This window comes from Synechococcus sp. MIT S9220, from assembly GCF_014304815.1.
Lineage (GTDB): Bacteria > Cyanobacteriota > Cyanobacteriia > PCC-6307 > Cyanobiaceae > Synechococcus_C.
On record NZ_CP047958.1, the window covers coordinates 2,133,128 to 2,246,181 of the forward strand.

At 58.3% G+C, this 113,054-nt stretch carries 114 protein-coding genes, 1 tRNA gene and 1 pseudogene (2 of these 116 running past the window's edge); 56 read left to right on the forward strand and 60 right to left on the reverse strand.

Annotated elements, in window-relative coordinates; all coding sequences use genetic code 11:
• Both SynMITS9220_RS11845 and SynMITS9220_RS11850 read right to left on the reverse strand, forming a co-directional pair.
• On the reverse strand, positions 1-326 hold the 5' portion of the coding sequence (locus SynMITS9220_RS11845; RefSeq protein ID WP_186989449.1) for a TIGR01777 family oxidoreductase. Its footprint begins 619 nt before the window's first position; only the first 326 of its 945 coding nucleotides appear in the window; its start codon is at positions 324-326; its stop codon lies beyond the left edge, outside the window.
• A gap of 27 nt (positions 327-353) precedes the next feature.
• A complete protein-coding gene (locus SynMITS9220_RS11850; protein WP_186989451.1) occupies positions 354-1,613 on the reverse strand; it encodes a cation:proton antiporter in 1,260 nt (419 codons plus the stop codon).
• A gap of 58 nt (positions 1,614-1,671) precedes the next feature.
• Here SynMITS9220_RS11850 and ndhO point away from each other — a divergent pair, with 58 nt between their 5' ends.
• Positions 1,672-1,929 carry an NAD(P)H-quinone oxidoreductase subunit O gene (ndhO, locus tag SynMITS9220_RS11855; RefSeq protein WP_115126574.1) on the forward strand — a complete coding sequence of 86 codons (258 nt, stop codon included), beginning with the start codon at positions 1,672-1,674 and terminating at the stop codon, positions 1,927-1,929.
• On the opposite strand, the gene SynMITS9220_RS11860 is transcribed toward ndhO, so the two are convergent.
• The 5 genes from SynMITS9220_RS11860 to SynMITS9220_RS11880 all read right to left on the reverse strand — a co-directional run bounded on the left by SynMITS9220_RS11860 (position 1,908) and on the right by SynMITS9220_RS11880 (position 8,078).
• Entirely contained in the window at positions 1,908-4,004 is a 2,097-nt protein-coding gene (locus SynMITS9220_RS11860) for a glycosyltransferase family 39 protein (protein WP_186989453.1), read from the reverse strand. The two genes, ndhO and SynMITS9220_RS11860, sit on opposite strands and share 22 nt — an antisense overlap.
• Positions 4,004-4,732: a J domain-containing protein gene (locus SynMITS9220_RS11865; RefSeq protein ID WP_186989455.1), complete on the reverse strand. Its 729-nt coding sequence runs from the start codon at positions 4,730-4,732 to the stop codon at positions 4,004-4,006. Before SynMITS9220_RS11865 ends, SynMITS9220_RS11860 begins: the two co-directional genes overlap by 1 nt.
• Complete coding sequence (cysK, locus tag SynMITS9220_RS11870) at positions 4,729-5,697, reverse strand: cysteine synthase A (protein ID WP_186989457.1); 969 nt, start codon at positions 5,695-5,697, stop codon at positions 4,729-4,731. Before cysK ends, SynMITS9220_RS11865 begins: the two co-directional genes overlap by 4 nt.
• A gap of 254 nt (positions 5,698-5,951) precedes the next feature.
• Positions 5,952-7,655 (reverse strand): iron uptake porin, encoded by a 1,704-nt coding sequence (locus SynMITS9220_RS11875; protein WP_186989459.1) that lies wholly within the window; start codon positions 7,653-7,655, stop codon positions 5,952-5,954.
• Between the two features lie 285 nt (positions 7,656-7,940).
• The gene (locus tag SynMITS9220_RS11880) at positions 7,941-8,078 is read right to left on the reverse strand and encodes a hypothetical protein (protein ID WP_186989461.1); all 138 of its coding nucleotides are present in this window, start codon (positions 8,076-8,078) and stop codon (positions 7,941-7,943) included.
• Between the two features lie 19 nt (positions 8,079-8,097).
• Between SynMITS9220_RS11880 and SynMITS9220_RS11885 the strand changes: the two genes are divergently transcribed.
• Positions 8,098-9,678, forward strand: a complete 1,581-nt coding sequence (locus SynMITS9220_RS11885; RefSeq protein ID WP_255483097.1) for a glycosyltransferase family 39 protein — start codon at positions 8,098-8,100, stop codon at positions 9,676-9,678.
• The gene (locus SynMITS9220_RS11890) at positions 9,665-11,080 is read left to right on the forward strand and encodes a DUF2079 domain-containing protein (RefSeq protein ID WP_186989465.1); all 1,416 of its coding nucleotides are present in this window, start codon (positions 9,665-9,667) and stop codon (positions 11,078-11,080) included. Before SynMITS9220_RS11885 ends, SynMITS9220_RS11890 begins: the two co-directional genes overlap by 14 nt.
• A 281-nt stretch (positions 11,081-11,361) precedes the next feature.
• Here the strand turns inward: SynMITS9220_RS11890 and SynMITS9220_RS11895 are convergent, their stop codons facing one another.
• From SynMITS9220_RS11895 to psbD, 4 genes and pseudogenes are all read right to left on the reverse strand, one after another.
• A complete protein-coding gene (locus tag SynMITS9220_RS11895) occupies positions 11,362-12,966 on the reverse strand; it encodes a DUF2079 domain-containing protein (protein WP_186992205.1) in 1,605 nt (534 codons plus the stop codon).
• A 255-nt stretch (positions 12,967-13,221) separates the two neighbouring features.
• Positions 13,222-13,419: pseudogene (locus SynMITS9220_RS13430) on the reverse strand (photosystem II D2 protein (photosystem q(a) protein)); the annotation flags it as partial.
• 302 nt (positions 13,420-13,721) lie between these two features.
• On the reverse strand, positions 13,722-15,371 hold the full coding sequence (locus SynMITS9220_RS11900; RefSeq protein WP_255483098.1) for a DUF2079 domain-containing protein: 1,650 nt from the start codon (positions 15,369-15,371) through the stop codon (positions 13,722-13,724).
• 72 nt (positions 15,372-15,443) lie between these two features.
• Positions 15,444-16,499, reverse strand: coding sequence for a photosystem II D2 protein (photosystem q(a) protein) (gene psbD / locus SynMITS9220_RS11905; protein WP_006041823.1), 1,056 nt, complete (start codon positions 16,497-16,499; stop codon positions 15,444-15,446).
• 156 nt (positions 16,500-16,655) lie between these two features.
• On the opposite strand from psbD, the gene SynMITS9220_RS11910 reads away from it, so the two are divergent.
• From SynMITS9220_RS11910 to SynMITS9220_RS11925, 4 genes are all read left to right on the forward strand, one after another.
• A complete protein-coding gene (locus SynMITS9220_RS11910) occupies positions 16,656-16,919 on the forward strand; it encodes a hypothetical protein (protein WP_067096303.1) in 264 nt (87 codons plus the stop codon).
• Between the two features lie 6 nt (positions 16,920-16,925).
• A complete protein-coding gene (locus tag SynMITS9220_RS11915; protein ID WP_186989468.1) occupies positions 16,926-17,624 on the forward strand; it encodes an ABC transporter ATP-binding protein in 699 nt (232 codons plus the stop codon).
• A 23-nt stretch (positions 17,625-17,647) separates the two neighbouring features.
• Positions 17,648-17,719, forward strand: a tRNA-Asn gene (locus SynMITS9220_RS11920).
• A gap of 363 nt (positions 17,720-18,082) precedes the next feature.
• Complete coding sequence (locus SynMITS9220_RS11925) at positions 18,083-18,880, forward strand: response regulator transcription factor (protein ID WP_067096292.1); 798 nt, start codon at positions 18,083-18,085, stop codon at positions 18,878-18,880.
• A gap of 11 nt (positions 18,881-18,891) precedes the next feature.
• Here SynMITS9220_RS11925 and SynMITS9220_RS11930 read toward each other — a convergent pair whose 3' ends face one another.
• The 3 genes from SynMITS9220_RS11930 to SynMITS9220_RS11940 are packed head-to-tail and all read right to left on the reverse strand — an operon-like array spanning position 18,892 to position 22,852.
• Positions 18,892-19,848 (reverse strand): DNA polymerase III subunit delta', encoded by a 957-nt coding sequence (locus tag SynMITS9220_RS11930; protein WP_186989470.1) that lies wholly within the window; start codon positions 19,846-19,848, stop codon positions 18,892-18,894.
• 5 nt (positions 19,849-19,853) lie between these two features.
• Positions 19,854-20,495: a dTMP kinase gene (tmk, locus tag SynMITS9220_RS11935; RefSeq protein ID WP_186989472.1), complete on the reverse strand. Its 642-nt coding sequence runs from the start codon at positions 20,493-20,495 to the stop codon at positions 19,854-19,856.
• A 2-nt stretch (positions 20,496-20,497) separates the two neighbouring features.
• A complete protein-coding gene (locus SynMITS9220_RS11940) occupies positions 20,498-22,852 on the reverse strand; it encodes a cation-translocating P-type ATPase (RefSeq protein ID WP_255483100.1) in 2,355 nt (784 codons plus the stop codon).
• 49 nt (positions 22,853-22,901) lie between these two features.
• Between SynMITS9220_RS11940 and SynMITS9220_RS11945 the strand changes: the two genes are divergently transcribed.
• Positions 22,902-23,447, forward strand: coding sequence for a photosystem I assembly protein Ycf3 (locus tag SynMITS9220_RS11945; RefSeq protein WP_370594340.1), 546 nt, complete (start codon positions 22,902-22,904; stop codon positions 23,445-23,447).
• 14 nt (positions 23,448-23,461) lie between these two features.
• Here SynMITS9220_RS11945 and radA read toward each other — a convergent pair whose 3' ends face one another.
• On the reverse strand, positions 23,462-24,856 hold the full coding sequence (gene radA / locus SynMITS9220_RS11950) for a DNA repair protein RadA (RefSeq protein WP_115125659.1): 1,395 nt from the start codon (positions 24,854-24,856) through the stop codon (positions 23,462-23,464).
• Positions 24,857-24,946: 90 nt separating this feature from the next.
• Between radA and rpaB the strand changes: the two genes are divergently transcribed.
• The 5 genes from rpaB to SynMITS9220_RS11975 all read left to right on the forward strand — a co-directional run bounded on the left by rpaB (position 24,947) and on the right by SynMITS9220_RS11975 (position 29,691).
• Positions 24,947-25,699 (forward strand): response regulator transcription factor RpaB, encoded by a 753-nt coding sequence (gene rpaB / locus SynMITS9220_RS11955; RefSeq protein WP_186989476.1) that lies wholly within the window; start codon positions 24,947-24,949, stop codon positions 25,697-25,699.
• Complete coding sequence (plsX, locus tag SynMITS9220_RS11960; protein WP_186989477.1) at positions 25,680-27,020, forward strand: phosphate acyltransferase PlsX; 1,341 nt, start codon at positions 25,680-25,682, stop codon at positions 27,018-27,020. The genes rpaB and plsX overlap by 20 nt, the downstream gene beginning before the upstream one ends.
• A gap of 68 nt (positions 27,021-27,088) precedes the next feature.
• Positions 27,089-28,102 (forward strand): beta-ketoacyl-ACP synthase III, encoded by a 1,014-nt coding sequence (locus SynMITS9220_RS11965; RefSeq protein WP_186992210.1) that lies wholly within the window; start codon positions 27,089-27,091, stop codon positions 28,100-28,102.
• Positions 28,103-28,129: 27 nt separating this feature from the next.
• Positions 28,130-29,026: an ACP S-malonyltransferase gene (gene fabD, locus SynMITS9220_RS11970; protein WP_186989479.1), complete on the forward strand. Its 897-nt coding sequence runs from the start codon at positions 28,130-28,132 to the stop codon at positions 29,024-29,026.
• Positions 29,027-29,028: 2 nt separating this feature from the next.
• A complete protein-coding gene (locus SynMITS9220_RS11975) occupies positions 29,029-29,691 on the forward strand; it encodes a 1-acyl-sn-glycerol-3-phosphate acyltransferase (protein ID WP_255483101.1) in 663 nt (220 codons plus the stop codon).
• On the opposite strand, the gene SynMITS9220_RS11980 is transcribed toward SynMITS9220_RS11975, so the two are convergent.
• Genes SynMITS9220_RS11980 through SynMITS9220_RS11990 form a run of 3 tightly spaced genes read right to left on the reverse strand, consistent with a single transcriptional unit; the run spans position 29,685 to position 31,137 of the window.
• Positions 29,685-30,272, reverse strand: a complete 588-nt coding sequence (locus SynMITS9220_RS11980) for a YdcF family protein (protein WP_186992214.1) — start codon at positions 30,270-30,272, stop codon at positions 29,685-29,687. The two genes, SynMITS9220_RS11975 and SynMITS9220_RS11980, sit on opposite strands and share 7 nt — an antisense overlap.
• Positions 30,272-30,889, reverse strand: a complete 618-nt coding sequence (gene tsaB / locus SynMITS9220_RS11985; RefSeq protein ID WP_186989481.1) for a tRNA (adenosine(37)-N6)-threonylcarbamoyltransferase complex dimerization subunit type 1 TsaB — start codon at positions 30,887-30,889, stop codon at positions 30,272-30,274. The genes SynMITS9220_RS11980 and tsaB overlap by 1 nt, the downstream gene beginning before the upstream one ends.
• A complete protein-coding gene (locus SynMITS9220_RS11990; protein WP_067096375.1) occupies positions 30,886-31,137 on the reverse strand; it encodes a Ycf34 family protein in 252 nt (83 codons plus the stop codon). The genes tsaB and SynMITS9220_RS11990 overlap by 4 nt, the downstream gene beginning before the upstream one ends.
• Positions 31,138-31,252: 115 nt before the next feature.
• Here SynMITS9220_RS11990 and SynMITS9220_RS11995 point away from each other — a divergent pair, with 115 nt between their 5' ends.
• Together SynMITS9220_RS11995 and SynMITS9220_RS12000 are read left to right on the forward strand one after the other, a co-directional pair.
• Positions 31,253-32,413, forward strand: a complete 1,161-nt coding sequence (locus SynMITS9220_RS11995; protein ID WP_370594341.1) for a CCA tRNA nucleotidyltransferase — start codon at positions 31,253-31,255, stop codon at positions 32,411-32,413.
• Between the two features lie 64 nt (positions 32,414-32,477).
• Positions 32,478-32,909, forward strand: a complete 432-nt coding sequence (locus SynMITS9220_RS12000; protein WP_067096372.1) for an RNA-binding protein — start codon at positions 32,478-32,480, stop codon at positions 32,907-32,909.
• Positions 32,910-32,976: 67 nt separating this feature from the next.
• Here the strand turns inward: SynMITS9220_RS12000 and SynMITS9220_RS12005 are convergent, their stop codons facing one another.
• Positions 32,977-33,885, reverse strand: a complete 909-nt coding sequence (locus SynMITS9220_RS12005; RefSeq protein ID WP_115125665.1) for a phytoene synthase — start codon at positions 33,883-33,885, stop codon at positions 32,977-32,979.
• Between the two features lie 3 nt (positions 33,886-33,888).
• Positions 33,889-35,307 (reverse strand): 15-cis-phytoene desaturase, encoded by a 1,419-nt coding sequence (pds, locus tag SynMITS9220_RS12010; RefSeq protein ID WP_186989485.1) that lies wholly within the window; start codon positions 35,305-35,307, stop codon positions 33,889-33,891.
• Between the two features lie 108 nt (positions 35,308-35,415).
• Between pds and ndhM the strand changes: the two genes are divergently transcribed.
• The gene (gene ndhM / locus SynMITS9220_RS12015; RefSeq protein ID WP_186989488.1) at positions 35,416-35,763 is read left to right on the forward strand and encodes an NAD(P)H-quinone oxidoreductase subunit M; all 348 of its coding nucleotides are present in this window, start codon (positions 35,416-35,418) and stop codon (positions 35,761-35,763) included.
• A complete protein-coding gene (locus SynMITS9220_RS12020; protein WP_115125667.1) occupies positions 35,760-36,389 on the forward strand; it encodes a DUF3172 domain-containing protein in 630 nt (209 codons plus the stop codon). Before ndhM ends, SynMITS9220_RS12020 begins: the two co-directional genes overlap by 4 nt.
• Here the strand turns inward: SynMITS9220_RS12020 and SynMITS9220_RS12025 are convergent.
• A complete protein-coding gene (locus SynMITS9220_RS12025) occupies positions 36,380-37,384 on the reverse strand; it encodes a LysR family transcriptional regulator (RefSeq protein WP_186989490.1) in 1,005 nt (334 codons plus the stop codon). The two genes, SynMITS9220_RS12020 and SynMITS9220_RS12025, sit on opposite strands and share 10 nt — an antisense overlap.
• 133 nt (positions 37,385-37,517) lie before the next feature.
• On the opposite strand from SynMITS9220_RS12025, the gene SynMITS9220_RS12030 reads away from it, so the two are divergent.
• The 5 genes from SynMITS9220_RS12030 (at position 37,518) to SynMITS9220_RS12050 (ending at position 44,614) form a co-directional block, all read left to right on the forward strand.
• Entirely contained in the window at positions 37,518-38,219 is a 702-nt protein-coding gene (locus SynMITS9220_RS12030) for an NnrU family protein (RefSeq protein ID WP_186992216.1), read from the forward strand.
• A gap of 34 nt (positions 38,220-38,253) precedes the next feature.
• Complete coding sequence (locus SynMITS9220_RS12035) at positions 38,254-40,266, forward strand: NAD(P)H-quinone oxidoreductase subunit 5 (RefSeq protein ID WP_186989492.1); 2,013 nt, start codon at positions 38,254-38,256, stop codon at positions 40,264-40,266.
• Between the two features lie 481 nt (positions 40,267-40,747).
• Positions 40,748-42,418 carry an NAD(P)H-quinone oxidoreductase subunit 4 gene (locus tag SynMITS9220_RS12040; protein ID WP_186989494.1) on the forward strand — a complete coding sequence of 557 codons (1,671 nt, stop codon included), beginning with the start codon at positions 40,748-40,750 and terminating at the stop codon, positions 42,416-42,418.
• Positions 42,419-42,491: 73 nt separating this feature from the next.
• Complete coding sequence (locus SynMITS9220_RS12045; RefSeq protein ID WP_186989497.1) at positions 42,492-43,391, forward strand: segregation/condensation protein A; 900 nt, start codon at positions 42,492-42,494, stop codon at positions 43,389-43,391.
• Positions 43,392-43,435: 44 nt separating this feature from the next.
• Positions 43,436-44,614 carry an NDP-sugar synthase gene (locus SynMITS9220_RS12050; protein WP_115125672.1) on the forward strand — a complete coding sequence of 393 codons (1,179 nt, stop codon included), beginning with the start codon at positions 43,436-43,438 and terminating at the stop codon, positions 44,612-44,614.
• Here SynMITS9220_RS12050 and SynMITS9220_RS12055 read toward each other — a convergent pair.
• Complete coding sequence (locus SynMITS9220_RS12055; protein ID WP_186989499.1) at positions 44,595-45,488, reverse strand: methylenetetrahydrofolate reductase; 894 nt, start codon at positions 45,486-45,488, stop codon at positions 44,595-44,597. The two genes, SynMITS9220_RS12050 and SynMITS9220_RS12055, sit on opposite strands and share 20 nt — an antisense overlap.
• Before the next feature lie 91 nt (positions 45,489-45,579).
• On the opposite strand from SynMITS9220_RS12055, the gene SynMITS9220_RS12060 reads away from it, so the two are divergent.
• Entirely contained in the window at positions 45,580-45,858 is a 279-nt protein-coding gene (locus SynMITS9220_RS12060; protein ID WP_066909057.1) for a LuxR C-terminal-related transcriptional regulator, read from the forward strand.
• A gap of 216 nt (positions 45,859-46,074) precedes the next feature.
• Here SynMITS9220_RS12060 and SynMITS9220_RS12065 read toward each other — a convergent pair whose 3' ends face one another.
• Genes SynMITS9220_RS12065 through SynMITS9220_RS12105 form a run of 9 tightly spaced genes read right to left on the reverse strand, consistent with a single transcriptional unit; the run spans position 46,075 to position 53,723 of the window.
• Positions 46,075-46,581: a CYTH domain-containing protein gene (locus SynMITS9220_RS12065; protein WP_186989501.1), complete on the reverse strand. Its 507-nt coding sequence runs from the start codon at positions 46,579-46,581 to the stop codon at positions 46,075-46,077.
• Positions 46,582-46,591: 10 nt separating this feature from the next.
• The gene (locus tag SynMITS9220_RS12070; protein WP_186989503.1) at positions 46,592-47,533 is read right to left on the reverse strand and encodes an NAD(+) kinase; all 942 of its coding nucleotides are present in this window, start codon (positions 47,531-47,533) and stop codon (positions 46,592-46,594) included.
• Positions 47,534-47,549: 16 nt separating this feature from the next.
• Positions 47,550-47,882 (reverse strand): NADH-quinone oxidoreductase subunit NuoK, encoded by a 333-nt coding sequence (gene nuoK, locus SynMITS9220_RS12075; protein WP_066909066.1) that lies wholly within the window; start codon positions 47,880-47,882, stop codon positions 47,550-47,552.
• Positions 47,883-47,902: 20 nt separating this feature from the next.
• On the reverse strand, positions 47,903-48,502 hold the full coding sequence (locus tag SynMITS9220_RS12080; RefSeq protein ID WP_186989506.1) for an NADH-quinone oxidoreductase subunit J: 600 nt from the start codon (positions 48,500-48,502) through the stop codon (positions 47,903-47,905).
• The gene (gene ndhI / locus SynMITS9220_RS12085) at positions 48,499-49,155 is read right to left on the reverse strand and encodes an NAD(P)H-quinone oxidoreductase subunit I (RefSeq protein WP_115125677.1); all 657 of its coding nucleotides are present in this window, start codon (positions 49,153-49,155) and stop codon (positions 48,499-48,501) included. The genes SynMITS9220_RS12080 and ndhI overlap by 4 nt, the downstream gene beginning before the upstream one ends.
• Positions 49,156-49,210: 55 nt before the next feature.
• A complete protein-coding gene (gene nuoH / locus SynMITS9220_RS12090) occupies positions 49,211-50,365 on the reverse strand; it encodes an NADH-quinone oxidoreductase subunit NuoH (RefSeq protein WP_066909075.1) in 1,155 nt (384 codons plus the stop codon).
• Positions 50,366-50,389: 24 nt separating this feature from the next.
• The gene (locus SynMITS9220_RS12095; RefSeq protein WP_186989508.1) at positions 50,390-51,580 is read right to left on the reverse strand and encodes a citrate synthase; all 1,191 of its coding nucleotides are present in this window, start codon (positions 51,578-51,580) and stop codon (positions 50,390-50,392) included.
• A gap of 27 nt (positions 51,581-51,607) precedes the next feature.
• Positions 51,608-52,108 carry a histidine phosphatase family protein gene (locus SynMITS9220_RS12100; protein ID WP_186989510.1) on the reverse strand — a complete coding sequence of 167 codons (501 nt, stop codon included), beginning with the start codon at positions 52,106-52,108 and terminating at the stop codon, positions 51,608-51,610.
• Positions 52,086-53,723, reverse strand: coding sequence for a DUF3352 domain-containing protein (locus SynMITS9220_RS12105; protein ID WP_186989512.1), 1,638 nt, complete (start codon positions 53,721-53,723; stop codon positions 52,086-52,088). Before SynMITS9220_RS12105 ends, SynMITS9220_RS12100 begins: the two co-directional genes overlap by 23 nt.
• 77 nt (positions 53,724-53,800) lie before the next feature.
• On the opposite strand from SynMITS9220_RS12105, the gene SynMITS9220_RS12110 reads away from it, so the two are divergent.
• Both SynMITS9220_RS12110 and SynMITS9220_RS12115 read left to right on the forward strand, forming a co-directional pair.
• On the forward strand, positions 53,801-54,151 hold the full coding sequence (locus SynMITS9220_RS12110; RefSeq protein ID WP_186989514.1) for a rhodanese-like domain-containing protein: 351 nt from the start codon (positions 53,801-53,803) through the stop codon (positions 54,149-54,151).
• Between the two features lie 110 nt (positions 54,152-54,261).
• Positions 54,262-55,254 carry a heat-inducible transcriptional repressor HrcA gene (locus tag SynMITS9220_RS12115; RefSeq protein ID WP_186989516.1) on the forward strand — a complete coding sequence of 331 codons (993 nt, stop codon included), beginning with the start codon at positions 54,262-54,264 and terminating at the stop codon, positions 55,252-55,254.
• Between the two features lie 16 nt (positions 55,255-55,270).
• Here SynMITS9220_RS12115 and trpB read toward each other — a convergent pair whose 3' ends face one another.
• Both trpB and SynMITS9220_RS12125 read right to left on the reverse strand, forming a co-directional pair.
• The gene (gene trpB, locus SynMITS9220_RS12120; protein ID WP_186989518.1) at positions 55,271-56,521 is read right to left on the reverse strand and encodes a tryptophan synthase subunit beta; all 1,251 of its coding nucleotides are present in this window, start codon (positions 56,519-56,521) and stop codon (positions 55,271-55,273) included.
• 39 nt (positions 56,522-56,560) lie between these two features.
• On the reverse strand, positions 56,561-57,520 hold the full coding sequence (locus SynMITS9220_RS12125) for a class I SAM-dependent methyltransferase (protein WP_186989520.1): 960 nt from the start codon (positions 57,518-57,520) through the stop codon (positions 56,561-56,563).
• Positions 57,521-57,558: 38 nt separating this feature from the next.
• Between SynMITS9220_RS12125 and SynMITS9220_RS12130 the strand changes: the two genes are divergently transcribed.
• Together SynMITS9220_RS12130 and cysC are read left to right on the forward strand one after the other, a co-directional pair.
• Positions 57,559-57,885, forward strand: a complete 327-nt coding sequence (locus SynMITS9220_RS12130) for a translation initiation factor (protein WP_067096222.1) — start codon at positions 57,559-57,561, stop codon at positions 57,883-57,885.
• Between the two features lie 65 nt (positions 57,886-57,950).
• On the forward strand, positions 57,951-58,598 hold the full coding sequence (cysC, locus tag SynMITS9220_RS12135; RefSeq protein WP_186989522.1) for an adenylyl-sulfate kinase: 648 nt from the start codon (positions 57,951-57,953) through the stop codon (positions 58,596-58,598).
• On the opposite strand, the gene SynMITS9220_RS12140 is transcribed toward cysC, so the two are convergent.
• Both SynMITS9220_RS12140 and purE read right to left on the reverse strand, forming a co-directional pair.
• Positions 58,579-59,676 (reverse strand): AI-2E family transporter, encoded by a 1,098-nt coding sequence (locus SynMITS9220_RS12140; RefSeq protein ID WP_186989524.1) that lies wholly within the window; start codon positions 59,674-59,676, stop codon positions 58,579-58,581. The two genes, cysC and SynMITS9220_RS12140, sit on opposite strands and share 20 nt — an antisense overlap.
• A 110-nt stretch (positions 59,677-59,786) precedes the next feature.
• Positions 59,787-60,374, reverse strand: a complete 588-nt coding sequence (gene purE, locus SynMITS9220_RS12145; protein ID WP_255483107.1) for a 5-(carboxyamino)imidazole ribonucleotide mutase — start codon at positions 60,372-60,374, stop codon at positions 59,787-59,789.
• Positions 60,375-60,406: 32 nt separating this feature from the next.
• Here purE and SynMITS9220_RS12150 point away from each other — a divergent pair, with 32 nt between their 5' ends.
• Together SynMITS9220_RS12150 and bchM are read left to right on the forward strand one after the other, a co-directional pair.
• On the forward strand, positions 60,407-61,561 hold the full coding sequence (locus SynMITS9220_RS12150; RefSeq protein WP_186989526.1) for an N-acetylglucosamine-6-phosphate deacetylase: 1,155 nt from the start codon (positions 60,407-60,409) through the stop codon (positions 61,559-61,561).
• Positions 61,562-61,585: 24 nt separating this feature from the next.
• A complete protein-coding gene (bchM, locus tag SynMITS9220_RS12155; protein ID WP_186989528.1) occupies positions 61,586-62,299 on the forward strand; it encodes a magnesium protoporphyrin IX methyltransferase in 714 nt (237 codons plus the stop codon).
• 34 nt (positions 62,300-62,333) lie between these two features.
• On the opposite strand, the gene SynMITS9220_RS12160 is transcribed toward bchM, so the two are convergent.
• The 4 genes from SynMITS9220_RS12160 to SynMITS9220_RS12175 form a co-directional block, all read right to left on the reverse strand.
• Positions 62,334-62,909 carry a hypothetical protein gene (locus SynMITS9220_RS12160; RefSeq protein ID WP_186989530.1) on the reverse strand — a complete coding sequence of 192 codons (576 nt, stop codon included), beginning with the start codon at positions 62,907-62,909 and terminating at the stop codon, positions 62,334-62,336.
• A 56-nt stretch (positions 62,910-62,965) separates the two neighbouring features.
• On the reverse strand, positions 62,966-63,925 hold the full coding sequence (locus SynMITS9220_RS12165; RefSeq protein ID WP_255483111.1) for an RNA pseudouridine synthase: 960 nt from the start codon (positions 63,923-63,925) through the stop codon (positions 62,966-62,968).
• On the reverse strand, positions 63,922-64,605 hold the full coding sequence (locus SynMITS9220_RS12170) for a response regulator transcription factor (RefSeq protein ID WP_115125980.1): 684 nt from the start codon (positions 64,603-64,605) through the stop codon (positions 63,922-63,924). The genes SynMITS9220_RS12165 and SynMITS9220_RS12170 overlap by 4 nt, the downstream gene beginning before the upstream one ends.
• Positions 64,606-64,713: 108 nt before the next feature.
• A complete protein-coding gene (locus tag SynMITS9220_RS12175) occupies positions 64,714-65,229 on the reverse strand; it encodes a hypothetical protein (RefSeq protein WP_186989532.1) in 516 nt (171 codons plus the stop codon).
• Between the two features lie 61 nt (positions 65,230-65,290).
• Here SynMITS9220_RS12175 and SynMITS9220_RS12180 point away from each other — a divergent pair, with 61 nt between their 5' ends.
• Positions 65,291-66,430: a cysteine desulfurase family protein gene (locus SynMITS9220_RS12180; protein WP_186989534.1), complete on the forward strand. Its 1,140-nt coding sequence runs from the start codon at positions 65,291-65,293 to the stop codon at positions 66,428-66,430.
• Positions 66,431-66,597: 167 nt separating this feature from the next.
• Complete coding sequence (locus SynMITS9220_RS12185) at positions 66,598-67,248, forward strand: hypothetical protein (protein ID WP_255483299.1); 651 nt, start codon at positions 66,598-66,600, stop codon at positions 67,246-67,248.
• Here SynMITS9220_RS12185 and SynMITS9220_RS12190 read toward each other — a convergent pair.
• A complete protein-coding gene (locus SynMITS9220_RS12190; RefSeq protein ID WP_186989538.1) occupies positions 67,245-67,793 on the reverse strand; it encodes a DUF456 domain-containing protein in 549 nt (182 codons plus the stop codon). The genes SynMITS9220_RS12185 and SynMITS9220_RS12190 overlap by 4 nt on opposite strands.
• Entirely contained in the window at positions 67,790-68,722 is a 933-nt protein-coding gene (rsmH, locus tag SynMITS9220_RS12195) for a 16S rRNA (cytosine(1402)-N(4))-methyltransferase RsmH (RefSeq protein ID WP_186989540.1), read from the reverse strand. Before rsmH ends, SynMITS9220_RS12190 begins: the two co-directional genes overlap by 4 nt.
• Positions 68,723-68,765: 43 nt before the next feature.
• Here rsmH and SynMITS9220_RS12200 point away from each other — a divergent pair, with 43 nt between their 5' ends.
• The 11 genes from SynMITS9220_RS12200 (at position 68,766) to SynMITS9220_RS12250 (ending at position 78,801) form a co-directional block, all read left to right on the forward strand.
• Positions 68,766-69,950 carry an NAD(P)H-quinone oxidoreductase subunit H gene (locus SynMITS9220_RS12200; protein ID WP_067096192.1) on the forward strand — a complete coding sequence of 395 codons (1,185 nt, stop codon included), beginning with the start codon at positions 68,766-68,768 and terminating at the stop codon, positions 69,948-69,950.
• A 119-nt stretch (positions 69,951-70,069) separates the two neighbouring features.
• Positions 70,070-72,193, forward strand: coding sequence for a hypothetical protein (locus SynMITS9220_RS12205; RefSeq protein WP_186989542.1), 2,124 nt, complete (start codon positions 70,070-70,072; stop codon positions 72,191-72,193).
• Positions 72,190-73,233 (forward strand): hypothetical protein, encoded by a 1,044-nt coding sequence (locus SynMITS9220_RS12210; RefSeq protein WP_186989544.1) that lies wholly within the window; start codon positions 72,190-72,192, stop codon positions 73,231-73,233. The genes SynMITS9220_RS12205 and SynMITS9220_RS12210 overlap by 4 nt, the downstream gene beginning before the upstream one ends.
• Positions 73,234-73,241: 8 nt before the next feature.
• Positions 73,242-74,222: a polymer-forming cytoskeletal protein gene (locus tag SynMITS9220_RS12215; protein WP_186989546.1), complete on the forward strand. Its 981-nt coding sequence runs from the start codon at positions 73,242-73,244 to the stop codon at positions 74,220-74,222.
• Positions 74,223-74,230: 8 nt separating this feature from the next.
• Positions 74,231-74,674 carry a hypothetical protein gene (locus SynMITS9220_RS12220; RefSeq protein WP_186989548.1) on the forward strand — a complete coding sequence of 148 codons (444 nt, stop codon included), beginning with the start codon at positions 74,231-74,233 and terminating at the stop codon, positions 74,672-74,674.
• A 4-nt stretch (positions 74,675-74,678) separates the two neighbouring features.
• Entirely contained in the window at positions 74,679-75,839 is a 1,161-nt protein-coding gene (locus SynMITS9220_RS12225; RefSeq protein ID WP_186989550.1) for an SPFH domain-containing protein, read from the forward strand.
• A gap of 80 nt (positions 75,840-75,919) precedes the next feature.
• Complete coding sequence (locus SynMITS9220_RS12230) at positions 75,920-77,014, forward strand: hypothetical protein (protein WP_186989552.1); 1,095 nt, start codon at positions 75,920-75,922, stop codon at positions 77,012-77,014.
• A 4-nt stretch (positions 77,015-77,018) separates the two neighbouring features.
• Positions 77,019-77,417, forward strand: a complete 399-nt coding sequence (locus SynMITS9220_RS12235) for a hypothetical protein (RefSeq protein WP_186989554.1) — start codon at positions 77,019-77,021, stop codon at positions 77,415-77,417.
• Between the two features lie 59 nt (positions 77,418-77,476).
• Complete coding sequence (locus SynMITS9220_RS12240) at positions 77,477-77,932, forward strand: thioesterase family protein (RefSeq protein ID WP_186989556.1); 456 nt, start codon at positions 77,477-77,479, stop codon at positions 77,930-77,932.
• A 196-nt stretch (positions 77,933-78,128) separates the two neighbouring features.
• Positions 78,129-78,263 carry a photosystem II protein Y gene (locus SynMITS9220_RS12245; RefSeq protein WP_186992221.1) on the forward strand — a complete coding sequence of 45 codons (135 nt, stop codon included), beginning with the start codon at positions 78,129-78,131 and terminating at the stop codon, positions 78,261-78,263.
• 145 nt (positions 78,264-78,408) lie between these two features.
• Positions 78,409-78,801, forward strand: a complete 393-nt coding sequence (locus SynMITS9220_RS12250) for a ferredoxin (protein WP_186989558.1) — start codon at positions 78,409-78,411, stop codon at positions 78,799-78,801.
• A 5-nt stretch (positions 78,802-78,806) separates the two neighbouring features.
• Here the strand turns inward: SynMITS9220_RS12250 and SynMITS9220_RS12255 are convergent, their stop codons facing one another.
• The 4 genes from SynMITS9220_RS12255 to menA all read right to left on the reverse strand — a co-directional run bounded on the left by SynMITS9220_RS12255 (position 78,807) and on the right by menA (position 83,141).
• The gene (locus SynMITS9220_RS12255; RefSeq protein WP_186989560.1) at positions 78,807-79,541 is read right to left on the reverse strand and encodes a phycobilisome rod-core linker polypeptide; all 735 of its coding nucleotides are present in this window, start codon (positions 79,539-79,541) and stop codon (positions 78,807-78,809) included.
• A gap of 387 nt (positions 79,542-79,928) precedes the next feature.
• Positions 79,929-81,194, reverse strand: a complete 1,266-nt coding sequence (locus SynMITS9220_RS12260; RefSeq protein ID WP_186989562.1) for an AMP-binding protein — start codon at positions 81,192-81,194, stop codon at positions 79,929-79,931.
• On the reverse strand, positions 81,194-82,171 hold the full coding sequence (locus SynMITS9220_RS12265) for an o-succinylbenzoate synthase (RefSeq protein WP_186989564.1): 978 nt from the start codon (positions 82,169-82,171) through the stop codon (positions 81,194-81,196). Before SynMITS9220_RS12265 ends, SynMITS9220_RS12260 begins: the two co-directional genes overlap by 1 nt.
• A 4-nt stretch (positions 82,172-82,175) precedes the next feature.
• Positions 82,176-83,141, reverse strand: coding sequence for a 2-carboxy-1,4-naphthoquinone phytyltransferase (menA, locus tag SynMITS9220_RS12270; RefSeq protein WP_186989566.1), 966 nt, complete (start codon positions 83,139-83,141; stop codon positions 82,176-82,178).
• Between the two features lie 69 nt (positions 83,142-83,210).
• On the opposite strand from menA, the gene SynMITS9220_RS12275 reads away from it, so the two are divergent.
• Entirely contained in the window at positions 83,211-84,617 is a 1,407-nt protein-coding gene (locus SynMITS9220_RS12275) for an isochorismate synthase MenF (protein ID WP_186989568.1), read from the forward strand.
• A gap of 17 nt (positions 84,618-84,634) precedes the next feature.
• Here SynMITS9220_RS12275 and gshB read toward each other — a convergent pair whose 3' ends face one another.
• Together gshB and grxC are read right to left on the reverse strand one after the other, a co-directional pair.
• On the reverse strand, positions 84,635-85,558 hold the full coding sequence (gene gshB, locus SynMITS9220_RS12280; protein ID WP_186989571.1) for a glutathione synthase: 924 nt from the start codon (positions 85,556-85,558) through the stop codon (positions 84,635-84,637).
• A 23-nt stretch (positions 85,559-85,581) separates the two neighbouring features.
• Positions 85,582-85,836 (reverse strand): glutaredoxin 3, encoded by a 255-nt coding sequence (gene grxC, locus SynMITS9220_RS12285; RefSeq protein WP_186989573.1) that lies wholly within the window; start codon positions 85,834-85,836, stop codon positions 85,582-85,584.
• Positions 85,837-85,968: 132 nt separating this feature from the next.
• Between grxC and prfB the strand changes: the two genes are divergently transcribed.
• The 6 genes from prfB (at position 85,969) to SynMITS9220_RS12315 (ending at position 89,726) form a co-directional block, all read left to right on the forward strand.
• Positions 85,969-87,097 (forward strand): peptide chain release factor 2 gene (prfB, locus tag SynMITS9220_RS12290; protein ID WP_186989575.1). Its coding sequence is split into 2 segments (ribosomal slippage): positions 85,969-86,043 and positions 86,045-87,097, totalling 1,128 coding nucleotides; the frame shifts between segments, so codons are not numbered across the junction.
• 2 nt (positions 87,098-87,099) lie between these two features.
• A complete protein-coding gene (locus SynMITS9220_RS12295) occupies positions 87,100-87,300 on the forward strand; it encodes a DUF3285 domain-containing protein (protein WP_186989577.1) in 201 nt (66 codons plus the stop codon).
• Positions 87,297-87,893, forward strand: coding sequence for an rRNA maturation RNase YbeY (gene ybeY / locus SynMITS9220_RS12300; protein WP_255483119.1), 597 nt, complete (start codon positions 87,297-87,299; stop codon positions 87,891-87,893). Before SynMITS9220_RS12295 ends, ybeY begins: the two co-directional genes overlap by 4 nt.
• Positions 87,871-88,344, forward strand: a complete 474-nt coding sequence (locus tag SynMITS9220_RS12305; protein WP_067096161.1) for a diacylglycerol kinase family protein — start codon at positions 87,871-87,873, stop codon at positions 88,342-88,344. Before ybeY ends, SynMITS9220_RS12305 begins: the two co-directional genes overlap by 23 nt.
• A 3-nt stretch (positions 88,345-88,347) precedes the next feature.
• Entirely contained in the window at positions 88,348-88,956 is a 609-nt protein-coding gene (locus tag SynMITS9220_RS12310) for an aminodeoxychorismate/anthranilate synthase component II (RefSeq protein ID WP_186989579.1), read from the forward strand.
• 89 nt (positions 88,957-89,045) lie between these two features.
• Positions 89,046-89,726, forward strand: coding sequence for an MBL fold metallo-hydrolase (locus tag SynMITS9220_RS12315; protein WP_370594400.1), 681 nt, complete (start codon positions 89,046-89,048; stop codon positions 89,724-89,726).
• Between the two features lie 8 nt (positions 89,727-89,734).
• Here the strand turns inward: SynMITS9220_RS12315 and SynMITS9220_RS12320 are convergent, their stop codons facing one another.
• Positions 89,735-90,838 carry a histidinol-phosphate transaminase gene (locus SynMITS9220_RS12320; RefSeq protein ID WP_186989583.1) on the reverse strand — a complete coding sequence of 368 codons (1,104 nt, stop codon included), beginning with the start codon at positions 90,836-90,838 and terminating at the stop codon, positions 89,735-89,737.
• A 109-nt stretch (positions 90,839-90,947) separates the two neighbouring features.
• Here SynMITS9220_RS12320 and SynMITS9220_RS12325 point away from each other — a divergent pair, with 109 nt between their 5' ends.
• Complete coding sequence (locus SynMITS9220_RS12325) at positions 90,948-92,645, forward strand: protein adenylyltransferase SelO family protein (RefSeq protein WP_186989585.1); 1,698 nt, start codon at positions 90,948-90,950, stop codon at positions 92,643-92,645.
• 27 nt (positions 92,646-92,672) lie between these two features.
• On the opposite strand, the gene SynMITS9220_RS12330 is transcribed toward SynMITS9220_RS12325, so the two are convergent.
• The 4 genes from SynMITS9220_RS12330 to mnmE all read right to left on the reverse strand — a co-directional run bounded on the left by SynMITS9220_RS12330 (position 92,673) and on the right by mnmE (position 97,816).
• Positions 92,673-93,644, reverse strand: coding sequence for an asparaginase (locus tag SynMITS9220_RS12330; protein ID WP_186992223.1), 972 nt, complete (start codon positions 93,642-93,644; stop codon positions 92,673-92,675).
• A 26-nt stretch (positions 93,645-93,670) separates the two neighbouring features.
• Positions 93,671-95,458 carry an arginine--tRNA ligase gene (argS, locus tag SynMITS9220_RS12335; protein ID WP_186989587.1) on the reverse strand — a complete coding sequence of 596 codons (1,788 nt, stop codon included), beginning with the start codon at positions 95,456-95,458 and terminating at the stop codon, positions 93,671-93,673.
• Positions 95,459-95,488: 30 nt separating this feature from the next.
• Positions 95,489-96,367: a carboxylating nicotinate-nucleotide diphosphorylase gene (gene nadC / locus SynMITS9220_RS12340; protein ID WP_186989589.1), complete on the reverse strand. Its 879-nt coding sequence runs from the start codon at positions 96,365-96,367 to the stop codon at positions 95,489-95,491.
• Between the two features lie 87 nt (positions 96,368-96,454).
• Positions 96,455-97,816, reverse strand: a complete 1,362-nt coding sequence (gene mnmE / locus SynMITS9220_RS12345) for a tRNA uridine-5-carboxymethylaminomethyl(34) synthesis GTPase MnmE (RefSeq protein ID WP_186989591.1) — start codon at positions 97,814-97,816, stop codon at positions 96,455-96,457.
• 76 nt (positions 97,817-97,892) lie between these two features.
• On the opposite strand from mnmE, the gene SynMITS9220_RS12350 reads away from it, so the two are divergent.
• Positions 97,893-98,348 carry a DUF2062 domain-containing protein gene (locus SynMITS9220_RS12350; RefSeq protein WP_186989593.1) on the forward strand — a complete coding sequence of 152 codons (456 nt, stop codon included), beginning with the start codon at positions 97,893-97,895 and terminating at the stop codon, positions 98,346-98,348.
• A gap of 134 nt (positions 98,349-98,482) precedes the next feature.
• Here SynMITS9220_RS12350 and SynMITS9220_RS12355 read toward each other — a convergent pair whose 3' ends face one another.
• Genes SynMITS9220_RS12355 through SynMITS9220_RS12365 form a run of 3 tightly spaced genes read right to left on the reverse strand, consistent with a single transcriptional unit; the run spans position 98,483 to position 102,829 of the window.
• Positions 98,483-99,307, reverse strand: coding sequence for a class I SAM-dependent methyltransferase (locus tag SynMITS9220_RS12355; protein WP_255483121.1), 825 nt, complete (start codon positions 99,305-99,307; stop codon positions 98,483-98,485).
• 8 nt (positions 99,308-99,315) lie between these two features.
• Positions 99,316-100,518, reverse strand: coding sequence for a cyclic nucleotide-binding domain-containing protein (locus SynMITS9220_RS12360; protein WP_255483122.1), 1,203 nt, complete (start codon positions 100,516-100,518; stop codon positions 99,316-99,318).
• On the reverse strand, positions 100,499-102,829 hold the full coding sequence (locus SynMITS9220_RS12365; protein WP_186989595.1) for a bifunctional (p)ppGpp synthetase/guanosine-3',5'-bis(diphosphate) 3'-pyrophosphohydrolase: 2,331 nt from the start codon (positions 102,827-102,829) through the stop codon (positions 100,499-100,501). Before SynMITS9220_RS12365 ends, SynMITS9220_RS12360 begins: the two co-directional genes overlap by 20 nt.
• 57 nt (positions 102,830-102,886) lie before the next feature.
• On the opposite strand from SynMITS9220_RS12365, the gene SynMITS9220_RS12370 reads away from it, so the two are divergent.
• On the forward strand, positions 102,887-104,491 hold the full coding sequence (locus tag SynMITS9220_RS12370; RefSeq protein ID WP_186989597.1) for an ABC transporter ATP-binding protein: 1,605 nt from the start codon (positions 102,887-102,889) through the stop codon (positions 104,489-104,491).
• A gap of 420 nt (positions 104,492-104,911) precedes the next feature.
• The gene (locus tag SynMITS9220_RS12375; RefSeq protein WP_186989599.1) at positions 104,912-106,519 is read left to right on the forward strand and encodes a cellulose binding domain-containing protein; all 1,608 of its coding nucleotides are present in this window, start codon (positions 104,912-104,914) and stop codon (positions 106,517-106,519) included.
• A gap of 141 nt (positions 106,520-106,660) precedes the next feature.
• Here SynMITS9220_RS12375 and SynMITS9220_RS12380 read toward each other — a convergent pair whose 3' ends face one another.
• From SynMITS9220_RS12380 to SynMITS9220_RS12390, 3 genes are read right to left on the reverse strand one after another with little or no spacing between them, the layout of a single operon-like run.
• On the reverse strand, positions 106,661-107,650 hold the full coding sequence (locus SynMITS9220_RS12380) for an RluA family pseudouridine synthase (RefSeq protein WP_186989601.1): 990 nt from the start codon (positions 107,648-107,650) through the stop codon (positions 106,661-106,663).
• Positions 107,647-108,513, reverse strand: coding sequence for a ribosome biogenesis GTPase YlqF (ylqF, locus tag SynMITS9220_RS12385; protein WP_186989604.1), 867 nt, complete (start codon positions 108,511-108,513; stop codon positions 107,647-107,649). The genes SynMITS9220_RS12380 and ylqF overlap by 4 nt, the downstream gene beginning before the upstream one ends.
• Positions 108,510-108,893 (reverse strand): universal stress protein, encoded by a 384-nt coding sequence (locus SynMITS9220_RS12390; protein WP_186989606.1) that lies wholly within the window; start codon positions 108,891-108,893, stop codon positions 108,510-108,512. The genes ylqF and SynMITS9220_RS12390 overlap by 4 nt, the downstream gene beginning before the upstream one ends.
• A 98-nt stretch (positions 108,894-108,991) precedes the next feature.
• Here SynMITS9220_RS12390 and pgk point away from each other — a divergent pair, with 98 nt between their 5' ends.
• Complete coding sequence (gene pgk, locus SynMITS9220_RS12395; protein WP_186989608.1) at positions 108,992-110,197, forward strand: phosphoglycerate kinase; 1,206 nt, start codon at positions 108,992-108,994, stop codon at positions 110,195-110,197.
• Between the two features lie 29 nt (positions 110,198-110,226).
• Here pgk and SynMITS9220_RS12400 read toward each other — a convergent pair whose 3' ends face one another.
• The gene (locus tag SynMITS9220_RS12400; protein WP_255483123.1) at positions 110,227-110,625 is read right to left on the reverse strand and encodes a hypothetical protein; all 399 of its coding nucleotides are present in this window, start codon (positions 110,623-110,625) and stop codon (positions 110,227-110,229) included.
• A 75-nt stretch (positions 110,626-110,700) separates the two neighbouring features.
• Here SynMITS9220_RS12400 and SynMITS9220_RS12405 point away from each other — a divergent pair, with 75 nt between their 5' ends.
• Positions 110,701-111,618 (forward strand): NAD(P)-dependent oxidoreductase, encoded by a 918-nt coding sequence (locus tag SynMITS9220_RS12405; protein WP_186989610.1) that lies wholly within the window; start codon positions 110,701-110,703, stop codon positions 111,616-111,618.
• On the opposite strand, the gene SynMITS9220_RS12410 is transcribed toward SynMITS9220_RS12405, so the two are convergent.
• Positions 111,608-112,357: a hypothetical protein gene (locus tag SynMITS9220_RS12410; protein ID WP_186989612.1), complete on the reverse strand. Its 750-nt coding sequence runs from the start codon at positions 112,355-112,357 to the stop codon at positions 111,608-111,610. The genes SynMITS9220_RS12405 and SynMITS9220_RS12410 overlap by 11 nt on opposite strands.
• Before the next feature lie 54 nt (positions 112,358-112,411).
• On the opposite strand from SynMITS9220_RS12410, the gene SynMITS9220_RS12415 reads away from it, so the two are divergent.
• Positions 112,412-113,054, forward strand: partial view of a glycosyltransferase gene (locus tag SynMITS9220_RS12415; protein WP_186989613.1) — the 5' portion only. It continues 434 nt past the right edge of the window; only the first 643 of its 1,077 coding nucleotides appear in the window; it begins with the start codon at positions 112,412-112,414; the stop codon falls past the right edge of the window.

The following is a 113,054-nucleotide window of genomic DNA, read 5'->3' on the forward strand; positions in this document are numbered from 1 at the left end:
ACAAGATGACGGGTGGTCTCAAGACGACTGGACTCGAGGGTTTCAAGGTGCTGAACAGTCCAGCGCTGTTCAGCGATCGGTTCACCAGCGAGATTCACAACGCCATCACTGGCGGCCAACGCATCATGCAGAGGCGTGGAGTCAGACCAGCTAGATGCCACAGCTGGATCCACCTGAATCCATTGAAGACGTCCTGCAACGTCTGAGGGGAAGGCCGCCGGAGAGGCACGGCGACTGACGATAGTGAGTTGATGACCGGCAGCCTGCAGAACGGGAATCAGACCACGACCAACCAAGCCCGTGCATCCAATCAGCAGAAGGCGCATTGCAACGGCGGCGTCAAGTGCTCGAGGTTAGGAAGCGACGGAGGGATCAGTGTCTTCAACGGGCAAGGTGAGATTCATCTTGCGCGCCATGGGCACCAGCGCAAAGCCCTGGATGAAGAGGCCAAACAGCACCACGGCCAGAGCCAGCGGAGGCATCTCCACACCCCAGCCCACACCCGGAGTCGACCAGGCCTTGATGGCCATCGCGATGGGGACGGCGCCGCGCAGGCCTGCCCAACACACAAAAATCCGTTCGCCATGGCTGAAGGGCGTCCGCCAGAGAAGGGTCTGCACCATCAGCAAGCGCACGAGCTGCATCACCAGAAACAGCACGAAAGCCAGGCCGACGGCGTGAACCACATCCTGAGGATTCACCACAAGCCCCATGCAGAGAAACAGCAGGAGCTCGGCCATTTTTGCGTAGCTGGAATGGGCTTCCTCCAGGCCGTTCTGGTCAAGATCGGCACTGTTGCCAAGCACCAGCCCTGCGACGTAGGCCGCGAGCAACGGACTACCGCCCAGCAGCGAAGTGCCACCGCTGAGCACCATCAGCAAGGCGAGGCTGACCACCGGCAGCATCGAGGTCTGATTCAGCCCCATGCGTGTTCCCAGCAACTGCACCGTGAGACTGCCGCCGAGGAAACCGATCAGCATCCCGAGCAGGAACTGACGGATCAGATCCGTCACCAGCAAACCAGCGCCGACGCCCTCACCAGCGGCCAGTGCCAGAGCTAGTCCAGCAAGCACGACAGCAATGGGGTCGTTGAACCCGGATTCGCACTCGATCAGATCGGTGAGCGGCTTCGGCAATCGGCCCTGCAGCGGACGGAGCAGAGCCAGAACAGCAGAAGCATCGGTGCTCGCGACCATGGCCCCAACGAAAAGACTGCGCGGGAGGAGGGCGGTGCTCGACTCCGTTCCTTGCGCCAGACCGAAGCCGAAGACCACCAACGTGATCAGTGCTGCCGTGATCAGCACACCGATGGTGGCCAGACGAGCCGCTGGGCGAATCACTCCACGCACCTGCTGCCAGTTGGTGGTGAGACCTCCGAAAAACAACACCAGCACAAGAGCTGCTTCAGTGATCTGCTTGGCCGTATCAAGACTCAGCAGTGTGATTTCATGACTGCCGGGAACAACCACTACGTGATTTTCAATCAGCAGACCGAGCAGCAGCACCATGAGGATTCCAGGAACCCTCACCCGGGCCGCAAGGTCATCCAGCAGAACTGAGACCAGCAGCAACCCGCCGAATGCCACCAGATAAAGCGAGAGGCCGTTGTCCAAACCAACTGCGGAAGTGGTCTTGAAGGGTTCTAGCCTGAGCTGCGAATAACGACCCGTGATGGCAGAGACAGAGTCGAGCCCTGCAGCAGCTGCCAAGCCACCCGCTCCCCTAAAAAAAGGTGCGTTGGTGCGGGTCAACCGAGCGGCCTATGCCGGCAGTGTTGAATCCGGAGCCAGCGATCCTTATCCACCGGCTTACATCTTCGATGGTCCTGGAGAATTGTTGGTGGTGAAGGGCGACTACGGGCAGGTCCGCTGGCGGCGTCCGGTACCCGATGTCTGGTTGCGCATCGATCAGCTCGAGCCTTTCGCCTGAGGATTGAGCGATTCCTCAACTGTGGTGATCGCGGCGGGCACCGACTGAACAGCCTCAGGAAGTCGCCAGATGGCTCCACCAAGAACAGCTGCGAGCGATTCAAGGCTCACCAGAATGGGATGTTGCCCATGTCGCTCGACTGCAGCTGAGGCCACCGAGGACGCAGACCAGGGATTCCAGCCCGCCAGCAGAACCACGCTGCGATAAGCGCTAGGCCAGGGACTTTCTGAGTTGGAAGCCTCCAGCAGCTCGAAATGGTGAGCAGCCTCAGCCGGCCGATTGGTCAGGACCGCCAGCAGAGCCAGACTCCAGCGCGCAGAATCATCAGATGGATCCTGCTTGAGGCGCTCAAGAGCCGACCGCCGGAGCGGTGCTCGATAGCTGAAATGGCCGTCAAGCATGTGCTCGATCGCCACACTGCTGAAGACGGGATCGAGCCCTGCAGGTCCTTGCGCCAATCCTGCAGCGAGCCGAGGAAACCGCTGCTCGAAACCCTCGGGAACCGTTGAATCGATCCGTCGCTTCCAGAGCGAGTAACTGCCTCCCTGTGGACGCGGAAATACCTCCACCTCCTCAAAGAGCCCGCTCTTACGAACGGCCTGATCCAAGGAACGAGCAGACCTGCGGACCGAGCCCTGGTCACCTTCAGCAAGCAAGACCCAGTTGGCATGGTCCAACACGGGCTGGATGTGATCAGTGCTTCCGCCGAGCTGGCGACCCACCAACTGGCCTCCGTTGCGGCGGCCGTAGTAACTCACATTGTGCTGATTGAGATCAGGCGTACTGGGAACAACAATCAAGGTGATTGGATCAGCGACGGGATCCGCGCCACCAGCTTTCTCAACGATCGATCGCAGCGGATGCCGATTTCCTGGTTTCAGGCGTGCATATTGGGCAGTCCAAGCTGGTGCGATCGCAACCAGTGCTCCCGCAGTGAGAGCCAATCCAGGCAGCCAGGCTGATCGGGCAGGCCAGCGTTGACGGATCCACACGCCCCACTGCCACCAGCCGCGGCTCAGCAATACCAGCAATGGCGGCAACAACGGAGCCATGTAACGGGGGTCTTTGTTGGGGCTGAGATTGGTCACCAACCAACCCAGAAACAGCGTTCCCACCAACCAGCGCCAGGCATCCGCTTGATCCTGTTGATTGCTGAGCGTTGCCATCCGTGGTCTGAAACGCATCACGACCAGCAAGACAAGGCCAGCCAGCCCAATCCACAGCAGTGCCGGGCCGATCTGAAGGGGGACCTGACGCAAATACCAGAGCCAGCCCGACAAGCTGAAGACCCCCGGGTCACCCTCTCGGGCCGCGGACTCGATCACCGCTCGATTGGTGCCACCAAGGGTCGTGATCCAGTTATGCCGAAGCCAGGGGAACACTGAGAGCAAAACCAACATCAATCCCGCCAGCGCCTGCAGTCGCCGGCCCCGTCCGATGCGCTGGGCTGTCACAAGTGACCAACCCAGTGCAGGCAATAACACCAGAAGAGCGCTCTGTTTCACCAAAACCGAGAACGTCACAGCAAGCGCAGCCCAAAGGGCTTGCCACCAGTGACCTCCGCAACGCGGACTCCACCAAGCTCCCAGCCGCCAAAGCGCCAACGTGACCAAAGCGGTCAAGGGCAGTTCAAGCACGTAATCGCTCCTGAGTTCCAGCAGCATCGGTGCCAGGGCTACAGCCGAAGCAGCCAGCAAGGCGAATCCCCTGGCTGATCGTCTTGGGCGCAGAAACTGGAGTGCCCACCCGGCACTGGAGACCAGCAGCAAGCCATTCCAGAAGCTCAACGTCCATGCCGCTTCAGAAGGAGCGTCGCCAGCAACGGCCATCACCGTGCCGTTCACCAACGAGGCCAGAGGGGGGATCTTTGGCGAGAGGTCGAGGAGAGCGTTCCAGCCTTGCCAACCACCTCCTGCCAGAACGCCAAGAGCACGTCCATGGTCAAGCGCGCTGTTGAGGTAATCCGCCTGATCCCACGACGGCAAACCAGCGTGATGGCCCCACCACAGACGATCAGCAACGGTGGACAACAGCCAGATCAAGATCAGGCAGACACGGAACGGCCCAGCACCCATCAACCGATCTCCAACCTGCGTCGTTCCTGCTGAAGACGCTGTCGACGTTGACGAGCCTCCCGCAACATCTCCCGTCCGTCATGGAGATAGCTGTCGACGTAACCCATCGTGTAACGCTCCAGCTCCGCAACAGCATCTTCTACCTGAGAGAGGCAGTGATACACGCTTAGGCCAAAGCCTCGGGCCGATGGCGGAGTCGGCAGTGATTGAAACAGGCTCTTGACCTTGTCCAATCGGTTTCGACTCTGTTCCAGATAGCTGCAAAACGCCTCCATCAGATCATCGTCATAAGGATCTGCCGACAGAGCTTTCAGTTCCCCAGTGAAAGGATTAATCACCTGACCGAGCAGACGGTCAATCGGGGCGTAGACCTTCTGAAGCCAGGTGGACAGTGCCTGGTCTTCGCTGGCTCCCTGGCCTGATGCACGCCGTGCCGCCTGACTGGCACGGGCATTGCGGGCACCGCGGGCCCGTGCTTCCTCACGGGCAGACTCCGAGGATCCGTACTCGCGATCAAAACTTCGCCTGGCCTCCGGATCACCGATTTTCTCCCAGGCTGCATTGAGCATCAGGATTCGCTCTTCATCTCCTCCCGCATCGGGATGGTGTTGCTTCACTAAGCGTCGATAGGAAGCTTTGAGTTCGGCTTGGGTGGCATTGGATGTCACCTCGAGCACTGCATAGGGATCCTGGGGCTGATCCGAATGATCGAAAAATGCAGGGCTCAAAGCTGACCATCCCTGCGCGCCGGCAGAACAGATGCAGCACTGAACATCGGAGTCGAAAGATAACGCTCGCCGAAGCTGGCAAGAATCACCACGATTCGGCGACCGGCCATCGCTGAACGCTGGCCCAGCTTTAAGGCTGCTGCAACAGCTGCTCCGCTGCTCACTCCGCAGAGCAGTCCCTCCTCTCTGGCCAGACGCCGGCCAAGCTCCATGGCTTCCTCATCGGTCACAGCAATGACCTCATCGATGAGTTCCCGCTCCAGCACCGGAGGAACAAAGCCGGCACCGATTCCCTGGATGCGATGAGGACCCGCCGCTCCACCGGACAGCACCGAACTGGCAGCTGGCTCCACTGCAATCACCTGAAGATCCCGCTGCCGGCTACGCAGCACCCGGGCACAACCGGTGATGGTTCCTCCTGTCCCCACCCCCGCCACCAGGGCATCCAAACGCCCTTCGGTGTCCTGCCAGATTTCCTCCGCCGTTGACGCAGCATGTACAGCGGGATTGGCAGGGTTATCAAATTGCTGAAGCAGATACGCTCCAGGAATCTCGTCAACCAACTCCCTGGCGAGAGCAATCGCACCCTGCATCCCTTCATTGCCTGGCGTGAGCTGTAATTCCGCGCCATAAGCACGCAGCATTGATCTCCGCTCCGTGCTCATGGTGTCGGGCATGGTGAGAATGAGGCGATAACCGCGCGCTGCTGCAACCATCGCCAAAGCAATGCCGGTATTGCCGCTAGTTGGTTCCACCAGCACTGTGCTGCCAGGCTTAATTGTTCCGCTTTCCTCAGCGGCCTCAACCATGGCGCCTGCGATTCGGTCTTTGACCGAAGCAGTGGGGTTAAAGCTCTCAAGCTTGGCAACGATTTCAGCCTTGCAGCCGAAAGCCTGAGGAAGACGATTGAGCCGCACCAAAGGTGTACGACCTACCAACGCAGTGATATCAGAAGCGATCGGCATGCGTAGTGGGTGACTGGTGCTGCGTTAAATCCATCCAATCATTGAGAGGCTATCTCTATGGCCAGCCTCAAAGGTTGAATTGCGCAAGAGCCTGAGCAATTCTGTTCATCATATGCATCAAAGTTATTCGCAGTCGACAACAATCAAAACAATCAATAAAAAGCCCTCTCCTACAAGAGGGCTTTGAAATATGCAAGCTGAATCAGTGGATGAAGGATTACATTAAATAATCCTTCTATCACTCATCGCTAGGGTCAGAAACTGAAGGTGGTCTTCACCAGACCGCCGAACTGATTGAAGCTCTCACCCTGAGTGACGGAGCCCAGAGGACGACTCAGATAGAAAAGAGCTGGGGTCACAGAGATATTGTCGGTAACCTGGAACTGATACCAAAATTCCCAGGCATACTGACCATCGCGCGCCAGTTGCTCTTCAGCAGTGGAAGAGGAAATTCCATCAACGGCGTTGCCGGAGAGATCAATTCCAGTCACGAACGCTTGCTGGCCAACAGCCATACCTGCGTTGTTGCCCTTCAGGAAGACGTCACTCCACTGAAGACCCACATACCAGGACTGAGAGGTTGCAGAATCAAATTCGTAACCCAAAAGTGTGCTGTCGCTTGCGCCAGAAGTGGAGCTAAGTCCCCAACCTGCGCTGACAGAGGGGACCCAGCCGGATTGCTCAGGCTGCCACCAAGTACTCAACCCGAAACTGTTGGTATTCCCCAAAGTGCCCACATTTGCAGCCAAAGGCGTCCCGGTCGCTTCAAAGACAGATCCCCAATTCTTGGAGCTGTAGTTGTAAGCAGCGGCAAGTCCCCAGTTGCTATCGGCATAAGCGAGTTGAACAGTACCTGTGCCCGCAGCTCCGTCGGTTGCGATACCTCCGGATCTTGGATTACTGGAATTTCCGTTAGAGGAAACGTAGTTCGCGCTAATACTGAAACCATCGTTCGTCCACCAGACACCAGCACCAGCACCGAGATTCAGGCTGTAAGCACCTGGCGCACCTGCATAGGTGAAGTAATCAAGGATGGTATCTGAGGGATAAGCACTTGGCCAAACAGCCAGCATGTCGTCTTGGCGCACCTTGCCACCAGCTGTGATCGTGAAATCACTACCTACAGGGAATTGGTAGAAGAGACGATCAATTTTAAGGGTGTCACTCTCATCAAAAGCAACTTCCAAGCTGGAAGGTGTCAGGTAAGTACCGCCTAACGCACTGGAAATTCCGGTCGAGCCGTCAAAACCGAACGCAGTACCGGTGAAGTTGCCAGTCCTGATACGTGTACGCAGCAGATCTTTACCAGTGAAGCTGGTATCAAGATCAAGCTTATAGTCGTAATTAAAGGTGGTGGCGCCGAGTGAATAGTTGGCAATATCTGACATCTTTTCCCTGCCGCCAGGGCCTGTCAAAGCGTTGGATCTACCAAACTGTTTGTCGACCTTGGCATCGCCGCCATAGCTGTTGGAGCCGATCACAAAGGTGGCTGTTCCACTCATCTTTGTTGTGGTGGAGAACTGGGTTGCTTCCAGTTCGCCAACGCGGGCTTCCAGACCATCAACACGGCCCTTCACGATGGCGAGTTCTTTTTCGAACTCTTTCATCAGACGCTTGAGCTCGTCGGTCACTTCGGTGACGCGGTCGAGACAGGCGTTCAGCAGTGCAGCCGCTTCAAAGCGGGTCATTGCACGGTTGCCACGGAAAGTGCCGTTGGGATAACCGGCAACACAGCCGTAGCGCTCGATCAGGTTGCTAAGAGCCTGATAAGCCCAGTCAGTCGGAAAGACATCGTTGAACTGGTTGATGCTGGTGACCTGCTCAGAAGCAGCCGTGCCATGGGACACAGAGGCGTAATCAGAAACACCGGCAACATTGACTTCAGTCGCGCCAGCAGCCATCGGAGCCAGCAGGCCCAGGGCAGCAGGAGCAACCAGCAGTTGCTTGAACAATTTCATGGGGAAGGGTCCTCACACACAGAACCGGCGTATAAAACGCCACATTCAATTTGCTTGGTGTGCCAAGACAGTGAGCTAAGGGCTGTGACAGCACATCCCTTGACTGGTAGCCGGCGCTACCAAAATCAGTCCTTTGTGTAAGAACAGCCACCAAATCAGATCCCAATGCGAAGACACTGACGTTTACCAGCCCAAAAACGATGCCCCCACCTGGAAATCCAGCCGGGGGCTCTCGCCGGGTCCACTCTGGCGCGGAACCGATTGATCAGTCAGAAGAAAATGCCGTCAGCCGGCGTTCTCCGCGATCAGCAGACCCTGCATCAAAGAACTGGAACTCATGGACACCTCCTCCCGGATGGCTAAGTGAACGCCGGTAATGCCTTCGAAGCCACCCAGACCGCGAACGATCGAAAATGCCTTCACATCACTGCGATCAGGACACTTGAACCATAACGGAACCGCAAAGCCTGCGCTGTTATGGCTCCTCACCCTGTTCCTTTGGCTACCTGGTCTAGGAAACCAGCCACTGCGCGACTGGGATGAAGGCAGGGTCGCCAGCGTGGCTCGCTCCACAATCTCCCGATGGGATTGGGGGTCTGCCGGAGGCGACTGGTTGTTGGCCTGGAAATGGGACGAGGCTTATCTCAACAAGCCTCCTGGCCTGCACTGGCTGATCGGAGCATCCACTCAGTTCTTCGGCGACAACGAGTGGGCCGTGAGGCTGATGCCATGCCTGATCGCCAGCCTCGCCATCCCCTTGTTGCTGCTGCTGCGTCGTCAGCTGGGAGGTCATGGGGCAGAGAACAAGGCCATGCTTGCCGCCTTGATCTTGATGACGGTGATGCCCATGGCACGCCATGGGCGGCTAGCAATGCTGGACGGGAGCCTCGTGACCAGCGTTCTACTGCTTTGGACCGGTTGGCTTAGCAGCCGTTCTACGCCTTGGCATGGATTACTGGCAGGACTGGGAGCCACCGGAATCTTGATGCTGAAGGCGCCTGCACTGGTTGGGTTCGTGCTGGTCACAGCAGGTATTAGCGTCCTGGATCGGCGCCAAAGCAACTGGAGCGCCACTTCACTTCTCTGGGTTTGCGCAGGAATCAGCCCGGGGCTTGCCTGGCATATTTGGCACTTCGCTCAAAGAGGTAGTTCTGCGCTCGTGATGTGGGGCGGACAGGGCTTCAGTCGTGTAGCTGGTGTGGTGGGAGACAGCACCGGTGCTTTCATCATGCCGATCACTGAGGTGCTCGAGGGAGGCTGGCCATGGCTGCTCCTGCTTCCCCTTGGCATCAGGTTGGCCTGGCAACAGCGAAGTGACTCAGCTGGACGCTGGGAACTGGGTCTGATGATGGGAAGCGCTGCGCTGGTGCTGCCGCTGCGCAGCCAACTGCCCTGGTACAGCCACCTTCTCTGGCCTGCCATTGCTTTGCTCTGTGCCGAAGGTCTACATCACGTACTGGTCTCCGGCAGACCCCGATGGATTGTCAAAATTTGGCTGCTGATTGGAGCAGCTTTGCTGCTTGCAAGTTTGATCATATTTCTCAGCAGTAAGACCATGGCAGTACCGCGATTGGCTGTGGTCTGCGCCGGGAGCGGCCTCCTCTTGGGAGGCCAACAACTGATTCAAGCAACGCAACAACAGCGATGGCGTGGGCTCATCACACTGCTCATAGGGTGGGGTTCTGCCCTGCTTGCGCTTTGGCACAGCCAACTTTGGCTCTGGGAGCTGAATGAGAGCTGGGACCCTCGACCAGTTGCCAACGCAATCCGGGAGCTACCAGCCGACGCCAAGGTCGTCCTCGATGGACCCACACGACCGTCGATGGGCTGGTATGCGAATCGAAAAATGCTGCAGGACACTGACCAAATCCATGGCGAATACTGGGTAGTGAGTCAACAAGCTCCCAAGGGATGCGCAGTAGACGGGGCGGAACTGAAATCAAGTCAAGGGAAGGACCCTTGGCAGCTCTGGTACTGCCCATTCAATCCAGAGAACATCGAGGAAGGCCATGAAGGGCAATAGCCAATCGTTGAAACTGCCGAATCAACTCTGGCTAATCAGTCTTCTGATCGGATTACTGGGATGGAGCTGTTCTGCTACCCGACATTGGCTGCTGCAAAGCAACGCCTACGACCTGGGGCTTTTTGATCAATGGGCTTGGTTGGTGAGCAAGGGTCTGCCACCGGTATCGACGATGGAAGGAGTCCACCTCCTGGCAGATCACGCCGCTTGGTGGCTCTATCTGAGTGGCGCGCTCTACGCCATCCAACCGTCACTGGATTGGTTACTGGCTTCCCAGGCCCTGGCGTTGAGCTTCACAGCAATTCCGATCTGGATGCTCGCAGCTCAGGCGCGACTGCCACGCAAACTCTGCTGGCTGGCTTGTCTGCTGTGGTGGCTTCAACCAGTGGTCTTCAACTGCAATCTGTTTGATTTCCACCCGGAAGTGTGGGGGATGCCTGTGCTGGCACTTGCTCTCTGGGCTGAGAGGGCGGGTCGTCCAATCCTGTGGATCACGTTGCTGCTGAGTCTGCTGGGATTCAGAGACGGACTACTGCTGATCATTGCCGGCATGGCGATCGAACAAGCCTGGCGACGTCGCTGGCGCTGGAGCACAGCTGCCACCTTGGTGTCAGGAGGTTGGCTGTTGATGCTCAGCCGCTGGCTTTATCCCTGGCTGCGTCATGGCGAAGGACCCAAAGCAGCAGCACAGATGTTTGGACACCTAAATGGCAACCCGGTTGAGGTCCTCAGCAGTCTCGACTGGATCGGAGGAGCTTTTTACCTCCTGCTCCTTGCACTCCCATGCGGTGTTCTCTGGAAACGCACATCTTTACCGGTGTTGCTGATCGGATTGCCTCTGGTTGTTGTCAATCTGCTTTCTTCATCCAGCAGCTATCGCACGCTGATTCATCACTACAGCCTGCCGCTTGCTGTCATCGCCGTTGTTGCTGCCATCGACGGCCTTGCCGCAGGCGAGAGGAAAGGCCGATCCCTATCGCGCAAGCGCCGTTCTCTCATCGTGGGATGGGCAATTCTCTGCTGGCTGGCATTAGCCAAACCTTGGTTCTTCACGGGGCCTTACCTTGACCGGCTCGGCATGCGTCAGGACGCGACAGAAGCCATCAGCCTCGTGCCCTCTCGCGCACGCGTGTTGAGTACCAGTTACCTGGCACCTCATCTAACTCAACGCCAATGGATTGCCTTCCCGAAAAAACAATCCGAAAAACTGCTGACAACCGGCAACTGGAAGGCATTACTGCTGAATCCAGATGATGCCGGTTGGGGTTCAACCAAAACAATCCAGACAGACTTACTCAAGCAAGCGCATCGCAATGGCTGGAAATGCCGGAAGTGGTCTTCTGGCCTGGAACTCTGTCTGGCACCCGACGGAGCACAAGTGCCCCCGCTTCACAATGAATGAGCTTGTAATCGCCTTTGGCAAGCAATTCTTGAACCTGATCGCGAATTTTGATCTGCACACGTCGCTCATGTTTGAAAACTGGCGCCAAGGGTGTGTAGTAAACGGGGAAAGTAACGACATAGACCACTGAACGCACCGCAACCTTCCGATCCTTGAATTGCACTGAATTCGGGAAACGAATCAACTCTTCCCGCTGAGCCAAAAGCGCTGCATCCGCCGAGTCAAAGGGGAAGAAAAGCAAAGGCAAGCTGAGCGCAAAAAGAAATCTATTAAGACGTCTATTAAAGTATATCGCAATTGACAGGATTACTGGAATTAGTCTGTAACTCGCTTCGACCTCGGCGAAGCACCAATGCTCCGCCATGGCAATGAATTAGCTGATAGTCAAAGTCAGTCGTCAATATACGAACATAGTCTAGAATTTTGGCCTGCTGCTCTTTCTCTTTTTTGAAGACTGGTGCTAATGGTGAATAGTAGCCAGGGAATGTCACAACATATTCAACTGACTTTTGCAGACCCTTCCTGTCTATAAATCGCACAGACTGCGGGAAGCGGATCAATTCTTCTCTCTGGGCTAAAAGTGGGAGCAACGGTGTATCCGCTGCAACGCTGACTCCTTTTGGAACCTTTGCAAGCGCTTTCTTAGCTGCCTCGCGTCTCTCCAACATTGTTTGAGGAGAAACGTACGCCCAAGGGACAAAACTATCGGGAATAATTGCCGACAAACTCCGATGAGGATTACCGACGACAGTAAGAACCAGGCAGAGGCTTAGAGCTCCTGTCCACAAAGGACGACAACGTCGACGTTGCCATGCCTGTGGATGAGATTCCCACCACAGCACAGATCCCAGATAAAGGCCAGGAACAAGTGCCAATACATAACGCAAATTGATTGCCAAAGCCGTCTGTCCTTGGGAAACCAAAGCAACAAACAACGGTCCTGAAACCAAAAGCGCTGCATCCACCGAGACAAGGGGGACGAAAAACAAAGGCAAGCTGAGTGCCAACAAGAATCCAAGCGTTGCAAAAGGTGGAGATACCAACGCGAGTAACACTGCAAAAGGACGGCGCAAAATAGTGATCAATACACTGAAAGTTCCTCCTGAAGGGTCATCGACTAGGTGACCAAATTTCTCCGTCAGAAAACGATCAGCCAGTGAAGAGTCAACTGATGGCTGAATCCAACCTGTTACCAAGAGAACCCATGCAAATGAAGCAATCATCAAACCCAATCCCCACCAACGCACATCGGAACGACGCACCAACGCCCAGAAACCAAGGGAAAACAACAAAAGGCCACTGTCCTCGCGTACGAGCAACAAAAGAGAAGCCGAGATCAGCACCTGCCAAATTCGACGTTCAAGCAAGCCCTCGACCACCAAAAAACCCAACAAAGGCAACCAGATCAGGTCATGAAAATTTTCGAGAACAGGGCCAATCACAGCCCCACTTAGGAAATAAGCCAAAGTCAACCGTAAAGCGAGCTCTGCCGGCAAACGACGCGATGCAATGCGCCACAACAACAAACCAGCAACAGTGAGTGTCGACACCTGCACCAGTGGAAGTGCCAAGGCACCTAGTAATGCCACCAACGGGGAAACCGCCAACGTCAAAAAATTGGCATGTTGACCAAGATGCAGATAATTCACCCAGGGCAACGCACCCCCAACCTGTACCGGCCCTGAAAGAACTGATGAGAGACTGCTTTCAAATGGTCGACCTTGAGCTGTTGACCAAAGCTCTTGCAAAAACAGGGCTTGGTCATAACTGGCACTAAGACTCTCGAGGCGCCAAATCTGAAGAAGGAAAGTTAGAGCCCAGAAGCCCGAAGCAAGCCAAACGATGGATTTCCAATAATTGACTGAGTAGGAATCAGAGTTCTGCATCAGCAAGGTGAAAACACTTTAATCAAAACCAAATAATGGCAACAAGAATCAACCAATCATACCTCTATATTGCATTTCATAAAAAGTTTCGCCATCACGACCACCTAGAAACTACTCAATGAATCCTGCAAGTAATTATATGATTAGCATGGTCTCTGCATCAAGGGTAGGTGCTACGCAAGGCTGAACAGATACCCATAGTAGCAATACTCACACCACCGACTTTTAGAGGAGTTAGATCAGCAAATAGCTCTTTTAAAAGGTATTTCCATGGGGTAGAACTTCTTCAGGGAAGATGAAGGTTTCGTGCGGCTGGTCAGCCGTTGCCATCCAGGCACACAGACCTTCATTCAGAAGGATGTTCTTGGTGCAGAAGGTCTCAAATCGGGGATCTTGTGCATCGAGGATTTTCTTTGATTCGATGGCCTTGCCGCAGGCGAGCGACAAGGCCAATCTCTCATAACAGGATGGTCAATTCTCTACTGGCTGGCATTGGCCAAATCTTTTTTCGTCACTGAGCCTTACCTAGAACGACTCTGCATGCGTAAGGACGGAACAGAAGCAATCAGCCTCGTGTCACTTGACGCGCTTGTACTGAGCACTAGCTAACCAGTGTCTCACTCAGCCAACGCTAGTGGCTTCTATTCCCAAGGATCAGCCTAGAAACACCCCTGGGAAACAACCACCGGACGGCCATGGTGCTGAATCCCGATGATGCCGATTGGGGTTCAACCAGAACAATTCATACACAGTACTCAAGCAAGCGCATCGCAATGGCTGAAAATGCCGGAAGTGGTCTTCTGGCCTGGAACTCTGTCTGGCACCCGACGGAGCACAAGTGCCCCCGCTTCACAATGAATGAGCTTGTAATCGCCTTTGGCAAGCAATTCTTGAACCTGATCGCGAATTTTGATCTGCACACGTCGCTCATGTTTGAAAACTGGCGCCAAGGGTGTGTAGTAACCGGGGAAAGTAACGACATAGTCCACTGAACGCACCGCACCCTTCCGATCCTTGAATTGCACTGAATTCGGGAAACGAATCAACTCTTCCCGCTGAGCTAAAAGCGGAAGCAAAGGTGTATCCGCTGAAACACTTGCCCCATCTGGCACATAGGCCACCGCCTTCAGTGCTGCTTCGCGTCGGTGGAGCATGGTCTTCGGTGGGACATGAATCCAGGGAACAAAGCTGTCAGGAATCACCGCAGAGAAACTTCGGTGAGGGTTACCAACAATTGTGAGAACAAGCCCGAGAGTCACCGCACCAGTCCAGACCATGCGCACTTGGCGCTGATGCCAGGCCAGTGGGTGCGCTTGCCACCACAACACGGCGCCCAGATAGAGGCCAGGCACAAGAGCCAGGACGTAGCGCAGCGTGACGGCAAGAGCGGTGCGTCCTTGCGAAACAAGGGCAACAAACAGTGGTGCTGAGACCAGCAACAGAGCATCCAGGGAAAGAAGAGGGATGAATAGCAGCGGCAACGTGAGGGCAAGCACGAAACCGAGCGTGGCGCCAGGCGGTGAAACAAGTGCCTGAAGTACCGCCAGGGGCTCACGGAGCATCGCGAGCATCAGGGCAACCGTGCCTCGAGACGGATCCTCGACAAGATGACCAAACTTCTCTGCGAGGAAGCGATCAGCCAAAGAAGAATCCACAGCCGGTTGGATCCAACCTGTGATGAGCAAGACCCATCCCAACGATGCAAGCATCAGAGCAACGCCCCAATAACGCTCACGGGGGCGGCGCATTAGGGCCCACAGACCCAGAGAGAACAGAACCAGGCCGCTGTCCTCGCGCACCAGCAACAGGAACACAGCTGACAGCAAAACCTGCCACTGACGTCGTTCCATCAGGCCTTCCACCACGAGGAAACCAAGCAGAGGAATCCAGATCAGATCGTGAAAATTCTCAATCGCAGGACCGAGAACGGCCCCACTGAGGAAGTAGGCCACTGTGATCCTGAAGGCGACCTCAGAATCCAAACGGCGTGATGCGATTCGCCAAAGCAGCAGCCCAGCAGCAGTGAGGGCCGAAACCTGAACGAAGGGCAAGGCCCAGCGACCCATCAAAACCACCAACGGGGAGACCGTCAGAGTCAAGAAATTCGCGTGCTGACCAAGGTGGAGGTAATTCACCGAGGGGAGTGCACCATCACTCGTCACAGCTCCGGAAAGCACCGAAGACAAACTGCTTTCGAACGGTCGTCCCTGGGACGTTGACCAAAGCTCCTGAAGAAACAGAGCCTGGTCATAAGTGGCGCTGAGGCTCTCAAGGCGCCAAATCTGAATGAGAAAAGTGACCACCCAAAAGCCGCTGGCGAGCAGCAGTACAGATCTGGGCCAACTCACAGACCTCAGAGCGGGAGCGCGCATCGGATAACGGCTTGGTTCGGGGAATAAGGCCATTCAAAACCGGCCAATAAAAAAAGGATGCCCTTAGGCATCCTTTTGACGATCGGAAGGATCAACGTCTTGGAATCAGAGAGCGTTACCGCGAGGCAGAACCTCTTCAGGGAAGACGAAGTTTTCGTGCGGCTGGTCAGCCGGTGCCATCCAGGCACGCAGACCTTCATTCAGAAGGATGTTCTTGGTGTAGAAGGTCTCAAATTCGGGATCTTCTGCAGCGCGGATTTCCTGTGACACGAAGTCATAGGCGCGCAGGTTGAGGGCCAAACCGATGATGCCGATGGAGCTGGTCCACAGACCCATCACAGGCACGAACAGCATGAAGAAGTGCAGCCAGCGCTTGTTGGAGAAGGCGATACCAAAGATCTGACTCCAGAAGCGGTTGGCGGTGACCATCGAATAGGTCTCTTCTTCCTGGGTGGGCTCGAACGCCTTGAAGGTGTTGGCCTGCTCACCATCCTCAAACAAGGTGTTTTCCACCGTTGCACCGTGAATGGCGCAAAGCAGTGCACCGCCGAGGATGCCGGCGACGCCCATCATGTGGAAGGGGTTGAGGGTCCAGTTGTGGAAGCCCTGCAGGAAGAGGAGGAAGCGGAAGATCGCTGCCACACCGAAGGAGGGCGCGAAGAACCAGCTGCTCTGGCCGAGGGGGTACATCAGGAAGACACTGACGAACACCGCAATCGGGCCGGAGAAGGCGATGGCGTTGTAAGGGCGGATGCCGACCAGACGGGCAATCTCGAACTGACGCAGCATGAAGCCGATCAGTGCGAAAGCACCGTGCAGTGCAACGAAGGCCCAGAGGCCGCCGAGCTGACACCAGCGAACGAAATCACCCTGGGCTTCAGGGCCCCAGAGCAACAGAAGGCTGTGACCCATCGCATCAGCGGGGGTGGACACAGCAGCAGTCAGGAAGTTGCAACCTTCCAGGTACGACGAGGCAATGCCGTGGGTGTACCAGGAGGTGACAAAGGTGGTGCCTGTGAGCCAGCCACCGATGGCCAAGTAGGCCGTTGGGAAGAGAAGAATGCCGGACCAGCCGACAAAAACGAAGCGGTCGCGCTTGAGCCAGTCATCGAGGACGTCAAACCATCCCCGCTGTGGCGCGCGTCCTACAGCGATCGTCATGAGGGGAGCTTCATGAAGCGTTACGTGACGAGCCTAGTTGGAGTCAGCGATTCTGTGGGCACTGATTCAGAAAATGAGCGCGACATAAGTAGAAATGCCCATTACTACACCGCTGCCTTTCATTCGCGAAGATGAACGCAGTGAAGAGATCCAACCGTGTACGTGATTGAGCTGGCTCTGCGCATGAGCCCCATGCCCGTGTCCGTGCAGCGCAAGGAGCATGACGCTGCAGAGGGGCTCTATCAACAAGTGCGGACGGCCCTCGAGCAGGGGCAACCACGATTGCTCGAACTCACCTGCGAGAAGGTTGAAGGAAAACGGCTCAGTGTGCTGACCAGCGATTTGCTTGCGGTGCAGATTTACGAAAAAACAGCCGCAGCGGGTGGCAGCAAGCGCCCTGGCTTCTCTCTGGATGGCTGAACCTGCATGAGCTCGGATCAACAGACCGCGCGGGCAGGGCTGAGGTTCGAACGAGTGAGCTACAGCTGGCCCTGCGGCACAAAAGCTCTGGACCGCTGCAGTTTCGAGGTACCGGGCCCTGGACTTTGGATGCTCGTTGGCAGCAATGGCAGCGGCAAAAGCACCTTGTTCAGAATGATCAGCGGCCTGATCAGTCCTCAGTCGGGCCTTGTTTGCCATCACCTAAGACCAGCCCTGGTCTTCCAGAATCCAGACCATCAGTTGTTATTACCCAGCTGCGGCAGCGAGCTTCTGCTCAATCTGCCTCTCGGCTTGAGCCGTCATGAACAACGGCACAGAATCCATCGACTGATGGAGCAGGTCGGGCTTGCAGGGATGGCGGGCCGTCCGATTCACACCCTGAGCGGAGGGCAGAAGCAACGCCTGGCCATCGCCGGCGCGCTGGCCAGTGAAGCAACACTTCTGCTTCTCGATGAGCCAACAGCTCTGCTGGATCCCACCAGTCAGTCAGCCATCTTGAGCACGGTCCAACAGCTCTGCCACCGTTCCAGCTCTCCGTTAACAGCTCTCTGGATCACCCACCGACTAGGCGAGCTGGACCATGCTGATGGAGCTGCCCGGATGGAGCGAGGACGAGTCGGGGGATGGCAGAACGGTCCAGCGCTGCGAAGACGACTTGAACCCCTTGCCGGACGGCATGGCTGAGGGGTAGGTTCTCCACGTCACATTCCTCGGTAGCTCAGCGGTAGAGCGGTCGACTGTTAATCGATTGGTCGCAGGTTCGAATCCCGCCCGGGGAGTTTTGATCAACTTCATCACCACAACTCGGCGAGTTGTGGTGATTTTTTTTGAATCAATCTCAGGGACTATCGCCAGGCTGAACAGCTGAACGTCGAAAAAGCTGAATTGATGCCTTGGGAAATGCCTTGAAAAAAGGAATTTCCTTAACAGTTGCCCCCCGAAACCGAAGACTTTCTGTAGAGGCCGGACCTCCAACCCGAGTCGAAGTAAGCCAAAAACCTAGTGGCAGCAGCAGTTCTGAACCAAGAGATCCTGTTCACTCCCTTTAAGGACATCAATGCAAGCCACAAAGAACCTTGAGAGAATCTGTCAAGCAATGACGCGGCATACCCTCGTCCACCTTTTCCTCCGCTGCTCTGTCGATGAAGCCCTGCATCCTGCTAATCGAAGACGACCGGGACATGCGCGAACTGGTGAGTGGTCACCTTGAGCACAGTGGCTTCGACGTGCAAAGCGCCGACGATGGAATCAAAGGCCAGGCACTGGCGCTGCAGTACAGCCCAGATCTGATTCTGCTGGATCTGATGTTGCCCAAAGTCGATGGGCTCACCCTCTGTCAACGTCTTCGACGCGATGAGCGCACAGCGGCCATCCCGATCCTGATGCTCACGGCCCTGGGTGGAACCAAAGACAAAGTCAGTGGCTTCAATTCCGGAGCTGATGACTACTTGACCAAGCCCTTCGACCTGGAGGAGCTGCAAGTCAGGGTCAAGGCGTTGTTGCGCCGCAGCGATCGTGCACCGGTTGGAACAAGCAGCAACCATCACGAAATCCTCAGTTACGGTCCACTGACCTTGGTACCGGAACGGTTTGAGGCGATCTGGTTCGACCGACCTGTACGCCTCACGCACCTCGAATTTGAACTGCTGCACTGCCTGTTGCAGCGTCATGGTCAGACCGTCGCCCCCTCTCTCATTCTCAAAGAAGTCTGGGGATACGAGCCTGACGATGACATCGAAACCATCCGAGTGCATGTGCGCCACTTGCGCACCAAACTGGAGCCTGATCCGCGCAAACCGCGCTTCATCAAAACGGTTTACGGAGCCGGTTATTGCCTAGAGCTTCCGACTGGAGCTCAGCTTGAAGGTCTGCAAGACGTTTTGGCTCAGGCGCGCCAAGACCGTGAACAAAAAGATCAGGAGAGTCGCGCAAGCGCTTGACCAGACATTGATCAAGTTTCAATCAAATTGAGTAGCGCAACCTCCCAGGCCAGCCTGGGTTGAACAAACGACAAAAGATGCTGGCGCAAACGATCCAGCCTCTGCAAACGCTCAGGCTGACTGGATGCATTCCAGAGATGGTGCTGCCACCAGTTGATCATCCAGAGCTGCTGATCTCCTTCCAGCTGCTCTGTGACATCTCGCGCCAAGCCCAGAGCTTGCAAAGGCGTTGCGGGAAGGGTCTGGAGTCTTTGTCTGAGCTCTTCAGGAATGCTGGACCACATCCGCACGTGGTCCAGCAAAGCCCCAGGCGATCCACCAGCCAGGGCCAGGAGCTCTGGATGACTGGCCGCCAGGCCGAGTGCTTGCTCCCCTTGTCCTTCAGGCAATTGCGCCAGCACTGAACGCATGCACTCCTCGCTAAGGCGTGTAAAACGGATCTGCTGACATCGCGATCGGATGGTGGTCAGGAGTCGTTCCGGTGCAGCAGATAACAGGATCAATAGCCCATGCCCTGGCTCTTCAAGGGTCTTCAGCAGTGCGTTGGCGGCTCCCTCCGCCATGGCCTCAGGTTGTTCAAGAATCACCAAACCTCTCGGTGACTGCAAAGGCTGGCGGGCCAGAAATCTGCTTAGCTCTCGGATCTGCTCCAAGCGCACCTGCGGAGGAGTCCGCTTGCTCACGCCCAGTGACTCGGCTTCCGATCGTGGGATCAGACGACCCTGATGGTTGTAGGTGGGCTCCACCCAAAGCAAGTCGGGATGGTTGCGTTCTTCAAGACGCCGGCGTTCGCGCGGAGTGGAGTGACCTCCGCCCAACAAACCTTCCAGGAAACGGAGCGCTGCAAGACGTCGTCCCACCCCATCAGGGCCACTGAACAAATAGGCGGGAGCCAGTCGGCGGTTCTCCAGAGCCGCAACAAGGAGCCGTTGCGCCAGCGGCTGCCCCTGTAACTCGCCGAACAACATCTCAGTCACAGCAGTGCCTTTCCAAGCCAATCCCTCAGCCGTGTGCGAATGACCTGCTGCACTTGATCAGCGCTCTGATCCGCCGCCACCGCAGTCCAGTTTCGCTCAGCTGACAGCCGCTGGAATCCCTCGGCCACCCTGGCCAGGAAAGCCTCTCCTTCCGCTTCGATCCGATCATCGATGCAGGCACCGCGACGTTTGAGGCTCTCCTGCAGTGGCAGATCAAGCCAGAAGGTGAGATCCGGACTGACACCAGCCGTGGCGATCCGCTCCAGATCCAGGATGGTCTGCAGATCTAGTCCACGACCATCACCCTGATAGGCGATGGTGGAGCCGCTGAAACGATCGCTAAGAACCCAGTCCCCCCGATTCAGAGCAGGGCGAATCAAACGTTCCACATGCTGAGCGCGATCTGCGGCATAAAGCAGCAATTCGGCGGTGGGACTCGGAGCCGACTCGTCAGGTGGATTGAGCAGCAGCTCGCGCAACGCACGACCCAGGGGTGTGCCGCCAGGTTCACGCGTGAGATGGAGCGTCGCTCCGGAGGGCATCAGACCACTGTCTGGAAGCCAGTCGGCGAGCTGACGAAGCTGCGTGGTTTTGCCACAGCCATCGATGCCCTCAAGCACCAGAAAACGTCCAGCCATGATCAGCGGATACGCAGGCTGAGGGCATTGAGAACCACCGACACGGAGCTGAGGGCCATGAGCAGTGCCGCAAGCGGCGGAGACAAGAGCAGATTGAAGCCTGGCAACAGAACGCCTGCAGCAACTGGCAACGCGATCATGTTGTAGCCGAACGCCCAGAACAGGTTCTGGCGAATCTTGGCCATCGTGCGTCTAGCCAGAGTCAGGGCTTCCGGCAAAGCCTCGAGCCGATCACCAAGCAGCACCAGATCTGCGGTGTCCTGAGCAATCTGCGTACCGGTTCCCACGGCGATTCCCAGATCCGCCGCAGCCAAGGCGGGAGCATCATTGATGCCGTCCCCGACCATTCCCACAGTCTCGTTGGTGCGCCAGTGTTCGAGGCGCTCCAGCTTCTGATTCGGGAGAAGTTGCCATGCCAGTTCGTCAGCTGAAAAGCCAAGCATCTGACCGATTTTTTCGACGGCTTGACGGCGATCACCACTGAGCATCCCAACGGCCAGCCCTTGATCCCTGAGACGCTTCAGTGCAACGGGTGCGTCGGGCCTGAGGCGGTCATCAATCGCCACCACCCCCAGCGGCTGGGCATCGAGACCAACTGCCACGAGCGTCTGACCACGCTTGAGAGCTTGCTCAACCGCCTGTCGTTGCGTTTCGGACCACACCACACCTTCCTGCTGCAGCCATTCGGGAGAGCCAACACGCAGTTGTCCCTTCAGCGACTCGAGTGTGCCCTCCATGCCGAAACCTGGCAGGGTCCGACTGGCTGTGACCGGCAAAAGGGTGAGATTGAGCCTCTGAGCCTCCTGCAAGAGTGCATGAGCCAGAGGATGACGGCTGGTTTGTTCCAGACTCGCTGCCAGTTGGATGGTGCGGGAGGGATCGTCACTGGCCATCACCGCATCCACAAGCGGGCGACCAAGGGTGAGGGTTCCGGTCTTGTCAAAGACCATCCGCTGAATGGACGCGGACTGCTCGATCACATCGCCGCCTCTGAACAGCCAGCCCTGGCGTGCGGCAAGTCCTGAAGAGACCGTGATCACCGTGGGCGTTGCCAGACCAAGGGCACAGGGGCAGGCCACCACGAGCACGGCAATCGCCAGCTGAAGTCCAAGACCGAACGGTGTCTGAGCTCCGACGCCAAGGGCGCCATGAAGCGCAGCATCATGGCCATGATCCATGAGCACCACAGGAACTTCCAGGACCTGCGGCCAGAGACGACTGCCCAGCTGCCACCAAAACAGGAAGGTGATGAGCGCCAGGCTGACGACGCCGTAGCAAAAACGGCCCGCAACCCTGTCGGCCAGACCCTGAATGGGAGCTCGCCTGGCCTGAGCCTCCTCAACCAGGGCAATGATCCTGGCCAGGGCCGTGTCGCTGCCAACGCGCTGAACCTCCATCTCCAGATTGGCCTCGAGATTGAGGCAACCGGAACTGAGCTCCGTCCCTGGCTTGGCCTCGAGCGGCAGCGGTTCACCGGTGAGGCTCGACAAATCCACAGCAGAACAACCGTTCCGCACCACACCATCCACAGGAATTCTGTCTCCAGCGAGCAGCTGGATGCATTCGCCTGGCCGGAGCACAGCCACGGGAACCTCGCGAACCGTGTTGTCCGCCATCAATAGGCGAGCGCTATCGGGCTGGAGTGCAGCGAGCTCCTGAAGGGCTCTGCCCGTCCGCCGGCGGGCTCGCTCCTCAAGAAAACGCCCCAGCAGCACGAACCCGAGAAGCATCACGGGCTCATTGAAAAAACAAGGCCACCCCACCGAAGGCCAGATCAGCGCCACCAGACTCGCGAGGTAGGCACTGCCGACCCCAAGACTGACCAGGGTGTCCATGCTGGGCACACCGCTGCGAACCGCAGACCAGCCACTGATCAGGATCGGGCGACCAGGCCCGAGCAGAGCCACCGTGGCCAGGGCAGCATGGAAGCCGAGCGTGCCGATCACTGGCAATGAAAGCGTTCCAGCTTCGGCAAGGTGACCAAGCACCGACAGCAGCAGCAGCACAAGAGCGACCATCAGCTGTCGCCACTGCTGCCACCATCCCCGGGTCCGATCGGGCTCAGTTCCCTTGGCAAACAAACCGCTCTGACGGGGCTGTGCTGGAAAACCACGACCCTGCAGAGCCGCCAGCACGTCATCAAGCAACGGTTGCGACGACGATGTCGCCTCGCCATCGAGTCGAAGCCAGGCGCTGCGGGTCACAAGGTTGACACTGGCCTCCTGCACACCTGGCTGAGAGAGCAGCGTGCGCTCCACCGCGCGAACACACGCCCCACATTTCATTCCCTCGACATCGAGGAGAACCGCATGGGAGTGCGCGGTCGGGTCAAGTGGACGGGAAGACGCTGCTGACACTTCAACGGTTCACACCACTCCACGCTAGGCAGCACCTGTTGGGTTCAGGATGGTTTCATCCGTCCGGCTTTCCGTGCCACGCAGCAACCGCAACGACAACTTCATCGACAAGAGCTTCACGGTCATGGCCGACCTGATTGTGAAGCTGCTGCCGATCAATGCCCGGGCCAAGGAGGCCTATGTGTACTACCGCGATGGACTGTCTGCACAGAACGACGGTGATTACGCCGAAGCCCTCGAGAACTATGAGGAGAGCCTCAAGCTCGAGGAGAACCCGATCGATCGTGGAGAAACCCTCAAGAACATGGCGATCATCTATATGAGCAACGGCGAAGAAGACAGGGCCATCGAGACCTATCAACAGGCTCTTGATGAAAATCCCAAACAGCCGTCGTGTCTCAAAAACATGGGGCTGATCTACGAAAAACGCGGACGAATTGCCGAAGAAGAAGGTCGCCGCGATGAAGCAGACATCTGGCTCGACAAAGCCGCTGAAGCCTGGACGCAGGCAGTGCGTCTGAATCCAGGGGGCTATCTCGACATCGAGAACTGGCTCAAATCCAGTGGCCGCAGCAATGTCGACGTCTACTTCTGAGCCGTCGCAGGGGCTCAGGCCTCCTCCTCAGGGTTCACCCCGAGGCCCAACACGAGCGCTTCTGTGATGGACCCCGCCTCTAGCAGGTCTAGATCCAGACCGGAAGCGACCGGACCCAGGCCACTCCCACGAGGCACGACGGCTCTTCTGAAGCCCAGACGAACAGCCTCCTGCAGGCGCAACTCGAGCTGGCCCACCGGTCTCAGCTGACCTCCCAGGCCAAGTTCTCCGAGCAGAACGGTGCCAGCCGGCAGAGTCAGATCTCTGAAACTGGCCACCACCGCCGCGGCCACTCCCAGGTCTGCCGCGGGCTCCTCCACATCCAGGCCACCAGCCACGGCCAAATAGCAATCGAACCTTGAGAGTGGCAGGCCCATGTGCTTTTCGAGCACGGCCAGGATCTGATGCAGACGGTTGACGGCGATCCCAGTGGCAGTCCTTCGGGGACTGGCATAGCTGGTGGCACTGACTAGCGCTTGCAGATCGACCACCAACGGCCGGGTGCCTTCACAGGCAACGATCGTTGCCACACCATTGGCCCGCTCACCACTGAGGAATAGCTCACTGGGATTGCCAACCTCCTCCAGGCCCTGACCACGCATCTCAAACACCCCCAGCTCGTGGGTGGCACCAAACCGGTTCTTGACAGCCCGAAGCAGGCGATGGCTGGCGAAACGATCTCCTTCGAAGGTGAGCACCGCATCCACCAGGTGTTCCAACACCTTTGGACCGGCCAGCGCGCCTTCCTTCGTGACATGGCCCACAAGCAGCAACGCGGTGTTCTGACGCTTCGCCAGTCTCTGCAAGGCAGCCGCACATTCCCTCACCTGAGCGACGGACCCAGGTGCACTGGAGAGTTCGGCATCGTGCAAGGCCTGGATGCTGTCAATGACGGCCACATCTGGCCTCAGAGCTTCGAGTTCCTGCAGCACCAGCTCCAGATCCGTCTCCGCCAGCAATTGCAGATCACTGCTGTCAGCAGTGAGCCGCTGCCAGCGCAGCTTCACCTGCTGTGCAGATTCTTCGGCACTCACATAGAGCACCACACGATCCCGTGCAATGGCTGATGCGCTCTGCAACAGCAGTGTGCTCTTGCCAATCCCAGGATCTCCCCCCACCAGCACCAGTGATCCAGGGACCAGTCCGCCGCCAAGAACGCGATTGAGCTCCCCGTAACCACTGCCGATGCGCTGAAGGGGCTGATCGCCGAGGGATGCCATTGACGTGGAACGACGCGCCTTCGGTGCGGCGGCGGGATCGGCCCCGGAGCGACGGCGACGGCCGTCGTCCTTGGGCGCCGATTGCTCCACCAAAGAATTCCAGCTACCGCAGCTGCTACACCGCCCAAAGAACTGCCGTGTCTGGGCACCACAGCTCTGACAGACGTAGAGATTGGCCGATCGGGGCACGTCGAATGATGAAGAAAGTTGGCGCTACGTGAACGACTGAACCCGCTAATCACCTATTTGTGAGCACTATCTTCGCTCCTTGTCGGCGATATGACGGCCTCAGCACCCTCCACCTCTAAGGAAACCATCCTCGTAGTGGATGACGAGGCCAGTATCCGCAGGATCCTCGAAACCCGGCTCTCAATGATCGGGTACAACGTCGTCACGGCCTGCGACGGAACCGAGGCCCTGGAAAGCTTCCAGGAATGCAACCCGGATCTGGTCGTACTCGACGTGATGATGCCCAAGCTCGATGGCTACGGGGTCTGTCAGGAACTGCGCAAGGAGTCGGATGTTCCGATCGTGATGCTCACCGCTCTCGGCGATGTCGCTGACCGGATCACGGGCCTGGAGCTCGGGGCGGACGACTATGTGATCAAACCCTTCAGTCCGAAAGAGCTTGAGGCTCGGATCCGCTGCGTTTTGCGACGCGAGGAAAAAGAGCACGCTGCCGGCATCCCCAACTCCGGAGTGATCCAGGTCTCAGACCTGAAGATCGACACCAACAAGCGGCAGGTGTTCCGCAACGATGAGCGCATCCGTCTCACCGGGATGGAATTCAGTCTGCTTGAACTGCTCGTCAGCCGATCAGGCGAACCGTTCAGCCGCGGTGAGATCCTGAAGGAGGTCTGGGGTTACACCCCTGAACGCCACGTCGACACCCGGGTCGTGGATGTTCATATCTCACGTCTTCGTTCCAAATTGGAAGACGACCCAGCCAACCCCGAGCTGATCCTCACGGCTCGCGGCACCGGCTACTTGTTCCAGCGCATCGTCGATTCTGTTGCCTCCGAAGGATCCTGACCTCACCCCGGACGCTGCGCCGAGGATCAAAGCCCGCCGATCCAAGGCTGTTCGACGCCTTGTGATTTGGTATCGGCGCAATGCTGCAGTGACCACCCTGGTGGACACTGCAGCCACGTCAGCGAATGCCGCCGGGAATGTGGCAGGTTCCGTCACCTCCATGGCGGGAACTGTGGTGAACAGCGCCGGCAGCATGGCCGGCTCCGTGCTGCAACCCGTGATGGATCCCCTCCGACGCCTTCAGGGCGGGGTTCCAGGCGAAGAACTCGAGATCGACGACCGTGACCGTGTGTGGGTGGCCGTGGACGGAATGGGGGGTGACAACGCTCCTGTGCCGATTTTGGAGGGATGCCTCCAGGCCATCGAACGGCTGGCCGTGAAAATCCGCTTCGTCGGCGAAACGGACCGGGTGCTGGAAGCTGCCACCGCTGCAGGCCTGGATGACGCGTTGAATGCGGCCCTTGATGCTGGCCGGCTGGAACTGATCACCAGCGGCCCCTCCGTGGAAATGCATGAGGAGGCCACGGTGGTGCGCCGCAAACGCGACGCCAGCATCAACGTGGCCATGGATCTCGTGAAGCGAGGCGAGGCCCAAGCCGTTTACTCCGCAGGCAACTCCGGGGCTGTGATGGCTTCAGCCATCTTCCGGCTAGGACGACTGGCCGGCATCGACCGACCCGCCATCGGGGCCCTGTTTCCCACCAAAGATCCCGGCCAGCCAGTGCTGGTGCTCGACGTGGGAGCCAATATGGATTGCAAGCCCTCCTACCTGCACCAGTTCGCCCTGCTGGGAGACATCTACTGCAGAGATGTGCTGCAAGTAAACAAACCCAGGATCGGACTGCTCAACATCGGCGAGGAGGAATGCAAGGGCAACGATCTTTCCGTGCGCACCCATGAGCTGCTCATCGAAGAATCACGTCTGCACTTCGCCGGCAACTGTGAGGGGCGGGATGTGCTGTCGGGAGAGTTCGATGTGGTGGTCTGTGACGGCTTTACCGGCAATGTTCTGCTCAAGTTCCTTGAATCGGTTGGCAGCGTGCTGCTTGGCGTCCTCAGAGCCGAACTACCACGTGGACGTCGAGGCAAGGTGGGGTCTGCCTTCCTGCGCAGCAACCTCAAGCGCATCAAAAAGCGGTTGGACCATGCCGAACATGGCGGAGCACTGCTGCTGGGCGTGAACGGCATCTGCGTGATCGGCCACGGCAGCAGCAAAGCCTTGTCAGTGGTCAGCGCCTTGCGACTGGCCCATTCCGCCGCCAGTCATGGCGTAATGGATCATCTCGCCCAGCTGGGAGCTAAAGCCACCTCGCGAGCATGATCAACCCCCTTGCCTGACAGGCGTTCTGGCGGACTGTGATTGACTGACGCCACTGCTTGGACCCTCTTTTGGCTGGAGCATCACCGCACTCTCGAGGCGTCGCTCTGATCGGCAGCGGCAGTGCCCAGGCAGCCCAGGTGATCACCAACCATCAGCTGGGTCAGCGTGTGGAAACCAGCGATGAATGGATCCGCAGCCGTACAGGCATCTCCACGCGACGGGTGAGCAGTCCAGATCAACGCCTCAGCGACCTTGCAGCTGAGGCCGGTCGATCGGCTCTGGAGATGGCCGGTTGGTCCGCTAACAGCCTCGACTTGGTGTTGCTCGCGACCTCAACGCCAGATGATCTGTTTGGCTCAGCCCCGGCAGTGCAGGCCGCACTGGGTGCTTCGAATGCCGTGGCTTTTGATCTCACATCCGCCTGCAGCGGTTTTCTGTTTTCGCTGGTGACGGCCGCTCAGTATCTGCGCACAGGCGCCATGCGACGGGCTCTTGTGATCGGTGCTGATCAGTTGAGCCGTTTCGTGGACTGGGATGACCGCCGCAGCTGTGTGCTGTTCGGCGATGGTGCCGGTGCTGTCGCCCTTGAAGCCAGCGATGACGACGGACTCCTGGGGTTTCTGCTGCGCAGTGATGGGGCCCGCGGTGGGGTGCTGAACCTGCCTGCTCTCGACAGCGATGCACCCTTGGCAGACGATGCTCGCCATCGCCTGGGTGGCTACCGACCGATCGAGATGAATGGTCAGGAGGTCTACAAATTCGCCGTGCGCGAAGTGCCGGCGGTCTTGCAATGCCTGCTTGAACGCTGTGCGGTTAGCCCTGAAACAATCGACTGGCTACTCCTGCATCAAGCTAATCAGCGCATCCTCGATGCCGTCGCCGATCGCTTTGCGATTCCCAGGGCCAAAGTGCTGAGCAACCTGGCGCACTACGGCAACACCTCAGCGGCAACCATCCCTCTGGTTCTTGATGAAGCCGTGCGGAACGGCAAAATCCAGCCTGGACACCTCCTGGCAAGCAGTGGTTTTGGAGCTGGTCTGAGTTGGGGAGCAGCCCTATTGCGCTGGCAGGGTCCCGCCTAGGCTCCCAACACCGTTGCGCCACTGTGAATGTCGATCGCCTGGGTGTTCCCCGGTCAGGGGTCTCAGAAAACCGGCATGGCCGACCCCGTCCTCAGCCTGCCTGGCGCGGAGGAACGCTTCGCTCTGGCATCGAACCTGCTTGGCAGAGACCTTCTCAAGATCTGCCGGGGTGAAGGCTCAGATGCTGACAGCCCCTCCGATTTGAACGACACCCGGAACACCCAGCCAGCTCTGTTTGCGGTGGAATCGCTGATTGTGGATGAGTTGCTGCGCCAGGGCAGGCAACCCGACCTGGTGGCCGGACACAGCCTTGGCGAGCTGGTGGCGCTTTACGCGGCTGGTGTGTTCGATGCCGCCACCGGCCTGGAGCTGATGCAACGCCGATCGGAGCTGATGGCAAGTGCAGGAGGAGGCGCAATGACGGCAGTGATCGGTTTTGACCGCAGCCAACTGGAGACCCTTGTGGATGCCACTGAAGGTGTGGTGATTGCCAATGACAACAGTGATGCCCAGGTCGTGCTGTCAGGCAGCCCAGAGGCGGTGAACGCGCTGAGTGAAGCACTCACCTGCAAACGAGCCATTCCCCTCGCCGTCTCCGGAGCCTTTCATTCCCCCTTTATGGCGAAGGCGGCAGATGCCTTCGCGTCCCATCTCGACACTGTGGCCTTCGCAGATGCTCGCTTCCCGGTGTTCAGCAACACCGACCCCACCCCCAGCCGCGATGCCGGTGAACTGAAGCAACGACTGCGTCGCCAGATGACCACTGGCGTGCGTTGGCGGGAAACGATGGCGGCAATGACCTCATCGGGCGTGGACACCCTGGTTGAAATCGGTCCTGGCAACGTGCTCAGCGGTCTAGCCAAACGTGCCATGAAAGGGGTCACCACGTCGCAGCTGGCCAGCGTTGGCGACCTGGGTCTGTGAATGTGAGCAGCAACCTTGCAACCAACACCAGCGACCTGCAGCCACTGAAGGCGCCGCGACCAAGCCTCACCTACAGGCTGGTCAGTGGGCTACTGGTGTTTCCAGTGTTCAGGATGCTGTTCCGCGGACGCACCCGCGGCAACGGCAACGTGCCGATGGATGGCCCCCTGGTTGTTGTGGCGAACCATGGATCGCATCTCGATCCACCCTTGCTTGGCCATGCTCTGGGACGACCGGTGTCGTTCATGGCCAAAGCCGAGCTGTTCGGAATCCCGATCCTTGGCCATCTGATCCGAGCCTGCGGCGCCTACCCGGTCAAGCGTGGAGCGAGCGATCGTGAAGCCATTCGCACAGCCACCGCCAGACTCAACGATGGGTGGGCCATCGGCGTCTTTCTCGATGGAACCCGACAGTCGGATGGTCGCGTGAACCAGCCCATGCCAGGCGCAGCTCTGCTGGCGGCGAGGTCAGGAGCTCCGCTTCTGCCAGTCGCCATCCTCAACAGCCACAGAGCCCTGGGTACTGGTCGCAATCTGCCGCGCTTGGTGAAGCTTGAGATGCGAATTGGCACGCCCATTCCCGCACCAACCAGCAGGCGCAAACCTGACCTGGAGGCGACGACACGCGAACTGCAACGACGGATCAACGCCCTGCTCGATCATTGAGCACTGAAGAGCTGAGGCCAGTGTCTGCGAGCCCATGGCTTGAAATCCCGACCTGTGATCACCCAGGCAGCCGCGCGTAAGCCATCTCCAACACGCTTGCTCAGGCTTTCATCACGGCATTGGGGCCGACAGCTGACTGGAACACCTGTCAGCCGAATGCCACGGCTGCCAGCAACGATGCCGCCAACAGCCATCGCCCGTGGCAGATGGTCTTCGCTGGTGACCAGCAAGAGATGATGCACCCCATCCCTTTGCAGTTCGTCCACCAGCGACGTGAAATTTCCGAGCGTGTCCTTCGCCCTGTAATCCAATCGAACCCGGTCCTGCGTGAGACCGGCATCACGAACCAGAGACTGGGCATATTCAGGGTTGGTCCCCCCGCTCACGACCAAAGGCAGGTTCATCCGGCGCGCCAGATACAGACCCATCCGCTCACGATCAGCATCGCCACCGAGCACCAGAATGCGCTGGGGCTGATGATTGGTGAGAGCAGCTTCCGCGAAGGGGCGCAGGGGACCAGCTACAGCGGCTCCGGCCAGAACGGCTGCACAGAGCAGCAGCGAGCGACCACCAAACCCCATCAGACTGGCCCCACAGGGGAAGTGGGATAGATCGGCAGGACCGGGTCCCATGGACCTGGAAGGTCTCGGTCATGACACTCACGGCAGTAGCGCAGTAGTTGCCGCACATCCGCAGCAACATCAACAGCCATCTCAACAGCTGGAGCAGGCTGATCGCGCTCGCTGAGCAAGCGAGGGGATTCCAGTTCCTCCACCTCGGCCTTCACAATCCTGTAGCGGCCGGCGACCTGTCCCCTGCGGGGCAGTGTCTGCACAATCGAAAACGGCTGGTCGCGCTGCAGCTCCGGCAGCTGTTGATGAAGCCTTGGAGCCATTAAGGCGAAACTGCTTACACCGTGCAGTGGTGTCCCCAACTGCTGAGCCAGCGTCCTGGCCAAAACAACAGTGAGACGGGTGCCCGTAAATCCGCCCGGTCCTGTGGCCACAGCAAGCCTTCTGATATCTGCCCACTGATCAGCGGGCAACAGCTGCTGCAGCGAGATCACCAGCTCATTGGTGAGCGCGCGTCCAAGCGAGCGACAGATCACGCGGGCTTCCCCGATGGGGGCGTCTGCAGCCACCAGTGCAATCCCAAGAGTTTCTGTGGAGCTGTGCAGAGCGAGCAGCCAGTCGCTCATGTAGGCACCTCCTCACCGGGCCTGAGTCGACTCCAACGCCCTTGATCCAGTTGAAACGATCCACAGCCACGCACATCCCATTCGACACCGACCTGCCCGGCCGGCAAGTCCATCACGCTGATGTGGATTCGAGGATCCGCAGGCTTCAGATCAGGTGTCTCAGCGAGATGGGGGGCACCATGCTGACGCTCCACAGCGTGATAGGCCTGACAGCGGTCCACCCAGCGGCAGTCCACACAGATGCACATGCCCCCCCGCTCCAGTTCGTCATCCATTCTGACGGGAGATCGGGGCAGGCTGGCTGAAATCATCTGGCAGCGTTTGAAACCAGACAGCTGGCCGGTGCGGCCCACAGAGCTCCCGATGGGATCAGTGCTGGTGGGAGGGGCCGTTCGTGATGCATTCCTGGACAGGCTTTCTGATGCTCCTGACCTGGACCTGGTGGTGCCGGACAACGCCCTCAAGAGCACACGACAGCTGGCGCAGAAGCTTGGCGGGGCCTGCGTTGTCCTCGATGAGCAACGGGACATGGGCCGCCTCGTGCTGGGGGGATGGACAATCGATCTGGCCCGACAGGACGGGAAAACGCTGGAGGACGATCTGAACCGTCGCGATTACCGGCTGAATGCCATTGCCCTCAGCTTTGACGGCACCCCAAGGCTGCTCGATCCCACAGGTGGTCTTGAGGATCTGCAGGACGCCCGGGTGGTCGCGGTTAACGAAGCCAATCTTCAGGCGGATCCCCTGCGTTTGTTGCGAGGCCTGCGCCTGACCGCGGAACTGAATATGCGCCTGGACGCTCAGACGCTGAAGATGCTGCAGCGCAACCGTTCCCTGCTTCCCCGTGCAGCGCCGGAACGGATCCAGGCTGAACTGCTGCGGCTTGTCGCAGCACCTGCTGCCGACCGAGCCATGGCGACTCTTCTGGAACTGGAGCTGTTGAAGCCCTGGACGAGGCAGAGCTCAGCCACTGGTGATCAACAACCGCTCGGGGCGGCAAAGACAAGCGAACTGCTCACAGACAGCGAACGCCAGCAAGCCCTGCCGCTCGCAAGGCTCACCAGGCTGCTGCCGGATACCGGACTGAAAGAGCTTCGTTTCAGTCGCCGACAGCTGCAGCGCTGTGAACGGCTGCGTTATTGGATCCAGCGTTCAACAGCCAGCGGGGGATGTCCTTGTCCGGATGCTTTGACGGAGCCAGAACGATTACGGCTCCACATGGATCTTGAACAGGATTTACCTGCGCTCATCTTGACTTGGCCCGCAGCACTACAGCAGTCATGGCTGGAGCGCTGGAGAGACCCCCAGGACCCCCTCTTCCATCCACGGCCACCTCTCAATGGCACAGACCTGCAGGAAACCCTCCAGATTTCGCCTGGACCCACGTTGGGCGCTCTGATTCAACACTTGAGCCTTGAGCGTGCGTATGGTCGGGTTTCAACTCGCGAGCAGGCGCTGAACGCAGCCCGATCCTGGTTGTTCCACCAAGAGGTTCAGACAGACCCGAATGGGTCCTGTGATTAACTGCCCTTGCAGCGACGACAACGATCGGCCTGACACGCAGTCTTCCGTTTCCCTTCCCCGTTTCATGAGCGTGCGTCTTTACATCGGCAATTTGCCGCAGAATTTTGAGAGCAAAGAGCTTGAAGCTCAGCTCACCAGCGTTGGGGAGGGAATTCGCTTCAAGGCCGTTCTCGACCGTGAAACAGGTGCCTGCCGAGGCTTCGGCTTCGCGAACGTCGACGACGAAAAAGTCGCTGATGCCGTGATTGAACAGTTCAACGGCAAGGAACTCGGAGGGAATTCACTCCGTGTCGAACGCTCGGAGCGGCGCGACAGCAATGCCGGCGGCGGTGGGCGACGCGGACAGGCCAGTGGCCATGCACCGGGCTCAGCTCGCAAAGCTGTCAACAAGGTTGTTCACAGTGATGCCAAAGCCGAAGAGGCACCAGATCCCCGCTGGGCAGGTGAACTTTCCAAACTCAAGGAACTTCTTGGAAATCAGAAAACGGCTGTCTGAACAGTCGTTTGATCTGATCAGCATCACCGGTCATCTGAGATGACCGGTTTTTTTTGGCCTAAGCCGATTAGCGAGACTGAGCGAGGACAAAGGAGCGAGGAAGGTCAAGGAACTTGTTGAGCTTTCCCACGTAGGCGCGCTTGTTGAAGACGTCATAATCGTGGCGCTCGATCACATCCAAAATCCCCCTGTAGAGGCGTAGGGATGTCCAGACTGGCCATCGTGCATCGCGGGACAACCAGCGCACTCCAGCCTCAGAGCGATCAAACCACGCACGTGCGCGGCTCAGCTGAAACGCCATGAGATCCTTCCAGGCCTGATTGATGCGACCTGCCATCAGGTCATCTTCGGAATATCCGAAGTGCTCAAGATCTTCCAACGGCAGATAGATCCGACCACGACCGCGATCTTCTCCAACATCACGAAGAATATTGGTGAGCTGGTTGGCGATTCCAAGGGCAACTGCGGCATCTGACGTATCAGGACGATCGCTCCAAGGCGCAGAGCTGTAAGCCTGATCCAAACCCATGACCCCCTGAGTCATCAGGCCAACTGTTCCTGCAACCCTGTAGCAGTACAACCTGAGATCGTCGAAACGGGGGTAGCGAGTCCAGGTGAGATCCATGCGCTGTCCCTCGATCATGTCGAGATAGGGCTGAATGCTCTGAGGAAAGCGCTCGAGCGTGTCGACCATCACCGCATCGAGCTCATCCTCGACCTGTCCCTTGAACAGGTCGCGGGTTTTCAACTCCCAGCGATTCAGACGATCGGCCAGCTCCTCCACAGGACGAGCCTGAGCCTCAGGACTGTCCATGAGCTCATCGGTACGTCTGCACCAGACGTAGATCGCCCAGATTGCCCGACGCTTCTCATGGGGGAGCAGCAGCGTTCCGAGATAGAACGTTTTGGCCCACTCGGCGGTCTCCCGACGACAGGCCTCGAAGGCTGCGTCGAGGTCCGGAGCTGCGAGAGGCATGACTCAGGCCGAAACCGGCTCGATGGCTGGAGACGATGATGCCAGCTGATCGCTCTTACGGTCCACCGCCCCTGCACAGAGTTTGCCGCTGAGAACTGCACCTTCCATGGATGCGAGATAGCGCTGCATTGTGTAATCGCCCGCCAGGAAAAAGTTTTTGATCGGCGTGGTCTGATCCGGACGAAGCTGCTGGCAACCAGGCGTGGTTTTGTACACCGATAGAGGTGTCTTCACCACCTTGAATTTCCGCAGCGTGGCGGGGTTATCTCCACCGAAGTGAGTGGGGAACAACTTGTTGAGTTCACCCATCGTGGCCTCGATGATCTCTTCATCTGAACGTCCGATCCAGTCTTTGGCGGGAGCGAACACAAGCTCCAGCATCGACTTATCAGGGTCTTCGTACTCCTTGCAGGTGATGCTCATGTCGGCGTAGACGCTGAGCAGTGGCGAGCGGCTGAACAGCAGGTGATCAATATCGGTGAGCTTGCGATCGAACCAGAGATGCAGGTTGATCACAGGCACTCCACGCAGACCGTCGAGCTTTTTGAAAACGTCCATCTGCTTCCAAGGCTGCGGGAGCAGCAACTTGAAAGGGTCCACCGGTAGAGCACTGACGTAGGCATCGGCGGTGAGATCGAAGCTCTCCTTGCCCTTGATGCCACCGATGTGGAAGGCAGCCACAGTGCCATCGCCATTGAGCTTGATTTCACGCAGCGGGCAATCGAGGTGAACCTCACCGCCAAGCGATTCGATGTGCTCCACCATCGGCTGGCAGAGCCTCTCCGGCGGTGCTCCATCGAGGAAAGCCATCTTGGAGCCGTTCTTCTCCTGCAGGAAACGATTGAGGGCTGTGAGCACAACCGTGGCGGAGATTTCATCGGGGTCGATGAAATTCAGCGCCTTGCTCATCGCCAAGAACACTTCATCGTTCACCCGCTCGGGAATGTTGTGGACCCGCAGCCACTCGGTCCAGGAATACTTGTCGCACTCTTCGACATACCCCTGCCCCCGAAGCATCGCAGGCACAAGGCCCAGGCCGAAGCTGATTTTCTCTGGCCAGCTCAGCATGTCGTTGTTTCCCAGGATCGCGGCCACACCATTCACAGGGGCTGGCAGATCAGGAAAATCAAAGCGGCTGTAAGTGCCTGGTTCCTCCTGCTGATTGAAGATCATCGAATGACTCTTCCACTGCAGCCGGTCTTTGATGTTCAACTCTTTGAAGATCTGAAGCATGTTCGGGTAGGCCCCGAAAAAGATGTGGAGCCCGGTCTCATACCAGTCACCGTCCTCATCTTTCCAGGCTGCAACCTTGCCACCGAGCACGTCGCGAGCTTCGACCACGACGGGCGTATGGCCAGCATCGGCCAGATACTTGGCGCAGGAAAGACCTGCCAAACCGGCCCCCGCAATGGCGACACGCATGCTTCTGAACACAAGTTGAAAACAACCTTAAAAGGAGAGGTCTCCTCTCCGCTTCCTAAAGTCACTTGCAATACGCCTGCGCGGTGTTCGCATCGCTTCGCTTGATTCATGGCCGAGACCCTGCTGAAGAGCACCACCCGTCACGTGCGCCTGTTCACAGCGCGGGTCGAGAATGGTGATCTGATCGCCGACCCGAGTCAACTCACCCTCGACTTGGATCCCGACAACGAATTCGTCTGGTCTGACAGCACGGTCGAGACTGTCCAGCAACGCTTCCGCGAATTGGTCAAGAGCCATGACGGTCAAGCTCTGAATGACTACAACCTGCGTCGCATCGGCACGGAACTAGAAGGCTGCATCCGCGAGCTGCTGCAGGCCGGAAAGCTGAGTTACAACCCCGACTGCCGAGTCCTCAACTATTCGATGGGTCTTCCCAGAACGCCTGAACTGCTGTGAGTCGATCCCCCTACGACCGTTCCGGCTCCGGCTACGACCGGAGAAGCGGTGACCGACGCCGTGATGAGCCGCGCAGGGATGACCGCCGGGACGGCAGAGGATACGGAGGGCCACCTCCTCCGAAGAATGGTGGCAACGGCATGAGCTTGAACACGGCCACCATTGCTGTGCTGGCTGGGGTTCTGATTGTGGGAATCGGCATTGGCAGTGCCGTCACCAGCACCACTCAGGGCGACCAAGGCAACATCGCCAGCTCACAACAGCTGGACATGGCAGTGCCAGACCCCGAGTTCTGCAGGCAGTGGGGTGCCAGTGCCTTTGTGATGGATATCGAGATGTATACGACGCTGAATCCATCCAGCAGTTTTGTCACTCAGCCGACCCTGCAGCCTGGATGCGTGATTCGAAGAGAGAACTGGGCGGTGCTGCGCAAGGAAGGGGCGATCACCTCAGCGCAGGAGAGGGAATGCAAACAGCGGATGAACACCTTTGCCTACATCGGCTCAGTGCGTGACAAACCTGTTGTGCGTTGCGTTTACCAGACCGACATCACTCAGAACAAGTTCCTGACCCGAGGAGTGGCGGATGACACTGTCGGAATCACTCCGGAAGCCGATCAGTTCTGATCGATCTCCCCGGTTTGCTCAAAGCTGATGTCCTGAGGCACTGCGGCAGCCCTTCCCTGACGCAAGGGACTGTCAGCACTTGCAAAGACCGGCAATACATCTCGCCGGAAGGCTTCGGCTGCTCGGGAGCAATAGCGAGATGGGTTCGTGATCAACTTGAGCTGACGACGCACCTGAAGGTCGACGACGGTTGGGCGTAACAAGGTCCCGGCAGTGAGCTCACGCTCGATCGAGACCACTGGCAGGAAAGCCGCGCCCAGACCTGCCTGAACGGCATTTTTGATCGCTTCGAATGAGTTCAGTTCCATCTCAATCCGCAGCCGCTGAACATCCAATCCGGAGCGGCCGAGCAACTGATCAACCATCTTGCGAGTGGTCGACTGCGCATCCAGGCTCACAAAACCAAGCCGATAAAGGTCATCCTTGCTGAGCTCCACCAGACGCGCGAGGGGGTGCTTCACAGGCAGCACCAGAGCCAACTCGTCACTGGCATAAGGCACAACCTGCAGCAGTTCATTCAGTTCAGCTGGTAATTCACCACCGATGATCGCCAGATCGATCTGTCCATTAGCGACACTCCAGCCGGTACGCCGGGTGCTGTGCACATGCAGCTGCACGGCCACATCCGGGAATTTCTGGCGGAACAAACCGATCATGCGAGGCATGAGATAAGTCCCGGTGGTCTGGCTGGCGCCAACCAGCAAAGAGCCCCCCTTGAGGTCGTGAAGATCATCTAGCGCCCTGCACGCCTCATGACACTGACTGAGAATTCGATCGCAGTAGCTGAGCAGAAGGTGGCCCGCTTCTGTGAGCTGAGCCTTGCGACCGCCACGGTCGAACAGGGCAACCTCCAGCTGCTTCTCCAGATTCTGAATCTGCAGGCTCACCGCCGGCTGGGTCACATAAAGACTGTCGGCTGCCTTTTTGAAACTGCCCTCACTGACGATGGCCCGCAGGATGCGCAGCTGATCCAGGGTGAAGGGCAGATCGGCCATGGAAAGCTGCCCGAAAAACAGCAGAAGCCTAAAAACTGTAGGGGTCCCCTTCCCTGCCGAACGCCAGAATCACGGCTCTCGCAGCATCTCGTTGGCTGACGCAACAGCAGGCATCCATCACAGCAGCCTGGTGATGCTGGGGTTGCTCGTTGTTTTCGCAGTGATTCACAGCGGTGGCGCAGCCTTGCGAACACGGGCTGAGGCCAAGATCGGCGCGCGAGCCTGGCGGCTGGTGTTTGCAGCCCTGAGCATTCCCTCAGCCGTTGTGGTGATCGCTTACTTCCTGGCTCACCGCTATGACGGCATCCGGATCTGGAATCTTCAGGGTGTGCCAGGGATGGTGCCATCCATCTGGGTTGTGACAGCGATCAGTTTCCTGTTCCTCTACCCAGCCACCTACAACCTGCTGGAGATCCCTGCGGTGCTGAAGCCTCAGGTGCGTCTCTATGCCACAGGAATCATCCGGATCAGCCGACATCCTCAGGCTGTCGGTCAGATTCTTTGGTGCATGAGCCATGCACTCTGGATTGGAAGCAGCTTCATGCTGGTGACCTGTGCAGGTCTGATTGCGCATCATCTCTTTGCCGTCTGGCATGGCGACCGACGACTCAAAGCACGCTTCGGAGAAGCTTTCGACAGTCTTCAGGCCGAAACATCCGTGGTTCCGTTCGCCGCCGTGATCGATGGGCGCCAACAGCTGGTGTTGAGCGAGCTGGTCCGACCGGCTCAGCTGGGCATCGCCATCGCAGTCGGGGTGTTCTGGTGGGCGCACCGCTACATCCCCAGAGGAGGCATGGCCTTTCTGCACTCGCGTCTCGGAGAATTGTTGAACTGAGCTGCCTACACTCGCTACAAGCTGTTTTGCCTGGATGCCCTCGGCTGCCGACTCCGCCTGGTTGATTCCAGTGCTGCCCTTGTTCGGGGCCCTGATCACTGGTCTGGGTCTGATCAGCTTCAACCGCACAATCAACCGATTGCGAAAACCGGTGGCCGTGCTGCTGATCAGCTGCATTGGTGCTGCCGCAGTGATCAGTTATGCGGTGCTCTTGGAGCAACTGGGAGGCGCACCGCCGGTCGAACACCTGTTTATTTGGGCAAGCGCAGGGGATTTCATCCTGCCAATGGGCTACGTGGTCGACCCTCTTGCCGCAGTGATGCTGGCTCTGGTCACCACTGTGGCCTTGCTGGTGATGATCTACTCACACGGCTACATGGCGCACGACAAGAGCTACGTGCGCTTTTTCACCTACCTGGCCATCTTCAGCAGTTCGATGCTTGGACTGGTGGTGAGCCCCAACCTGCTCGAGATCTATGTGTTCTGGGAGTTGGTGGGCATGTCGTCCTATCTGCTGGTGGGCTTCTGGTACGACCGAGACGGCGCAGCACATGCCGCTCAGAAGGCTTTTGTGGTCAACAGGGTTGGTGACTTCGGCCTCTTGCTCGGCATCCTCGGTCTGTTCTGGGCTACAGGCAGTTTCGACTTCCAGGGAATCGCCGATGGGCTTTCAGCGGGAGTGAGCAGCGGCATCGTGCCGGGCTGGGCAGCTCTCCTTCTCTGTCTGTTTGTGTTCATGGGTCCGATGGCGAAATCGGCCCAGTTCCCTCTTCACGTCTGGCTGCCGGATGCGATGGAAGGTCCAACACCGATCTCGGCACTGATCCACGCCGCCACGATGGTGGCTGCCGGCGTGTTTTTGGTGGCACGTCTCGAACCGCTTTACAGCCAATTTCCGAGCGTGGGAGTGTTCATCGCAGTCACCGGCACGATCACCTGCTTTCTGGGAGCCTCGATCGCCCTCACCCAGATGGACCTCAAAAAGGGACTGGCCTACAGCACCGTGTCCCAGCTGGGCTACATGATGCTGGCCATGGGCTGTGGAGCCCCCGTTGCCGGCATGTTCCACCTGGTGACCCATGCCTTCTTCAAGGCGATGCTCTTCCTGGGGTCGGGATCAGTGATTCACGCCATGGAGGATGTGGTGGGACATGAACCTGTGCTCGCCCAGGACATGCGACTGATGGGCGGTCTGCGCAAAAAGATGCCGATCACAGCGATTACCTTCCTGATTGGCTGCATCGCCATCAGTGGCATCCCTCCACTGGCAGGCTTCTGGAGCAAAGACGAAATTCTTGGACAAGCCTTTGGCACATTTCCCATCCTCTGGGTGGTGGGCTTTCTCACCGCCGGCATGACCGCGTTTTACATGTTCCGGCTTTATTTCCTCACCTTCGAGGGAGACTTTCGCGGCAACGATGAGGCCATGCAGGCTCAGCTGATGGCTGCCGCAGGCAAGGCCGTGGATGAGGAACATGCCCACCATGCGGGCAGCCTGCATGAATCGCCATGGCCGATGACCCTGCCGCTGGTGGTGCTCGCGGTCCCCTCCGTCCTGATCGGTCTGCTCGGCACTCCCTGGAATAGCCGCTTTGCCGGACTTCTTGACCCCGAAGAAGCCCTTGAGATGGCGGAGCATTTCAGTTGGGGAGAATTCCTGCCTCTGGCAGGAGCCTCCGTTGCCATCTCCGTGATCGGAATCAGCGTGGCTGTGCTCGCCTATGCCCTGCGTCGAATCGATCTAGGTGAGCTGGTCGCAGCTCGCTTCCCAGCCGTTAATGCCTTCCTTGCCAACAAGTGGTATTTGGATGACATCAACGACAAGCTGTTCGTCCGCAGCAGCCGCAAAATTGCACGAGAGGTGCTGGAAGTTGACGCCAAAGTGGTTGATGGCGTCGTGAACCTCACCGGCCTGCTCACGCTGGGCAGCGGCGAAGGTCTCAAATACTTCGAAACCGGCCGCGCCCAGTTCTACGCCCTGATCGTGTTTGGTGGTGTCATTGGCCTGGTGGTGCTCTTTGGTGTGCTTGGCGGCCCGATTAATTGACCTCATCAAGTGCACAGTGCCTCATTCATCATCAAGCTGAGCAGCCCTCTGGGAGCTGCAACTCAGGAAGAAAGCTTCACTCAGTTTGGGCGGCATGATGAAGACCTCCTTCCGTTTCTGATCTGAAGTCTGCAGATCTCGATTGATTGTTCGAACTCGTGAAGCCTCCTCAACAAGGGAGCTTTTTTGTTGCTGAACCGACAGGTTCGTTATCTCTGAAAACAACGACCTTGTCGTGCTGAATCCAGCAAGGTGACAAGGCGGGAGCTGCACGGAAATGAAGATGAATGCACCGACCATGTCAACAACCTCAAACGTTGTGGTTGTTGAGGCGGTCAACGTTTTCCCGCTCTTCAGGGTTCTGGAGAGATCTGATCAGCAGATCAGCACATCAACCGGCTTATGTGTGTCAACGCCTATCGAGTCAGTGTCAGTACAGCCAGGATTTCTACACTCCGAACAGTGGTGAAAGGCCTTTTCGTTGCTGGAGTTTGCCGTCAGTGCTCCCTTTGACCCTGCAGCGGATATCGCAGCAGGAATCATTCCAGCTCAGTTCCCCTGGCTGAGTCTTTCCATCCTTTTCCCGATCGTGGGCGCGTTGATCGTCCCCTTCATCCCTGATCAGGGAGAAGGGCGACAAGTCCGCTGGTTCGCTCTGGGCATCGCGCTCGTCACCTTTCTGATCACGGTGGGGGCCTATCTGAGCGGTTATGACCCCAGCTTCAGCGGCCTGCAGCTCTCAGAACGGGTCAGCTGGCTACCAGATCTGGGACTGACGTGGGCCGTTGGGGCCGATGGCTTGTCCATGCCTCTGATCCTGCTCACCAGCTTCATCACCGCGCTGGCGGTCCTGGCCGCATGGCCGGTCACCTTCAAACCCAAGCTGTTCTTCTTTCTGATTCTGGCCATGGATGGCGGCCAGATCGCAGTGTTCGCAGTGCAGGACATGCTGTTGTTTTTCCTGGCCTGGGAACTGGAACTGCTGCCTGTTTACCTGTTGCTGGCCATCTGGGGGGGCAAGAGGCGTCAGTACGCTGCCACCAAGTTCATCCTCTACACGGCTGGCAGCTCGCTGTTCATCCTGCTTGCGGCTCTGGCCATGGGCTTCATGGGAGGCGGTACGCCCAACTTTGAGTACACCGTGCTGGCACAGAAGGGGTTCAGCACAGGATTTCAGTTGCTCTGTTACGCCGGTCTGCTGATCGCCTTCGGAGTCAAATTACCGATCGTTCCACTGCACACCTGGCTGCCGGATGCTCACGGTGAGGCGACAGCTCCAGTGCACATGCTGCTGGCGGGCATCCTGCTGAAAATGGGCGGCTATGCCCTGATGCGCTTCAACGCCGAAATGCTGCCTGAAGCGCATGCCCAATTCGCACCACTTCTGGTCGTGCTGGGTGTTGTCAACATCATTTACGCAGCCCTCACCTCCTTCGCTCAGCGCAACCTCAAACGAAAAATTGCCTACAGCTCTATCAGCCATATGGGCTTTGTGCTGATTGGCATCGGCAGTTTCAGCGCTCTAGGAACGAGTGGCGCGATGTTGCAGATGATCAGCCATGGCCTGATCGGGGCCAGCCTATTTTTCCTGGTGGGCGCCACCTATGACCGCACCCACACCCTGCAGCTCGATGAGATGGGTGGGGTGGGCCAGAAGATGCGGGTCATGTTTGCTCTGTGGACCGTCTGCTGCCTGGCGTCCCTCGCACTCCCGGGCATGAGTGGATTTGTCAGTGAATTGATGGTGTTCACAGGCTTCGCAACCGACGAGGCCTACACACTCAGCTTCAGGATCGTGATCGACGGACTCGCTGCAATCGGTGTGATCCTGACGCCGATCTATCTGCTCTCGATGTTGAGAGAAATTTTCTTTGGCAAGGAAAACGCACAGCTCACCACCAACACCAACCTGGTGGATGCGGAGCCCCGCGAGATCTACATCATCGGCTGTCTGCTGGTGCCGATCATCGGGATTGGTCTCTATCCGCGACTGATGACGGACAGCTACCGAACAGCGATCGAAGCACTGGTTGACCGAGATGTAGCCGCGATGGAGGTGATCAGCCGACCGACAGCACCTTTAATTCGTAGTGGCAGCCTGGCGCCAGCCATGCTCAAAGCGCCTCAGCTGATGCCTGGCAACGGATCCTGATCAATCACGCTGCTAGGGGCTGGCCCGGTCGATCCATCGCCGGTATTTTTCCTGAAGACGGCCACAGGCTGAGATGGATGCCGGGCTGAATCAGAGAGCCGATGCCGGTGCAAGGCTCGCGATTCGCCTGCTTCAGGACGCTGCTCAGCAGGGTGATCTTGATCCATGGGATGTGGATGTCATCGCTGTGGTCGATGGCTTTCTGGATCAGCTGAAACAACGGATCGAAGTTCCCCGCCAAGTTGAGGAAGCGTTGAAGCGACGCGGCGGAAGCTATGAGCGTGACCTGGCCGACAGCAGTGAAGCCTTCCTGGCAGCGTCAGTGCTGGTGGGACTCAAAGCAGAAGTGCTTGAAGCCAGCACGTTTCCTCCGCAACCAGAGGTTGAGGAGATGTTTGAGGCGGATTTTGCTGGCCAGGGATGGCTAGATCCAAGCTTCGACATCCCTCGCCACCCCGAGCGACACCTGCAACGCCGACCGGTGGCTCCACCACCGCTGCGGCGCCCGGTCACGCTGGGGGAGCTGATTGAACAACTGGAATCGATTGCAGAGCAGCTCGAATCAGACGAACTGGAAATGCGCCGACGCCAGCGTCAGAAGCGCTATTCCAACAAGGAAGCGATCGCTCAGGTGGCCGCCCTCGCTCACCGAGAGAAACTGCCGGAAACCACAGCAGCCATGGGCGTCTTTCTGAACGGCTGGGAAGCAGCCCTGCAATGGGTCAATTTCGAACACCTGGTGACTCAATGGAACGACATTGCCGACGACGACCTGGATAAGGACCGCGTAGGGGTGTTCTGGGCACTTCTGTTCCTGTCTTCACAAGGCCAGGTTGAGCTGGAGCAGATGGACTCGCTACACGGTCCGATCAGACTCAAACGGCTACTTGCTCCAGGCACCATGGCCCAGATGCCTCTGACCAGCCTGGACGTGCCAGCTGTCATGCCGGCCGAGGGAGCCGTGGCGGCTTAACCACACCCTTATGTTGGCTTATCCGTTGTAAGCCTGTTACGCCGATGAAGGCGATGATCCTGGCCGCGGGCAAGGGAACAAGGGTTCAGCCGATCACACATGTGATTCCCAAACCGATGATTCCAATCCTGCAGAAGCCAGTGATGGAATTCCTGCTGGAACTGCTCAAGGAGCATGGTTTCGCGGAGGTGATGGTCAATGTGTCCCACTTGGCCGAGGAGATCGAGAACTACTTCCGAGATGGCCAGCGATTTGGCGTGGAAATCGCTTATAGCTTCGAAGGCCGTATCGAAGATGGCGAACTGATCGGTGACGCTCTGGGCTCCGCTGGCGGGCTGAAGAAAATCCAGGATTTCCAGACGTTCTTCGACGACACCTTTGTCGTGTTGTGTGGCGATGCACTCATCGACCTTGATCTCACCGAAGCGGTGAGACGTCACCGGGAGAAAGGTGCCCTCGCCAGCCTGATCACCAAACGTGTTCCGAAGGAACAGGTCAGCAGCTATGGCGTTGTCGTGAGTGATGCGGAGGGACGCATTCAGGCCTTCCAGGAAAAGCCGAAGGTGGACGAAGCCCTGAGCGACACCATCAACACAGGCATCTATCTCTTCGAACCAGAGATTTTTGAGCACATCCCTTCGGGTGAGTCCTTCGACATCGGCTCGGATCTCTTCCCCAGGCTTGTGGAGGTCGGTGCACCGTTCTATGCCTTACCCATGGAGTTCGAATGGGTCGACATCGGCAAGGTCCCCGATTACTGGCGGGCGATCCGAAGTGTGCTTCAGGGTGATGTTCGCCAGGTGGGCATTCCTGGCAAAGAGGTTCGTCCTGGGGTCTACACCGGCCTGAATGTGGCGGCCAACTGGGACCGGATCGACGTTCAGGGCCCCGTCTATGTCGGTGGCATGACCAAGATCGAAGACGGAGCAACGCTGATCGGCCCCACGATGATCGGGCCCAGCTGCCACATCTGCGAAGGCGCCACAATCGATAATTCGATCATCTTCGATTACTCACGCATCGGTGCAGGCGTCCAGCTCGTCGAAAAACTGGTGTTCGGCCGTTACTGCGTTGGCAAAAATGGCGACCATTTCGATCTTCAGGAAGCTGCCCTCGACTGGTTGATCACCGATGCCCGGCGCCAGGATCTGGTTGAGCCCTCCCCTCAGCAGAAAGCGATGGCTGAACTGCTCGGGACTGACCTCACAACTGCTGCGAGCTGAGACCAGCTCGCTCCAGCACCTCAGGAATCCGCTCTTCCGCTCTCACGGCCATCACGTGGACGCCCTGAGCAATCCCGGCAAATTGCCGGACCTGCTCAGCCGCGATGGCGATGCCTTCGGCCGCAGGATCTGAGGCGGCATCCAGTCGCGCGATCAGGCTGTCTGGAATGTTGGCTCCAGGGACCTTCTGATTGATGAAACTGGCATTCCTCGCTGACTTGAGCAGAAACACCCCTGCCAGAACAGGCAGCTCCATCGGAGCCGCCATGTCACGGCAGAAACGCTCCAGCACCTGCGGATCCATCACCATTTGGGTCTGAACGAAACGAGCACCTGCTTCGCGTTTACGCTCCAGCCTGCGCTTGAGCCCCGACCAGCTGGCACAGTGCGGATCAGCGGCAGCTCCTGCAAATAAGGCTGTGGGGCCATCGGGCAGGCTCTCCTTCACAGGGTCCTCACCCCGGTTGAAAGAGCTGACTTGCTGCAGCAGCCGCACCGACTCCAGTTCATGCACCGGGCGAACGGAGGGTTGATCACCAGCCTTCACTGAATCCCCAGTGAGACACAGCAAATTACGGATACCGAGCGCATGGGCACCGAGCAGATCCGCCTGAATCCCAATGCGATTGCGATCACGCCCTGCCATTTGCAGCACAGGCTCAAGCCCTGCGTCCAACAGCAAGCGGCACACCGCAAGACTGCTCATGCGCATCACAGCGCGGCTGCCGTCAGTGACATTGATGGCCTGAACCCAGTCGCGCAGGAGATTGGCCATGGCCAAGGTATGACTGGGATCTCCCCCACGGGGTGGCATCACCTCAGCCGTGACGGTGACGGCACCAGCCTCAAGACTGCGCTGCAGCGCTGAACCCAAACCCTTCAAATGCTTCTGATGGCCACTATGGAAGATCGCCAGTCAGGAATGAATGCCTAGGATGGAGGTGGAAGAATCGTCGGTGTCCAGCATGGTGAATGGCGATGGACATGGGTCCTCGAACATCTCACTCTCGACACGGGAGGTCGAAATCATCGAACTGGTCGCAGAGGGATTGACCAACCAGGAGATTGCAGAGCGGCTCACCATCAGCAAACGGACGGTCGACAATCACGTCAGCAACGTCTTCACCAAGACTGGCTCCAAGAACAGAGTTGCCCTGCTCAATTGGGCCATGGATCACGGGAAAATCTGCCGTGATGGCTTCAACTGTTGCCTACTCCCGGAATCATCCGTTGACGCGTCCTGACTGCCAGCGGCAGAGGCACAGGCAGATCCATTAGGGAGCAACTGGCCAGAGAAAGGTCGAACAGCTCGGCATACGCGACACAGGCCTCCCGATCCAGTCCGATGAATCGCAGAATTCCGTCGTGGTCGTAGAGGCCGTGCACGAGTCACTTCACGATTCCCAATCCAAATCTAAAGGAAAACCAAAGACTCTTTCAAGGATCGTGGGGTGATTGTCTTAAGTCGACTCCAGACCTTGACGCTGTCTCATCTCCAGAGGCCAGCTTGAAATCGGCTGATAAGCCAGTGCTGCATTGCTCCAGAGCCCTTCGCCGGTGACCTCCCGACCACACCACTCGGGTTGGTCAACGAGATCTGAAGCGTCACTGAGCTCTACCTCCGCCAGCACCAGCGGTGCATTGTCTCCTTCAAAGCAATCCACCACCCACTCGCCACCGGGAAGCGACAAGGCAAACCGGGTCTTGATTAACCGATGGGGCGCAAGCGTCCAGAGGGCTTCGGAATCAGCAGGCGGCAGTTCGTATTCGAATTCATGACGCGCGATTCCCTCCGCGGGCGCCTTGAGCGTGAGCCAAGCTTTTCCATCCGCCCGAAGCCGCACCCGGACGGTGAAACCGTCCTCACTCAAGACCAGATAGCCCTGTCTGAGCTGCTGTGGCTCTCCTGCATGGGCACGCCAGCCAGACCCGGTCACCAGGAAACGGCGTTCGATCTCAAGGGGCATCGCTGAGCTTTCAGTTGGGCGAGGGCATCGTGTCCACCAGGCTCCCGGCCCAGTGCAACTTGCGTGAAAGGGTGCGGTAGTAAGAGGGCGACTGCTCCAGCTGAACCATCAGCGCATGATGGGGAGCCCTTTGAATCACGCAGCATTCACCAGGGCACAGCACCGGCCCACTGGCGCCGTCCTTCCAGAGCTTCACTGGCCGATATCCGTCTCCAAGTGGCCAGATCACCAATCTCGACCTGGGTGGAAGCACCACCGGACGACTGGACAGACTCATCGGACAGATGGGGCTCACGATGATGGCGTCAATTCCTGGGTGGAGGATGGGTCCTCCGGCGGCCATGGCGTAGCCGGTTGAACCGGTTGGAGTCGCCAGGATCAAACCATCTCCGCGGACCTGGTCAACCACTTCTCCGTCAATCTCCAGTTCAAGGGTGCAGGTGGGCGCAAGATCCTCCTGACAGGGACGCAGATACAAATCATTCAGAGCCCAATGACGCTCAATGTCATCCGCGGCCTGCCCCCCTTCTCCAGATACGGAACAGTTGAGGTCATCGGCTCGATTCACCACAGCCTGCAGCATCATGCGACGTTCCATCGCGAAATGGTCGTCCTGCAGGCGTCGCCACAGACCATCACGCCGAATCAGCCCTGGTTCATGGGTGAGGAAGCCCAGATGACCGCCGACGTTGAAACAGAGAATCGGCACGTCATAAACAGCCAGATGCCTTGCAGCACCAAGAACCGTGCCGTCACCTCCAAGCACCACCGCCAGGTCAGGGAGTTCCGGTTCCGACGCAAGCAGGCCTGGGAAGGGATCCGCGCTGAGACCGCTCATCGCCACAGACACAGTCACGCCAAGAGACTCGAGCGTCTTGGCACAGGCCTTGGCCTCTTTCAAAGCCAGAGGGCTTTCAGCCCTATAGATCAACCAGACCCGATGCAGACGCATGATGAGGGCGCCGGCCCTACCAGCGCAGAAGGTTGAAGCGTTCCATGTCCACTGTGACGCGATTGCGATAAAGCGACAAAAGAATGGCCAGGCCAACCGCCGCTTCCGCAGCAGCCACGGTGATCACGAACACTGAGAAAATCTGACCACGGATCAGCTGGCCATCCACATAGGAGGAGAACGCCATCAGATTGATGTTCACACCATTGAGCATCAGCTCGATGCTCATCAGCACCCTCACAGCATTACGACTGTTGATCAGCCCCCAGACGCCCGTGCAAAACAGCACTGCGGCAACAAGCAGATAGGCCTCGAGAGGAACGGAACCGGACAGCAGCTCGGAGAGCATGACAAGAAGGCAGGGAAAGGTCAGGAAGGTGGTTGATCAACCAGCAGGGGAGTCCGGGCCTTTTCAATCAGGCCTTGATCCGCAAGTTCACCAGTGCCTGGATCGACGGCCTGAACATCGCGTCGAGCCAGCACAATTGCTCCAATCATGGCCATCAGCAACAGAACTGAGGCCAGCTCAAAAGGAAGCAAATAATCGGTAAAGAGATGCTCACCGATTCGAACCGTGGCGTCTTCGCCAATTGGCTCTGGCCCTTCCGCCCATGGAGTTGTGAGGACGACCCTTGTTAACAAGGCGAAGAGGCCGGCACAGACGCCACCGGAAAGCAGGCGACGCAAGGTCAACCCTGGAATTGGAGCAAGGTCTTCCTTTTTGTTGACGAGCATGATCGCAAACAAGATCAGCACGTTCACAGCACCGACGTAGACCAGCACCTGGGCTGCAGCAACGAAACTGGCATTGAGCAACAGATACAAACCAGCCACTGCCAGGAACACGCCCCCAAGCAGAAAGGCCGAATAGACGATGTTGCTGAGCAACACCACCCCGAGAGCTCCCAGCACAACCACAGAGCTGAGCACCAGAAAGCAGATCAGTTGCGTTGACGCTGCGATCGTCATTCAGCACTCTCCTTGCGATCCGTTGACACCGTGGTCGATTCTCCCGCATCCACTGTTGAAACAGCTGCGGCTGACTTCATGGCAGCCAGCAGCTGATCGGGTCGCTGCCCAGCCCGTGGGCGATCGGGATCCACAACATGGGGATCGATTTCGCCGGCCGGAAGGTAAGCAAATTCCCGCAGAGGCAGAACTGATGGGTCGGTGGTCACGCTGGTAGGGAGACGCCCCAGTGCGACGTTGTCGTAGTTGAGGCTGTGACGGTCAAATGCCGCCAGCTCGTACTCCTCCGTCATCGAAAGGCAATTGGTGGGGCAGTACTCCACGCAATTTCCACAAAAAATGCACACCCCGAAATCAATCGAGTAATTCCTCAGTTCTTTCTTTTTGGTGGCCTTATTCATCACCCAATCCACCACGGGCAGATTGATCGGGCAGACGCGCACGCACACCTCACAGGCAATGCACTTATCAAACTCGTAATGGATGCGCCCGCGATACCTTTCCGAGGGGATCAGCTTCTCGTAGGGGTACTGCACCGTGACGGGACGGCGCTTCATATGGTCGAAGGTGACGGCCAGACCCTGAGTGAGATTGCGCGCCGCGTCGACGGCATCTCTGGTGTAGTCACCAACCTGTTTGAGAAAACCGAACATGGCCTGAGGGAGGGGAGACGGAGTGACCGCTGAGCAAGAGCCTAGGTAATTAAACCTAACCCCCGAAGGCGACCGGGAAGGCAAGTTTCAGCGCTGCGGTCACGAGCAAATTGACCAAAGCCAGTGGCAGCAGGAACTTCCAACCAAGATCAAGAAGCTGGTCAATGCGAACCCGCGGCGTCGACCAGCGCAACAGGATGGCAATGAAAACGAGCAGATAGGCCTTCAGCACGGTCATCACAATGCCTGTTGTGCCTGTGATCACCTGGACGAGAGGAGCATCGACCGATTGCCCCAGCCAGCCGGCCAGCCATTCCACCGGCAAAGGGAAGCCCCAGCCGCCGAGATAGAGCACCGAAACCAGCAGAGCTGACAGCACCAGATTGATGTAGCTGCCGAGGTAGAAGAGCGCGAACTTCATGCCGGCGTATTCGGTCTGATAACCGGCAACCAGCTCCTCTTCCGCTTCGGGGAGGTCGAACGGAAGGCGTTCACATTCCGCCAAAGCGCAGATCCAGAAAATCAGAAAGCCGACAGGTTGGCGCCAGATATTCCAGCTGAGGATTCCCGCACCGGTTTGCTGATCGACGATGTCGACGGTGCTGAGGGAATTGCTCATCATCACCACCGCAAGCACAGCGAGAGCGAGGGGAATCTCGTAGCTGATCGACTGTGCAGCTGCCCTGAGACCTCCAAGCAGGGAATATTTGTTGTTCGAGGCGTATCCGCTCATCAACAGGCCGATCGGCTGAACGCTGCTGAGAGAGATCCACAGAAAAATGCCTACACCCACATTGCTGATCAAAAGGTTCTGACCGAAGGGAACGATCAACCAGGACAGAATCACTGGAACAACGACCAGAACAGGGCCGAGCGTGAACAACAGACTGTCGGCCCTGGCGGGAATGATGTCTTCCTTCACCAGCAATTTGAGACCATCAGCCAAGGGCTGAAGAACACCAAGTGCCCCGGCATATTCAGGTCCGATGCGCTGCTGAACCGCTGCTGAGATCTTGCGTTCAAGCCAAACGGTGACGAGAACCCCCACCACTGCTGCAACAAGCACCAACAGCATGGGTAGTGGAAGCCAGATCAAGCGAGCTGCCTGCTCAGACAGTCCAAAGCCCTCGAGAGCTTGACTGAAACTTCGTTCCAGATCCAGGCCTGGACTGACCAGAGCCGGTGCGCTGGTGGCGAGGAAAGTCACCATGAGCAAAGGTGTGATGAATGTAACTTAAGTGGTGATGGTTGGAACTCGGGCCTCCAGTGGCGTCCATTGGCGCAGATCACTGCCTGTGTAGATCTGAGATGGCCGAAAGATTCGATTGGCACCAAGCTGTTCACGCCAGTGAGCCAGCCATCCGGCCACTCTTGCGATGGCAAAGACCGGCGTGAACAGGTCTCTGGGAATACCCAGCTTGCGGTAAACAAGTCCGGAATAGAAATCCACATTGGGATAAATCCCTTTTGGGCCGAGACGGGTTTCCGCCGCTGTCTCCAGAGCTCTGGCCACGTCGTACATCTCATCGTGACCAAAGCGTTCGAACATCTCTTCAGCGAGAGCCTGAAGAATCACCGCACGAGGATCTTTGACGCGGTATTCACGGTGACCGAATCCCATGATCTTGCGCTTGCTGGCCATGGCCTCATCGAGATAGCCTGCGGCCTGATCTGGTGTGCCGATCTCCTCGAGCATCGCCAGGACATCTTCATTGGCCCCGCCATGAAGGGGACCAGCCAGCGTGCCGACGGCTGAGGCGACGACCGCATAAGGATCGGTGAGTGTGCTGGCGGTGACGCGGGCACTGAAAGTGCTCGCATTGAGACTGTGCTCCGCATGCAGGATCAGGCACTGATCAAAGATCCTTGAGGCCATGGGATCCGGCTCACGCTCCATGAGCATGTAGAGAAAATTGGCGGAATACGCCAGATCGTCCCTGGGCTGAATGGGATCTTGGCCTTTACGGATCAGCTGAAAGGCGGCGACCATGGTCGGGATCTTGGCGATCAGCCGAACCACCGCGTCATAGATGTACTGAGGGTCGTCGATGGCACGACGTGAATAAAACAGACCCAAAGACGCTGCGCTGGACTGCAGAGCATCCATCGGATGCCCATCGGAGGGGAAGCACTTCATCATGTCCCTGACGCGGAAACTCACGCGTCGGTGCATCTGCACTTCGTCCTCAAAGTCGCGTAACTGCTGAGGAGTGGGCAATTGCCCCCAGATCAGCAGGTATGTGGTCTCCAGAAAGCTGCAGTGGTTGGCCAGATCGTCGACGGGATAGCCGCGATAGGACAGGCAGCCTGCATGACCATCAATGTCACAGATGGACGACTGGGTGGCAGGCACCCCCTCAAGTCCGGGGCGGAACACCAGACCCGTTCGCTCATGACGGATCTCGGCACCATCGTTCTGACTCACCAACCTCCGCTTCAGCGCAAGGGCAACTTAAACGGAGCGCGGGAGCAAAAGACGAGGCCTGAGTAATGCCTGCAGTTCAGCCTGACCCCGAGGATCGCTCAGGTCAGCCTGCCAACTGAGATGGCAGTATCCCGCCTTGCGCAAGCGCAGGCTGCTGGCGGGTGCTCCGATCAGCGTCGCCGCAAGAGTGCTCAGATCTGGCTCATGGCCAACCAACAGGCAACAGCCGGACACGCGGGAGACCAACGGCCACGGGTCACCGCCTGGCTCCAGGGCTGAATCCAGACGGATCGACTTCGCCAACCCAGCCTGGACCGCCAACTCAGCGGTCTGCCTGCATCGCCTGTAAGGACTGCTGATCAGTGTGTCCGCCTGAACATCCAGCCTCCGCAGTTGTCGGACAACCTCCAGAGTTCGCCGCATGCCGCGATCGGTCAGGGGGCGATCGGGATGATCACGGCCGCAGACCCGTTCTGCGGCAATGCCATGGCGCAGGAGAAGAAGATCAACCGAGCTGGAGTCGCGCACGCAGACGCAAGCTGCTCACACGTTCATCCTGAACGGAGGTGGCGTTCGGGTCAGCCCCAGCAGAGACAGCTAAACCTTTCACAGCTGGCAACAGTGATCGACCTGCCACCCCCTGCACCAGCTCCCAGGGTCGCCACTGACCCAGGTGCAAGCGGCTTGGCGCCGCAGCGAGTGCCAGTTGCTGAGACAGCACTGACTGACTCGCGAACTGCAGCTCCTGCAGCTGCTGCTGTCGCTGCATCAGGTCCCCACTCTCACCGCGACGGCGCAAACCATCGAGGGTCTCTGCCCACCAGTTCACACCGGTGTGCCGCTCCAGAGCGACAGCAAGTTCAGCTTGCAGCGACTCCTCTCCTCGACGTCGTTGACGAGCCAGACGGGTCCAGACCTGAACAGGTTGGCCTTCGCTGTCGAGAGTGGAGCCTGTCAACCCAAGCCCCTGAAGTCGCTGATCCACCACTTCGGGATCGGGACGATTCGGCCGGGTGCCTAACACCCAGCCCTGCGGCCCTTGCTGCCAAAGCATGGGCCCCTCATCGAGGCCGGCGACCGCAGCCGCGGCCCCGGTCGACAGGGATTCGATCGACTGCCGCAGAAGGGGAGCGATCCACTGAGCCAGGGGCTCATTGGCATCGGCAGCCAGAAGATCCGCAGGATTCGTGAGCAGAGCGACTGTCTCCGCATCACCACCGGCATCTCTAAGCAACACATCGCTGTCCGCCAGCTGAGACATCCGGGGAATCAGAGGCTCACGGAAGTGAACCACGGCATCAAGCGCCAGATCAGCGCCCTGCGGTGTCAGCGATGCCACCAGCCCCTGCAGGTCTTCACGGGCAGTGATCGCTGAGGGGACCCCCAGCCAGCGGTCCATCGCACCAGGGGTGGCAATCAGAACGGCAGCACCACGACCGAAGCTCTGCAGATCAGCCGCCAGAACAGGGTCTCCGAGCTGATGCTGACTGTCCAGTTGAGAGACATCCAGCGCCTGTTCAAGCACGCCTCGCCCTGAAGCCAGCAACAGCAGATCGTCGTCGATCAAGGCCGTGGCGATCGGTTGGGGATCTCTTCCCAGCAGGGCACCGCGACCGCTGATCAGTCCCATACCGCGGTAGCGGGAGATCTGCAGATCGGTGCCTGCCAGGCTTCGGGTCTGCCAGAAACGCTGCAGAAAGCGCTTGGCCCCATCTTCATCGCGGCTGGACAGTGCCAGGACCCAACCCTGCTTCGGTTGTTCCCCGGACTGCTGTGCAGGAGCGTCAAGCACTGCAAAGCTGACCTCGGGCCCGATCCAGCCGGCCAGCTCAGTGCTGAAGTCAAGGCCGGCCAGAGCAAAGGCACCATCTCTGAGCTGACGGGTGCTGTCATTCACCAGTTGGCGCTGGCGAACGGGCGCAACGGCCTGGGCGTAAGCAGGCACCTGACGCGAGTCGACCAGCCAGTGCAGCGTCAGGGCTGCATCACTTGGCATAAACCGTGCTGCGCGGGGCAGTTCAAGTGGCCGGTCCATGATCCGCAGCGGGCTCTGACGAGCCATCGCCCACCAAACACCCAGCGCCAGGGTGAGCAGCACCATCGCCACAGCGACCAGAGCCAACAGGAACGAGCGCCCTTTCATGAACAGGCGGTGAAGCACATGGTGCTCATCTTCTATCCATCCATGGTGCTGTGCCAGCCCAAAGCCAGACTGAAGCGATGAATGGACCCACCCCCAAACCCCTCAAAGCCAGCGAACTGAACGACTGGCTCAACGACAACACCGATCTGACCGTTGTGGATGTGCGGGAGCAGCAGGAACTGGTGATCGCTCCATTTCCGCACCCGGTAAAGCATCTGCCCCTCAGTGATGCTGAAAACTGGATGGGGAGCATTGATGACGTGCTGCCAAACGGTGGTTCGATCGTGGTGCTGTGCCATGCCGGTGTGCGCAGCTGGAATTTCGGTTGCTGGCTGCTCGAGAATCGACCATCCCTGGACGTCTGGAACCTTGAGGGTGGCATTGACGCCTGGAGCGTTGTGGTGGATCCCGCAGTGCCGCGCTACTGAACGCCCTGCCACTGATCAGCGCGCCAGTCAGCCGAACGGCATGCATTCATGACAGGAACCAATCTCCCTGACTGATTCTTCGTAAGATCGCGATCCGCAAGGTGATCTCCGTGAAGCCGCTGCCCCGAAGACAGCAGGAGGTTCTTCAGGCCACGGTCCACCACTATGTCGACACCATCGAACCGGTGGGCAGTCGCGCTTTAGTGCAGAGATTCGGAATCAAAGCGAGTTCGGCCACGGTGCGTTCGGCCATGGGAGCTCTGGAACAGCGTGGACTCCTGACCCAGCCACACACGTCAGCGGGTCGCGTGCCCAGCCCCCAGGGCTACCGCCACTATGTGGACTGCCTTCTGCCCGAACCCGGTGCGGGTGCCCATCACCTGGAGCGGGAATTGACCCAGCTGAGCCTGCGCTGGGCGGCACTGGATGACCTGCTGCTGCAGCTGGCACGCCGGCTGACGGATTTCACAGGTCTGATGAGCCTGATCAGCCCGCCGCAACGATCCCAGAGCAATCTCAGAACCATTCGCCTGGTGCGCAGTGAAGACCGCCTGCTGGTGATGCTCGTGGGCGATTCCAGCCAGGCCCATCACCTCAATCTGCGGCTGCCCCATGGCAGTGCCGGTCAGGTGGAAGCCTTAGAACGCTGGACCTCAGACCAACTGGTGCAGGCCGGAAAGCTGGACTGGAGCTGTCTGCCACAGCAGCTGCAATCCTGCGGAAGGGCACTTCAGGACGCGCTGGAGAACGGCAATCCCTTCCAACGCCCGATCGAGCAGGCACCGTTAGTGCATGGGGTGTCGCGGCTCGTGGCTGAACCCGAATTCAGTGACAGCGCCAGGGTGAGGCCTCTTCTCGACCTGATGGACAGTGACCCGGCAGCGTTTGTTCCCGCACCTGCCTGGTCCGACGGACGCGTCTGGATCGGCCAGGAGCATCCTGAGACAGCATTGAGCCGCTGCTCAGTCGTCCAGGCCAGCTATCGCAGCGGTGACGGAGGCGTGGGCCAGGTTGCCCTGATCGGCCCCATGCGGATGGCCTACGCGACCGCTCGTGCGGCCGTCAACTCCGTTGCTGTCACCCTGGAGCGCTTACTCAGCTGAGACATGCTCTGAATCTTCAGAGTGCGTCGCCAAGCTGCTCGGCGACCGTGTTCACATCCTTGTCACCACGACCAGAGCAGTTCAACACCACTTCAGTGCCATCCGCCAGCGTTGGACAGAGGGTCTCAAGCCAGGCGAATGCATGCGCTGTCTCGAGGGCAGGAATGATGCCCTCCAGTCGGCTCACCAGTTGAAGCGCCTGGAGCGCTTCAGCGTCGGTGACGGCGCCGTATTCGGCCCGGCCAATCTCGCGCAGGTAGCTGTGTTCAGGCCCAACTCCGGGGTAGTCCAGGCCGGCACTGATCGAATGAGCTTCCTGGACCTGCCCGTCCTGATCCTGCAGCAAAAGGCTCATGGCACCGTGAAGCACACCGACCCTGCCTTCCGTCATCGTGGCGGCATGACGGCCTGTGGCGACGCCATCACCGGCTGCCTCAACTCCGATCAGACGTACATCGCTGCACTCCACAAAGGGATGAAAAAGACCCATGGCGTTGGAACCCCCACCAACGCAAGCCATCAGCACATCCGGCAAACGACCGAACGCTTGCTGGCATTGGTCCCTGGCTTCCTCTCCGATCACTGCATGAAAGTCGCGAACCAACATTGGATAGGGGTGGGGGCCTGCCACTGACCCGAGGATGTAATGCGTGGTCTCCACATTCGTAACCCAGTCACGGATGGCCTCACTGGTGGCGTCCTTGAGCGTGGCGGTGCCGGCGGTCACAGGCTGAACGCTGGCACCAAGAAGACGCATGCGGAACACATTCAGAGCCTGACGGCGCATGTCTTCAGCACCCATGTACACCACACACTCCAAGCCGAAGCGAGCGCAGACCGTGGCCGTCGCGACCCCGTGCTGACCAGCTCCTGTTTCGGCAATGATTCGCTTTTTGCCCATTCGCAGGGCCAGCAACGCCTGCCCGAGCGCATTGTTGATTTTGTGGGCGCCGGTGTGGTTGAGATCCTCACGCTTCAACCAGATCCTGGGTCCGCCGTCACTGCGGCGGTAATGGGCTGTGAGCCGCTCAGCTTCATAGAGAGGTGTGGCCCTGCCCACGTAGTTGCGCAGCAGGCGGTTGAGCTCTGAGGTGAAAGCCGGATCTTTCCAGGCCTCAGCCGCGGCCGTCTCCAGCTCAGCCAGGGCAGGCATCAGCGTTTCAGGCACATACTGTCCACCGAAACGGCCGAAACGACCGGAGGAGGCAGGCCTGGAGCTGACGGCCAGATCCTGAGCGGTTGGCTTGGGTGGCAGGGTGCTGGTCAAGGTGCAGCTGACCGCGCGCGCGGCCTTTGAAGCGTTGGCTCAGCGTAAGCAGGCAATCACGCGATGCCGTGGATCACAGGCACTGATTTGAAGATTCCGGAACCCTGCCGTCCGCAGGGCCGCAGCCATATCGAGGCTGAAGTACTGCTCGATATAGGGCTCGGTGCTTTTGAGCAATGTGGCGACTGCCGCCGGAAGGCGCTGAAGCACGGAGGAGGCGGGATCCTGATCCACCATCACCAGAGCACCTCCTGGCCGCAACAACCGAGCAGCCTCCCCCAGCACGGCGTGGGTCGCATCCTGAGGCAGCTCATGGCAAACGAACTGAAGACTGATCAGGTCAAAGGACGCATCCGCCAGACCGGTGTCCTCCGCCGCTGCATGCAACCAGCCATCCACGAGTCCCTCCCGATCCCGCACACGAGCCACTGCGAGCATGTCGGGGGAAAGATCCAGGCCCTGAATCCGAGGTGCGGGCTCTTGGCGCTGCTCTGCCCGCTCAGCCAACCAGCTTGCGAGATACAACGTGCTCACTCCCACTGAACAGCCAAGATCGAGCACCTGATCAATGGATCCGTTCAGGAGCGGCGCCAAAGCGCGGTGGATCTCATTCCGCAGACGGGCCTGGGCCACAGACGGTGCCAGCGCCTCGTCCGGCCAGATGCGCAGGGCCATCGCATCGGTGGCTTGCTCAGCTTCGGCAGCAGCCTGCCAGCAGAGATTGCCCTGTTCATAGGCGTGAAAACGCGCCACGTAGTAGGCGGGCGGCACCAGGCCTGGAGTGATGCTGCTCGACAACAACGGTGCTGCAGCCTTCTTGAGTTCACGGCGACGGACTCTCCAGGGAATGCCGTTGCGTTCCGCCGTTCGGATAATCAACTGACGTGCCTGGAAAAACAGAGGACGCCTCAGCAGAGCAATACCGATCAAGTGTTCGATCCAGCGACCAAGGCCCTGGCTTGAGTCAGCCCATCGAGGCGTGGACGCTGAGTCGGTCATCACGAGAACGGCAGGATGGTGTCGGATGCGCAGAAGCGATGCCGAAAGGCGGGTGGCAGGAATTCAGCAACACAGACAGTCTGCAGCGGCCGAGCAGCCCCGAGAAGCAACCCACTGCGAAAGCCCAGCAAATCGTTCGGGTGCAGCCGACCCGTGGGGGGAAGGGCGGCAAGACCGTGACGGTGATCCGCGGTCTGGAGCTCAACCAAGAAGGACTCAAAGCACTGCTGAAGAAACTCAAGACACGTATCGGCAGCGGTGGCACCGCAAAAGACGGCTTGATCGAACTTCAGGGCGATCAGGTGGAGCTCGCGCTGGAACTGCTCAACAAAGAGGGATACCGTCCCAAGCGCGCTGGGGGCTGAAGCTGACCGAGGCTCAAAGAGATGCAAGTTGAGGGACAATGGCGGCCCCAGACCGCCGGATCCCAATGACCGCTTCGTCCAGCCACGGCCAGCTGACCAACCAGGGTGCTTCCACCAACATCGCCTGGCATCAGGCATCGGTTGATCGAGCAGCCCGCGCTGAACAACGGGGACACCGAAGCGCCATTCTCTGGTTCACAGGCCTGAGCGGTGCGGGCAAAAGCACGCTTGCCAACGCGGTCAATCAGGCCCTGTTCGAGCGAGGACTGAGCACCTATGTGCTCGACGGAGACAACATCCGCCATGGCCTCTGCAAGGACCTGGGATTTTCCGATGCCGACCGTGAGGAGAACATCCGCCGCATTGGTGAGGTCTCCAAACTGTTTTTGGATTCCGGTGCCATCGTTTTGACGGCATTCGTCTCGCCATTCCGTGCTGACCGCGACAAAGCGCGCAACTTGGTGAGCGACGGAGATTTCATCGAGATCTTCTGTGCCGCTGATCTGAATGTGTGCGAACAGCGCGACACCAAAGGCCTGTATGCGAAGGCACGTGCCGGCGACATCAAGGAGTTCACGGGAATCTCCAGCCCTTATGAAGCACCAGACACTCCGGAACTATGCGTCGACACCGGCGCAGCAGACCTGGCGCACTGCGTGGATCAGGTGGTGAACGAGCTGATCTCACGGAACATCATTCCTGCCCAGCGCTGACCTCGCTAACGACCGCATTGCTGACGACCGCGTGGATGCCCTGACGCTCTGCCCAGGCATCCACGAACGTCTTGAGGCAGCTGGCGACAGGCACCGCCAGCAGCAGACCTAACAACTCTCCAAGGCCGTAGAGGTCTCCAGCCTTCGCTCCCAGGGGCAGGGCAATCAGCAGCCAGGCCGGCTGCAAGCCCACGATGCTTCCCATCAAACGCGGCTGAATGACCTGGTCAACGATCTGACCGACCACGATCGCAGCCACCAGAGTCTCTAGGCCTGTACTGGGATCCTGAAAAGCGAGCAACCCGCTCACGGCGACGATTGTCAAAGCACTGGCGTAGGGGATCAGGGTTGTGAATCCGATCAGCACGGCGAACAGCACGCCATAGGGGATCTTGAGAAGGGTGAACACCACGATCTGACCCAAGGCCAGGATCAGCGCCAGCAGCACCTGCCCGCCGAAGTAGCCACGAAAGGTGCGAGCCAGGGTGCTGGTCACCAACGAACGCCAGGCATCCGGAAGCCAGCGGGCCAGACCCTTCGTGATCGATTCACCTCCGATCAGGAAGAACACCGCCAACACCAGCACGATCACCGTGTTGATCGTGGTGCCGAGTGTGGCCCCGAGAATGCTGAGCAAGCTCTGGCTGAGCTGGCTGGCCACGGAGCTTGCACGGGAGAGCAGATCACTGCTGAGATCACCAAACTCCGTGGGCAGACCACGGATTGCGGCCCACTCCTGGAGACGGTTCACCCACTCCTGGGCCGCCAAGAGCAATCCAGGCAGAGCATTGATCAACTGGCCAAGCTGCTCAATCAGCAGCGGCACCAGGGTCAGCGCAGCGAAGACCAATGCCCCGATCGTGGCGAGAGTGACAAGCACGATCGCCACCCAGCGGCGCATCCCTCGACCGGTGAGCCAGCGGCAGGGAATATCCAGCAGAAACGCAATCAGCGCGGCGGTGAGAAACAGTCCTGGGAAGGGAGCCAGTGGCAGGAGGAGCTGACGGATCACAAACAGGTTGAGGGTCAGCAACGGCAGCACCAATCCCCAGCGAATCCAGGCTGGCCAAGACGTCATGGCTTGAAGGAGGTGCAGATCAAAAGGAGCTCAGCTTGAAAACGGCACTCACCTCATGGCACCAAACATGCCGGCTGGCGGCAATAGCGAAGGTCGGCAATGGCCGGGGATCAAGTCATTCGCCCGAGATAGTCACAACTGCCCAGATCCTTCAGTCGGGCGTCCTTCTCAACGACCGTGTCATGAAGCTGCTGGCGGTAGGCCTCCAGACGTTCCGCCAGCGCACCACCCTCGACGGCAAGGATCTGTGCAGCCAGCAAGCCTGCATTCAGACCTCCGCCGATCGCCACCGTGGCCACGGGAATACCACCGGGCATCTGCACGATCGAATGCAATGAGTCGACGCCTGACAGTGCTTTGCTCTGCACCGGTACGCCAATCACAGGCAAGGTGGTCAGTGCGGCCACCATTCCAGGCAAATGAGCTGCGCCACCGGCACCGGCCACAATCACGGCCAGCCCACGCTGGCGAGCCTGCTGGGCGAAGCTGACCATCTCCAAAGGCGTGCGGTGCGCCGAGAGTACGCGTACCTCCACCGCCACCCCCAGCTGTTCCAGCACCTCGACGGCAGGGTGGAGGCTGGGGAGGTCGGAATCACTGCCCATGATGACGGCAACCCTGGGCACCGAACCTGGATCAATGGTGGGGGATGGCAACTCGGCCACAGGCAAGAACCGGAAGGACAGCGAGACTGCCATCGTCCCGCACCGGCCTGAGCCGGCCCAACCGCATGCGTCGGATCACCGATGTGCGTTTGCCCCAGCGACCCGGAAACCACGACCCTGCAGGTCTGTCCTGGCTCAGCCTGGATGATCGCAATCTGATCATCGCCGCTGGTCCGATGCCGGCCGGTGGGGCGATGGCCGGGGAAAGCTGGCATGGAGACAGGCTTAGTCGTCGGGGGATCGATCTGCAGATCAATGGGGGACTGGGCCTGGCCTTCACGGAGCTCACGCAACAGGATTTGCCGAAACTCCTGGAGTTGCTGGAGCTGCTTTGGCGCGATGGGGTCGAAGCGATCGCTCCAACCCTGGTCACCTGTGCTGTGGCCCCGCTACGCCAATCCCTGTCCGTACTCCGGCAGGCCCGTGACCGGCATCAAGCGGGCCGCTGCCAGCTGCTGGGAGCACACCTTGAGGGCCCGTTCCTTGCGGAAGCACGGCGGGGTGCACACCCGTTGGAGCACATCGCTGCCCCCAGCGTCGCGGCCCTAAAGACACGGATCGACGGATTTGAAACCGACATCAGCCTGATCACCCTGGCGCCGGAGCAACCGGGTGCTCAGGCGTTGATCAACGAACTCAAAGGGCTCGGCATCCATGTGGCTCTGGGTCACAGCACTGCAGATGCCGATCAGGCAGCCCTGGCGTTCCGACAGGGCGTCGAGATGATCACGCACGCTTTCAATGCCATGCCGGGACTGCACCACCGCGCTCCTGGGCCCTTGGGAGAAGCCTGCCGTCGCGGCGACATTGCGCTTGGGCTGATTGCCGACGGAGTGCATGTGCATCCCACCACTGCGGTGTTGTTGCAGAAGATGGCGGGGGATCAGCTGGTGCTGGTGAGTGATGCCCTGGCGCCCTACGGGCTGGCGGAGGGTGAACATCGCTGGGATGAGCGAGTGCTCTTGGTGAACAACGGAACCTGCCGACTAGAGGACGGCACCTTGGCCGGTGTGACCCTGCCGTTGCTCGAAGGCACCTGCCGTCTAGCCAGCTGGAGCGGTGATGCGGATGGTGCGATCTGGGCCTCCACCATGGCTCCCAGAGAAGTGCTGGCGGAACGCCTTGAAGACCCCTTGTTGATTGGAGATGGACTGGACGATCTGCTGCGCTGGGAATGGAACGAATCAGAACGAAAGCTGGCCTGGCGGCAGGCTGCTTAAGATTCCGCCGCTGCGAGTGAATTGATGGCCCCCGAGCAACTGCTGAATGACAAGCAGGCCGAGAAACAGGAAGTGAAGGGCTATTTCGAGACGACGGGATTCGATCGTTGGAACCGTATCTACAGCGATAGCGATGACGTCAATAAGGTCCAGCGCAATATCAGGATCGGACACCAGAAAACTGTTGATGAAGTCCTGGCCTGGATCGAGGAGAGTGGGCAGTTCAACAATGTGAGTTTCTGCGATGCCGGTTGCGGCGTCGGCAGTTTGAGCCTCCCCCTGGCGCGCATGGGAGCCGGCTTCATCAATGCCAGCGACATCTCTGAAGCCATGACCAAGGAAGCTGAGCGCCGGGCGCGTGATGCGGGCCTAGACATGGCCAAGCTCAATTTCGCCGCCAGTGATCTGGAAAGTCTCAGCGGCTCATTCCACACCGTGTGCTGCCTGGATGTGTTCATTCACTACCCCCAGGAAGCTGCTGAAGAGATGGTGCGGCACCTCTGCTCTCTCAGCGAACAACGCCTGATCGTGAGCTTCGCGCCCTACACGCCGCTCCTGGCAGCACTGAAAGGTATCGGCCAGTTATTCCCAGGCCCCAGCAAAACCACCCGCGCCTACACCCTCAAGGAGAAAGGGATTGTGGCGGCCGCGGAAGCCTGCGGCTTCAAACCCGTGCGACGCAGCCTCAACAAAGCGCCGTTCTACTTCTCCAGGCTGATCGAATTTCACAAGTCCTGAACAGCACCTCGAAAAGACCAGGGCTCAGGATCCGTCAGGACCCGAACTGACTGTGCAACTTGAGCAGCGCGTAGGGAGGGGTATCACTGACAAAGTCAGCAGACCCCACAGTGCCGCTGAAAGCGCCGCCCTGACCGATCAGGGTCGCCCCGTGATTGCTAGGGAACAAATCTCCGAGCGAGAGAGTCAATGTCCCTGATTCCAGGCTTGGTGTCACAGCGGCGCTGGACTGAAGCGAGCCAAGAGAACGGGTCTGGATATTGCCGTCCTTGAAGGTGAGGGTTCCCTGGGCATGGGTGAGGAACACGGTTTCGCCTTTGAGGACTCGTCGTTCAACCACCTGTTCAAGCCCATAGAAGGAACCATTCGCCTGTTCACACCCCTGCACTGCTCCGCCCAGCCGGGCCACGGCAAGTCGGTAGCTGACCGAATCACCCACCGACAGGACCGAATCACGATTGGCATCAATGAAGGTGCCTGATTCCACATTGCAGAACAGCACCTTGAGTTTTATGGCCTGCCGCTGATCGCCCCCAGAACCGCCGGTGGAACAGCCCGCGAGCAGACACAGCAGCGAGCCAACAACAACCGCGGAGACCGACCTGGGCATGGCATCAACCTCTGAACTCACTCGATGCTGACAAGTCTTGGCGAGTTTGAGCAGCATCAGAACGTTGATGGCGGCTCACAGCTGACATGCAGATCATCCAGCTGCAGACGCCAGGCATGGAGCCGATAGCCCCCGTCTCCCGGAGTGGCGACATCACTGATGCGCTGATTGTTCAGGTAGAGCGGATCACCAAGCAGGGGAGACCCCAGTTGCGCGAGATGGATGCGGATCTGATGAGGGCGACCCGTTGTGATCGCAACCTGCAGACGATCTCCCTGGGGACAGCGTTCCAGCAGCGTCAATTCGCTGTGGGCTTTCAGACGTCGCCGGATTAACCCATCCGCTGGGGGCAACGGTCCCCAGACCCAGCCCAGCAAGGGATGGGGCCGCTCGACCACATCCGTATTCACCGCAAGAGGCCTCCCGAACTCAAGCCCTGCGACACGCTGGGACCAGGCCTGATAGAGCTTTCGGGTTCCTGAGGACGGCTTAAAAGCTCGCGAAAGAGCGGCTCTGGTGGTGGGCTGGCGTGCACACACCTGCAATCCGGAGGTGAAGCGACCGAGGCGATGCACGGGTTTGGCAACCAGGGGGTCACCCAGCTGGCGACTGCGCTGATCCAAAAGAGTGGAGAGCGTGTGCTGCAGAAAGCCGCCACCGGGCATCACCGGCAGTCCGGACGGTTTGTTGATCACCAGCAGATCCCCGTCGTCATGCACAACCGACCAGATGTCGGGGATGGCCGGCTCGATCCATGGAGGACGGTGCCAGAGCAGTTCTGCCTGATCCGGCAGCGGTTGATCCTTGAGCAGAAGCGTTCCGTTGAGTTGGAGTTCACCAGCAGCGATTCGGCGAAGCCAGACGTCTTTGAAGGAGTGGCCGTAACGCTGAGCCATCAGCTCGCTGATCAGCGTGCCTTGATCGTCAGAGTGCGTGATGTCCCTGTACGTCCATCCCTGATTGAGTGCGGCTGGACGCCAACCTTCAGGCAAAGGCTCTGCCTGTTGGCCTGTCACTCCACCAAACGATGCTGCAAGGCGTAACGCACCAGCTCCGTTCGGCTGGAAGTGCCGGTTTTGATGAACAACCTGCTCACGTACTTCTCGACATTTCGGATTGATGTCTCCAGCTGACGAGCGATTTCCTTGTTCATCAATCCTTCCGCCACCAGTTGCAGAACACTGGATTCCCTTGGCGTGAAATTGTGCTGCACAGGGTCGCTGGATGGCAGTGCCTCCGCCTGAGCGAGCAGAGAGCGAATCTCCGTGATCTGTTTGGCCATCTGGCCCATGTCGGCATCAGCGAAGCGGGCTGCTTCCTGCAACAGTCGCTGCTGACGCTGAGCCACGTTGGTCACGCGCGCGACCAGCTCATCCGGGTCAAAGGGTTTGGGGATGTAATCGTCAACACCCGCCAGATAGCCCTGGGTGCGATCCGCCGTCATGCCCTTGGCAGTAAGAAAGATCACGGGTGTGCCGCCCAGACGCTCATCAGATCTGAGCTTGTTGAGCAGCCCATAACCATCGAGCCGGGGCATCATCACGTCGCTAATCACCACGTCAGGCAGCATCTGCTGCGCCTTGGCGAAACCATCCTCACCATCCACAGCCGTGGTGACATCAAATCCCTCATCCTCGAGGTAGGCCTGCACTGCTGAACGCAGCCCAGGTTCATCATCGACCAACAGCAGTCTCACCGTTGGCTGTTCGGACGGTGTGGGCTGTTCAGGCTGAGGGGCCTGGGAGGGTTGTTCGGGCTGGGAGGTTGTCAAGGCCTGACCTCATCTGGCCGGAATCTAGGGGCGTTAGGGCGCTGGCAACCGCAACACTTCCTGGGATTCGATCAGCTCAGTGGAATAACCGAGCTCTCTGGCCTTGTCCGCGAGACCGGCGGGATCTTGACCAGCAAGGTCGGGATGACAGGCCGCCCACCACACCAGATGGTCTTCGCGGGTGGACGCATGCCAAGGCCCCCCTGGATTGAGTTTGCGCACATAGATGGCTTCGGTGTCCCGTGTGACCCGCAGCGGCTCCTCTCGACTGCAGTTCACCGACTCGCTGGGAATCACCAGATTGTCGGCGGATTCCTGCCACAGCTTGAACCTGCGTATCTCAGGATCAGCAGGATCTCCCGAGACCGCAAAGATCCCCAGGGCGTACGCCTCAGCCCCCTCGCCCTGGTCCAGCACCACCAGATCAACCGGGCGCGATGCCTTCATTTGCTCCAGGATCTGCTCCCGATCGAACCCCTCAGCGACAGCGGGCTGAAAAGCTGCCGACGCCAGCAGACCCAAACTGAAGACCCAACGGATGGAGTGCATCGCGACAATCTGAGAGTCACACCATGCTGACCCCACACACCCACTTGAGCGCAGTGAAGTTGTGATCAACCTCGATCACCAGGCCACCACACCCTGTCATCCCTCAGTGATCCAGGCGATGGAGCCCTGGTGGCGCGAGCAGTGGGGCAATCCATCGAGCCGGCAACATCGGCTTGGTTTGACAGCCGCCGCTGCAATCGGCTCAGCCAGAGAACGGCTTGCGAGCAGCCTGAGGATCAGATCCGAGGAACTGATCTTCACCAGTGGCGCCACCGAAGCCAACAACCTGGCGCTGCTGGGCCATGCCAGGGCTCGCGCGCTCTCCGACGGTGGACCAGGCCATCTGGTCAGTGTGGCCAGTGAGCATCACGCGGTGCTCGACCCCCTTCTGCAGCTGAAGCATGAGGGATTTGAGATCACGTTATTGACTCCACAAAAGAACGGCCTGATCACGGAACAACAGCTGGAACAGGCCATTCAGCCCAACACCCAGCTGGTCAGTGTGATGGTGGCCAACAACGAGATCGGCGTGATCCAACCGATCCAGGCCCTGAGTGCCGTCTGCAGCAGCCACGGCATCACGATGCACACCGATGCGGCTCAGGCCTACGGGCATCTCCCTCTGGATGCCGAAGCACTGGGTTGTGCGTTGATCAGTCTCAGCGCACACAAATTCAATGGACCGAAAGGCATCGGCGCCCTGGTGGTGAGATCTGGCACGCAGCTACAACCGCTTCAGTGGGGTGGAGGACAGGAGCAGGGGCTGCGGGCGGGCACCTTACCGGTGCCCCTGATCATGGGCATGGCGGCTGCAGCCGTGCTGTCCATGCAAGACCTGGAGGACCGCCAGGCTCGACTCCAGGCTTTGAGAGATCAGCTGTGGGGAGGGCTCAAAGATCGCAATCCAACAATCCAGCTCAACGGGACGCTGCAACCTCGACTGGCCCATAACCTCAATCTCACAGTGCCCAACGTCTCAGGTAGTCGCCTGCATCGGGCACTGCGATCCCGACTGGCCTGCAGCAGTGGTTCTGCTTGCAGTCGCGGCGAACCCTCTCACGTTCTGCGATCCATTGGACGAAGCCGTCTTGAGGCGGAAGGATCCTTACGCCTGAGCCTGGGACGCGACACCACAGCGGCAGATATTGACGGCGCGATCGAGGTCATTACAACCGCAATTCAGACAATGACCCAGCGCTGAAACTCAAAGACGAGTAATACAACCTCTGGAAAAAAGTGTCAGAGAAGCTACCTTCCGCGCAAGTTCCCCAGTGATTCATGACTGAGACACCGGCCAAGCAGCGGCTTCACGTGCTTCAAGCCATTGAAGACGGATGGAATGCTTTCGCCAGAGCCCCATGGCCTTTGGTGCTGTTCACCCTGTTGGCTGGCAGCGTCTGGATTCTGTTTCAGATCATCGTGCGCGGAGCACACGCCTTAGCGAACGACAGCGTACCCATTGCTTATTTTCTCGTTGTTGCCATTGGCAGCACAGTGATCAGCCTCTGGGGAATCACGGGTCTGATCCGCGGAGCCTGGAAGTCGCTCAATGGAGCGAAGCCTTCGTTCTCTGACTTGGTGCGCTGGGACGGCAATGCAGCCGGACGTTTATTCATCAATCAGATCGTTCTTGCCATCATCGTTTCCATCATTGTTTTGGTGCTTCGGTGGCTCACCAATGAATTTTTTGCAGCAAGCACATTCGCCGGCTTCATCCCCCTGATTGCAGGGGTGGTGATTTTCATCTATCTCTCAGTCAACCAAAAACTTTTGCCTGCTATTGCACTTCTACAAACAGGCAATCCGGTTGAAAACATTCAGAAAGGCCAAAAGATTATTGATGCCACATGGTGGTGGATGCTTTTGCTGTTAATCGTCAACACGATTATTTTGACCTTCGGAATTATTCTCAATGGTGTTGGCCTGCTCGTTGCAAGTCCCGTTGTGATCTGTATCTCGCTGGCTGCTTATCGTCAGCTATTTGGCACTGATGATCAAACTGGTTTTCTCAACAGTTAAAAAGAGCTCAGAGCAACAAACGCTGCGACACCCAGCACTGCCAGCAGCAGCTGAGCAAGGCGACTGATCACAAGCCCTGCCACAACAGCCAGACCCACCACCGATCCCTGACGCAACGCTTCAAGCCACCCCAGATTCCGGGGTGGCTTTGTTGTGACCCAGGTTTCCACCAACGTTGCGCCCAGCCAGGGACCGAACAAGGCCCCCAGCAGTGGCCCACCGAACGGCAGAGCCGGCAGCAAACCCAGCACTCCCACAAGCAAACCCACACCGGCTCCCGCCGCAGACCAGCGACTGGCCTTCAGACGTGCAGATGCCAATCCAAGAGCAAGGAGATCAGCGATGAGACCCAAGCCGAACAACACCAGCGCCAGAACAAACTCAGGCCAGGCCTGAGCCCAACCCACAGCCGCCATCCAGACAAGGGATCCCACCGGCAACCAAATCAAGCCTGGAAGCAGGGGCAAAAACGAACCTGGAATCGACAGAAGCTGAACCAGCAGGGCAATCCACCAAACCCCATCACTCGTCCAAGCCCAGGTCATGCTTCAGAACTCGGCTCTGGGGGTCGGCGGCGGGCAATGCGCAACTTTGCGCTGCGACTGCGCGGATTGAGCTGCTGCTCTGACTCGTCTGCTCTCAATGGCTTCCGAGTGACGCGTTGCAGGCGATCGTCACTGAGAAAGGCCGTCTTCACACGCCGGTCCTCAAGGGAATGGAAACTGATGATTGCCAGCAGGCCATCAGGCTGGAGCCAGTCGGGGGCTTGTTGCAACAAGCGGTCCAGCACCGCCAGCTCATCATTGACCGCAACCCGCAGGGCCTGAAACGTGCGTGTGGCGGGATGAATCCGACCACGGCGGGCCTTGGGTGGATAACAGCCAGCCACCGCATAGGCCAGTGCCGCCGTGCCGGCATAGGCACCGCTGGCGTCCAGATCAGCCTTGATCCTGCGGGCAATCCTCCTCGACAAGCGCTCCTCTCCATAGGCGTAGATCAAATCCGCCAGATCTGATTCGTCCAGCCTTGCAATCAGTTCAGCCGCGGTTTCCCCTCCCCCAACTTGATCCATCCGCATATCGAGAGGACCATCCAGCCGAAAGCTGAATCCCCGCTGCGCCACATCCAGCTGAGGGCTGCTCACCCCAAGGTCGGCCAGGACCAATGCAACCGGGTGGGGAGGGGTGTAATCAGCGAAATTGGTCGCCACGATCGTGACGCGATCCCCATGGTGCTGAAGCCGCTCGGCAGCCGCCAAACGGGCAGTTTCATCGTGATCGAGCCCCAGCAGACGCAGCTGTGGATAGCGATCCAGCAACAAACCGCTGTGGCCACCACCACCCAACGTCGCATCAATGAACACGCCTGATTGGCACTGTTCACTGAGCTCTGCGGCCAGCGTTTGCATCAACGGTTCGGCCAGAACCGGCACATGCATGAAGCCCTGGGCGGGGCTGGATGGCAGATCGGGCATGGGTCCTTCCTAAGATCCAACGCACTTGCTCTGCCACGGCCCCATGACGCAGATGGAAACGCGCACGGAGCCGATGGTGGTCAACTTCGGCCCCCACCACCCCTCAATGCACGGGGTGTTGCGCCTTGTGGTGACTCTCGATGGAGAGGATGTCCTCGATTGCGAGCCGGTAATCGGCTACCTCCATCGCGGCATGGAGAAGATCGCCGAAAACCGAACGAACGTGATGTTCGTGCCCTACGTGAGCCGGATGGATTATGCGGCGGGCATGTTTTACGAAGCGATCGTCGTGAACGCCCCTGAAAGGCTCGCGAATATTCCTGTTCCGAAGCGGGCCAGTTACATCCGAGTGCTGATGCTGGAACTGAACCGCATCGCCAATCATCTGCTCTGGCTGGGTCCCTTCCTTGCTGATGTCGGCGCCCAGACGCCGTTTTTCTACATTTTCCGAGAGCGGGAGATGATCTACGACCTCTGGGAGGCGGCCACCGGTCAACGCCTGATCAACAACAACTACTTCCGCATCGGTGGTGTGGCAGCCGACCTGCCTTGGGGCTGGCTGGAAAAATGTCGCGACTTCTGTGACTGGTTCGGCCCCAAGATCGATGAATACGAAAAGCTGATCACCAACAATCCGATCTTCCGCCGGCGCATTGAGGGGCTAGGCGTGATCGGCAGGGAAGAAGCCATCAACTGGAGCCTTTCCGGCCCGATGCTGAGGGCCTCCGGAGTGCCGTGGGACCTGCGCAAGGTTGACCATTACGAGTGCTACGACGACTTCGACTGGGATGTGGTCTGGGAGAAAGAGGGCGACTGCTTCGCCCGTTACAGGGTTCGTGTCGAAGAAATGCGCCAATCCCTCAAGATTCTTCGCCAGGCCTGCGACATGATTCCTGGTGGTCCGACGGAAAACCTGGAGGCCAAACGCATGGCCGAGGGCAAAGACAGCGATTTTGCCGGCTTTGACTACCAGTACGTGGCCAAAAAGGTGGCACCCACCTTCAAGATCCCCAATGGCGAGCTCTACACCCGACTGGAGTCTGGGAAGGGCGAGATTGGCGTGTTCATTCAGGGCAACAACGACGTCACACCCTGGCGCTTCAAGATTCGTGCCGCAGACAGCAACAATCTGCAGATCCTTCCTCACATCCTGAAGGGACACAAGGTTGCCGACATCATGGCGATCCTTGGCTCCATCGATGTGATCATGGGATCAGTGGATCGCTAGAAACAATGCAGAATTTGCATTCAAAAGCAAGGCGGAGGCTGAAACGATAAAGTCCCGCAACTTGTCGGACTAGCTCGATGATTCGATCGTTACGCTCAGTCGTTAGCCAAAAGCGCCCTTTGGGCCGTGGCGAAGAACGACTTCTCGGGATCCTGCATCACCTCAGAGACCTCAAGCAGACATGGGAAAATAAAATGTCCGCGCAAAGCACTCTGGGCGAAATACAGAGTGAAATAGAGAGAATCGAGCAGGAAATAGAGAACATATCGCAATCAGCGCCGGAGAAAGTCTTAGATTTCAGCGAAGCATTCAAGCAAAGCAAGTCCATATTTTTTGCAGGCGGAGCGGTTGTCAGCCTTGGATTGGGGGTCGCACTGGCCAACAATCAGGACACAAAGGAGAACGCACCCTGGTTTTATTTCTTTGGGGCCGGCGCCGGCATCGCAGCCGTGGCGAAAACCAACGGCAGCATCAAACAAAGCCGCAGCGAATTTGAAAAAATCTCAACAAACCTCAGGGGGTTAAAAGACGAGCTGACACAAAAGAGACGTCTTTATTCAGAGACAAGCAAGTCATTTAGAGCGAATAACATCGCCCTGCCGGAGGTCACGCTCGGCACGGCCCTGCTGCCGTTGCAGTCCACACAAGTGCTCAACAAGTCGCTGCTTCTGCACACCGGCAACCTGGTGAAGCCTGCCAAGCTTCAGTCCGTAGCCCTAAGGGATCTCAGCAATGAAGCCGATTCCATTCTTGGGATGACACAAGAACTGGATGCCATCCCCGTCCTGCTCGCCCCCGACGAGATATCGATCTCTGAAAGCAGAGAAAGCAATGCAACGCTGCATGGAGAGGAGCGCAACCTCAAAGATGCCGTCAGTCGGTACGTTCAAACACTGGCTTCAATCTCCGACGAGGAAATAAACATTCCCGCCGTTCGACCCGACAGTGATCTCGGTAGAGCACTGCAAGCCGTGATTGATAACAACGAACTGATTTCGAAGCAAGTCGACGATAGTTCCGTCACGCTTGATCTCGAGGGAAACGATGCAACCCTCCAGCAGAATCTCCAAAGCTTCGAGCAACTGCACAGCGAGACGGAAAATGCGTCTCAGACTGCAATCCCACAACTGGAGCAAATTAATACAGAACTCAAGCAACTGTGTGATCGCTATCGTTTTGCAAGAACGACCTCGACCAACGCCCTCCACCTGAATTATCAAAAGGTCCTGAGTCGAGCCAATTGGTCATCAAGAAGCTTTTATTGCCCACGCACAATCTTGTCGAAGGACTACCTGCAGGGATTGATTCAGCTTGATTTTGACGAGGCACACAATGCCACGGCGGACGAACTGGTCGACGCCCTTCAATCCGACAGCTTCATCAACAGCCGATTGTCGAGCAAGCCCCAACTCTTGGAAGAACTCCTCAAGAGCCATACAGCAGTTCATGAGCTGATCAGCTCCTATCAATTAAACCCAGACACACGCGGCGCAATCAGAGTCGGAGCTGCTGCAGAACATATTGCTGATCAATTCAAGCAAGAGCTAAATCTCTTCAGGCAACGATTGGTCGAAGCACTAACGGGCAGCCCAAATGGATTTCTGGGCATCAGCGAATCTGCAAGAGTTTATTTTGATCCAGAGAGGGATCTTTGGTCATCACCCGTCCTGCCCTATACGTACACAACCTCCGAAGTTGAACAATACGGGCAAGTTAGGCGGACAGATGTCGACTTGCTGATCCCCCTCTGGGAGCACCTTTGGACCGAAAAAGCTGATTTCAGGAAGTCAGAGCTGTTTCGGACCAACGAGGCAATACAGAGGATGTCCGAAAAAGAGGGCGAAAAAATCAAGCAGATCGGCTATCAATTCCAAGCCGATCTCAGAGAAGTTCGCTCAAACATGTTGCTCGCCAAAGCCGATTTCGACGCAAAGCTAAAGGAGTTGTCGGAGTATGAGGATGACATTAAAGGCCTTGGCCTGATGGAGCAACAGCAAGAGGAAAAACTGAAAGCAGCGACACAGGAACTCGAGTCAACATCAACGGCTACGGCAGACAGCAACGCAGAGGGTTATGAATTTATCCTGATGCAAGAGCCAACCAATCAGCTCCTCCTCCGCCAGAGCGGTGTTCATGATCCGATTGATGTGGTCAAATCAACCGAACTTCTGATTGAAGGGGGCGCTGACAAAGGGGTCAAACGCCTCAATTATCTCGCAGAAGGCGAGGAGGTTCAGGAATGAGCTCATCGACATCAACAGGCATTAGCAGTTCAGAAGCAGCAAGAATCGCAAGAGATGCTGCAAACGAAGCTCTACGAAAGGCACAACTCTACACAGACCAAAAAGTCGACGAAATCATGAGAGACATCGATCAAATGAGTCGGGAGCTACAACGCTCCATTGAGACTCAGACAGCAGCAATTATTGCCAGCGTTGGCACCACAACCGCGGCTGTCATTTCCACCAAGGACGAGGTCGAACAAGCCAAGGGGCAAATCACACTACAACTCAGGAGTGAGCTTCAGCTCGAACTTGGCAGAAAGCTAAACGTCGCGAGATCAGCATCCTCCAAATTCAAGCAATTTTTCGAGGACATCAAATCTCGCTTTGACAAGTCACTACAGGGTGTATTTATTAACAGGAACGAATACGACGTTCGCTTTATTCAAATATTCGAAGAGTACGAGAAGAAAATTCGCACCATCGGAGAACATATTTTCCAGATCCGCGACGAAATCAAGCTCGTGGAAGAGGCAAGCTCTGAATCCCTTGAAACCATACACAGCTTGCCGCTGGAGGTGGATTTATATCGGCTCAAGCTCCGCAGCGAAGAACTTGACCAAACCATTCAACTCTTGGAAGCTTCACGGCTGCATGAGATCAAATCATCGCTTAGCAAGCTTCAGCTAGCTGCCGACTCCCTCAGCTTCAACAACCTGAATAGCAGCGATGACAGAATTGGGATTGAGGCGCTTCTGGTTAAATCCAACAACAATAAATCCGATTTGTTGATGGGTGCCGATGCTCAGCGCTCGCCAGGAGCATCTGTTCAGCTACAAAGTGAGCTCTTGGACAATGCTGACAATTGCTTGGACGAAAACCTACAGACCATTCTGGAACATGGCCTAGAGCAACGACAAACGAGAGATTTGAATAACCAGGAGTATCAAGAACTCCAAGAAGCCATTAACACGCTCAGTGAAGACGGCATCATTTCACCCGATGATGCAGCCTTTGCAGAAGCAGTCATCAACTCCAAAAACATTAAAACTTACGCTTAATTCATCTCATGACCTTATCCGAAGTTGCAGATCGCCTGATTCTCAATGGCTCTGTCGAAGGGAATGTCTTCCCAAAGGAAGAACGGGACGTTCTCTTTCCGCTGACCATCAAACCAGAGGCCCAGGACATCACTGTTCATGGATCCATTTATGCACGGGCCATCGACATTGAGCCTGGCAATGTTCTAGTCCATGGGCCCATCGCATCAAGAGGTGACATTCTTGTTCACCAGAATGCAGGAAGATTTCAAGCCATGGGAGGGATCACGACATTAAGCGGCCTCGTCATCGGACAGAAAAACCAATCAGCGAATCAATTGGTCCACAACTGTAATGAATGCAGAGGGTTAATTAAAGGCGATATTGTTTCCAACCAAAGTATTGTCCTGAACAACTGCGTTGTTTTCGGCAGCATTAAAGCCGTTAATTGCACCATAACAAACAGCATCATTCTCGGCACGGTTCATTGTGAAGATCACCTGACCATTCAAATGAGTAGTCTTGGCGGTTACGTCAGCCGGGAAGTGAACTTTGAGGGAGTCAATATGTTGTTCAATGCCTTGGGAGAAAGCAGAAACAGGCCCAATTTCCTTCCCTATGAAGACAGTGATGGGAGCATCATCTCTGCTTCCCTACATCTGTACTCGGCAGCTCGTGGAACGTGTGGAATGCGCATGACCACAGATCTCGCAAAACAACACACACTCAGCATTCTTTATCCAGATGTGGACTGGATCAATGTTCATGCGCAGACGAACGAAACCTCAGATCAAGACCCTGTCTATGCGGACACTTGGGTTCTGTCGCTTGGAGGTCGAATTGCCGACTACTCCAAGCTCAGTGATGCCACCAATACCTTAAGTGAACTGCTCAGAATTGGCTTTGAATTCAGTCACTACTCTCCAGAGGTGAAGCGACAGCAATTGGACAAGATCCGCCCTCAACTTACCGAAGGCGAGCGGGCCATTCTCGACTCAGTATGCATTTAAAGTAGATCATGAAAAACGTACAAATTTTCTTCTTTCTTTTCCTCAGCGTCATCTACTGGTTCTTGTGCGGTGGTCCAAATTTCTTTGACCACCCAGCATCCCTCGGATATTTCGCTCTGGGACTGGCATACATCAGTTGCATGATATGGACAGATTCACTGTTCAATCTATTCAACGGAGATCGATACACGTACGGTGCTGCAGTTAAAGGAATTGCCTTGGCTTTCGGGAGTCCGGCTGTCATCGTCATTGCATTTCTTGTCCGCGTTGACTCAAACCTGATCAACATCCCGACCTGGCTCAATAACATTGGAATTGGCGTTGCTCTGCTATGTTTTTTGCCAATATTATCCGTTCCAATGATGACAACCAACGCGGTTGATGCATTACCCAGTCAACAATCTCGTCGCGAGTACGACGACAAGTCGACCGTCTCCACTCCAAAGGACTGAAATCATGTTTGATTGGATCAAGGACCAATCCAAAGCTCTCTACATTGCGAGACCGGATCAAGCCTCAAACGAGCTGGTCTGGGCCCATCCCGACCGCTCAATCCCGCGTGGTGCAAAACTAACAGTCAGGAGCGACGAAATTGCACTGTTCTTCCGTGAAGGACAGTTCATTGGGGAGATCCTGCCAGGCACAGTCCTAATGGACACGGCCAACATTCCTTTCCTTGGCTCTCTGATCGACCAGTTCACTGGCGGCAACCAATTCATCACTGAGCTGTACTTTTGCAAGACGTCCGAAACACAAGTATCTCTCTACCAATCCAGCCTCGGTCAGTTCACGGATATCTTGTCGACCAATCTTGTTAATTTATACGGTGGGCTCGAATACAGCATTGTCGTCAAGAATCCAAAAGCATTAATCCTTGGCATAGGCGGGCAAAACATCAACACATCAGATTCGGCTACAGAGAAATTAAATGGTCGCGTCAATAACGTTTTACGCTCTGTTGTTGGTCAACTCTCGAGCTCGAATCAAATCACAGATATCACTTCAGGATCAAAAACTGAAGTTCTTGCAGATGCTGTGCAACAAAAGCTAAGCGAAGAGTTTCTACAGATGGGTGTGGGCTTGATGCGCATCATGAACCTTGTCATCTCGCTGGATCAAGAGAGCGAGGATCTGCTGAGAGAGTTTGGCAAGCAGCGTGCCGATCTACGTCTGCAGGAAATGGGGGCACAGGCTGCAACCCAAGAAGGCTTCGCTGAATACAACTTGATTCAGGGTCAGCGTCAGGCACTCGAAGGCTTGGGGGCAGGCATGGCAACAGGCAACAGCCCGATTTTGATGGGCGGTGGACTCGGTGGTGGAGGTCTTGGTGCGAATCTCACAACCCCGCCAAGAAGCCGAGTCACCACACAATCATCTTCATCCCGCTCACGGTCTGGGGGTGCAGCCATTCGGGGAGAACGAAAGTTTTTCTATGTTTTGGATGGGGTCGAACAAGGTCCAGTATCACCCCGCAATGTTGCGCTCATTGCACTCTCGAAAAACATCAGCCTCAGCGATCTACAAGTCCGTTCTGAGGACGATGCTCCAGGCGATAGTTTCGCCGCCGAATACGAGCCCTTAATCCGGGATGAATACAACCGCAGAAAACCCAGTTGATGACGAAATTGACCCAACAAAATTCCGTAAAACACAACAAGGTGTTTCATAACTGACTCCCTTTAATTCCGATTCTTCCCATGAGCTCTCTGCCTGACTACGAAACACTCAAAAGCGCTATTACAACATGCTGGGATCGCAGTAAGAGCAACAACAATTGGATTACATTTTTAGATTCGATCCCAAAAGCAGACAACACATCTGGCGCTAGGGAAGAGGAGAATGCGGAAGGCACTCAAGACAACAATCAAGAGCTCTTAACCTTTATTGCCAACACGGACTTGGTCGAAATTTTGTCCGAAGCAGATTTGCATGCTTCAGACCTACTCTCGACGACCGCTGATCGGCTTGGCGTGAAGTCCTGGCAACTCAGTGAATATGTTGAGCTACTCAAAGAGGAACTAAGCCTTACAAGCGATCAATACATCCGTTACGAAAAGGCAGAATCATCTGAAGCTTCACAGATCCCTGAACAGCCAGCCACCAGCTCATCCAGCACACCAGCACCAGCCGCTCCTGCTGAATCTCTGCCTGCAACAACAATTGACCCTGCTCAGTTGCTGCAAAACAATGCGCAACCAAAGTCTCAATCCCTGGTTCCACTACTTCTTTCGGGGATAGGAATTCTTTTACTCATCCTCATCGCGGTTCTATCCCAGAAGAACGAAAAAGCGTCACAGCTCAGTCAAGCCTCACAACCTGAAATGCAGGCGAGCAAACCAAGCAGTAGCTGGACTCCACCAAAACCAAAGCGGGAAGAACCCACAACACAAAATTCGGTCTATTTCCAGGGAATTGATCTACCCATAACCAATAAAATATGCAACAAGAAAGGCAGCTTCTGCATCTACAACCTCGCCAAACTTGTTGATGACGAAAAGGGCTCAGCTTATTACGAATTCCGCGAAATAAATAAAGGCAAACTTACCCAGATCAATGGCAGCATTTCGATTGGCAAGATTGAACGCATTAACAACATGCGGAAATTCACATTTGAGTGGGAGGATGATTTAAGAACCACGTCGCCTGAATTTGCTGCAGCAGGTTATTTCCGCCTGGATCAAGATACTGACAAGCGCAAATCTGGGATCCTCACGCGCTTTGTGACGACCCGCAGCTTTGGATCCAAGACACCTGTCGGGCAGGAAAACACATCTTACTTGTTTCCCCGGTGATTAAGTGAGAAGCGCTCTTGGCCTTTCCATTGGCTGCGATTTTGTCATCCTGAGGATACTCGCCGATACAAGGCCTGATCATCCGCAGGCAGATGCATTAGAGGTGAGTTACCCGCTTGGAGAAATCCAAGCCAGTGATCTCTATGGAATGAGGCATATCAACAACCGTACAACTCAGGCGTTGGGAACGAGGACAAGACGTTGGGTTGAAAAGATTTTGATCAATTGTGGCCTATGCAATTCATCAAACCTGATTGTTGTCGCCACACCAAGCCTTCTCCACAAAGAATCTGATCAGATTCGCCAGCGCGTTCTCCTCCAGGCGATCAATCAGCTACAACGCCTTAAGCAACTTCTAAACGTCTGGCCAGCCAGAGGAGATTGCACCAACCTCCTGATCTGATTTGAGAGCGCACTGATCTCACTGTGACAAGCCACCCAGATCGACCAGATGATTTCCTGATGACGACGCCAAGCTGGCTCAACCTCACAAGGACCGTGCGTTTCGGAGACACGGATGCAGCTGGAGTCATGCATTTCCATCAGCTGTTGCGCTGGTGCCATGAAGCATGGGAAGAGAGCCTGGAGCTCTATGGCATTGAAGCCAAAACGGTGTTCCCTGGATGTCGTGACCAGGAATGCTGGCCCGACACCGCACTCCCAGTGGTGCAGTGCAGCGCCAGCTTCAGAAAAGCTGTGCATGGTGGAGACCAACTGCTCGTGAGACTGAAACCAGAACGGATTGATCAGGGATGTTTTGAGGTTCACAGTCAATTTCTCTGCAACGACCAGGAAGTTGCCCATGGCTTGATCAGACACATGGCCATTGATGTGGCAACACGCCGACGTTGCCCGATACCAGAGGCCATCTCCCTCTGGCTTGAGGCTGCACAGATCGGGCAGATCAGAGAACTCTGAGCCATGCACCGAACAAAGCTCTTGCTCATCTCAGAGCGAGGCGTGACAGACCCCCGAGGCCGATGGCGACACAATTGCGACATCGGCAAGTTCAAGAATCGGCGCACAAATCAGCCATCTGCAACGCGTGCAGCCGTCAAAGAACACTGAAAAACTTTGCACCAAAGCTAATTTGTGGGTCATTTTCTTAATCCCGATGGATTTGAGAATTCTGATCGTTGCGTTGCCAATTCTTCTTGCCCTGAGCTGGGCCGGTTACAACATTGGCAGAGCTGCAATCGGCCAGCTTCAGAATGCGATCAAGCAATACAAAACCAATCAAACCTCCTAAAAAAATTCAACATCTGTATACCAACAAACCATTCATCACCCCTTAATCATTGAAGTTCTTCCTCAGCATTGTGAATATTTCAAGCCTCTTCATTGAGAATAGATTTTTTAGTTTCTCAGTTCGGAAGTGAAATAGCACAGATACGATGTTTGACACCTCTGCGGCATTTACAGCACCTTCAGACGTTGAAACAAGGTTTGAAACGACCTTTGAAACTACTGCTGCTTTTACCGCACCGTCTCATAACATCACGTCACCATCAGGTTTAGAGCCTTGTCTTGGTGGCGAACTGAGATTGCAAGCAATCTGGGTCGATGAAAAAGTCTGCGTCGGATGTCGATACTGCGCTCACGTGGCAACGAACACCTTTCTGATGGACGAAGACACTGGTAAGTGTCGAGCAATTCGCCAGGACGGCGATTCAACAATGGTGATTAACGAAGCAATCGACACCTGCCCCGTGGATTGCATTCACTGGATTAGCTTCGAGGAATTGATTGAAAAGAAAAAGGAAGCAATGATCAGAGCTGCTTATTAAGCAAATCACCCGACAACAAAAATACTTGTAAAGACTTTTACAATCCCAACAACAATTAAACCGGAAAGGATCACAAAAGACGGAATGATGTATCGGAACGCTTTATCTGAAGGACGTTCATACAAAACTTTCTCAGCGAACGACTTGGTCGGCCCGAAATTCAGATGATCTTCAATCGACATCATCATGTCGTTTGAAATCAACTTTTCCTGCCAATCATAAGAATATCGAGGAAATTCCTGATAAACAGGAGCCTCTCCAACAGCACGCCCAGGCAAAACTCTTGAAATCTCCAGTGGCACGGTGTCGTAACCAAACCTCTGCATGTACTCCTCACTATTGAGGACGAGATCAACAAAAGACTCAAATCCTTTCTCAGCGATAACAATCGAGTAAGTTAATTTTTCGCTGTTGTCTCGTACCTTGCGCCCTAAAGCTCTACCGATGACCTGCTCGACAAGTCGATAGTTATTGCTACATGACACATAACCGCGCATGAAACGGTCTGACAGCAACAGACCACGAATAAAATCTCTGACCGTGATTGAACCGTTTCTAAGCTGAGACTCGAGATAGCGATCCCTATCGCTACTCATTGCATGAAAATAAATCTGGCGATAACAGCGATTAATTACATCACCAGCGTTATCAACAACATCCCCTTCAATTGAGGGAGCAGCGATTGTGCTCACACGTATGTTTTGAGAGGTAGGCCGAAAGGGCCGAAGGGGAACCGGCAACGAAGAAACCCAGCAAAACTCAGAAAATTACCCTAAGAGTTTGTCGATATGCCAGGGGGAGAAACGGCAAACTAATTCACAATTCAGGCATCACTCCAGGGGCGTGGAATTAATTTGATACGAGCATCTGTGGCAAAGAGAACGTGTCCCTTTTGCGATTTCTGTGCTGGACCCATCAGCAGAGAAAAGGTCCGAGGCATCAGCGCATGCTGAATGCCCTGGTCACAGATCAGACATGAGCCATTGCCACCACAAGCTCCAATCGCTCAACTGGCAAATCCGTCAGGCATGCGGCAGTTGCCAGTGAATGAAATGAAACCGGTCCACCCCAAAAGTGATATTCACAACGAAACGATTGAGCAGACAATGCATCACTGAGCCACACATTCAGGGGTACTGAGTTAACGACTGAGCTGATTGATGTGCGCTCAACCAGTTCTGCCAACGCGCACGCTCCCACTTCCCTGAAGCAGAGCATTCCAGTTCCTGGCACTGAATCCAATGCAGAGGGCGTTCCGGTGCAGGCCATTCGGCCACCAAACGGCGTAAGCGGTCGAAACCATCCGAGGACACATCAGCAGACGACCAGCGAACAAGAGCCACCAGTCGTTCACCCCATTCACGATTGGCCAACCCCAGCAACAGCACGGCATCGAGCGGTAGTCCTTGCTTGCGGGCTTCGCTCAGAAGCCTCTGCTCAAGCTGTGAGGGAAACACCGTGACCCCACCTGAATGGATGGCGTCATCGATGCGTCCCAAAAGATGCAGCTGGGGATCCGTTGAAGAACCCTCAAGTGCCGCCAGATCAGCGGAATGCCACCAACCATTGGCGTCCGACAGTGCACGGAGGCCGCCCGTGCCATCAAGCCTGGCCACAGCCAGGCGGTCGCAGTGCACCGCCAGAGATCCCTGCTGATTCAGTCGCAGACGCACACCATCCAAGGGTCGTCCACAACCAGCTTCTCCCACCAGAAAATCAAGCGGCGCCTGGGCCGTCACCATCGCCGCTGTCTCCGTCGCGCCGTAACAGGGGGCAAGCCTGATGCCCAAGTCGCGCGATTGATCGGCCAGATCGGTTGGCAAGGCAGCACCACCAACCCAGATCACCGCCATCTCACCCAACCAGGAGCAACCACAGGGATCAGCCAGCAAACGCCGCAGCTGGGTGGGCACCAGCGAGAGCAGCATTGGACGCCGTTGCCAGCCGGGATGCTGAAGGCTGTGCTTGAGAAGCGAAGCCGGCTGTTTGATCAAGGAGGGGGAGATCCAGGCGTGATCTGCGCCCCACTGGCGGGCACGCCACCAAGGCATCAGACCGCTCACATGCTGAAACGGCAGAGGATTCCAAACCAGAGTTGAGGCTGGCTCCAAACCAATCGTCTGCAGCCACGACCCGCAGGCCTGGGCCGAGCGGTCCAGATTCGACAAGGGATGAAGACAGAGCTGTCGTCCACCGCTGCTGCCACCCGTTGACAACACCACCCCTGGCCCAGGAGGCCAATCAATGCCATCAACATCCGGAACTTGGCACTCCGGCTGAACTCCTGAAGGGAGCAGACGCACCCAAGCGCCATCGGCCAGGCCTGCCTCGAGAGTCGCAGCAGCCTGACCAGGCTGGGCAGGGTCACAGCGCAGATCCCTCAAACGGCTCATCAGCAGCCCAGCGCAGCCGCGGCCCACACCTGCTCAGGATCAGAGCTGAACAGGCGACCTTCAGGGCACCAACCTGGAGCCAGCCCTGGAGCCACGGGCGTGGGGCCTCGCTGCTGAAGCCCTGCCATCAATGCCAGCCAGCGAAAGCCGATCCCCGTTTCGAAGACGGTGCTGAGCATCAGCCGCGGCCGGCCTTCCTGCAACTGGCGCAACAGGAGTCTGGGATCTCCTTCCAATAGGGGGCGCCGCACCTGCCAGCCCTGCCACTGCTCCCGCAGAGCCGGATGCTTCAGCAGCGACTCATCCAGGGCGACAGGAACCCGCTTCGCCAAATCCTGCAGGCCTTGCAGATCGTCCACTGCCAGTGGCTGCTCCAGCCAGTCCAGACGGGGATCTCCCTCCAGAACTCCAGCCCATCGATCCGCCTCAGTCCGATCCCAGCCGGCATTGGCGTCCAGACGCAGATGAGCCTCGGGCGGCAGCCGGTCCAGAAGCCTGGAGAACAACAACCATTCCTGATCCAAGTCTGTGGCTGCCACCTTCCACTTCACAGTGAGGGGCTCACCCGCTGGATGCGTCACCAGCAATTGGTCCAGCATCGGCAGCATGGCCGGCCCAGCGGGCAGCAGACAGGCCGAACCCGGGGCAGGGAGCCAGGCCTGAACCACACCATCCAGCTCCGCCAGCGAAGCACCGAGCGCAAAGCCAACTTCAGCCGGCAGCGTCGGCAGCAGCGCTTCGAGCTGATCTCGCTCGCACTGCACAACCCCGGAGTTCTGCCATCGCGTTAGAGCTCTTGCGCAGACAGGACGCTGTTCTGGATCCAGCGGAGCCACTTCGCCCCAGCCCACCCGGCCGGAGAGCGCACAGGTCAGACGCAACAACCAACCCTCACGCTGCTGCCAAGCACCTGAAGCGGTCCGCAGCGGACGCAACAGGGAATAGGCATAGGAGCGGATCGCCAGTTGCAGCGTCATGGACTCAACCCGGCAGCAGAACAGGGGAGCCAAACCATGGACCCAGGCCTAGACCGATGCTCAGGCCGAGGCCATTCAGAGCCTGAAATCGCAAGGCCAGAAACTTGCTGCCTGTGATCCGTTCAGGCTCGTGATGATGCGTGCGAAGCAAGCGGATCAACGAGAAGGCCGCCGGTAACCCCAAGGCTCCCAGCAGAGCGGTGAGTGGCCAGTCGCCATGCAGCACAGGGGCCCATTCCAGAGCGAGGGTGCCTGCAACGAACCACGGCACCAAGGATGCTGCCCGCGCAGTACCCAGGCGCACGACTGGAGACTGCTTGCCATGCGCCGCATCCTGCTCAACCTGATGAAAATGCGAGCAGAACAACACCAAAGTTGTCGCCAGAGCAGGGCCGGAGCCGAGGACTAAAGCGGCGTCCCAGGGCACGACATCCGTTGAAGGGGAGATGACCAACAACGCGGCTGCAGTGGCGAAGGGCCCAAAAGCGAGCCAACACAGCGGTTCACCCAGGCCCTTGTAGCCGAGACGGAAGGGAGGTCCCTGGTAGAGATACCCGAGACCACAGCTCACCAGCACCAGCACCAGCACTGCAAGACTGCTCCTGAGTGCAATCCACAGCATCAGCATCAGTCCGATCAGCAGAGCAAGCGTGGCCAGCTGCTGAACAGGACGTGACCGACCGACCAGCGCCACGACCGAATGGGGCTTGCCCTGGTCATCGACGCCGGTCTCGGCATCAAAGAGGTCGTTGCTGAGGTTCTCCCAGATCAGCAGCAGCACCGCTGCCAACAGAAAAACGAAGCCCTGGAGCCAGCGCACCGGAAAGCCTGAACCCAGTCGCCATCCGGCCGCAAGCAGCACGGGCATCACCGCAACGGAGTACATCGGCCACTTGATCGCTGCCTTCCAGAGACGCCGGCGGTCATCGCCGCGGGAGTGAAGGGTTGCAACAGCCTGTGGATCTGGCATGGACTGGACTCGTGGAGCCCTCTTCAAGACTCATACATTTGAGCAGTAATCCATCGTCCTGCCGTCAAGATGTCGGCCGCGCCCCACGACAGTTCACCTGCGGTGCACTTCAGCGACCTGCTGGAGGGTGCGATGCGCGTGTGGGATCAGCGCCAGATGGACGACGGAGTCTTTGGCTTGGCAGTACCGCTGCAGGGGCTGGATCCACTGCTGCAGCTTGCTGATCTCGATGATGCCGATCCGTTCCGTTTCCTCTGGGATGGTGCACCAGGCCTTTGTCTTGCTGCAGCCGGCCGCTGCCATCACCTGGAGATGTCAGGTCCCCGTCGATTCGAACTGGCTCAGCGTTTCAGTGACATCACGCTCGGACGCATCCTCGAGGGAACGCCTGAAGCACCGGCTCAGGCCCGCTCGCGCATCCTGCTGGCCTTCTCCTTCTTCGAGCAGAGCGGAGAACTCCAGCCCCAGGGCAGCATGCCCTCGGTTCAGGCCGTTCTGCCTCGCTGGCAACTCAGTCGTCATGGACGGCACGGCTGGCTGCGTCTGCACGGCATTGCGCAACAGGCGAGTGATGTGCGCTCACTCGCGGAGTCGCTCTGGCTGATGGCAGAGAAGCTGCAGTCTTGGAGGAGCTGGCCAGGCCAGAGCTCCGGCAATCTGAGCGGCAGGATCACACCCGGCGACTGGGAACGGCGCTACACCACGGCGCTTCAACGAGGCCTGGAACTGGTGAACGGTGGTGAACTGCACAAGCTGGTTCTCGCCGTGCGCCACTCGGTGAGCCTGACCTCACCTCTGGACCCCTTGCTGTTGCTGAAACGCCTGCGCTACCAGCAAGCAGGCAGCTGCCGGTTCCTCTGGCAACGCAACCAGCAGGACAGCTTCTTCGGCGCTTCACCTGAGCGACTGCTGAGCTTGCGCAATGGGCAGCTGCGTTGCGATGCGCTTGCTGGCACTGCCGGACGCAACGACCACGCCACCTCACTGCTCAACTCCGACAAAGACCGGCGCGAGCATGAACTGGTGGTGCAGGCAATCACCGAGCATCTCAGCGCCCAAGGACTGCAGCCACGACGTCCGCGCAGTCCACAACTGGCCAGACACGGCCAGCTGATCCATCTGCATACCCCCATCACGACTCCGGCTCCGGGCCAATCGCCTCTTGCTCTGGCAGGTGTGCTCCATCCCACTCCAGCTGTGGCAGGCCTGCCCAGACGCGAGGCCATGAGCTGGTTGCGGAGCCTTGAGCCATTTGATCGTGATGGCTATGCAGCACCGATCGGCTGGATCGACAGCGCTGGGGATGCGGAACTGCGTGTGGCCATCCGCTGCGGCCATGCCCGCGGCACCCAGCTCGACCTCACGGCTGGAGCTGGACTTGTGCGCGGCTCAGTGGCCGAACGTGAACTGCAGGAAGTGGGGCTCAAGCTCACCGTGCTCGCCGATCAGCTGGATCTGGTATCGGGGGGCCGTTAAGAAGCGCAATTCTGTGATCAGAGCAGATCGCGCAGACGAGAGATCACCTGATCAGCCAGGGGCTGATTCATCAGTCGTTCCACCTCTCGGATCCCAGTGGGGCTGGTGACATTGATCTCGCTCAGCATGCCGCCGATCACATCGATGCCCACAAAAAACAACCCTTCGGCCCTCAGAGCAGGCGCCAGGGCTGCACAGATCTGGCGTTCCCGCTCACTGAGTTCTGTCGCTTCCGCTTGACCACCAACCGCCAGATTGCTGCGGAATTCTCCAGCGGCTGGCCGCCGATTGATGGCACCCAGCGGCTCACCATCCACCAACAAGATGCGCTTATCGCCCTCGCTCACAGAAGGAAGAAAACACTGAGCCATCACGGGCAGACGTTCCTGCTCTGTGACCAATTCCAGAAGAGCCTTGAGCCCAGGAGCCTGGGAAGAGACCCGGATCACTCCCAAACCTGCACGACCTCCCAGGGGTTTGAGCACGATCTCGCTGTGCGCTTGAGCAAACGACGTCAGCTCACTCACCCTGCCGGACACGAGTGTGGGGGCCATCCAGCGACTGAAACGCAAAGCGCCGAGCTTTTCATTCCAGGTGCGCAGCGAGTCGGGGCGGTTGAGAACACGAACCCCTGCCCGTTCTGCGACATCGAGAAGGTGGGTGGCGTAGAGATAGGCCTCATCAACCGGAGGGTCCTGGCGCATCCAGATCACCTGGAACGTGGCCAGCGGCAGCCGTTCTCGCTCGCCGGCAGTGATCCAGGGCTCAGGCTGAACCGGCATGGCCATCGCCAGAGGTTCATCACCAAGCGCGATCAGATCAGCCGGAGTACACGCCCAGACCTCCAGCTCAGACCTGGCGGCGGCCTGCATCAGCGCAGCGGTGGAATCCTTGGAGGGATTGATCCGATCCAGCGGATCCAGCACAAACAGGTGACGCATGAGCAGCGGTCCGGTCAGAGAACTCAGGAGAGCAGCGCGTCAAGTTCACCGGCACGCTCCAGAGCATGCAGTTCATCACAACCACCAATGTGTCGGTCGTCGATGAAGATCTGAGGAACGCTGCGGCGGCCATCGCCTCGGGCCGCCATGGCATCGCGAGCCGGCTCATCACCATCAACGGAAAACTCGGAGTAGAAGACGCCCTTGCGATCCAACAGCTGTTTGGCTCTGATGCAGAAAGGGCACGTCTGCCAGGTGTAAATCTCGACGCTCGGCATGGAGCCTTCATGACGGGACATCGATCTTATGCAGGCGCTCAGCCTGCAAACGGCGGGTGACCTGAGCATCCCGAACGGGAAGAGCCGAGATTCCGCACTGATAAGGTCGCGAAATCCGTTCAACGCACACCGTTGCTCGACCTCACCGACTTCAAGCGCGACCTCTCCGAGCTCACTGATCGCCTGGGCAATGCCCAGGACTGTCTTTGACGTTCCTGCACTGAACGCCAGACAACAAGACCTTGAGCAACTTGCTGCCCAGCCTGACTTCTGGGATGACCAACAGAACGCTCAGAAGCAAATGCGTCGCCTCGATGAGGTGAAGGCGCAGCTGCTGCAGTTAACGACCTGGCAGGGAGCTGTGTCCGATGCCCAGGCCACGCTCGAGCTCTATGACTTGGAGCCCGATGACGACATGCTCGCCGAGGCCCAGGGGGGCCTGGACCAACTGCGCAAAGATCTCGACCGCTGGGAGCTGGAGCGCCTGCTCAGCGGTGAGTACGACAAAGAAGGAGCCGTGCTCTCGATCAATGCCGGAGCTGGCGGCACAGATGCTCAGGACTGGGCCCAAATGCTGCTGCGCATGTACACCCGCTGGGCTGAAGACCATGACATGAAAGTCACGGTGAATGAGCTCAGCGAGGGCGAGGAAGCAGGAATCAAAAGCGCCACGATTGAAATTGAAGGGCGCTACGCCTACGGATACCTGCGCAATGAGAAAGGCACCCATCGTCTGGTGCGCATCTCTCCCTTCAACGCCAACGACAAGCGTCAGACCAGTTTCACAGGCATCGAGGTGATGCCGAAGCTCGAGGAGGAAGTCGAACTCGATATTCCCGAGAAAGACCTGGAGGTCACCACCAGCCGCTCGGGCGGCGCAGGTGGACAGAACGTCAACAAGGTGGAAACCGCCGTGCGCATCCTGCATGTGCCCACTGGACTGGCTGTGCGCTGCACCCAGGAGCGGTCCCAGCTTCAGAACAAGGAGAAAGCCATGGCCCAGCTCAAGGCCAAGCTGCTGGTGATCGCCCAAGAACAACGGGCCGCAGAGATCGCCGACATTCGAGGCGACATCGTGGAGGCCGCCTGGGGCAATCAGATCCGCAACTATGTCTTTCACCCCTATCAGATGGTCAAAGACCTGCGCACCCAGGAGGAAACCAACGATGTACAGGGCGTAATGAACGGCGATCTCGACCCCTTCATCCAGGCGCTGCTGCGCCAAGGTGTCGACAGCCCCGGACAGGATGAGGACAGCTGACCATGAGCTCAAAGGCCGACGACATCGAGACTTCGAGCAACAGCACTCCGACCACGCCACCTCCCAGCTTCGTGAAGCAGGCCATGCGCAACATGGTCCGCAAAGGCAGCAAGAGCCTGCTTCATCTAGGACTCACGGCAGCAGGGTTCATCGGCTTCATTCTTGTGGTCGCCTGGCTGGGGCGTCCAACGCTGCCCCAGTGAGCAGCGCACGGGCTTTTGCCATCGATCTGGCCTTCACCCCAGCGGAACAGCAGCTGATCCAGGCCGCAGAAGGAACAGAGGCCCATCAGCGTCTCAGCCAGGGAGACACCTGGGCCGCAACCCTGGATCTCTGGCTGCAACACCTGATCAGCATCGGTGGCGACACCACTCCCAGACAATTGCTGGGCTGTGAGGAAATTTGTCTCGGTCTGCAGTTTGTGGATGATGCCGAGATCACCGCTTTGAACGGACGCTGGAGAGACAAGCCCAGGGCCACCGATGTGTTGTCTTTTTCAGCCCTGGAAGCGGACATGCCTCCTGACGGCAGCTCCAGCGTTGAGCTGGGAGACATCATCGTGTCGGTCCCAACAGCAGAGCGTCAGGCGCTCGAGCAGGAGCACAGTCTGGAACGAGAGCTCTGCTGGCTGGTGAGCCACGGGCTGCTGCATCTGCTGGGATGGGATCATCCCGATGATTCGAGGCTGGAAGCGATGCTGCAATGCCAGGAGCAACTGGTTGCCATGGCCGGTATCGTTCAATCCCACGGTGAGATCAACTGTGAATCAGCAGATGAAATCACTCCGGACCCCTGACGATGGAGCTCCGTTGAGCGAGGAGATCAGCCAGCGCAGTACCCGACGTGCCCACCACGCTGCCCACAGAGGAGCCTGGAAAATCGCTGGCGACCTGCCGTCCAGCTTCCGCTATGCGGCTCAGGGACTGGGTTATGGCTTCATCAGCCAACGCAACTTCCGCATCCACCTGGGGATCGGCAGCGTTGTGTTCTTCCTGGGGCTGTGGCTTGAGTTACCAGCGATTCAGTTGGCCGTGCTGGTCTTGACTGTGGCGGCCGTGCTGGTGCTTGAGCTGCTCAATACAGCCATCGAATCTGTGGTGGATCTGGCCATCGGGCGGCGCTTCCACCCTCTGGCCAAAGTCGCCAAGGACTGTGCTGCAGCGGCGGTTCTGGTGGCAGCGATCAGTTCTCTTGTGATTGCTCTGCTGCTGGTGCTTCCGCCCCTGATTCTTCGCCTCGGCCTCTAAGCGATGCTGCTTGTCATTGACAACTACGACAGCTTCACCTTCAACCTGGTGCAGTACTTCGGCGAGTTAGCGGCTCAACACCCTCTAGCCGAGGATCTGCGTGTGGAACGCAACGATGCGCTCAGCGTTGCCCAGATCCGCGACCTCAGTCCCGATGCCATCCTGTTGTCGCCTGGGCCCGGAGATCCTGACCAAGCGGGGGTCTGCCTGGATGTGCTGAAGGAGTTATCACCCAACATTCCCACTCTGGGTGTCTGCCTGGGCCATCAGGCTCTGGCTCAGGCCTACGGGGGCAAGGTCGTGCGGGCGGCAGAACTGATGCATGGCAAAACTTCCCCGGTGTTGCATCGCGGTGAAGGCGTCTTCGCGGGACTGCCTCAGCCCCTCACCGCCACCCGCTATCACAGCTTGATTGCTGATCGCAGCAGTCTTCCGGACTGCCTGGAAGTCACTGCATGGCTGGAGGACGACACCGTGATGGGACTGCGTCATCGTGAGCATCACCATCTCCAGGGCGTGCAGTTCCATCCGGAAAGCGTGCTGACGGAGGCAGGACACAACCTGCTGGCCAACTTCCTACGTGTGGCTGAAGGACGCATTCAGCACTGCTAGCTTCCTGAGCCAGCAGGCATTCCCCCATGACCGTTTTCCTGAACAGACAGGGTCCTGGGCGGGCCATCGCCTTCCTGGCCGCATCCGCCATGGTGAGCGGAATCAGCTGCAGCGCTGTGCAGGCCGCAGGCGTTTCAATCACCAGCTATGGGCACAGCGCTCTGCTGATTCGTGGCGGCGGCCAGTCGGTGCTGGTGAACCCCTTCCGGGCCGTGGGCTGCGCTGCGGGACTCGCAGAACCGCGCGTCAGCGCCAACTTGACCCTTGCTAGCTCCGAACTCCCGGATGAAGGCGCACGGATTGGTGGTGGGACCTACCTCTCCAAGCCGGGTTCCTATCGCGTTGGCGGCATGGACCTGGAGGGATTTTCCGCTCCGCATGACCGCATGGGAGGACGTCGTTTCGGCAACGCCACGATCTGGCGCTGGCAGCAGGGAGGCTTGAGCTTTGCCCATCTGGGAGGAACGGCAGCCCCACTCAGCGGTGAAGACAAGGTGCTGTTGGGTCGCCCAGATGTGCTGATCATCGGCGTTGGAGGCGGAGCAAAGGTGTACAACGGCGAAGAAGCCGCTGAGGTGGTGAGGCAGCTGAATCCACGCCGGGTCATCCCCGTGCAATACGTGAATGGAGAGGCTCCGAGCGGCTGCGACCAGGGTGGGGTCCAGCCCTTTCTGGATGCGATGAGCGGAACACAGGTTCGAAAGGTTGGACCCAGCCTCTCGCTGCCTAGCAACCTGAACGACAGCACAGTGATCGAGGTGATGCGCTGAGGGGCCAATCAGCGCTCAAGCGTTCGGTAACACTCCCAGAACCTCTGCATTTGCGCCTGGGTGCCGATGCTCACGCGCAGAGAACCATCGAGCTGCGGCTTGCCGGCCATGGAGCGCACCAGGATGCCGGCACTGCACAGCTTTTGCTCCACCTCTTCGGCCGATCGCCGCGGCCATACCAGCAGGTAGTTACCTCCGTCGCAATGGAAGGCGGCACCAGCTTGCGTTAATTCCGTTACGAGATAGTCGCGAGCGCGTAACACCTCAGCCACATAGTGATCGGTGTAGGCCTGGTCAGACAGCGCAGCGAAAGCCGCCGTCACGGCAAGGCTGTTCACGTCGTAAGGACCGGTCACGCGGCAGACCCGATCGACCACATCGGCATGCCCGAACGCGAAACCGATGCGCAAACCCGCGAGTCCAGATGTCTTGGCGAGGGAACGCAGCACCAACAGATTGGAATGCAGCCCGAAATCGACCGTCGGCAACACGCTGTCTCCCGTGAAGGCCTCATAGAGCTCATCCACCACCACGAGCGTGTCGGGCGCGGACGCCGCCAACTCCAGCACATGCTCCACCGACAAGCGTGTACCGGTGGGGTTGTTGGGATTGCAAAGCATCAAAATCCGTGGTCGTCGCTCAAGAGAGTCGCGGATCTGCTGCAGCGGAAAGCGAAAACCTGGCAGGACATGGGGCACTGCTTCGACGACCATCCCCTGCATCCCGGCGCAAGGGGCGTAATAACCAAAGGTGGGACTTGTGGTGAGCAGGGTGTCTCCAGGGGCGCCATAGGCGTGAATCACCGCATGAATCGCTGCATCCACACCGTTGAAGAGCCCCACCTGTTCGATGGACAGGGGATAGGCGAGCCCGGCCGACGACGCCTGCAGATTGGCGATCACGGCCTCACGCAACCCGTCGTATTCCGGATAGACCGCAATCTGATCCGCCGGAAAGGCCCGCAGCGCCTCAGCAACCGCCGGGCTGGGACCAATCGTGTTCTCGTTGAAATCAAGCCGAAGCAAACCACGGCGCCCTTCCAGCGGTGCGCTGTATCCCCTGAGGCGCTCAACCTCAGGGCGTGCTGAAGGCGAAGGAATCGGTGCGGTCATACCCATCAACCTTGCCAACGAAGGTCAACCAACAAGCTATCGACCTCCATCTCATCCCAACAGTCGTGGCAATCATGCCGATGATGGGAACACTGCAGTCACCGGCCTGATGCCAGCCAGCTCAAGCGCATCCTCCTCAACAGACACATTCGCCGCGTTCGCGGAACACGTCGATTACTCCTTGCTGAGCCAACTCACACCGGATCCCGAAGCCACCGTCAACGGACACGATCACCAGGTGCGTCAGGTGCGATCTGGGCACTACGTGCCGGTTACACCAACACCTCTGCCAGCACCGCAGTACGTGGCACACAGCAACGAGCTGTTCAAAGAGCTGGGACTCAGTGATCAGTTGGCAGAGGATGACGGCTTCCAGCGATTGTTCTCCGGCGACATCAGCGTGAGTCGCGAGCCGATGCTCCCCTATGGATGGGCCACCGGTTATGCCTTGTCGATTTACGGCACTGAATACGATCAGCAATGTCCATTCGGCAATGGCAACGGATACGGCGACGGTCGTGCCATTTCCATCTTCGAGGGTCTCTTCCAGGAACGTCGCTGGGAAATGCAGCTAAAGGGCGGTGGACCAACGCCCTATTGCCGTGGCGCTGACGGTCGTGCCGTGCTGCGCTCCAGCGTGCGCGAATTTCTGGCCCAGGAGTTCATGCATGCCCTGGGGGTTCCCACGTCTCGCTCGCTGACGCTCTACGTCTCCCACGACGAGAACGTGCGTCGACCCTGGTACTCGGGCAACTCGCCATCGATGGACCCCGACATCCTGGTCGACAATCCAGCCGCGATCACCACACGCGTGGCGCCATCATTTCTACGCGTGGGTCAACTCGAGCTGTTTGCCAGACGCACCCGCAACAACAGCCACCCCAAGGCATTGAGTGAGCTGCAGATGATCGTGGAGCACCTCATCGATCGGAATTACCACGCGGAGATCGAGCCATCGTTGCCATGCAACGAACAGGTGGTGGAGTTGGCCAGGCTGTTCCGCGGACGCCTAACGGCATTAGTTGCTGACTGGATCCGTGTGGGGTACTGCCAGGGCAACTTCAACAGTGACAACTGCGCTGCCGGAGGGTTCACCCTTGATTACGGACCCTTCGGATTCTGCGAACTGTTCGACCCACGCTTTCAGCCCTGGACCGGTGGTGGCATGCATTTCAGCTTCTTCAATCAGCCGGCGGCGGCAGGCAAGAACTATCAGACGTTCGTGTCAGCCCTGAAACCGTTACTACAGGATCACCCGGAAGCCATGACTCGCCTCGAGAGCCTTGAGGAGGGGTTTAAAGCCGCGATGCAGGAGGCTCTCGACAGCATGTGGCAACGCAAGCTTGGCCTTGCCGACCACTCCCCAGAACTGGTGGGAGAGCTCCTGCAGTTATGCGTCGACTCAGCCGCGGACTACACGATGGTGTTCCGAGAGCTCTCAGCCATACCTGAACAGGTGGCAAACCTGAAGCGGAGCTTTTATCGACCCAGCGATCACCAGATTGATCAACGCTGGATGAATTGGTTGCAACAGTGGCGACATCAACTGGAACGCAACTGCGACCTGAGCGAGACATCCAGATCCATGCAGCTCACCAATCCCGCCATCACATGGCGTGAATGGCTGATTGCACCGGCTTATGAACAAGCAGCTCATGGTGACTACAGCCTGGTGCATGAGCTGCAGAAAGTCTTCGCCAAACCCTATGAATCCTTGCCTTTGGAATTAGCGGCCCGCTACGACCAACTGAAACCGGAGGAATTCTTCAACGCCGGAGGCATCTCTCACTACAGCTGTTCCTCATGAGCCACGGTCAAGCCAGGCAAGCAGCGTTCAGATCAAGTTGGAGAGTTGGGCCCTGTCCAATCCAGCCATCAGAGCCAGCAACAACAGCACGCGCGCTTTCTGGGGACTGAGCCGCCCGGCGGGCAAAAGGCCAAGACGGGCAAATTGCTCATCACCATGCACCGGCCCGGAACCACAGCGATTAGCCCTCAGCATGAGCGGCAGCGGCCCTGGCCAGTCTTCAAGAGCGCAGCGTTCAAGCGCCGATAGCTGGCCAGCCCCAGTGCCCGTGAACACCAGACCCCGGACGCCGGCCGAAAGCAGGGCAGGAATCAGGGCCGATGGAGGCTCGACGCAACCATGCAGGATCGCCACCTGGGGCCAGGTCTCGGCAAGCTGAAGGCCTGAGAAAGGAACAGGACGTGCTGGCTGCTCTGGAGGCAGGTGCACCCCCGCATCATCCACCCAACCCAAGGGGCCGACACCAGGGCTTTCAAAGGCACCAACCCCCTGAGTGGCGACCTTGGTGACCTCGCAGGCTGCATGGATCCAGCCATCCATCACCACAAGCACCCCCTGCCCACGGGACTCCGGCGCTATGGCCACCTGCATAGCCTGAAACAGATTGAGCGGACCATCAGCACTCAGTGCCGTTGCAGGCCGCATCGCCCCCACCAGAACCACCGGACGCGGGTCATCGATCAGCAACTGCAGCAACCAGGCGGTTTCCTCCAGCGTGTTGGTGCCATGGGTGATCACCACCCCCGCCAGATCAGGATCGACGGTCAACGCCTCGCGGATGCGCGCCACCAATCGGTGCCAGTGATCAAACGTCAGATCAGCACTGTCGACGTTGGCGATCTGCTCCACCTCAATTGCAGCAAGCTGCTTCAGCTGGGGCAGCGACTGCAACAACTCCTCAGCAGGGATGACGCCTGCTGAGTAGTGATTGAGGGAGGTCACGTCACTCGCTCGGCCGGCGATGGTGCCACCGGTGGCCAACAACAGGAGACGAGGCAGAGAGGAGACGCTCACTGGGGAACCACTCACATCCTCTCCAGAGTTGAGATTCCCAGCAGACCGAGTCCTGTTTTCAGCGTATCAGCGCTGAGACGGCAAAGGGCTAGACGCGAGGGCAGCGAAGCGGCGTCGGCCTTGAGCACCGGCACCTGGTCATAAAAGCGGTTGAACACCTGACTGAGCTCGAACAGATAGCTGCAGAGTCGATTGGGAAGTAGCTCCTCCTCCACCTCGGCAATCACGGCATCGAACTTGAGGAGTTCACGCACCAGAGCCCACTCCTGAGGCTCACTGAACTGCAGCTGAGCCGTTGAGACATCCAGATCACCACCCTTGCGGGCGATGCCGGCGATCCGCACCAGTGCATAGAGCAGGTAGGGAGCCGTATTGCCCTGGAGGGCCAGCATCCGATCAAACGAGAACTGGTAGTTGGTGATCCGGTTCTGACTGAGGTCGGCATATTTCACCGCCGCCAGGCCAACAGTGCTGGCCACATGATTGATGAAGTCTTCAGGCTCACTGCGCTCTTCGTCCTGGAGGCGCGAACGCAGGTCAGCTTCAGCGCGCTCCACCGCCTCATCGAGCAGATCGCGCAGACGCACGGTGTCACCGGCCCGGGTCTTGAGCTTCTTGCCGTCTTCTCCCTGCACCAACCCAAAGGGCACATGCTCCAGGCGAGAGCCATCGGGAATCCAGCCAGCCCGTTCGGCCACCTGGAACACTCCCGCAAAGTGATTGGCCTGACCGGAATCGGTCACGTAGATCACCCGGCGGGCTGCATCACCATCGGGAGCTGCAGCGAACCGATAACGAATCGCCGCCAGATCGGTTGTGGCGTAATTGAAGCCCCCATCACTCTTTTGCACGATCACCGGCAGCGGCTTGCCGTCCTTGCCGCTGACCCCTTCCAGGAAGACGCACTCTGCCCCGTCGTCAGTGACCAGCAGATCGACCTGCTTCAGCCCATCGATCACCGCCGGTAGGAAGGGGTTGTAAAACGACTCACCTCGTTCGCTGAGGCGAATGTCGAGCCGGTCGTAGATCTTCTGGAACTCGCGCCGCGACTGGTCACACAGGAGCCCCCAGGCTTTAAGCGACAGAGAATCCCCTCCCTGCAGCTTCACCACTTCCTCGCGGGATGTGATCTGAAACGCCTCGTCGTCATCAAAGCGTTTTTTGGCCTCCCTATAAAAGGCCACGAGGTCACCGAGGTCGATGGCATCGGCGGTCTCGAGCGCTTCAGGAGCCACCTGCTTGAGATGGGTGATCAGCATCCCGAACTGGGTGCCCCAGTCGCCCACATGGTTCAGCCGCAACACCGGGTGCCCACGAAACTCCAGCACCCGAGCCAAGGAGTCGCCGATGATCGTGGAGCGCAGATGCCCCACATGCATCTCCTTGGCGATGTTGGGACTGGAGAAGTCCACAACCACCGGCGCAGCACCCTGGGCAGGCGGCACGCCAAGCCGCTCATCGCCCAGGCGGGAGGCCACTTCCGCAGCCAGGCGCTCGGGTCGGATCGTGAGGTTGATGAAGCCAGGCCCAGCGATCTGCGGCTCCAGGCACAGCTCGGAGAACGCCGTATCCGCTTCCAGCTGCTCGACCATGGCCGTGGCGATCTGACGAGGCGCCTGCTTCAGCGGCTTGGCCAGTGGCAGAGCACCGTTGGACTGGAAATCCCCGAATTCGGGCTTGCTCGCTGGCGCCAGCTGAGGGTCCAAGCCAGCTTCCCCCGCCTCAGCCCAGGCCTCGGGGAACGCCCGTTGCATCGCACCGCGCAACTGTGTTTCAAGGGCGTTGGCGATGCGGAGCATGGACGGATCAATGGGCTTAGCAAGCCCTGATCATCCCCCGGCAGGTGCGAAACGCATACTCAGATCCAGCCAGCAGCTGCGCGTGACCGGAGCACTGGTGGAAATCAGATCGATGCCTGTGGCGGCATAGGCACGCAGATCACCGGGTTGAATCCCGGAGGCTTCGAGGACCACAGCCCCGGAGCCAGCCCGCTCCACCGCCAGCTGGCGCAACCTGGGCACCAAGCTGATCAGCTGCTCAGGCGTGAACTCATCCAGCAGCACAGCATCGGCTCCGGCAATTACGGCATTCGAAGCTTCCTGCTCCGTTTCCGCTTCCACAATCACCCGCGCCGGCCATGGAGCTGAGGCCCGCACAGCGGCAATCGCCGCTTCAACGCCGCCCGCCCAGGCCAGATGGTTTTCCTTGAGCATGGCGGCGTCATCCAGGCCCAGTCGATGATTGACACCCCCACCCATGCGCACGGCGTACTTCTCAAGTTCGCGCAGGCCTGGTGTCGTCTTGCGCGTGTCGGCAAGGCGCACACCGCTTCCCTGCAGTTCTCTCACCAGGGCCGCTGTGGCCGTGGCGATGCCAGAAAGACGCATCGCCAGATTCAGCGCCGTCCGTTCAGCCCCAACCAAGGCAGTGGCCTGACCGTCGAGTCGGAGCAGCTTGTCACCGGACTGCACCGCAGCACCATCGGGCACCAGGCACTCGGCCTCGAGCTTGGGATCCAACAGGCGAAACAGCTGTAGAGCAAGGCTGCCACCGCAGAAAACACCCTCCTGCTTCGCGATCCAGCTCGCCTGAGCCCGCCGTCCGCTCAGGGCCGGTGCGGTGAGATCGCCGCGGCCAAGATCCTCTGCCAGCCAGTGCTGAAGTTGCGCCTGAAGCCGGGGTGTCGTTAAAGGCTGCTCAACGTTCATCACTGCGGAACCACCCGCTCATAGGCCTGGATCCATCATGCGGGCACGACGGTTCGGGCCAGACCTGCAGCGCTTTATTGACCAACTTCATTTGCCAATGCAAAAGCGGGAAAAAATACGATCCAGAACTGATTCTGTGAGCTCTTCTCCTGTGATCTCGCCAAGGCTGTGAATGGCCTCACGCAGGTCAATCGTCCAGAAATCCCAGGGCAGTCCATCAGCGGCAACCTGCTCACTGCGATCAAGAGCAGCGGCCGCCATCCGTGCCAAATCAGCCTGTCGTTGGTTGAGCGCCAGCAGCAGGGAGCCGTCGCTGAGTGCGCCGCAACGCTCCAGAAGAGCCTGCACCAGCTGCGCTTCGCCAACACCTGTCACCGCAGAAAGATGCACATCGGCCGGAGCCGCAAGATCACTGAGATCAGCCTTGTTTCCCACCAGCAGATGGGGCACATCAACTGGGATCTGCTCTCGCAGCAGCTGATCCTCAGCGGTCCAGCCGTCAACGAGATCAAACAAAAGCACGACCAGGTCGGCACTGGCCAAAGCGTCGTGGCTGCGGGCAATGCCGAGCAGCTCAACGGCATCGTTGGTGCTGCGGATGCCGGCGGTATCGAGCAGCGTGATCGGAACGCCCTCCAGCACGATTTCGCTTTCCAGCAGGTCTCTTGTGGTTCCAGGCAGATCGGTCACGATGGCTCGCTCCCGCCGACTCAGCCGATTCAGAAGTGAACTCTTGCCAACGTTAGGCCTGCCGACGAGCGCCACACGCAGCCCCTGACGCAGGGCGATACTGCGCTCCCCATCCGCCACAAGTTGCAGCAGCTCGTCACGCACCGATTGCAAAGCTTTCAGCAAGGCCGGGCCATCGAGAGCTGGCAGATCCTCTTCAAAATCAACGCGGGCCTCCAGCTCACTGAGCTGATCCAACAGTCGTTCGCGCAACAGCTGGATCCGGCGCTGAATGCCGCCATCCACCCCCGCCATGGCCAACTGCGCAGCACGCTGACTGCGGGCAGCCACCAGATCACCGATCGCCTCAGCGCGCGTGAGATCGAGGCGCCCGTTCAGGACGGCTCTCTGACTGAATTCACCGGGCAATGCACGGCGAATCCCTGGCTGCTCGAGCACACGGGCCATCACCCGCTGCACTGCCATCACGCCGCCATGGCAGTGGATTTCCACCACGTCTTCAGCGGTGAAACTGCGCGGGGCCAGCATCAACAGCACCAGCACCTCATCGAGTCGCTCCACTCCATCGGCTGCCATTACGTGGCCGTAAAGCACCCGATGGCTCTCCCACAGCTGTGCACCAGGGAAGCAAGTGATCTCGCTCACCGCCCGTTGAGCATCAGGTCCTGACAGGCGAATCACCGCGATGCCGCCCTGGCCGGGCGCCACTGCTGTAGCCACGGCAGCAATCGTTTGCCTCTCCAGGTTGATCTCATGCATCGCAGTGCTACATCAGCCCCTACCCCACTCCCTACGATCACATCCTCCATGCGATGCGAGAACCGCCGACACTCCCATGGGCCGGATGCTGAGAAAGGCACATCGACGCCTGCAGCGAAGTCTGCAATGGATCTGGCAACAGGAAGGCACTCCAGGACAGCGCGCCCGTGGACTCGCAGCCGGCATCTTCTGCGGCTGCTTTCCGATTTTTGGCTTGCAGACACTGGTGGGAATCGCCCTGGCCAGTGTGGTGCGCGGGAACCATCTGCTGGCAGCCGCTGGCACCTGGATCAGCAATCCCTTCACCTATCTGCCGCTTTACTGGTTCAACTACCAGATCGGGGCTCTAATGCTCGGCCCGGGTCGCGCATGGCCAGGCTTCGACGCCCTTCAGCAGGATGGCTTCAGCCAATTGGGTTGGAGTGTGATCAGCCGTTTGCTGCTGGGCTCCAGCATCACAGGGGCCATCTGCGCGGCGCTGGGCTGGTGGCTCAGCCTGCGTTGGCTTCACCAGCAAGAGCGCAAACGCTGAATCTTGTCCGTTGAATCATCAAAGAGACGATCACGCCAGGTCAGCAACAGTTTCAGGGTCATCCAATTCATGGACTCGAACGCCGAAGTCATACCCACGCTCCGAACATCTCACTCACCAGCTCGAAGAACTCATCATTCAGAACTGACTTCACCAGTTGCCAGAAAGACTCCAACCAATGCCCAGGCATCGGGGGCATCAATGAGGGCATCCGCATTCGCAAGCGTTCTCAACGCAGCCTCGAGCTCATCACCTTGAAGCAGAAGTCGCTTGAAACCGAGAGTGATGTCAAGAAATGCCCTCATCCCCAACTGACGCGAGGTGATCGTCTCGACATTCAGGTGAACATTGACGAAGCCCGACTGCTGCATCAGCCTTCCAAGTTCACGGCCGATGCGTCGGTTTCCACCCTGCTTGGCCTGGGCTCGTGCCGCAGCCTGGGTGAAAGCACGAAACCCTTCAGGCTCCGGGACCAGAGTGAGCCAGTCGTCATCGATATCCATGATGCAAAGACAACCTCCGGGTTTCAGCAATCTCCGCACCTGATCGAGTGCCTTACTCGGTTGGTCAAGATGTTGAAAAAGAAGCCTTGCGTAGATGAAATCAAAACTGGCCTCTGGCAGTGGAGGTTGATAGACATCACCCCGCACGAAGTGGATGGTGTTCAGGCCGACGGCAACTGCTTCAGACTTCGCCTGCTCCAGCAGTGCCTCATTGAGATCCATCGCGGTGACACGACTGGATGGATGACTCTCAGCGATCAAACGCGTGATCACGCCAGGACCACAGGCAAGATCAAGTACATCAAGACCGTCTTTCAGACCCATGCGCCGAAGCAGCTGAAGTTCAAGCTCAGCAGATCGTCGAGCCTGCAACTGCAGGCGCTCCAGCTCTCCACTCTCTTCTCCCAGAGCAGCGAAGTCATAGGAGCCTGCGGAGGAATCGGACTGCATAGCCATGTATGAACTCAAGGGGATTGACTGAGCTGCCACAAACGATCTGTGGTTGTCGACAGACGCTCTGAAAGCACCATCGACAAATTACGCAGCATCAGCGCTGCCGCCTCGGGATGGGATCGGATGGCACGACGAAGAAAGTTCTGAGTCAGCACCAGGACGCGCAGGGAAGTGACTGCCACGACATCGGCACTGCGGCGCTGACGGCCGAGAAAGCCCATCTCTCCGAAAACCGAACCGGTCCGAAGCAGGGCAAGTGAAAGGCGCTCACCGTTGTCCTTCTGACGCCAAACCTCAGCGACCCCCTCCAGAACAACGAATAAATCCTGCTGGGGATCTCCCTGCCTCACCAAACGATCACCTGCCTGGCATGACAAAACAGTGCCTGTTTTCAGCAGTGCTCTCACCTGATCGTCCTGCATCCCCTGGAAAAGAGGAATCCCATTGTTCTGATCGCAGAGAGCGGCACCCACCTCATCCCAAAATTGATCCGGCTCCACCAACCGGTGATTCAACCCCTGATACGTCGCGCACAGCCTGGAGAAGAAGGCTCCATCACCCCAGCGATCCTCAGCGACTCGAGCATGGGGATGACGCATCAGAGGAGAGCGACTGATCTTCAGATGTGAGCCATCGTTGAGAGCCAGCAACATCGGCACCTGATAGCCAATCCCTGGCCAGTCAACCCCGGAGCAGAAACGCCGGTATCCCAGTTGCTCATAGAACTCCACCAAGCCTGGATTGGCGTGGCAGAGATCCAGACGGATTCCAGCCTGGATGGCATCTCCGTAACAGCGGTTGAACAGCAGTCCAAGCGCCGTGCCACCTCGGCACGCCGCCTGAACCATCAATCTCGAGGTGTAGGACATCGACTTCCAAGAGACATGCTCTAACAAGGGCATCAAAGCCCTTGCCATCACTCGGAGCTGACTGTCGGGGTCATCGAGATCACCAAGCAGATTCAGGCGCAGCGTGCCGACCAATTTGCCCTCAGGATCACGAAGGCCATACAACCGAGCCGCTATGTCGAGGGAGTCACGAATCCAGCGACGACGATGATCCGCATCTGGAGGAGACTTTCCCATCTCCTCCACATAAATTTCATATCGCAAGGAAAAGATCTCTTCCCGCTCCTCCTGAGACTGCGCCAGCACGACATGAACCTTGCCAAGGTCCGTCATTGCACTGAGGTCTTCACTGACCGGTTCGTGCAATGTCGATCACATCCGCCATAGAACGGATCTGATGCATAGTGCGCTGCAACTGATCAGCGCTGGCCAGCTCCAGCCGCAGATCTATACACGCCGGTCTTCCATGAGTGGTCTTGACACGGGCATCACTGACGTTGATGCATCCATCGGAGAGTCGCATCAGGATGTCCTTGAGGATGCCTACACGATCGATCACCTCAATGCGCAACTGGGCCGGAAACCGCTGACTTTTGCTCGCCAAAGCAGGATTCCAGCGCACAGGTAGTCGCCGTTCACTCGGAATCGCCTGCACGTTGGAGCAATCCTGACGATGCACAGTGATCCCGTGGTTGCCGAGGGCAACCGTGCCCAGAATCGGCTCTCCAGGAAGGGGACTGCAACAACCACCCAGACGGTAGTCGAGCCCTTCCACACCGAGGATCGGATCCTGTTGCTCATGAGTCGAGCGGGGAGTGGTGGTTTCGGCCTGCTGCACCAGCTGGCGGGCCACATCCTCATTGCTGAGCGGAGGCTCCGCGATCGTGGCCTGCAAGCGGATCTCCTCTCGCAGCCGATTGAGCACCTGATGCAGGGTGACGGCTCCGAAACCGAGGGCTGCAAGCAAGTCTTCAGTACTGAGGAGGTTGCATCGCTCTGCCACTCGCGTCATCGCATCACTGCTGAGCAGGGAGTCGAATCCGCTGCGACCAAGCTCACGCTCGAGCAGATCCTTGCCGCGCTCGATCGTTTCATCGCGATGGCTGCGCTTGTACCACTGACGGATGCGATTACGCGCCGTGGGTGTCGCCACGAAGTTGAGCCAGTCGAGGCTGGGATGCGCCGTCTTGCTCGTGAGCACATTCACAAAATCACCGTTCTGAAGCGGCGTCGACAGTGGAGAGAGTCGATCGTTAATGCGCACGCCATGGCAGTGGTTACCCACTTCCGAGTGAATGCGATAAGCAAAATCCACGGCCGTCGATCCCTTGCGCAAACCCAGCACGTCGCCTTTAGGAGTGAAGACGAACACCTCTTCATCGAAGAGATCTTCCTTAATCGAAGCGAGGTAGTCGTTGTGGTCGTCAGCTCCCCCCTCCTGCTGCCAATCAACAAGCTGCCGCAACCAGTTGAAGCGTTCTGTGTCTCCACCAGCGGCTGGTGAACCGCCCTCCTTGTATTTCCAGTGCGCGGCGATGCCGAACTCCGCCACCCGGTGCATGTCCAATGTTCGGATCTGCACTTCGATCGGACGATGACGTCCGATCACAGCCGTATGCAACGACTGATAGCCATTGGGCTTGGGCAAACCGATGTAGTCCTTGAAGCGCCCGGGAATGGGGCGGAAGGTGTCGTGAACAACCGCCAGAGCCCGATAACAAGCCTCAACACTGGGGGTGAGAATCCTCAGGGCCGCCACGTCGTAAATCTCGTGGAAGGCTTTTTGCTGCCGCTGCATCTTGGTCCAGATGCCGAAGAGGTGCTTGGGACGGCCACTCACCTCACAGTTCTCAAGCCCGACAGCTGCCAATCGATCACTGAGCAACTGAACGGTGACTCCTAAACGTTCCTCGCGCTCGCTGCGCTTGGTCGCAACTTCCTGCTGAATCTCCCTGAAGGCATCCGGCTCGAGCAACTTGAAGGACAGATCCTCCAGCTCCCATTTGAAGCGACCGATGCCAAGCCGATTGGCCAAAGGTGCATAAATCTCCCGCGTTTCACGGGCGATGCGCTGGCGCTTTTCCTCGCGCAACGCCCCAAGCGTGCGCATGTTGTGCAAGCGGTCTGCAAGCTTGACCAGCACAACTCGGATATCGCTGGCCATAGCCAGGAACATCTTGCGCAGGTTTTCAGCTTGAGCCTCAGTGCGATTGGTGAAGTGAAGACCTCCAAGCTTGGTGACTCCCTCCACCAGTTCCCGGACCTCCGGCCCGAAGTGACTCTCTAGCTGCTCAGGGGTAACGTCCGTGTCCTCCACCACATCGTGGAGGAAGCCTGCAGCAATCACACTGGCGCTGGCACCGATATCCCTGAGCAGATCAGCCACCGCCACAGGATGAACGATGTAAGGGTCCCCACTGGCTCGGAACTGGCCCTCATGCAGCTGAAACGCAAAATCGAAGGCCGCTGCGAGCAAAGCCTCTGAATCGGTGGGACAGCTATGACCAATTCCTGGCGGCACGTGATCGATGCACTCACGCAACCAGCCAGGCAGGTCAATGCCGTAATCGTCGGCTGAACGGATGGGCCGATCTCGCAGAGCCACCAGACCACAAGCCGGTGCAGCGGATCCGTTTCGGATCTGCACTTCAACCGTCTCGGAGGTGGCGTTGAGCATCCGACCCGACAGGTGAATCCATGGTATGTAGCCATGAGCACCTGCGCTTCGATTGCCATGACAACCGCGCCAGGGACTGTCCTGGAGCTCGAACAATTTCGGCTCCGTTACCCAGGAAGCCAGGCGTGGACCCTCGATGGGCTTGACCTGCGTCTGCACCCCGGCGAACGCCTTGCCCTCGTCGGTCCCTCCGGCTGCGGAAAGAGCACGGTGGCCAGGGCAGCACTGCAATTGCTGCCTGGAGGCAGCAATTGCGAAGGAGAACTGAGCCTGAACGGTCACGATCCCCGCAACCTCAGCCTTGCTGATCTGAGGAGATTGCGCGGTGAGTCGGTGGGACTGGTGTTTCAGGATCCGATGACACGCCTGAATCCACTCATGACCGTGGGTGGCCACCTACTGGACACCCTGAGTGCGCATCGGCCAGGCATGAACCATGCAGAACGTCTCCAGCGGGCCGAGGAGCTGCTGGAGCAAGTGGGCATCGGCGCCACTCGCTTCCGCGCTTACCCGCATGAGTTCAGCGGCGGCATGCGCCAGCGGCTGGCCATCGCCCTGGCCATCGCCCTGAGCCCACCCCTAGTGATTGCGGACGAACCCACCACAAGCCTGGATGTGGCCGTGGCAGGGCAGGTGATGGCTGCTCTGAGATCGGTGTGTGAGGAACTTGGTAGTGCTCTGTTGCTAATCACCCACGATCTGGCGATGGCCAATCGCTGGTGCGAACGCATGGCAGTGCTGGACGGTGGTCGCGTCGTGGAAATCAACCGCAGCGATGTGGTCCTGACCTATCCCAGCTCCAGAGTGGGACAACGGCTGCTGACCGCTGCCCGCGCTCGAGAAGGGGGCAGCACCCCTGAAGCACCCGACACCGACACGGTGCTGGCCGTGCAGGAATTGCGCTGCTGGCACAACCTGGGTGGTCCACCCTGGAATCCAACCTGGCTAAAAGCAGTAGACGGCATCAGCTTCCAGTTGCGAGAAGGAGAAACCCTGGGAGTAGTGGGAGGTTCTGGCTGTGGCAAAAGCACCCTCTGCCGTGCCCTGATGGGACTCACACCGATTCGTGGCGGCAGGGTGCAGCTGCTTGGCAAGGATCTGCTGAGGCTGCGGGGACGTGAAGCCCGCCAGGCGCGGCGCACCATTCAGATGGTGTTCCAGGACCCTCTGGCCTGCCTCAATCCAGCCATGTCGGTGGTGGATGCCATCGTCGATCCTCTGCGCATCCACAATCTGGCCTCACCAGCGGCAGCTCGAGAACAAGGCCGTCAGCTGATGGAACGCGTGGGGCTTGTACCCGCAGATCGTTATCAGAACCGCCTTCCCCGCCAGCTTTCCGGGGGCCAGCAGCAACGGGTGGCCATCGCCCGAGCCCTGGCCCTGAAACCCAAGGTGCTGATCTGCGATGAAAGCGTGAGCATGCTGGATGCCGAAATCCAGGCTGAGGTTCTGGCACTGCTTCGCCAGCTGCAGCAGGAGCTCGGGCTCGCCATGATTTTCATCACCCATGACCTTTCAGTGGCCAGTGGCTTCTGCCATCGACTGATCGTGCTCAATAAAGGACATGTCGTGGAAGAGGGACCTGGCGACCGACTGCTGCATCAACCGCAAGCTGAGATCACGCGAACACTCGTCGAAGCCTGTCCGCGCCTTCCCAACTGACAGTCGCCTGGCCACAGTGAAACCAACCGGATGATTACACCAGGCGTTCAATCAGGAGTTTTAGACATCAACCAAAACCCCTAATCAGTATTTGTAGAAAATAAAATCAAAGCCCAATTACTCGAACATGGTGCGTCGGCGCAAAGACCGATAAACCACACCACAGCCAACCAAAACTCATCCGAAAAACAAATCTGAAACAAGCAACAGCAACATAAACAACCGTATTTTGACTTGGACTCAAGAGCCTCAAATCCTTCATTTGAGGGATGGTAGGGAACAAGTATTGAAGGCTGCATGAGAGAGCGACGAATCGGGGAGAGGTCCAACAAAGTCAGATTCAGACACACTCTGAACGGCATGAGTTCTATCTGAATCACATCCCGTCGCTGCACTGGATCTGTACCTCTCATTCATGCCATGACGCCATCTGAGTCACTGCAGGTCTCAATCGGTGGGGACATTTGGTGGGGCGGCTTCACTGCCGACCTGGCCATTACCAATTCAAGTGATCAAGCGCTTGAAGACTGGACCATCAGCTTCACCAGTCGCCATCAACTCGACCCCAATGCCTGGGGAGTCGCTCTCGAAAGTGAGTCCTTGGATAACGGACTGATGCGCTACACGCTCACAGGCGCGGATTGGGGCAGTCGCATCCCAGCAGGAGCAACCATCAATGTTGGCTTCAACGGAACACAGGGCAGTGAGCTTGGGCGCGACGGCAGCCTGACCGAACAGATGCTGGTTTCAGAGGCTGGTTTGAACACCAGCACCAGCACCGACTCCAATCCCGACGACGCCATGACCATGGCCGAGATATCGATGAACGCTGCCGGAATGGACGACCATGCCGGCCACGATCACTCCATAAATCAGCACGCTGCCTCAGCAGGGGGTTACACGGATATCAACAGCTGGGGAAATTTCCATGACTCCAATCACAATTCCGAGCACAACGAATTGGTCGGAGGGCGCACTGCTATCACCACCGAAGCCTTGAAGGCTTACAACGGCCTGCGTGCGTTCGCAGGACTTGACGCTGTGGGTGTTGAAGCGGTTGGCGAATGGGCGTTTGCCAACGGCCTGACCAACAATTCACAAGCCTGGGGGAATGACACCAAAGGTGTCGGCCTTTGGTATGCCATGCAGGGAGCCAAGGTGGGCTGGATTGCAGATCAGGCCTATGACCCTCAGATCCTCGCCGACATCCAACGAACGGCACGACTGGGTTCCCAAGACGACGTCATGGGAATGGTGCATGAGTTTGGCCATGAGGGATTTGCCGACTACATCGAGCAATCCGAGCTCAGGAACAATTTCATTAACACCTTGAAAATGGAGCCCCATTACGGAGGCTGGATGCATGGTCGAACCCATGGATTTTTAGACATTGAAGGTGTAGCGATTGCCCACGACATCAATCACCTCACGGTTCTGGGATGGGATCAGGACCAACCGTTCATGAATGACACATTTGACTGGCCGCAATGGCCGGCACTAGATGTTTCCGATTCCACGGTGATCAACTACTACCAGGGAATTGTTTCGCTGGGTAATCCACTCGCTGAGAATCTGGAGGCGCTGTCAAGTCCTGGAGTCATCAATCCGGAGCCACAACCCGTTACTTTGCCAGGCCCCATTCTCCCCGATCCACAAACAGACGAAACTGATTTTTTAACAGGCGAGCCTGTCGATGTTGAAGTGAGTGGCGATCTCTGGTGGGGCGGATTCACTGCCTCTCTCACGGTGACGAATCAGAGCGAACAGCAACTTGACAACTGGTCGGTGAGCTTCAACAGCAACCACAGGTTTTATGGCGAATCCTGGGGCGTCGACGTAGCAACTGAACAACTTGATGGAGAGCTCTATCGCTACGAGCTCTCCGGCGCGGATTGGGGCTCATCGATCGGTGCTGGCCAATCCATGATGGTGGGATTCAATGCGCTCGCAGGCACGGATCTGGGCCGTAGCGGAGCGCTGAGCAAAGCCATGCTGTTGGCAGCAGGGAGCGAAATCACACCGCTTTAACAACATCTGCATCGACAACTTCTCAGCAGCAGCAAACGACCTCAGGCCAAAAGCCTCAACACATCAACCTGAATCATCCAAGCAATGCTTTACGGATGATTCAGGTTTTTCGCAGCTACTCGAAAGTCAAGACTGAAACGATCAACGCCGCCTAAGCACCATCAGTAATTTCTCCATCACCGGCGGAAGTGGAGATTCAAACAGCATCCGCTCACGGCTAATCGGGTGGTCGAGGCCGAGTTGGAAGGCATGCAGAGCCTGGCCCGGCAATTCAATGGGCAATTTGCGGCAGCGGCTGTAGGTGGGATCGCCCACCACCGGGTGATTGATGTGCGCGCAATGCACCCGAATCTGATGGGTGCGGCCAGTATCAAGCTTGAAACGCAGCAGCGAATAATCGCCGAGTCGCTCCTCCAGGTTCCAGTGCGTGCAGGCGTGCCGGCCATTGTCTCCACTGACAACCGCATATTTCTTGCGGTCGACCGGATGACGACCGATCGCTCCCACAATCGTGCCGCTGTCTCCTGTGGGCACACCATGCACCACCGCCAGATACTCCCTTGAAGCGATGCGTTGCTGAATCTGGCTCTGGAGGCGAACCAGAGCCTCCTGGCTCTTGGCAATCACGATGCAACCGGTGGTGTCCTTGTCGAGACGGTGCACGATTCCTGGACGCAGCTTGCCGCTGATGCCCGGCAGATCAGGGCAGTGATGCAGCAAACCATTCACGAGCGTGCCGTCTTTGTTGCCAGGCGCCGGATGCACGGTGAGACCAGCCGGTTTGTTGATCACGATCAAGTGCTCATCCTCAAACAGCACATCGAGATCCATCGGCTGCGGCTTCAGATATGGGAGCGGTTCAGGAGGCGGCATCCAAAGCTGCACCTCATCACCAGGCCGCAAGGGCGTCTTGGCCTTACCGGTCTTGCCGTTCACACGCACATAACCGGCATCAATGAATTTCTGAATGCGGGCACGGCTCTGCTCGGTGCGCTGACTCACCAGCCAACGGTCCAGCCGCATCGGCAGCGGCTTGGGATAGGTGAGCGACAGCAACTCCCCCTCGCCCTCACCGAACCCATCGGTGAACCTTTCTTCTGGCAGCGGAGGGCGACGCCAGGCAGGGCTCATGCCGGCAACTCCAAAGCGATGCTGCCCAACGCCGACTTACGGAAATCGTCCAGCAAGCGCTGGGCCATGCGCGCCGTGTCGGAAGAGGTATGGCGCTGGGCCACGGCCTGAAGCCAAAGGGCCGGGTCTTCGGTTTCACCGGACAAAGGCGTGCCATAACGCCCTTGCAACACAGCAAGCGCCACACCGGAAGACGGCTGCTGCTGCAGACCCATCAACAACCGCAAAAACGCCTGAGCAACCAGTTCGCCGTCATAGGCAGCCTGGCCGATGTCATCACAGAGGGCCAGATGCAACGCGGCCTGCTGATCATCAAGCCTGGGCGGCAATACTCCCGGCGCATCCAGCAGGTCGATGTCCTGGCCAAGGCGCACCCAACGCAGGGTGCGGGTGACACCAGCCCGGCGGGCACTGGCCACCACCTTCTGCTTCACCAGCCTGTTGATCAGCGCTGACTTCCCCACATTGGGGAAACCCAAGGTGAGTGCCCGTACCGGCCTGGGGCGCATGCCCCTGTTCCGCCGCCGTTCGTTCAGCTGATCGCCGGCACGAATCGCCGCCTGCTGCACCTGCTTGACCCCAGTGCCTGCCTTGGCATCACACCAAACTGTGCGCTGGCCCTGGCCCTTGAACCATGCCTCCCAGGCGGTTCGTGCCTCAGCAGTGACCATGTCTCGACGGTTGATCACCAGCAGATGCTGCTTGCCCTTGATCCAACGGCTGAGGTGGGGATGACCTGTGGCCAGGGGGATACGTGCATCGCGCACCTCAATCACCAGATCAACCTTGTCGAGATTGCGACGGAGCTGCTGCTCTGCCTTGGCGATGTGGCCGGGATACCACTGAATCGGTGGTGAGCTCACGGCACCACCAACACAGGGCAGGAAGCCAGCTGGAGAACCTGTGCGGCCGTGCTGCCGCTGTCGGATTCCAAATTCACACCCCTGGTTCCCATCACGATCACATCCACATTCAACTCATCAACCACATCACAGATCACCGAGGCCGGCTTACCACTGCGCTCGACCTCCAGAAAGATGACACCGGCCTGTTCACAGCGTTTACGGGTCTGGCTGAGCACCCCTGCAACTGCTTCATGGTCATGCTTCTTCCCGGTCACAAGCGGCAGAACCGACAGCAGCACAAGACGACTGCCATCACGGCGCGCGAGCTCCAGGGCCTTGCCCTCAGGCTCCAGGGCCTCACGGCTCGGATCGATCGGCAACAGCACGGTCTCGAACATTCAAACGACCTCCACCCCCCATTAAGCCAGTCCTAGCGCTGGGCCTGCAGAACTCGGGTTAATCTCTCCCCGTTTTCTTACCGCACCACACAACCCTCATGGCGAAGCGTTCCCTGGCCAGCCTCTCCGGCGCCGACCTCAGCGGAAAACGTGTTCTCGTGCGGGTCGATTTCAACGTACCCCTGAACGATGCCGGTGCGATCACCGATGACACCCGCATCCGTGCCGCGCTGCCCACCGTTAAGGACCTGATCGACAAGGGCGCCAAGGTGATCCTCTCCGCCCACTTCGGACGGCCCAAGGGTCAGGTGAATGACGCCATGCGTCTCACACCCGTTGCTGCCCGTCTGAGCGAACTGCTCGGCAAGCCTGTCTCCAAGACCGACAGCTGCATCGGACCTGACGCCGAAGCCAAGGTGAACGCCATGGCTGATGGCGACGTGGTTCTGCTGGAGAACGTGCGTTTCTTCGCGGAAGAAGAGAAGAACGAAGCTGGTTTCGCCGAAAAGCTGGCCGGACTGGCCGAGGTGTACGTGAACGACGCCTTCGGCGCCGCCCACCGTGCACACGCTTCCACTGAAGGCGTGACCAAGTTCCTCAAGCCCTCCGTGGCGGGCTTCCTGATGGAGAAGGAGCTTCAGTACTTGCAGGGTGCTGTTGACGATCCCAAGCGCCCTCTCGCCGCCATCGTGGGTGGCTCCAAGGTGAGCTCCAAAATCGGCGTGCTCGAAGCCCTGATCGACAAGTGCGACAAGGTGCTGATCGGCGGCGGCATGATCTTCACCTTCTACAAGGCTCGCGGTCTGTCAGTGGGCAAGAGCCTGGTGGAAGAAGACAAGCTGGAACTGGCCAAGGAGCTGGAAGCCAAAGCCAAGGCCAAGGGTGTGCAGCTGCTGCTGCCCACCGATGTTGTGCTGGCCGACAACTTCGCTCCCGACGCCAACAGTCAGATCGCTGACATCAACGCCATCCCGGATGGCTGGATGGGGCTGGACATCGGTCCTGACTCCATCAAGGTGTTCCAAGACGCACTCGCAGACTGCAAGACCGTGATCTGGAATGGCCCCATGGGCGTGTTCGAGTTCGACAAGTTCGCAGCCGGCACCAACGCCATCGCCACCACCCTGGCCGAGCTCAGCGGCAAAGGCTGCTGCACAATCATCGGCGGCGGTGATTCGGTTGCAGCAGTGGAGAAGGCGGGTCTGGCCGAGAAGATGTCGCACATCTCCACCGGCGGAGGAGCCAGCCTGGAACTGCTGGAAGGCAAGGTGCTGCCAGGCGTTTCTGCTCTCGACGCCGCCTGATTCACAAGTGCCAGACCAAGGGAGGAGCCTCAGCCCCTCCTCCCTCTGCCTTGCCAGCGAAAATCGGGCAAAGGCGTAAGCCCCAAGCGGCGACGCTCGGCATTCACGACCTCACGCCCCTGCTTCATCAGACGCCGGCGTGCCTGCTTCTGTTGCTTCATGCACGTCTTGCCAGCCTCAGGAGTCTGAGCACGCTGGAGGCAGCTCTGGCCGGACTTGAGCAGCGCAAGCCGTTGGTCGTAGCTGCGAATTCCCCAGTTGCGGCGGACCTGGAACAGTTGCTGCCTCTGACTTTGTGTGAGCTGTGATTCCGGCATCCGCCGGCCTGGAGCCGCTTCCGCGATTCCGCCGGACTGCTGCAAAGCAGCAGCTGTGAGGGCAGCGCAGGGAATCAGGAGTGCTTGTCGCCAGCGGTTGGTGAACGCCATGAAGACCATCAACAGTGAACGCACTCAGGTTGCTGCGAGTGTCGGGCCAGGATCTGACTCAAATGGCCTGCAACCATGACCGGATGTGATCTCACGCCCAAGAGCCGACTGGCCTTCATCGGCCTGGGAGCCCTGGGATTACCGATGGCGGTGAACCTTCAAGCCGCCGGTTATCCACTGCAGGTTCACACCCGCAGTCGGTTGGCGGAATCTGACCCCGATCTGACCGGAGCCTTGCCCGCAGCAAGCCCAGCAGCAGCAGTGAGTGGCTGTTCTGCACTGCTGCTCTGCGTCAGCGACGATGCTGCTGTGGATTCAGTGCTCTGGGGTGAACAGGGTGCAGGGCCCGCCCTGGAACAGGGCAGCCTCGTGATCGACTGCTCGACCATCAGCCCATCCACCGCCAAAGACATGGCTGAACGTCTCGCCAAACGAGACATTGCCTATATCGATGCTCCCGTCACCGGCGGCACGGAAGGAGCAAAGGCCGGCACACTCACCGTGCTCTGTGGTGGAGAGACTGCTGCAGTGAACAAGGCGCGAGGGCTGCTGGAGGTGATCGGAAGCTCAATCCACCATTTCGGCGACGTGGGCAGCGGACAGCAGGTCAAAGCGATCAACCAAGTGCTGGTGGCTGGCAGTTACGCCGCAGTAGCAGAAGCCATCACCCTCGGACAGCACTTGCAGCTGCCGATGCAGCAAGTGGTGAATGCACTGCGGCAGGGAGCTGCCGGCTCCTGGGCACTGGAGCATCGCTCCCAGGGCATGCTCGACGACGACTACCCGCTCGGCTTCAAGCTGGCACTGCATCACAAGGATCTCGGCATTGCACTCGACGCAGCGCTTCAGAAGGGCCTGAAGCTGCCGATCACCGAGGCTGTGCATGATCAGGAGCAGGCACTCATGGACGCTGGACTCGGGAATGCAGATGTGTCAGCACTGCGCCGAAGTCTTCCTGCGAACCCCTACCGATCTCAGCAGCTCAAGGGTTGAGCTTGCTCTTGTCGTCGACCACCTGTACGCGTTTGCTCACCGTGATCACCCCATCGGGATGCACCAGCAGGGCTGCCCAGGTCTGAATCCCAGGCTGAAAGGGAGCCTGAACCGACTTAAACAAGCCTCCACCACCGAGCGGTTCGAGCTGAACATCAGGGCTCTCCTGCACAAGAACCTGCTGGGCAGTCACCGGGGTGAGACCTCCGGCCAGCATGGCCTTGCCCAGGGGTTGATCCACCACCACATCCACGTCGTAACGACTGCCGGTGAGCACCGTGTCGGGAATCAACAATGAGATCGGCAGGGGCTTTTTGGAACTGGTGAGTACCGACTGATCACTGAGCACCTCCTGAGCAGTGATCAGGCCTGCTTCTGTGGAGAAAGCCAGGCGCTGATTGGCTTTAAAGGAATAGCTGAGCCCATCCTGCTGGCGGGTGCCGCTCACAGCCAGCTGAACCGTAGGGCGACCATCATCCAGAGCCTGACCTGGCCTCACGGCCCAGCGAGTTTCAGGAAAACGCATGCTGAAGCGACGAAAGCGCTCGATCAGGGTCGATGCCTGATCCGGTGCCATCAAGGCGGACAGGGCCTGCACGCGATCGTCTGCATTGAGGGCCAGTTGCAAACGGGCACTCAGATCAACAGCATCGCCGCTGGCCGCCAGTGCCGGCATCGTGCTGATCACCGCGGCACTCGAAAGCACAGTCGCCAAAGAGGCTCGCAGGAGCGGAACCATGAATCAGCCTCAGCAGTCGAACTAAGTTAGGCCGCGTTTTCGTAGTCCGCTCCCATGCCCCGGCTTCTCATCGCCGCCAGTGGCACCGGTGGCCATCTGTTTCCTGCGCTGTCGGTAGCGGAAGCACTTCCAGCCGACTGGAGCGTGCGCTGGCTGGGGGTTCCCGATCGCCTGGAAACGACTTTGGTGCCTGAGCAGTACGGACTGGTCACCGTGAAAGCCGGAGGGCTTCAGGGCCGAGGCCTGCGCAAACTCATCCAGTTGTTGCGGCTTTTGGGGGCCAGCCGCGATGTGCGCCGGCTAATTCGCAGGGAACAGATCGATGCGGTCTTCACCACAGGTGGTTACATCGCCGCACCGGCAATCCTGGGAGCCCGGTGGTGTGGTGTCCCCGTTGTGCTGCACGAATCCAATGCCATTCCAGGTCGGGTGACGAGACTTCTGGGGCGCTTCTGCACCCGCGTTGCCGTCGGTCTTGATGCAGCAGCAAGTCGCATCCCCGGATGTGCGGCCGTGGTCACGGGCACACCGGTGAGGGATGCGTTTCTGCAACCCCAGCCACTTCCACATTGGGTTCCGAAAGGTGAGGGGCCTTTGCTTGTGGTGATGGGCGGCAGCCAGGGAGCCCTTGGCCTCAACCGCATGGTGCGCGTTTTGCTGCCAGAGCTGCTCAGCAAGGGCTGCCGGGTGGTTCACC

Coding starts and splice junctions, on each gene's coding strand:
- ndhO (WP_115126574.1), top strand. CDS start 1,672: ATGGCAGAGACAGAGTCGAGCCCTGCAGCAGCTGCCAAGCCACCCGCT.
- SynMITS9220_RS11860 (WP_186989453.1), bottom strand. CDS start 4,004: ATGGGTGCTGGGCCGTTCCGTGTCTGCCTGATCTTGATCTGGCTGTTG.
- cysK (WP_186989457.1), bottom strand. CDS start 5,697: ATGCCGATCGCTTCTGATATCACTGCGTTGGTAGGTCGTACACCTTTG.
- SynMITS9220_RS11875 (WP_186989459.1), bottom strand. CDS start 7,655: ATGAAATTGTTCAAGCAACTGCTGGTTGCTCCTGCTGCCCTGGGCCTG.
- SynMITS9220_RS11890 (WP_186989465.1), top strand. CDS start 9,665: ATGAAGGGCAATAGCCAATCGTTGAAACTGCCGAATCAACTCTGGCTA.
- SynMITS9220_RS11895 (WP_186992205.1), bottom strand. CDS start 12,966: ATGCAGAACTCTGATTCCTACTCAGTCAATTATTGGAAATCCATCGTT.
- SynMITS9220_RS11900 (WP_255483098.1), bottom strand. CDS start 15,371: ATGGCCTTATTCCCCGAACCAAGCCGTTATCCGATGCGCGCTCCCGCT.
- psbD (WP_006041823.1), bottom strand. CDS start 16,499: ATGACGATCGCTGTAGGACGCGCGCCACAGCGGGGATGGTTTGACGTC.
- SynMITS9220_RS11915 (WP_186989468.1), top strand. CDS start 16,926: ATGAGCTCGGATCAACAGACCGCGCGGGCAGGGCTGAGGTTCGAACGA.
- SynMITS9220_RS11925 (WP_067096292.1), top strand. CDS start 18,083: ATGAAGCCCTGCATCCTGCTAATCGAAGACGACCGGGACATGCGCGAA.
- SynMITS9220_RS11930 (WP_186989470.1), bottom strand. CDS start 19,848: ATGTTGTTCGGCGAGTTACAGGGGCAGCCGCTGGCGCAACGGCTCCTT.
- tmk (WP_186989472.1), bottom strand. CDS start 20,495: ATGGCTGGACGTTTTCTGGTGCTTGAGGGCATCGATGGCTGTGGCAAA.
- SynMITS9220_RS11945 (WP_370594340.1), top strand. CDS start 22,902: ATGGTTTCATCCGTCCGGCTTTCCGTGCCACGCAGCAACCGCAACGAC.
- rpaB (WP_186989476.1), top strand. CDS start 24,947: ATGACGGCCTCAGCACCCTCCACCTCTAAGGAAACCATCCTCGTAGTG.
- fabD (WP_186989479.1), top strand. CDS start 28,130: ATGTCGATCGCCTGGGTGTTCCCCGGTCAGGGGTCTCAGAAAACCGGC.
- SynMITS9220_RS11980 (WP_186992214.1), bottom strand. CDS start 30,272: ATGGGGTTTGGTGGTCGCTCGCTGCTGCTCTGTGCAGCCGTTCTGGCC.
- tsaB (WP_186989481.1), bottom strand. CDS start 30,889: ATGAGCGACTGGCTGCTCGCTCTGCACAGCTCCACAGAAACTCTTGGG.
- SynMITS9220_RS11990 (WP_067096375.1), bottom strand. CDS start 31,137: ATGTGCATCTGTGTGGACTGCCGCTGGGTGGACCGCTGTCAGGCCTAT.
- SynMITS9220_RS11995 (WP_370594341.1), top strand. CDS start 31,253: ATGGGATCAGTGCTGGTGGGAGGGGCCGTTCGTGATGCATTCCTGGAC.
- SynMITS9220_RS12000 (WP_067096372.1), top strand. CDS start 32,478: ATGAGCGTGCGTCTTTACATCGGCAATTTGCCGCAGAATTTTGAGAGC.
- SynMITS9220_RS12005 (WP_115125665.1), bottom strand. CDS start 33,885: ATGCCTCTCGCAGCTCCGGACCTCGACGCAGCCTTCGAGGCCTGTCGT.
- pds (WP_186989485.1), bottom strand. CDS start 35,307: ATGCGTGTCGCCATTGCGGGGGCCGGTTTGGCAGGTCTTTCCTGCGCC.
- ndhM (WP_186989488.1), top strand. CDS start 35,416: ATGGCCGAGACCCTGCTGAAGAGCACCACCCGTCACGTGCGCCTGTTC.
- SynMITS9220_RS12025 (WP_186989490.1), bottom strand. CDS start 37,384: ATGGCCGATCTGCCCTTCACCCTGGATCAGCTGCGCATCCTGCGGGCC.
- SynMITS9220_RS12030 (WP_186992216.1), top strand. CDS start 37,518: ATGCTGGGGTTGCTCGTTGTTTTCGCAGTGATTCACAGCGGTGGCGCA.
- SynMITS9220_RS12035 (WP_186989492.1), top strand. CDS start 38,254: ATGCCCTCGGCTGCCGACTCCGCCTGGTTGATTCCAGTGCTGCCCTTG.
- SynMITS9220_RS12045 (WP_186989497.1), top strand. CDS start 42,492: ATGGATGCCGGGCTGAATCAGAGAGCCGATGCCGGTGCAAGGCTCGCG.
- SynMITS9220_RS12050 (WP_115125672.1), top strand. CDS start 43,436: ATGAAGGCGATGATCCTGGCCGCGGGCAAGGGAACAAGGGTTCAGCCG.
- SynMITS9220_RS12060 (WP_066909057.1), top strand. CDS start 45,580: ATGGTGAATGGCGATGGACATGGGTCCTCGAACATCTCACTCTCGACA.
- SynMITS9220_RS12065 (WP_186989501.1), bottom strand. CDS start 46,581: ATGCCCCTTGAGATCGAACGCCGTTTCCTGGTGACCGGGTCTGGCTGG.
- SynMITS9220_RS12070 (WP_186989503.1), bottom strand. CDS start 47,533: ATGCGTCTGCATCGGGTCTGGTTGATCTATAGGGCTGAAAGCCCTCTG.
- nuoK (WP_066909066.1), bottom strand. CDS start 47,882: ATGCTCTCCGAGCTGCTGTCCGGTTCCGTTCCTCTCGAGGCCTATCTG.
- SynMITS9220_RS12080 (WP_186989506.1), bottom strand. CDS start 48,502: ATGACGATCGCAGCGTCAACGCAACTGATCTGCTTTCTGGTGCTCAGC.
- ndhI (WP_115125677.1), bottom strand. CDS start 49,155: ATGTTCGGTTTTCTCAAACAGGTTGGTGACTACACCAGAGATGCCGTC.
- nuoH (WP_066909075.1), bottom strand. CDS start 50,365: ATGGTGACTTTCCTCGCCACCAGCGCACCGGCTCTGGTCAGTCCAGGC.
- SynMITS9220_RS12105 (WP_186989512.1), bottom strand. CDS start 53,723: ATGAAAGGGCGCTCGTTCCTGTTGGCTCTGGTCGCTGTGGCGATGGTG.
- SynMITS9220_RS12110 (WP_186989514.1), top strand. CDS start 53,801: ATGAATGGACCCACCCCCAAACCCCTCAAAGCCAGCGAACTGAACGAC.
- SynMITS9220_RS12125 (WP_186989520.1), bottom strand. CDS start 57,520: ATGACCGACTCAGCGTCCACGCCTCGATGGGCTGACTCAAGCCAGGGC.
- SynMITS9220_RS12130 (WP_067096222.1), top strand. CDS start 57,559: ATGCCGAAAGGCGGGTGGCAGGAATTCAGCAACACAGACAGTCTGCAG.
- cysC (WP_186989522.1), top strand. CDS start 57,951: ATGACCGCTTCGTCCAGCCACGGCCAGCTGACCAACCAGGGTGCTTCC.
- SynMITS9220_RS12140 (WP_186989524.1), bottom strand. CDS start 59,676: ATGACGTCTTGGCCAGCCTGGATTCGCTGGGGATTGGTGCTGCCGTTG.
- purE (WP_255483107.1), bottom strand. CDS start 60,374: ATGGCAGTCTCGCTGTCCTTCCGGTTCTTGCCTGTGGCCGAGTTGCCA.
- SynMITS9220_RS12150 (WP_186989526.1), top strand. CDS start 60,407: ATGCGTCGGATCACCGATGTGCGTTTGCCCCAGCGACCCGGAAACCAC.
- bchM (WP_186989528.1), top strand. CDS start 61,586: ATGGCCCCCGAGCAACTGCTGAATGACAAGCAGGCCGAGAAACAGGAA.
- SynMITS9220_RS12160 (WP_186989530.1), bottom strand. CDS start 62,909: ATGCCCAGGTCGGTCTCCGCGGTTGTTGTTGGCTCGCTGCTGTGTCTG.
- SynMITS9220_RS12175 (WP_186989532.1), bottom strand. CDS start 65,229: ATGCACTCCATCCGTTGGGTCTTCAGTTTGGGTCTGCTGGCGTCGGCA.
- SynMITS9220_RS12190 (WP_186989538.1), bottom strand. CDS start 67,793: ATGACCTGGGCTTGGACGAGTGATGGGGTTTGGTGGATTGCCCTGCTG.
- rsmH (WP_186989540.1), bottom strand. CDS start 68,722: ATGCCCGATCTGCCATCCAGCCCCGCCCAGGGCTTCATGCATGTGCCG.
- SynMITS9220_RS12200 (WP_067096192.1), top strand. CDS start 68,766: ATGACGCAGATGGAAACGCGCACGGAGCCGATGGTGGTCAACTTCGGC.
- SynMITS9220_RS12210 (WP_186989544.1), top strand. CDS start 72,190: ATGAGCTCATCGACATCAACAGGCATTAGCAGTTCAGAAGCAGCAAGA.
- SynMITS9220_RS12215 (WP_186989546.1), top strand. CDS start 73,242: ATGACCTTATCCGAAGTTGCAGATCGCCTGATTCTCAATGGCTCTGTC.
- SynMITS9220_RS12220 (WP_186989548.1), top strand. CDS start 74,231: ATGAAAAACGTACAAATTTTCTTCTTTCTTTTCCTCAGCGTCATCTAC.
- SynMITS9220_RS12225 (WP_186989550.1), top strand. CDS start 74,679: ATGTTTGATTGGATCAAGGACCAATCCAAAGCTCTCTACATTGCGAGA.
- SynMITS9220_RS12230 (WP_186989552.1), top strand. CDS start 75,920: ATGAGCTCTCTGCCTGACTACGAAACACTCAAAAGCGCTATTACAACA.
- SynMITS9220_RS12240 (WP_186989556.1), top strand. CDS start 77,477: ATGACGACGCCAAGCTGGCTCAACCTCACAAGGACCGTGCGTTTCGGA.
- SynMITS9220_RS12245 (WP_186992221.1), top strand. CDS start 78,129: ATGGATTTGAGAATTCTGATCGTTGCGTTGCCAATTCTTCTTGCCCTG.
- SynMITS9220_RS12250 (WP_186989558.1), top strand. CDS start 78,409: ATGTTTGACACCTCTGCGGCATTTACAGCACCTTCAGACGTTGAAACA.
- SynMITS9220_RS12260 (WP_186989562.1), bottom strand. CDS start 81,194: ATGAGCCGTTTGAGGGATCTGCGCTGTGACCCTGCCCAGCCTGGTCAG.
- SynMITS9220_RS12265 (WP_186989564.1), bottom strand. CDS start 82,171: ATGACGCTGCAACTGGCGATCCGCTCCTATGCCTATTCCCTGTTGCGT.
- menA (WP_186989566.1), bottom strand. CDS start 83,141: ATGCCAGATCCACAGGCTGTTGCAACCCTTCACTCCCGCGGCGATGAC.
- SynMITS9220_RS12275 (WP_186989568.1), top strand. CDS start 83,211: ATGTCGGCCGCGCCCCACGACAGTTCACCTGCGGTGCACTTCAGCGAC.
- gshB (WP_186989571.1), bottom strand. CDS start 85,558: ATGCGTCACCTGTTTGTGCTGGATCCGCTGGATCGGATCAATCCCTCC.
- grxC (WP_186989573.1), bottom strand. CDS start 85,836: ATGCCGAGCGTCGAGATTTACACCTGGCAGACGTGCCCTTTCTGCATC.
- SynMITS9220_RS12295 (WP_186989577.1), top strand. CDS start 87,100: ATGAGCTCAAAGGCCGACGACATCGAGACTTCGAGCAACAGCACTCCG.
- SynMITS9220_RS12305 (WP_067096161.1), top strand. CDS start 87,871: ATGAAATCACTCCGGACCCCTGACGATGGAGCTCCGTTGAGCGAGGAG.
- SynMITS9220_RS12310 (WP_186989579.1), top strand. CDS start 88,348: ATGCTGCTTGTCATTGACAACTACGACAGCTTCACCTTCAACCTGGTG.
- SynMITS9220_RS12315 (WP_370594400.1), top strand. CDS start 89,046: ATGGTGAGCGGAATCAGCTGCAGCGCTGTGCAGGCCGCAGGCGTTTCA.
- SynMITS9220_RS12320 (WP_186989583.1), bottom strand. CDS start 90,838: ATGACCGCACCGATTCCTTCGCCTTCAGCACGCCCTGAGGTTGAGCGC.
- SynMITS9220_RS12325 (WP_186989585.1), top strand. CDS start 90,948: ATGCCAGCCAGCTCAAGCGCATCCTCCTCAACAGACACATTCGCCGCG.
- argS (WP_186989587.1), bottom strand. CDS start 95,458: ATGCTCCGCATCGCCAACGCCCTTGAAACACAGTTGCGCGGTGCGATG.
- nadC (WP_186989589.1), bottom strand. CDS start 96,367: ATGAACGTTGAGCAGCCTTTAACGACACCCCGGCTTCAGGCGCAACTT.
- mnmE (WP_186989591.1), bottom strand. CDS start 97,816: ATGCATGAGATCAACCTGGAGAGGCAAACGATTGCTGCCGTGGCTACA.
- SynMITS9220_RS12350 (WP_186989593.1), top strand. CDS start 97,893: ATGGGCCGGATGCTGAGAAAGGCACATCGACGCCTGCAGCGAAGTCTG.
- SynMITS9220_RS12355 (WP_255483121.1), bottom strand. CDS start 99,307: ATGGCTATGCAGTCCGATTCCTCCGCAGGCTCCTATGACTTCGCTGCT.
- SynMITS9220_RS12365 (WP_186989595.1), bottom strand. CDS start 102,829: ATGCTCAACGCCACCTCCGAGACGGTTGAAGTGCAGATCCGAAACGGA.
- SynMITS9220_RS12370 (WP_186989597.1), top strand. CDS start 102,887: ATGACAACCGCGCCAGGGACTGTCCTGGAGCTCGAACAATTTCGGCTC.
- SynMITS9220_RS12375 (WP_186989599.1), top strand. CDS start 104,912: ATGACGCCATCTGAGTCACTGCAGGTCTCAATCGGTGGGGACATTTGG.
- SynMITS9220_RS12380 (WP_186989601.1), bottom strand. CDS start 107,650: ATGAGCCCTGCCTGGCGTCGCCCTCCGCTGCCAGAAGAAAGGTTCACC.
- SynMITS9220_RS12390 (WP_186989606.1), bottom strand. CDS start 108,893: ATGTTCGAGACCGTGCTGTTGCCGATCGATCCGAGCCGTGAGGCCCTG.
- pgk (WP_186989608.1), top strand. CDS start 108,992: ATGGCGAAGCGTTCCCTGGCCAGCCTCTCCGGCGCCGACCTCAGCGGA.
- SynMITS9220_RS12400 (WP_255483123.1), bottom strand. CDS start 110,625: ATGGCGTTCACCAACCGCTGGCGACAAGCACTCCTGATTCCCTGCGCT.
- SynMITS9220_RS12405 (WP_186989610.1), top strand. CDS start 110,701: ATGACCGGATGTGATCTCACGCCCAAGAGCCGACTGGCCTTCATCGGC.
- SynMITS9220_RS12410 (WP_186989612.1), bottom strand. CDS start 112,357: ATGGTTCCGCTCCTGCGAGCCTCTTTGGCGACTGTGCTTTCGAGTGCC.